Origin of the sequence: Pantoea sp. WMus005, from assembly GCF_013415305.1 — a bacterium.
Taxonomy (GTDB): domain Bacteria; phylum Pseudomonadota; class Gammaproteobacteria; order Enterobacterales; family Enterobacteriaceae; genus Pantoea; species Pantoea rara.
Genome location: NZ_JACBXU010000004.1, coordinates 57,322 through 172,664 on the forward strand (window position 1 = coordinate 57,322; position 115,343 = coordinate 172,664).

At 55.6% G+C, this 115,343-nt stretch carries 98 protein-coding genes, 3 tRNA genes and 1 other RNA gene (2 of these 102 only partly in view); 30 read left to right on the top strand and 72 right to left on the bottom strand.

Annotation, left to right across the window (positions count from 1 at the left end):
* Both cysI and cysJ read right to left on the bottom strand, forming a co-directional pair.
* On the bottom strand, positions 1 to 456 hold the beginning of the coding sequence (cysI, locus tag HZZ01_RS15135; protein ID WP_179898432.1) for an assimilatory sulfite reductase (NADPH) hemoprotein subunit. Its footprint begins 1,266 nt before the window's first position; only the first 456 of its 1,722 coding nucleotides appear in the window; the start codon lies at positions 454 to 456; its stop codon lies beyond the left edge, outside the window.
* A complete protein-coding gene (cysJ, locus tag HZZ01_RS15140; RefSeq protein WP_179898433.1) occupies positions 456 to 2,267 on the bottom strand; it encodes an NADPH-dependent assimilatory sulfite reductase flavoprotein subunit in 1,812 nt (603 codons plus the stop codon). The genes cysI and cysJ overlap by 1 nt, the downstream gene beginning before the upstream one ends.
* 299 nt (positions 2,268 to 2,566) lie before the next feature.
* On the opposite strand from cysJ, the gene queD reads away from it, so the two are divergent.
* On the top strand, positions 2,567 to 2,926 hold the full coding sequence (queD, locus tag HZZ01_RS15145; RefSeq protein ID WP_179898434.1) for a 6-carboxytetrahydropterin synthase QueD: 360 nt from the start codon (positions 2,567 to 2,569) through the stop codon (positions 2,924 to 2,926).
* Positions 2,927 to 3,022: 96 nt separating this feature from the next.
* Here queD and queE read toward each other — a convergent pair whose 3' ends face one another.
* The 6 genes from queE to rlmD form a co-directional block, all read right to left on the bottom strand.
* Positions 3,023 to 3,694, bottom strand: coding sequence for a 7-carboxy-7-deazaguanine synthase QueE (gene queE / locus HZZ01_RS15150; RefSeq protein WP_179898435.1), 672 nt, complete (start codon positions 3,692 to 3,694; stop codon positions 3,023 to 3,025).
* Between the two features lie 149 nt (positions 3,695 to 3,843).
* On the bottom strand, positions 3,844 to 5,139 hold the full coding sequence (gene eno / locus HZZ01_RS15155) for a phosphopyruvate hydratase (RefSeq protein ID WP_179898436.1): 1,296 nt from the start codon (positions 5,137 to 5,139) through the stop codon (positions 3,844 to 3,846).
* Between the two features lie 76 nt (positions 5,140 to 5,215).
* Positions 5,216 to 6,853 carry a glutamine hydrolyzing CTP synthase gene (gene pyrG / locus HZZ01_RS15160; RefSeq protein WP_013358881.1) on the bottom strand — a complete coding sequence of 546 codons (1,638 nt, stop codon included), beginning with the start codon at positions 6,851 to 6,853 and terminating at the stop codon, positions 5,216 to 5,218.
* Between the two features lie 230 nt (positions 6,854 to 7,083).
* Positions 7,084 to 7,872 carry a nucleoside triphosphate pyrophosphohydrolase gene (gene mazG, locus HZZ01_RS15165; protein ID WP_179898437.1) on the bottom strand — a complete coding sequence of 263 codons (789 nt, stop codon included), beginning with the start codon at positions 7,870 to 7,872 and terminating at the stop codon, positions 7,084 to 7,086.
* A 157-nt stretch (positions 7,873 to 8,029) separates the two neighbouring features.
* Positions 8,030 to 10,261 carry a GTP diphosphokinase gene (gene relA / locus HZZ01_RS15170; protein ID WP_179898438.1) on the bottom strand — a complete coding sequence of 744 codons (2,232 nt, stop codon included), beginning with the start codon at positions 10,259 to 10,261 and terminating at the stop codon, positions 8,030 to 8,032.
* A gap of 29 nt (positions 10,262 to 10,290) precedes the next feature.
* Positions 10,291 to 11,607: a 23S rRNA (uracil(1939)-C(5))-methyltransferase RlmD gene (gene rlmD / locus HZZ01_RS15175; RefSeq protein ID WP_179898439.1), complete on the bottom strand. Its 1,317-nt coding sequence runs from the start codon at positions 11,605 to 11,607 to the stop codon at positions 10,291 to 10,293.
* Positions 11,608 to 11,701: 94 nt separating this feature from the next.
* Between rlmD and barA the strand changes: the two genes are divergently transcribed.
* On the top strand, positions 11,702 to 14,431 hold the full coding sequence (gene barA, locus HZZ01_RS15180; RefSeq protein ID WP_179898440.1) for a two-component sensor histidine kinase BarA: 2,730 nt from the start codon (positions 11,702 to 11,704) through the stop codon (positions 14,429 to 14,431).
* 171 nt (positions 14,432 to 14,602) lie between these two features.
* Here the strand turns inward: barA and HZZ01_RS15185 are convergent, their stop codons facing one another.
* The 6 genes from HZZ01_RS15185 to HZZ01_RS15210 form a co-directional block, all read right to left on the bottom strand.
* Positions 14,603 to 15,742, bottom strand: a complete 1,140-nt coding sequence (locus HZZ01_RS15185; RefSeq protein ID WP_179898441.1) for a glycerate kinase — start codon at positions 15,740 to 15,742, stop codon at positions 14,603 to 14,605.
* Positions 15,743 to 15,815: 73 nt separating this feature from the next.
* Positions 15,816 to 16,700: a 2-hydroxy-3-oxopropionate reductase gene (gene garR, locus HZZ01_RS15190; RefSeq protein WP_179898442.1), complete on the bottom strand. Its 885-nt coding sequence runs from the start codon at positions 16,698 to 16,700 to the stop codon at positions 15,816 to 15,818.
* A gap of 19 nt (positions 16,701 to 16,719) precedes the next feature.
* Positions 16,720 to 17,490 carry a 2-dehydro-3-deoxyglucarate aldolase gene (garL, locus tag HZZ01_RS15195; RefSeq protein WP_179898443.1) on the bottom strand — a complete coding sequence of 257 codons (771 nt, stop codon included), beginning with the start codon at positions 17,488 to 17,490 and terminating at the stop codon, positions 16,720 to 16,722.
* A gap of 44 nt (positions 17,491 to 17,534) precedes the next feature.
* A complete protein-coding gene (gene gudD, locus HZZ01_RS15200) occupies positions 17,535 to 18,866 on the bottom strand; it encodes a glucarate dehydratase (protein WP_179898444.1) in 1,332 nt (443 codons plus the stop codon).
* Between the two features lie 10 nt (positions 18,867 to 18,876).
* Entirely contained in the window at positions 18,877 to 20,223 is a 1,347-nt protein-coding gene (locus tag HZZ01_RS15205; RefSeq protein ID WP_179898445.1) for an enolase C-terminal domain-like protein, read from the bottom strand.
* On the bottom strand, positions 20,220 to 21,581 hold the full coding sequence (locus HZZ01_RS15210) for an MFS transporter (protein WP_179898446.1): 1,362 nt from the start codon (positions 21,579 to 21,581) through the stop codon (positions 20,220 to 20,222). The genes HZZ01_RS15205 and HZZ01_RS15210 overlap by 4 nt, the downstream gene beginning before the upstream one ends.
* Positions 21,582 to 22,154: 573 nt before the next feature.
* Between HZZ01_RS15210 and garD the strand changes: the two genes are divergently transcribed.
* Complete coding sequence (garD, locus tag HZZ01_RS15215) at positions 22,155 to 23,714, top strand: galactarate dehydratase (RefSeq protein WP_179898447.1); 1,560 nt, start codon at positions 22,155 to 22,157, stop codon at positions 23,712 to 23,714.
* A gap of 63 nt (positions 23,715 to 23,777) precedes the next feature.
* Here the strand turns inward: garD and HZZ01_RS15220 are convergent, their stop codons facing one another.
* From HZZ01_RS15220 to syd, 4 genes are all read right to left on the bottom strand, one after another.
* The gene (locus HZZ01_RS15220; RefSeq protein ID WP_179898448.1) at positions 23,778 to 24,224 is read right to left on the bottom strand and encodes a flavodoxin; all 447 of its coding nucleotides are present in this window, start codon (positions 24,222 to 24,224) and stop codon (positions 23,778 to 23,780) included.
* 12 nt (positions 24,225 to 24,236) lie between these two features.
* Entirely contained in the window at positions 24,237 to 25,016 is a 780-nt protein-coding gene (gene truC, locus HZZ01_RS15225; protein WP_179898449.1) for a tRNA pseudouridine(65) synthase TruC, read from the bottom strand.
* Positions 25,016 to 25,345 (bottom strand): YqcC family protein, encoded by a 330-nt coding sequence (locus tag HZZ01_RS15230; protein ID WP_179898450.1) that lies wholly within the window; start codon positions 25,343 to 25,345, stop codon positions 25,016 to 25,018. Before HZZ01_RS15230 ends, truC begins: the two co-directional genes overlap by 1 nt.
* A 587-nt stretch (positions 25,346 to 25,932) precedes the next feature.
* Entirely contained in the window at positions 25,933 to 26,481 is a 549-nt protein-coding gene (gene syd / locus HZZ01_RS15235; RefSeq protein WP_179898451.1) for a SecY-interacting protein, read from the bottom strand.
* A gap of 62 nt (positions 26,482 to 26,543) precedes the next feature.
* Between syd and queF the strand changes: the two genes are divergently transcribed.
* The 3 genes from queF (at position 26,544) to xni (ending at position 29,713) form a co-directional block, all read left to right on the top strand.
* Entirely contained in the window at positions 26,544 to 27,389 is an 846-nt protein-coding gene (gene queF / locus HZZ01_RS15240) for an NADPH-dependent 7-cyano-7-deazaguanine reductase QueF (protein WP_179898452.1), read from the top strand.
* Positions 27,390 to 27,558: 169 nt separating this feature from the next.
* Complete coding sequence (gene ppnN / locus HZZ01_RS15245; protein ID WP_179898453.1) at positions 27,559 to 28,923, top strand: nucleotide 5'-monophosphate nucleosidase PpnN; 1,365 nt, start codon at positions 27,559 to 27,561, stop codon at positions 28,921 to 28,923.
* 34 nt (positions 28,924 to 28,957) lie between these two features.
* Complete coding sequence (gene xni / locus HZZ01_RS15250; protein WP_179898454.1) at positions 28,958 to 29,713, top strand: flap endonuclease Xni; 756 nt, start codon at positions 28,958 to 28,960, stop codon at positions 29,711 to 29,713.
* A 24-nt stretch (positions 29,714 to 29,737) separates the two neighbouring features.
* Here the strand turns inward: xni and rlmM are convergent, their stop codons facing one another.
* The 4 genes from rlmM to HZZ01_RS15270 form a co-directional block, all read right to left on the bottom strand.
* The gene (rlmM, locus tag HZZ01_RS15255; RefSeq protein ID WP_179898455.1) at positions 29,738 to 30,838 is read right to left on the bottom strand and encodes a 23S rRNA (cytidine(2498)-2'-O)-methyltransferase RlmM; all 1,101 of its coding nucleotides are present in this window, start codon (positions 30,836 to 30,838) and stop codon (positions 29,738 to 29,740) included.
* The gene (locus HZZ01_RS15260) at positions 30,831 to 31,226 is read right to left on the bottom strand and encodes a DUF423 domain-containing protein (protein WP_013358901.1); all 396 of its coding nucleotides are present in this window, start codon (positions 31,224 to 31,226) and stop codon (positions 30,831 to 30,833) included. The genes rlmM and HZZ01_RS15260 overlap by 8 nt, the downstream gene beginning before the upstream one ends.
* 50 nt (positions 31,227 to 31,276) lie before the next feature.
* Positions 31,277 to 32,194, bottom strand: a complete 918-nt coding sequence (locus HZZ01_RS15265; RefSeq protein WP_136198173.1) for a transcriptional regulator GcvA — start codon at positions 32,192 to 32,194, stop codon at positions 31,277 to 31,279.
* A gap of 333 nt (positions 32,195 to 32,527) precedes the next feature.
* Positions 32,528 to 32,752: a YgdI/YgdR family lipoprotein gene (locus HZZ01_RS15270; RefSeq protein ID WP_090965769.1), complete on the bottom strand. Its 225-nt coding sequence runs from the start codon at positions 32,750 to 32,752 to the stop codon at positions 32,528 to 32,530.
* Between the two features lie 209 nt (positions 32,753 to 32,961).
* Between HZZ01_RS15270 and csdA the strand changes: the two genes are divergently transcribed.
* A complete protein-coding gene (csdA, locus tag HZZ01_RS15275; protein WP_179898456.1) occupies positions 32,962 to 34,170 on the top strand; it encodes a cysteine desulfurase CsdA in 1,209 nt (402 codons plus the stop codon).
* Between the two features lie 2 nt (positions 34,171 to 34,172).
* Complete coding sequence (csdE, locus tag HZZ01_RS15280) at positions 34,173 to 34,628, top strand: cysteine desulfurase sulfur acceptor subunit CsdE (RefSeq protein ID WP_179898457.1); 456 nt, start codon at positions 34,173 to 34,175, stop codon at positions 34,626 to 34,628.
* Here csdE and tcdA read toward each other — a convergent pair.
* Complete coding sequence (gene tcdA, locus HZZ01_RS15285) at positions 34,607 to 35,419, bottom strand: tRNA cyclic N6-threonylcarbamoyladenosine(37) synthase TcdA (protein WP_179898458.1); 813 nt, start codon at positions 35,417 to 35,419, stop codon at positions 34,607 to 34,609. The two genes, csdE and tcdA, sit on opposite strands and share 22 nt — an antisense overlap.
* 48 nt (positions 35,420 to 35,467) lie before the next feature.
* A complete protein-coding gene (mltA, locus tag HZZ01_RS15290; protein ID WP_179898459.1) occupies positions 35,468 to 36,616 on the bottom strand; it encodes a murein transglycosylase A in 1,149 nt (382 codons plus the stop codon).
* A gap of 203 nt (positions 36,617 to 36,819) precedes the next feature.
* Between mltA and HZZ01_RS15295 the strand changes: the two genes are divergently transcribed.
* The 3 genes from HZZ01_RS15295 to HZZ01_RS15305 all read left to right on the top strand — a co-directional run bounded on the left by HZZ01_RS15295 (position 36,820) and on the right by HZZ01_RS15305 (position 37,169).
* Positions 36,820 to 36,896: transfer RNA gene (locus HZZ01_RS15295), tRNA-Met, on the top strand.
* Between the two features lie 65 nt (positions 36,897 to 36,961).
* Positions 36,962 to 37,038: transfer RNA gene (locus HZZ01_RS15300), tRNA-Met, on the top strand.
* A 54-nt stretch (positions 37,039 to 37,092) separates the two neighbouring features.
* A tRNA-Met gene (locus HZZ01_RS15305) sits at positions 37,093 to 37,169 on the top strand.
* A gap of 111 nt (positions 37,170 to 37,280) precedes the next feature.
* Here HZZ01_RS15305 and amiC read toward each other — a convergent pair.
* Entirely contained in the window at positions 37,281 to 38,525 is a 1,245-nt protein-coding gene (gene amiC, locus HZZ01_RS15310) for an N-acetylmuramoyl-L-alanine amidase AmiC (protein WP_179898460.1), read from the bottom strand.
* Positions 38,526 to 38,757: 232 nt separating this feature from the next.
* Between amiC and argA the strand changes: the two genes are divergently transcribed.
* Positions 38,758 to 40,086, top strand: a complete 1,329-nt coding sequence (gene argA, locus HZZ01_RS15315) for an amino-acid N-acetyltransferase (RefSeq protein WP_003853937.1) — start codon at positions 38,758 to 38,760, stop codon at positions 40,084 to 40,086.
* A 50-nt stretch (positions 40,087 to 40,136) separates the two neighbouring features.
* On the opposite strand, the gene recD is transcribed toward argA, so the two are convergent.
* From recD to rppH, 12 genes are all read right to left on the bottom strand, one after another.
* Positions 40,137 to 41,978: an exodeoxyribonuclease V subunit alpha gene (gene recD / locus HZZ01_RS15320; RefSeq protein WP_179898461.1), complete on the bottom strand. Its 1,842-nt coding sequence runs from the start codon at positions 41,976 to 41,978 to the stop codon at positions 40,137 to 40,139.
* Positions 41,975 to 45,514, bottom strand: coding sequence for an exodeoxyribonuclease V subunit beta (gene recB / locus HZZ01_RS15325; RefSeq protein ID WP_179898462.1), 3,540 nt, complete (start codon positions 45,512 to 45,514; stop codon positions 41,975 to 41,977). The genes recD and recB overlap by 4 nt, the downstream gene beginning before the upstream one ends.
* Entirely contained in the window at positions 45,511 to 48,402 is a 2,892-nt protein-coding gene (gene ptrA, locus HZZ01_RS15330) for a pitrilysin (RefSeq protein ID WP_179898463.1), read from the bottom strand. Before ptrA ends, recB begins: the two co-directional genes overlap by 4 nt.
* Positions 48,403 to 48,510: 108 nt before the next feature.
* Positions 48,511 to 51,888: an exodeoxyribonuclease V subunit gamma gene (gene recC, locus HZZ01_RS15335; RefSeq protein WP_179898464.1), complete on the bottom strand. Its 3,378-nt coding sequence runs from the start codon at positions 51,886 to 51,888 to the stop codon at positions 48,511 to 48,513.
* 101 nt (positions 51,889 to 51,989) lie between these two features.
* Positions 51,990 to 52,229 (bottom strand): prepilin-type N-terminal cleavage/methylation domain-containing protein, encoded by a 240-nt coding sequence (locus tag HZZ01_RS15340; protein ID WP_179898690.1) that lies wholly within the window; start codon positions 52,227 to 52,229, stop codon positions 51,990 to 51,992.
* Between the two features lie 46 nt (positions 52,230 to 52,275).
* Positions 52,276 to 52,680, bottom strand: coding sequence for a DUF2509 family protein (locus HZZ01_RS15345; protein ID WP_179898465.1), 405 nt, complete (start codon positions 52,678 to 52,680; stop codon positions 52,276 to 52,278).
* The gene (locus HZZ01_RS15350) at positions 52,677 to 53,204 is read right to left on the bottom strand and encodes a prepilin peptidase-dependent protein (RefSeq protein ID WP_179898691.1); all 528 of its coding nucleotides are present in this window, start codon (positions 53,202 to 53,204) and stop codon (positions 52,677 to 52,679) included. Before HZZ01_RS15350 ends, HZZ01_RS15345 begins: the two co-directional genes overlap by 4 nt.
* Positions 53,201 to 53,671 (bottom strand): prepilin-type N-terminal cleavage/methylation domain-containing protein, encoded by a 471-nt coding sequence (locus HZZ01_RS15355; RefSeq protein ID WP_179898466.1) that lies wholly within the window; start codon positions 53,669 to 53,671, stop codon positions 53,201 to 53,203. Before HZZ01_RS15355 ends, HZZ01_RS15350 begins: the two co-directional genes overlap by 4 nt.
* A gap of 186 nt (positions 53,672 to 53,857) precedes the next feature.
* A complete protein-coding gene (gene thyA, locus HZZ01_RS15360) occupies positions 53,858 to 54,652 on the bottom strand; it encodes a thymidylate synthase (protein ID WP_179898467.1) in 795 nt (264 codons plus the stop codon).
* Positions 54,649 to 55,530 (bottom strand): prolipoprotein diacylglyceryl transferase, encoded by an 882-nt coding sequence (gene lgt, locus HZZ01_RS15365; protein ID WP_090966301.1) that lies wholly within the window; start codon positions 55,528 to 55,530, stop codon positions 54,649 to 54,651. Before lgt ends, thyA begins: the two co-directional genes overlap by 4 nt.
* Before the next feature lie 142 nt (positions 55,531 to 55,672).
* Positions 55,673 to 57,919: a phosphoenolpyruvate--protein phosphotransferase gene (gene ptsP, locus HZZ01_RS15370; protein ID WP_179898468.1), complete on the bottom strand. Its 2,247-nt coding sequence runs from the start codon at positions 57,917 to 57,919 to the stop codon at positions 55,673 to 55,675.
* 12 nt (positions 57,920 to 57,931) lie between these two features.
* Positions 57,932 to 58,459, bottom strand: coding sequence for an RNA pyrophosphohydrolase (rppH, locus tag HZZ01_RS15375; RefSeq protein ID WP_009087042.1), 528 nt, complete (start codon positions 58,457 to 58,459; stop codon positions 57,932 to 57,934).
* Positions 58,460 to 59,142: 683 nt separating this feature from the next.
* Between rppH and mutH the strand changes: the two genes are divergently transcribed.
* The 4 genes from mutH to HZZ01_RS15395 all read left to right on the top strand — a co-directional run bounded on the left by mutH (position 59,143) and on the right by HZZ01_RS15395 (position 62,148).
* A complete protein-coding gene (mutH, locus tag HZZ01_RS15380) occupies positions 59,143 to 59,820 on the top strand; it encodes a DNA mismatch repair endonuclease MutH (RefSeq protein ID WP_179898469.1) in 678 nt (225 codons plus the stop codon).
* Positions 59,821 to 59,919: 99 nt separating this feature from the next.
* Positions 59,920 to 60,630 (top strand): TerC family protein, encoded by a 711-nt coding sequence (locus HZZ01_RS15385; protein WP_003853954.1) that lies wholly within the window; start codon positions 59,920 to 59,922, stop codon positions 60,628 to 60,630.
* A gap of 118 nt (positions 60,631 to 60,748) precedes the next feature.
* Positions 60,749 to 60,967 (top strand): YgdI/YgdR family lipoprotein, encoded by a 219-nt coding sequence (locus HZZ01_RS15390; protein ID WP_003853956.1) that lies wholly within the window; start codon positions 60,749 to 60,751, stop codon positions 60,965 to 60,967.
* Between the two features lie 140 nt (positions 60,968 to 61,107).
* Positions 61,108 to 62,148: an NADP(H)-dependent aldo-keto reductase gene (locus HZZ01_RS15395; protein WP_179898470.1), complete on the top strand. Its 1,041-nt coding sequence runs from the start codon at positions 61,108 to 61,110 to the stop codon at positions 62,146 to 62,148.
* Positions 62,149 to 62,188: 40 nt separating this feature from the next.
* Here HZZ01_RS15395 and HZZ01_RS15400 read toward each other — a convergent pair whose 3' ends face one another.
* The 5 genes from HZZ01_RS15400 to HZZ01_RS15420 form a co-directional block, all read right to left on the bottom strand.
* Positions 62,189 to 62,641, bottom strand: coding sequence for a GNAT family N-acetyltransferase (locus tag HZZ01_RS15400; RefSeq protein WP_179898471.1), 453 nt, complete (start codon positions 62,639 to 62,641; stop codon positions 62,189 to 62,191).
* Positions 62,638 to 63,411 (bottom strand): FCD domain-containing protein, encoded by a 774-nt coding sequence (locus HZZ01_RS15405; RefSeq protein WP_003853961.1) that lies wholly within the window; start codon positions 63,409 to 63,411, stop codon positions 62,638 to 62,640. The genes HZZ01_RS15400 and HZZ01_RS15405 overlap by 4 nt, the downstream gene beginning before the upstream one ends.
* Positions 63,412 to 63,507: 96 nt before the next feature.
* Positions 63,508 to 63,825 carry a PTS sugar transporter subunit IIB gene (locus HZZ01_RS15410; RefSeq protein WP_179898472.1) on the bottom strand — a complete coding sequence of 106 codons (318 nt, stop codon included), beginning with the start codon at positions 63,823 to 63,825 and terminating at the stop codon, positions 63,508 to 63,510.
* Between the two features lie 15 nt (positions 63,826 to 63,840).
* Positions 63,841 to 65,268 (bottom strand): glycoside hydrolase family 1 protein, encoded by a 1,428-nt coding sequence (locus HZZ01_RS15415; protein WP_039660749.1) that lies wholly within the window; start codon positions 65,266 to 65,268, stop codon positions 63,841 to 63,843.
* On the bottom strand, positions 65,265 to 66,614 hold the full coding sequence (locus HZZ01_RS15420; protein ID WP_140034077.1) for a PTS sugar transporter subunit IIC: 1,350 nt from the start codon (positions 66,612 to 66,614) through the stop codon (positions 65,265 to 65,267). Before HZZ01_RS15420 ends, HZZ01_RS15415 begins: the two co-directional genes overlap by 4 nt.
* A gap of 178 nt (positions 66,615 to 66,792) precedes the next feature.
* Between HZZ01_RS15420 and HZZ01_RS15425 the strand changes: the two genes are divergently transcribed.
* Complete coding sequence (locus tag HZZ01_RS15425) at positions 66,793 to 67,101, top strand: PTS lactose/cellobiose transporter subunit IIA (protein ID WP_003853971.1); 309 nt, start codon at positions 66,793 to 66,795, stop codon at positions 67,099 to 67,101.
* A gap of 32 nt (positions 67,102 to 67,133) precedes the next feature.
* Here the strand turns inward: HZZ01_RS15425 and lysA are convergent, their stop codons facing one another.
* Positions 67,134 to 68,390 (bottom strand): diaminopimelate decarboxylase, encoded by a 1,257-nt coding sequence (lysA, locus tag HZZ01_RS15430; RefSeq protein WP_179898473.1) that lies wholly within the window; start codon positions 68,388 to 68,390, stop codon positions 67,134 to 67,136.
* Positions 68,391 to 68,492: 102 nt separating this feature from the next.
* Between lysA and HZZ01_RS15435 the strand changes: the two genes are divergently transcribed.
* Positions 68,493 to 69,413, top strand: coding sequence for a LysR family transcriptional regulator (locus tag HZZ01_RS15435; protein ID WP_179898474.1), 921 nt, complete (start codon positions 68,493 to 68,495; stop codon positions 69,411 to 69,413).
* Here the strand turns inward: HZZ01_RS15435 and HZZ01_RS15440 are convergent.
* Positions 69,410 to 70,573, bottom strand: a complete 1,164-nt coding sequence (locus HZZ01_RS15440) for an MFS transporter (RefSeq protein ID WP_179898475.1) — start codon at positions 70,571 to 70,573, stop codon at positions 69,410 to 69,412. The two genes, HZZ01_RS15435 and HZZ01_RS15440, sit on opposite strands and share 4 nt — an antisense overlap.
* Positions 70,574 to 70,934: 361 nt before the next feature.
* Here HZZ01_RS15440 and HZZ01_RS15445 point away from each other — a divergent pair, with 361 nt between their 5' ends.
* Entirely contained in the window at positions 70,935 to 71,561 is a 627-nt protein-coding gene (locus tag HZZ01_RS15445; protein WP_179898476.1) for a serine protease, read from the top strand.
* Between the two features lie 61 nt (positions 71,562 to 71,622).
* On the opposite strand, the gene lysS is transcribed toward HZZ01_RS15445, so the two are convergent.
* From lysS to xerD, 5 genes are all read right to left on the bottom strand, one after another.
* The gene (gene lysS / locus HZZ01_RS15450) at positions 71,623 to 73,143 is read right to left on the bottom strand and encodes a lysine--tRNA ligase (RefSeq protein ID WP_179898477.1); all 1,521 of its coding nucleotides are present in this window, start codon (positions 73,141 to 73,143) and stop codon (positions 71,623 to 71,625) included.
* Positions 73,144 to 73,145: 2 nt separating this feature from the next.
* Positions 73,146 to 74,244, bottom strand: a protein-coding gene (gene prfB / locus HZZ01_RS15455; RefSeq protein WP_179898478.1) for a peptide chain release factor 2 whose coding sequence is annotated in 2 segments (ribosomal slippage) — positions 73,146 to 74,168 and positions 74,170 to 74,244 — 1,098 coding nt in all. Because the reading frame shifts where the segments join, the coding sequence is not laid out codon by codon here.
* 218 nt (positions 74,245 to 74,462) lie between these two features.
* The gene (recJ, locus tag HZZ01_RS15460; protein ID WP_179898479.1) at positions 74,463 to 76,199 is read right to left on the bottom strand and encodes a single-stranded-DNA-specific exonuclease RecJ; all 1,737 of its coding nucleotides are present in this window, start codon (positions 76,197 to 76,199) and stop codon (positions 74,463 to 74,465) included.
* Positions 76,200 to 76,202: 3 nt separating this feature from the next.
* Entirely contained in the window at positions 76,203 to 76,916 is a 714-nt protein-coding gene (gene dsbC / locus HZZ01_RS15465; protein ID WP_003852889.1) for a bifunctional protein-disulfide isomerase/oxidoreductase DsbC, read from the bottom strand.
* Positions 76,917 to 76,937: 21 nt separating this feature from the next.
* Positions 76,938 to 77,831: a site-specific tyrosine recombinase XerD gene (gene xerD / locus HZZ01_RS15470; RefSeq protein ID WP_179898480.1), complete on the bottom strand. Its 894-nt coding sequence runs from the start codon at positions 77,829 to 77,831 to the stop codon at positions 76,938 to 76,940.
* A 102-nt stretch (positions 77,832 to 77,933) separates the two neighbouring features.
* Here xerD and fldB point away from each other — a divergent pair, with 102 nt between their 5' ends.
* The gene (gene fldB, locus HZZ01_RS15475) at positions 77,934 to 78,452 is read left to right on the top strand and encodes a flavodoxin FldB (RefSeq protein WP_179898481.1); all 519 of its coding nucleotides are present in this window, start codon (positions 77,934 to 77,936) and stop codon (positions 78,450 to 78,452) included.
* An 85-nt stretch (positions 78,453 to 78,537) separates the two neighbouring features.
* Here fldB and HZZ01_RS15480 read toward each other — a convergent pair whose 3' ends face one another.
* Both HZZ01_RS15480 and sdhE read right to left on the bottom strand, forming a co-directional pair.
* Positions 78,538 to 78,948: a protein YgfX gene (locus HZZ01_RS15480; RefSeq protein ID WP_179898482.1), complete on the bottom strand. Its 411-nt coding sequence runs from the start codon at positions 78,946 to 78,948 to the stop codon at positions 78,538 to 78,540.
* The gene (sdhE, locus tag HZZ01_RS15485) at positions 78,923 to 79,189 is read right to left on the bottom strand and encodes an FAD assembly factor SdhE (protein WP_179898483.1); all 267 of its coding nucleotides are present in this window, start codon (positions 79,187 to 79,189) and stop codon (positions 78,923 to 78,925) included. The genes HZZ01_RS15480 and sdhE overlap by 26 nt, the downstream gene beginning before the upstream one ends.
* A 226-nt stretch (positions 79,190 to 79,415) precedes the next feature.
* On the opposite strand from sdhE, the gene ygfZ reads away from it, so the two are divergent.
* A complete protein-coding gene (ygfZ, locus tag HZZ01_RS15490; protein ID WP_179898484.1) occupies positions 79,416 to 80,402 on the top strand; it encodes a tRNA-modifying protein YgfZ in 987 nt (328 codons plus the stop codon).
* 49 nt (positions 80,403 to 80,451) lie between these two features.
* Here the strand turns inward: ygfZ and HZZ01_RS15495 are convergent, their stop codons facing one another.
* Positions 80,452 to 81,117, bottom strand: a complete 666-nt coding sequence (locus HZZ01_RS15495; RefSeq protein ID WP_179898485.1) for a hemolysin III family protein — start codon at positions 81,115 to 81,117, stop codon at positions 80,452 to 80,454.
* A 169-nt stretch (positions 81,118 to 81,286) separates the two neighbouring features.
* On the opposite strand from HZZ01_RS15495, the gene HZZ01_RS15500 reads away from it, so the two are divergent.
* Together HZZ01_RS15500 and HZZ01_RS15505 are read left to right on the top strand one after the other, a co-directional pair.
* A complete protein-coding gene (locus HZZ01_RS15500; protein ID WP_179898486.1) occupies positions 81,287 to 82,006 on the top strand; it encodes a MurR/RpiR family transcriptional regulator in 720 nt (239 codons plus the stop codon).
* Positions 82,007 to 82,121: 115 nt separating this feature from the next.
* Positions 82,122 to 83,561, top strand: coding sequence for a 6-phospho-beta-glucosidase (locus HZZ01_RS15505; protein ID WP_179898487.1), 1,440 nt, complete (start codon positions 82,122 to 82,124; stop codon positions 83,559 to 83,561).
* Positions 83,562 to 83,591: 30 nt separating this feature from the next.
* On the opposite strand, the gene HZZ01_RS15510 is transcribed toward HZZ01_RS15505, so the two are convergent.
* From HZZ01_RS15510 to HZZ01_RS15545, 8 genes are all read right to left on the bottom strand, one after another.
* Positions 83,592 to 84,335, bottom strand: a complete 744-nt coding sequence (locus tag HZZ01_RS15510) for an SDR family oxidoreductase (RefSeq protein WP_179898488.1) — start codon at positions 84,333 to 84,335, stop codon at positions 83,592 to 83,594.
* Positions 84,336 to 84,401: 66 nt separating this feature from the next.
* Positions 84,402 to 87,275 (bottom strand): aminomethyl-transferring glycine dehydrogenase, encoded by a 2,874-nt coding sequence (gcvP, locus tag HZZ01_RS15515; protein ID WP_179898489.1) that lies wholly within the window; start codon positions 87,273 to 87,275, stop codon positions 84,402 to 84,404.
* A gap of 80 nt (positions 87,276 to 87,355) precedes the next feature.
* Entirely contained in the window at positions 87,356 to 87,742 is a 387-nt protein-coding gene (gcvH, locus tag HZZ01_RS15520; RefSeq protein ID WP_136196821.1) for a glycine cleavage system protein GcvH, read from the bottom strand.
* 23 nt (positions 87,743 to 87,765) lie between these two features.
* Entirely contained in the window at positions 87,766 to 88,863 is a 1,098-nt protein-coding gene (gene gcvT / locus HZZ01_RS15525; protein ID WP_179898490.1) for a glycine cleavage system aminomethyltransferase GcvT, read from the bottom strand.
* A 431-nt stretch (positions 88,864 to 89,294) separates the two neighbouring features.
* Positions 89,295 to 90,497, bottom strand: a complete 1,203-nt coding sequence (gene ubiI / locus HZZ01_RS15530; RefSeq protein ID WP_179898491.1) for an FAD-dependent 2-octaprenylphenol hydroxylase — start codon at positions 90,495 to 90,497, stop codon at positions 89,295 to 89,297.
* Between the two features lie 13 nt (positions 90,498 to 90,510).
* A complete protein-coding gene (gene ubiH, locus HZZ01_RS15535) occupies positions 90,511 to 91,689 on the bottom strand; it encodes a 2-octaprenyl-6-methoxyphenyl hydroxylase (protein WP_179898492.1) in 1,179 nt (392 codons plus the stop codon).
* The gene (pepP, locus tag HZZ01_RS15540) at positions 91,686 to 93,008 is read right to left on the bottom strand and encodes a Xaa-Pro aminopeptidase (RefSeq protein ID WP_179898493.1); all 1,323 of its coding nucleotides are present in this window, start codon (positions 93,006 to 93,008) and stop codon (positions 91,686 to 91,688) included. Before pepP ends, ubiH begins: the two co-directional genes overlap by 4 nt.
* A 46-nt stretch (positions 93,009 to 93,054) precedes the next feature.
* Positions 93,055 to 93,633 (bottom strand): YecA family protein, encoded by a 579-nt coding sequence (locus HZZ01_RS15545; RefSeq protein WP_179898494.1) that lies wholly within the window; start codon positions 93,631 to 93,633, stop codon positions 93,055 to 93,057.
* A gap of 170 nt (positions 93,634 to 93,803) precedes the next feature.
* On the opposite strand from HZZ01_RS15545, the gene zapA reads away from it, so the two are divergent.
* The 3 genes from zapA to HZZ01_RS15560 all read left to right on the top strand — a co-directional run bounded on the left by zapA (position 93,804) and on the right by HZZ01_RS15560 (position 95,041).
* Entirely contained in the window at positions 93,804 to 94,133 is a 330-nt protein-coding gene (zapA, locus tag HZZ01_RS15550; protein ID WP_090965854.1) for a cell division protein ZapA, read from the top strand.
* A gap of 40 nt (positions 94,134 to 94,173) precedes the next feature.
* A non-coding RNA gene (gene ssrS, locus HZZ01_RS15555) (6S RNA) lies at positions 94,174 to 94,356 on the top strand.
* A gap of 91 nt (positions 94,357 to 94,447) precedes the next feature.
* On the top strand, positions 94,448 to 95,041 hold the full coding sequence (locus HZZ01_RS15560) for a 5-formyltetrahydrofolate cyclo-ligase (protein ID WP_179898692.1): 594 nt from the start codon (positions 94,448 to 94,450) through the stop codon (positions 95,039 to 95,041).
* Between the two features lie 257 nt (positions 95,042 to 95,298).
* Here the strand turns inward: HZZ01_RS15560 and serA are convergent, their stop codons facing one another.
* A complete protein-coding gene (gene serA / locus HZZ01_RS15565; RefSeq protein WP_179898495.1) occupies positions 95,299 to 96,537 on the bottom strand; it encodes a phosphoglycerate dehydrogenase in 1,239 nt (412 codons plus the stop codon).
* A gap of 279 nt (positions 96,538 to 96,816) precedes the next feature.
* Positions 96,817 to 97,476 carry a ribose-5-phosphate isomerase RpiA gene (rpiA, locus tag HZZ01_RS15570; RefSeq protein WP_179898496.1) on the bottom strand — a complete coding sequence of 220 codons (660 nt, stop codon included), beginning with the start codon at positions 97,474 to 97,476 and terminating at the stop codon, positions 96,817 to 96,819.
* 181 nt (positions 97,477 to 97,657) lie between these two features.
* Here rpiA and HZZ01_RS15575 point away from each other — a divergent pair, with 181 nt between their 5' ends.
* Positions 97,658 to 98,563 (top strand): LysR family transcriptional regulator ArgP, encoded by a 906-nt coding sequence (locus tag HZZ01_RS15575; protein ID WP_179898497.1) that lies wholly within the window; start codon positions 97,658 to 97,660, stop codon positions 98,561 to 98,563.
* A 32-nt stretch (positions 98,564 to 98,595) separates the two neighbouring features.
* Here HZZ01_RS15575 and HZZ01_RS15580 read toward each other — a convergent pair whose 3' ends face one another.
* From HZZ01_RS15580 to tkt, 7 genes are all read right to left on the bottom strand, one after another.
* Entirely contained in the window at positions 98,596 to 99,318 is a 723-nt protein-coding gene (locus HZZ01_RS15580) for an oxidative stress defense protein (protein ID WP_179898498.1), read from the bottom strand.
* Between the two features lie 144 nt (positions 99,319 to 99,462).
* Positions 99,463 to 100,086, bottom strand: coding sequence for an arginine exporter ArgO (argO, locus tag HZZ01_RS15585; protein WP_179898499.1), 624 nt, complete (start codon positions 100,084 to 100,086; stop codon positions 99,463 to 99,465).
* Positions 100,087 to 100,211: 125 nt separating this feature from the next.
* Positions 100,212 to 101,093, bottom strand: a complete 882-nt coding sequence (gene mscS / locus HZZ01_RS15590) for a small-conductance mechanosensitive channel MscS (protein WP_179898500.1) — start codon at positions 101,091 to 101,093, stop codon at positions 100,212 to 100,214.
* A 208-nt stretch (positions 101,094 to 101,301) separates the two neighbouring features.
* Positions 101,302 to 102,381: a class II fructose-bisphosphate aldolase gene (gene fbaA, locus HZZ01_RS15595; RefSeq protein ID WP_010248835.1), complete on the bottom strand. Its 1,080-nt coding sequence runs from the start codon at positions 102,379 to 102,381 to the stop codon at positions 101,302 to 101,304.
* A 105-nt stretch (positions 102,382 to 102,486) separates the two neighbouring features.
* Positions 102,487 to 103,650, bottom strand: a complete 1,164-nt coding sequence (gene pgk / locus HZZ01_RS15600) for a phosphoglycerate kinase (RefSeq protein ID WP_179898501.1) — start codon at positions 103,648 to 103,650, stop codon at positions 102,487 to 102,489.
* A gap of 51 nt (positions 103,651 to 103,701) precedes the next feature.
* On the bottom strand, positions 103,702 to 104,721 hold the full coding sequence (gene epd / locus HZZ01_RS15605; RefSeq protein WP_179898502.1) for an erythrose-4-phosphate dehydrogenase: 1,020 nt from the start codon (positions 104,719 to 104,721) through the stop codon (positions 103,702 to 103,704).
* Between the two features lie 315 nt (positions 104,722 to 105,036).
* On the bottom strand, positions 105,037 to 107,031 hold the full coding sequence (gene tkt, locus HZZ01_RS15610) for a transketolase (RefSeq protein WP_179898503.1): 1,995 nt from the start codon (positions 107,029 to 107,031) through the stop codon (positions 105,037 to 105,039).
* A gap of 271 nt (positions 107,032 to 107,302) precedes the next feature.
* On the opposite strand from tkt, the gene HZZ01_RS15615 reads away from it, so the two are divergent.
* Positions 107,303 to 108,058, top strand: coding sequence for a M48 family metallopeptidase (locus tag HZZ01_RS15615; RefSeq protein WP_179898504.1), 756 nt, complete (start codon positions 107,303 to 107,305; stop codon positions 108,056 to 108,058).
* A 64-nt stretch (positions 108,059 to 108,122) separates the two neighbouring features.
* Here the strand turns inward: HZZ01_RS15615 and HZZ01_RS15620 are convergent, their stop codons facing one another.
* The 3 genes from HZZ01_RS15620 to speA all read right to left on the bottom strand — a co-directional run bounded on the left by HZZ01_RS15620 (position 108,123) and on the right by speA (position 111,791).
* Positions 108,123 to 108,533 carry a YidB family protein gene (locus tag HZZ01_RS15620; protein ID WP_179898505.1) on the bottom strand — a complete coding sequence of 137 codons (411 nt, stop codon included), beginning with the start codon at positions 108,531 to 108,533 and terminating at the stop codon, positions 108,123 to 108,125.
* Between the two features lie 191 nt (positions 108,534 to 108,724).
* Positions 108,725 to 109,645 carry an agmatinase gene (gene speB, locus HZZ01_RS15625; protein WP_090965875.1) on the bottom strand — a complete coding sequence of 307 codons (921 nt, stop codon included), beginning with the start codon at positions 109,643 to 109,645 and terminating at the stop codon, positions 108,725 to 108,727.
* 169 nt (positions 109,646 to 109,814) lie between these two features.
* Positions 109,815 to 111,791, bottom strand: coding sequence for a biosynthetic arginine decarboxylase (speA, locus tag HZZ01_RS15630; protein WP_090965877.1), 1,977 nt, complete (start codon positions 111,789 to 111,791; stop codon positions 109,815 to 109,817).
* 842 nt (positions 111,792 to 112,633) lie between these two features.
* Here speA and metK point away from each other — a divergent pair.
* Positions 112,634 to 113,785: a methionine adenosyltransferase gene (gene metK / locus HZZ01_RS15635; protein ID WP_179898506.1), complete on the top strand. Its 1,152-nt coding sequence runs from the start codon at positions 112,634 to 112,636 to the stop codon at positions 113,783 to 113,785.
* A 534-nt stretch (positions 113,786 to 114,319) separates the two neighbouring features.
* Positions 114,320 to 115,343: the 5' portion of a sugar porter family MFS transporter gene (locus tag HZZ01_RS15640; protein ID WP_179898507.1), read on the top strand. The gene runs 374 nt beyond the window's last position; only the first 1,024 of its 1,398 coding nucleotides appear in the window; the start codon lies at positions 114,320 to 114,322; its stop codon lies off the right edge, out of view.

Below are 115,343 nucleotides of genomic sequence, written 5' to 3' on the forward strand. Positions count from 1 at the left end.
GTTCACATCGTTGGCGGTCGCCAGCGCATCCAGTCCGACTTCATGCAGCATCTGGTGCGTTGGCTTGACGTTCTTCTTCAGAATACCGTGAAACTGGAAGGTCTGACGGTTGGTCAGACGGATGCTGCCATAAATGGTTTTATCGGTGGCAAATTTGTCGATGGCCAGCCACTGGGTCGGCGTAATGATGCCACCCGGCAGTCGGCAGCGCAGCATCATCGCATGGCGCGGTTCCAGCTTCTGCTCGGCACGTTCGGCGCGAATGTCGCGATCGTCCTGCTGATACATGCCGTGAAAACGGATTAACAGGAAGTTGTCGCCGGTAAAACCGCCGGTCAGACCTTCTTCCAGATCTTCTTTGATGGTGCCGCGCAGATAGTTACTCTGCTTCTTCAGACGCTCAGCGTCTGTTAATTTGCCTTCGACAACCAGCGGTCCAGGGTGTTTATCACTCATTAGTAAACGTCTCGCTGATAACGGCGCTCAATGCGCAGCTCACTTAAAAATTCGTCGGCCGTTTCACGATCCATTCCGCCGTGTTCGACCACCACATCCAGCAGTGCCTGCTCGACGTCTTTTGCCATACGGTTCGCATCGCCACAGACATAAAGATGCGCGCCCTCTTCAATCCAGCGCCAGACTTCGGCCCCTTTCGCGCGGATCTTATCCTGTACGTAAATCTTCTCTGCCTGATCGCGTGACCAGGCGAGATCGATATTCGTCAGCAGACCATCCTTCACATATTTCTGCCACTCCACCTGATAGAGGAAATCGTCGGTGAAGTGCGGATTACCAAAGAATAGCCAGTTTTTGCCGCTGGCACCGTCGTTGTCGCGCTGCTGCATAAAGGCGCGGAACGGCGCGATGCCGGTGCCAGGGCCAATCATGATCACCGGCGCGTCCGGATTAGCCGGCAGGCGGAAATTGTCGTTGTGTTCGATAAAGACGCGGACTTCGCCCTCTTCTTCGATGCGATCGGCCAGCCAGGTCGATGCACCGCCGCCGCGCTGACGACCTTCAATATCAAAGCGCACGGCACCCACGGTGATGTGCACTTCGGACTCGGTTTCGGCCTGCGAAGAGGCAATAGAGTAGAGTCGCGGCGTCAGGGGTCGTAACATACTGGTCAGCTGTTCTGCAGTGAGTTCAGCTGGCGCCAGACGCACCATATCCACAATCGGATAGTGCTGCGCATACTGCTGCAACCTGGCTTTATCATCCACCAGCGACAGCAGCTCGGCGTTGCGGGACAGCTGGGCATACTGCGACACGATCTGCGCAGTATTCACCGTCAGCTCGAAATGCTTCTGCAGCGCCTCAGCCAGCGGCAGGGTTTTGCCCTGAACCTCTACTGACTCATCGCCTTTCAGCCACACCAGCTCCAGCAGCTCGCTGACCAGCGCCGCGTCATTTTCATACCAGACGCCCAGCGCATCGCCAGGCTGGTAGCGCAGACCCGAGTCGCCCAGATCGATTTCGATATGGCGTACATCTTTATCTGAGTCACGTCCGGTAATTTTCTGATTCACCGCCAGACTGGCGCTGAGCGGAGACTCTTTGCTGTAGGGACTGGTAGTGACTTCGTTGACGCTGCCTGCCGCTGTCGCTGCAGCCTGCGCCGGGGATTCGGTCGGCACGCGCTTTTTCAGAATTTCCGTCAGCGCACTGCGCCAGGCGGTAGCCTGCTCAGCATACTCGACGTCCGCATCGACGCGATCCAGCAGACGTTCGCCGCCCAGTTCGGCCAGACGAGTGTCAAAATCTTTGCCCGCCTGACTGAAGAATTCATAGGAGGTATCGCCCAGGCCAAACACCGCAAAAGCTGCACCGGCCATTTTGGGTGCCTTTTTCGACATCAGGAATTTATGCAGCGCCACCGCCTCTTCCGGCGGCTCGCCTTCGCCCTGGGTGGAGGTCACAACCACCAGCATTTTTTCCTGGCCAATCTGTTTGAATTTGTAATCACCGGCATTCACCAGATTGACGTTCAGCTTCGCGGCCAGCAGGTCATCACGCAACTGTTCAGCCAGACGACGGGCGTTACCGGTCTGGGAAGCGGAAAGCAGCGTAATGGCGGGCACTTCAGCCGGAGCAGGCGCGGATGCAGTGCTGGCGACGGCGCTACCCGGCGTCTGTTCAACCCGGCCCCAGAAATAGCCTGACAGCCACGCCAGTTGAGTCGGGGAATAATCTGTCGTCGCCGCCTGTAAGCGGGCGAGTTGTTCCGGGGAGAGCGGAAGCATTGAACCAGGTGCCTGAGTCGTCATCGCGTTAAAAATTCCAGTATCAGAAGTCCGGACCGTAAAGTGGCGGAAGAGTGCGTAGGTTACCGGTCCGTATATTAACGATTAAATACACCTTCGACATATCAAATAACCAAAATGACTAAATGGTTTTCCAGATAGTCGTAATCGTTAAAAGTGGTAAGCAAAGCGGTGATATATCAGTTAATTAGCTGGAAGTAAGGGAGAGAACGCACAGGAAAAGTATCGCTTTGTGCGGTGCGGGTGCGAAAAAAGCGGTAATCAGGTAGAATTCAGCGGTTTTTTAATGTCTGAGAACCACTATGTCTACCACCTTGTTTAAAGAGTTCCAGTTCGAAGCCGCGCACCATCTTCCGAATGTGCCGGCCGGACACAAATGTGGCCGTCTGCACGGTCATTCGTTCCTGGTTCGTCTGGAGATTACCGGCGAAGTGGATGCGCATACCGGCTGGGTTATGGATTTTGCTGAACTGAAGGCGGCGTTTAAGCCGGTCTACAATCGGCTGGACCACTACTATCTGAATGATATTCCTGGCCTGGAAAATCCCACCAGCGAAGTGCTGGCGAAATGGATCTGGGATCAGATGAAGCCAGAACTGCCGCTGTTGAGCGCGGTAATGATCAAAGAAACCTGTACTGCAGGCTGCGTTTACCGCGGCTAGGCCTGTCGGATCGAACCCTTCGATCCGACGCTATTCCCCTCTCCGTCACGCATCTGAATTCCCTCTTCCCTGCGGTTAACCACTCAACGCACTTTATCAGGCGATATTGAGGTATTTATGGGTCTGCATCGACAGACGCCAGTTGCGTGCAATGCAGGTTTCAATACAGAGTCGGGTGGCATCATCTTTGCGGCTGATCGGCTGTAACGCGATGATCCGGGCTTTGGTGTCATTTATCCCTGCCAGCAGCAGATCCAGCGCTTCCACATCACGCTCGCGCGCCACCGGATGTTTGATTTCATCGGCCCGGCTCAGCGCCTGGGGCAGCACATCGTAACCGCCGCGCATATTCACCTTCGGGGAAACGGTTACCCAGGTCTGTTCGGAGCAGTGGATCTCGTGGGTGCCGCTGGTTTCAATCTGACACTGGAAACCGTGTTGTTCCAGCGCAGTCGTTAACGGACGCAGGTCGTAAATCGCTGGTTCACCGCCGGTGATCACCACGTGGCGCGCCGTCCAGCCCTGCTGCGCAATGGCGCTCACCAGGCTCGCCGCGTCGGCATCACCCCAGGCATCGCTTTCCACTGTCTTGATCAAAATATCGCCCAGCGACGTTTCCCGATCTGTCCGCTTTTCCCAGGTGTGCTTGGTATCGCACCAGCTACAGCCCACCGGGCATCCCTGCAGGCGAATGAAAATGGCAGGCACGCCGGTGTAATAACCTTCGCCCTGCAGTGTCTGGAACATTTCGTTAATCGGGTAGAACATTTTTTACTCGCCTGGAGAAATCGGGGCGCTGATTATGCCAGCGTGTGCCGCACAACAACAGCTGCGCGACACGAAAAAGCAAAAGCCCCGCACAAGGCGGGGCTTTCAGAATATGCGATGCCGCTTAACGCGACATCAGCACAGGGTCATTACTGACCTTTAACTTCTTTCAGACCGTTGAATGGCGCTTTAGAACCCAGCGCTTCTTCGATACGGATCAGCTGGTTGTACTTAGCAACACGGTCAGAACGGCTCATTGAACCGGTTTTGATCTGGCCCGCTGCAGTACCTACCGCCAGGTCAGCGATGGTCGCATCTTCGGTTTCGCCTGAACGGTGAGAGATCACGGCAGTGTAGCCCGCGTCTTTCGCCATTTTGATCGCAGCCAGAGTTTCGGTCAGAGAACCGATCTGGTTGAATTTGATCAGAATGGAGTTAGCGATACCTTTATCGATACCTTCTTTCAGGATTTTGGTGTTGGTGACGAACAGGTCATCGCCCACCAGCTGGATTTTGTCGCCCAGAACTTTAGTCTGGTAAGCGAAGCCGTCCCAGTCAGATTCGTCCAGGCCATCTTCGATGGACACGATCGGATACTGTTTAGTCAGATCTTCCAGGAAGTGGGTGAACTCTTCAGACGTGAACGCTTTACCGCCTTCACCGGCCAGAACATATTTGCCATCTTTGTAGAACTCAGATGCCGCACAGTCCATCGCCAGGGTGATGTCTTTGCCCAGCTCGTAGCCTGCTGCTTTTACCGCTTCAGCGATAACGGCCAGCGCTTCGGCGTTGGAAGCCAGGTTAGGCGCATAGCCACCTTCGTCACCAACTGCAGTGCTCATGCCTTTGCTTTTCAGCACTTTTGCCAGGTTGTGGAAAACTTCAGAACCCATACGGATAGCTTCTTTCAGTGTAGAAGCGCCAACCGGCTGGATCATGAATTCCTGGATGTCGACGTTGTTGTCGGCATGTTCGCCGCCGTTAATGATGTTCATCATTGGCAGTGGCATAGAGTATTTGCCTGGGGTGCCGTTCAGTTCAGCGATGTGCTCATACAGTGGCTGACCTTTTGAAGCTGCAGCAGCTTTAGCCGCTGCCAGTGAAACAGCCAGAATGGCGTTAGCACCGAAGTTAGATTTGTTCTCAGTACCGTCCAGGTCGATCATGATCTTATCGATGTTCGCCTGATCTTTCGCGTCTTTGCCTTTTACCGCTTCAGCAATCGGACCGTTTACTGCAGCAACGGCTTTAGTTACGCCTTTGCCCATATAACGTGATTTGTCACCGTCACGCAGTTCCAGCGCTTCGCGTGAACCGGTAGAGGCACCTGATGGCGCAGCGGCCAGGCCTACGAAACCGCCTTCCAGATGCACTTCAGCTTCAACAGTCGGGTTACCACGTGAGTCGATAATTTCGCGACCGATGACTTTTACGATTTTGGACATTACGATTTTCCTCAGTACAAGTTAGTCAATCCTAAGACAAGCAACGCGCGAAAAGTTCGCGCACTGCCTGTGAAACTTACTTCGCTAAACGCTTCTGATGCTCATGCGCGGCTTTAACAAAGCCGGCAAACAACGGATGGCCGTCGCGTGGGGTCGAGGTAAACTCAGGGTGGAACTGGCAGGCCACAAACCACGGATGGTTCGGGATCTCAATAATCTCAACCAGTTGATCATCACCCGAGCGACCTGCTACGCGCAGACCGGCTGCTTCAATCTGCTTTAACAGCATATTGTTCACTTCATAGCGGTGGCGATGGCGCTCAACGATGGTGTCAGAGCCGTAGAGCTGGCGAACCTGGCTGCCCGGCGTTAACTGACACTGCTGGCTGCCCAGACGCATGGTGCCGCCCAGATCGCTCTGCTCGCTGCGGACTTCGACGTTGCCCTCTTCGTCACGCCATTCGGTGATTAATGCCACCACCGGGTATTTACAGTCTGGCACAAATTCAGTGGAGTTGGCGCCAGGCATGCCAGCGACATTGCGGGCAAACTCCATCAGCGCGACCTGCATACCCAGGCAAATGCCGAGGTAAGGCACGTTGTTTTCACGTGCGTACTGCGCGGTCATCAGCTTGCCTTCCACGCCACGGTAACCGAAGCCCCCTGGAATCAGAATCGCATCCAAATCTTTCAGTAATTCGACACCACGTGACTCAACATCCTGCGAATCGATCAGTTTGATGTTCACAGTAACGCGATTTTTCAGACCGCCATGTTTCAGCGCTTCGATAACTGACTTATAGGCATCCGGCAGCTCAACATACTTGCCCACCATGCCGATGGTGACTTCACCACCTGGATTAGCTTCCTCGTAGATCACCTGCTCCCACTCGGCCAGATTGGCTTCCGGTGCGTTCAGGTTGAAGCGCTTGCAGATATAGTCATCCAGACCCTGCGATTTCAGCATGCCAGGAATCTTGTAGATGGAATCGACGTCTTTCAGCGAGATAACCGCTTTTTCAGGGACGTTACAGAACAGGGCGATTTTGGCGCGTTCATTAGCCGGTACGGCACGGTCAGAACGGCAAATCAGCACGTCTGGCTGGATACCAATCGACAGCAGCTCTTTTACAGAGTGCTGAGTCGGTTTGGTTTTCACTTCACCCGCCGCCGCCATATAAGGCACCAGCGTCAGGTGCATATACATCGTGTGTTCGCGGCCCACATCTACGGCCATCTGGCGAATCGCTTCCAGGAACGGCAGTGATTCGATATCCCCTACCGTGCCGCCGATTTCGACCAGCACCACATCATGACCTTCACCGCCTTCAATAATGCGTTCTTTGATGGCATTGGTGATGTGCGGGATAACCTGAATGGTTGCGCCCAGATAATCGCCACGGCGCTCTTTGCGCAGGACTTCTGAGTAGATACGGCCGGTGGTGAAGTTGTTACGACGCGACATTTTGGTACGGATGAAGCGCTCGTAGTGACCCAAATCCAGATCGGTTTCAGCGCCGTCATCAGTGACGAAAACTTCACCGTGCTGCGTCGGGCTCATGGTGCCTGGATCCACGTTGATATACGGGTCCAGCTTCATGATGGTCACGTTCAGACCACGGGCTTCAAGAATGGCTGCGAGGGAGGCTGCGGCAATGCCTTTACCCAGAGAGGAAACGACCCCGCCGGTCACAAAAATATAATTCGTTGTCATGCTGAACCTGAGAGTTTAGGTTTAAAGACGGTGGAATAACCAGGACGGGAAAACAGTATACTGGAAACCGCTATCAGCCACAATTGATGAATCACAGCCATCCTCCAACGCATTGCTGCGCCTTAACATAGCGGATAGCTGCCGATGAAATGTTGATGTGCGTCACAAAGTTGCCGCCACGCTGAATCGAGTAAGCGTAAGCGGCGACGTAATGCACAGCGCTGGAATAATCAGCACTTCTCGCCCTGTTTCACCTGCTGCCAGGCCGCTTCCATCTGTTCCAGCGTGGCACCCGGCATGCTCAGCCCCTGCGCAGCGATGATCGCTTCCACTTCGCGGAACCGGCGCTCAAACTTGTCATTGGCCTTTTGCAGCGCGGTTTCTGCTTTGCTGCCAAGATGGCGTGACAGATTAACCGTGGCAAACAGCAGATCGCCAATCTCCTCTTCCAGCTTCTCGCCATCCACCACGCTCTGCTGCGCCTCATGCATCACTTCATCAATCTCTTCATGCACTTTCGCTACCACCGGTCCCAGCGTGGTCCAGTCAAAGCCGACATTGTGGCAACGCTTCTGAATCTTATGGGCGCGCATCAACGCAGGCAGGGCTTTGGGGATATCGTCCAGCGCGGAATGCTGGGCTTTATCAGCCCGCTCGGCAGTTTTAATCGCTTCCCAGTTTTTCAGCACTTCGCTGCTGGTTTCTGCCGTGGCATCGCCAAAAATATGCGGATGGCGGCGCTCCAGCTTGTCGCTGATCGCGTGGCAGATATCTTCAAAATTGAAGCGTTCCTGTTCGCTGGCCATCTGCGCATAGAACACAACCTGAAAAAGCAGGTCGCCCAGCTCGCCGCGCAGGTCGTCAAAATCTTCACGCTGAATAGCGTCCAGCACTTCATAGGTCTCTTCCAGCGTGTAGGGCGCGATGGTGGCGAAGGTCTGTTCACGATCCCACGGGCAGCCATGGAGTGGATCGCGCAAGGTTTTCATAATGCCAAGCAGGCGCTCAATAGCGTTCATTCAGAGAGGTCCTTGAGTAGTCAGGTGACAGGCAACGGGCGAAGAGGCAAGGCGTGCACACGGCCGGACGCAGTGAACAGCGTCCGGCCATGTTTTAAGGTGCAGAAAACGCCCTCGCAACCTCCTGTTGCCGGTTGCCGCAGTGCCTGACTGAATATCAGTGCAGGCGGCGGGCGTCAATGATATCAGAGACCTGGTTCAGGCGTGCCAGGACACGTCCCAGTACCTGGTGATTGTAGATCTCGATATCCATGTCGATGGTCGCCAGCTGCTTTTTAGTGTCGCTGCGGCTTGAAACGCCCAGTACATTCACTTTCTCGTTAGCGAGAATGGTAGTGATGTCGCGCAGTAAGCCGCTGCGATCATTGGCGGTGACACGCACCACCAGCGAATAGCCGCTGGAGTAGCTTTCGCCCCACACCGCATCGACGATACGTTCCGGCGCGTGGGAAGTGAGTTCAGCCAGCTGGTCGCAGTCGGCACGGTGAATGGAGATACCGCGCCCCTGTGTGATGAAGCCGACAATGTCATCTCCCGGAATCGGCTGGCAGCAGCGGGCAATGTGGTGCATCAGATTGCCAACACCTTCCACGACCACGCGTCCACTCTCTTTACGGGCGGAGGGGGTATACGATTTCTGGGTCAGCTGACGCAGCGCTTCGCGATCTTCCTCTTCGGCACTTGGCTTGTTGAGCTTCGCCTGCAGGAAGTTAACCATCTGGTTAAGACGAATATCCCCGCCGCCAATCGCCGCCAGCAGCTCTTCAAGCGAGGTCACGTTATAACGCGGCAGCAGCAGTTTTTCCGCTTCGCGCAGGCTGATATCCAGTTGATTCAGTTCGTTATCCAGAATTTGTCGTCCGGCGACAATGTTCTTGTCACGATCCTGTTTGCGGAACCAGTTGTGGATCTTCGAGCGCCCGCGGCTGGTCGTGATGTAGCCCAGATTCGGATTAAGCCAGTCACGGCTCGGGTTCGGCTGCTTCTGGGTGATGACTTCAACCTGATCGCCCATCTGCAGCTGATAGGTGAACGGCACGATGCGGCCACCAATTTTCGCGCCGATGCAGCGGTGACCGATATCACTGTGAATATGGTAGGCGAAGTCGAGCGGCGTCGATCCGGCAGGCAGATCCACGACGTCGCCTTTCGGGGTAAAGACGTAGACCCGGTCATCAAACACCTGGCTGCGGACTTCTTCCAGTAGCTCGCCAGAGTCTGCCATCTCTTCCTGCCAGCTGATCAGCTTACGCAGCCAGGCAATACGCTCTTCGTGACCCGCTGCGCCACGTGCGCTGCTGCTGGACGGGCCTTCTTTATATTTCCAGTGCGCCGCGACACCCAGCTCGGCATCTTCATGCATCTGGCGGGTACGGATCTGTATCTCCACCGTTTTACCCTGCGGGCCTAATACCACCGTATGAATTGACTGGTAGCCGTTGGGTTTGGGGTTAGCGACGTAGTCATCAAACTCGCTGGGCAGATGGCGATAGAGCGTATGCACCGTGCCCAGCGCGCCGTAGCAATCCTGCAGGCGATCGGCCACGATGCGCACCGCACGCACGTCAAACAGCTCATCGAAGGCCAGCGACTTTTTCTGCATCTTGCGCCAGATGCTATAGATATGTTTCGGACGACCATAGACTTCGGCGCGCACGCCCTCTTTGGCCATCTCTTTACGCAGGTTGCTGACGAAATTATCGATGTACTGCTCGCGGTCGATTCTTCGCTCATGCAGTAATTTGGCAATGCGCTTATATTCGTCGGGATGCAGGTAGCGGAAGCAGTAATCTTCCAGCTCCCATTTGAGCTGACCAATACCCAGACGGTTGGCCAGTGGCGCATAGATGTTGGTGCTCTCTTTGGCGGCCAGTACGCGCTCATCTTCCGGCGCATCTTTCATTTCGCGCAGGTTCATGATGCGTTCGGCCAGCTTCAGCACCACGCAGCGGAAATCTTCCACCATCGCCAGCAGCATACGGCGGACATTATCGACCTGTTCAGAGGCCATGGAGTCGTTGTGGATCGCTTTCAGCTGGCGGATGGCGTCCATATCGCGCACGCCATGTACCAGCGAGACGATGCCTTTGCCGACGGCATTTCCCAGCTCCTCTTCGCTCACCACTTCATCGTTAGCCAGCGGGAAAATCAGCGCCGCACACAAGCTTTCGATATCCATGCTGAGCATTGAGAGGATTTCCACCATCTCAATACCGCGCCACAGCAGCAGTGACTGATCGGGATGGCTCTGCGTCTGCGCTTCGCAGTAGCGCCAGGTCTCAGCAACGCGTTGACATGATTGCGGGTTGGCAATACCGAGACTGGCGATCCACTGGTCGAGGGCGAAATCCCCCTCAGTATTTAAATGCGCACTTCTGACCGCAACCATAACCTCTCCTGCACAACGACTTACATCGCTTATGTTTTTCTGAACAGCACCATGGATTCGAGATGACGGGTATGTGGGAACATATCCAGCATCGCGACCCTTTCCAAGTGGTAGCCTGCCGACAGCAATGTCTGGCTGTCGCGGGCGAGTGTTGTGGGATTACACGAAACATAGACCACGCGTTCTGGTGCAAGTTTAATCACATGCGCCATGACGCCCGCAGCCCCGGCGCGTGCCGGATCGAGTAATACCTTGTTAAAACCCTGTGCCGCCCACGGCTGGCGCGACACATCTTCTTCCAGATTATGCTGAAAGAAACTTACATTTTTAAGATTATTCAAATCAGCATTATACTCTGCCTGCCGCACTAATGCTGCAATCCCCTCCACACCAACCACATTATGTACGAAGATTCCTATAGGAAGTGTGAAGTTTCCCATGCCGCAAAACAGATCCAGAACCCGGTCTTCCGGCTGCAGCTCAAGCCAGTCGATCGCCTTCGCCACCATCTGCTGATTAATACCATCGTTAACCTGAATAAAATCCTGTGGGCTAAAGGTTAGCTTAAGCTGATGAGATTGATAAAACGGCGTCGACTCACTAAGCGCGATCAATGCTTCATCGCCGGCATCCAGAAACAGCATCAGCTGATGCTTATGCGAAAACTGTTCCAGTTTTTCACGGTCATCGGCATGCAGCGCATCAAGATGGCGCAGAATCATCAGCGGGCCATTGTCGGCCAGCACCAGTTCCACATGGCCGAGACGCCTGACGGCACGTAAGTCGCTGAGACACTGATGCAACGGAACCAGTAATGCCTCAAGTTCGGGCGCTAAAACAGGGCAATGCTGAATATTCACCAGATCGTTACTGGCTTCCTGTCGGAATCCCATCTGCAGCCGCTGCGCTTTATTTTGCCATTGCAGACCCAGACGAGCGCGACGGCGATAGCCCCAGGGTTGACCGGCAATCACCTCATCCACCGTCACGTTCTGTGCCGAAGTCTGGCTCAGCATCCGGCTTAGCGCCTGGGCTTTACTCTGCTGTTGCAGCGCCACATCGGCATGCTGCTGCTGGCAGCCACCGCAGCGATCGTAGTGTGGGCAGCGCGGTGTTACGCGCGCCGGGCTGCGACTAATCAGTCGTGTGACTTTCGCCCGGGCAAATTGACGTTTATCCTCTGTCAGCATGACCTCCGCCTGTTCCCCCGGCAGGGCACCCGTGACAAACAGGGTTTTGCCCTTGTGGCGCGCCACCCCTTGTCCGAACGGGTCGAGCTCCTCAATGGTGACGGTGATCCGTTGTTGCGTCGTCACGCGCTGTTTTGCAACGTAGAATTGCGCCATAGTGTTATTCATTCTCTTTATCGAAAACGGCCTGCATCGTTTTTATCGACAGCATGCACAGGGACGTTAATGCCGGAGTAGCCAGGCGACTATTATGACCAAATACAGCCTGCGGGCGCGAATGATGATTTTAATTCTGGCACCCACGCTGATGGTTGGCCTGCTGCTCAGCTCATTTTTTGTGGTGCATCGCTACAATGAACTGCAGCGTCAGGTGATCGATGCCGGAGCCAACATCATCGAACCGCTGGCGATCTCCAGTGAATACAGCATGACCTGGCACAACCGTGACGCCATGCGTGAACTGGTGAGCCTGCTGCACCGTCGCCACTCCGGCATCGTCCGGGCGATCTCGGTGTTTGATAATCATAACCAGCTCTACGTCACCTCCAATCACAAGCAAAACCTCAGCCTGCTGCAACAGGATGATATCCGCGGCCTGCCCGATGATGTCTCGATGGAGCGTCATGGCAACATACTTATTCTGCGCACGCCGATTACCAGCGAGCGTTACGATGTGGATGAATTACCGGATGAAGATGCTAAGCCATCGGGCAATCCGCTGGGCTATGTGGCAATAGAACTGGATTTGCAGTCGGTGCGGCTGCAGCAGTACAAAGAGGTGTTTGTCGCCACGCTGATGCTGCTCTTCTGCCTGTGTCTCGCCATGCTCTTTGCCTATCGTCTGATGCGCGATGTGACCGGACCGATCCGCAATATGGTCACCACCGTTGACCGCATTCGTCGCGGCCAGCTCGACAGCCGCGTTGAGGGCTACATGCTGGGTGAACTCAGCATTCTGAAAAACGGTATCAATGCGATGGCGATGTCTTTAACCGCCTATCACGAAGAGATGCAGCACAATATCGACCAGGCGACCTACGATTTACGTGAAACGCTGGAACAGCTTGAAATTCAGAACGTTGAACTGGATCTGGCGAAAAAACGCGCCCAGGAAGCGGCGCGTATTAAATCTGAGTTTCTGGCCAATATGTCCCATGAGCTGCGAACGCCGCTCAATGGTGTGCTGGGCTTTACCCGGCAGATGCTGAAAACTCAGTTGCGCACAACGCAGCGCGACTATATGCAGACCATCGAACGTTCCGCTAACAATCTGCTCAGTATTATCAATGACGTGCTCGATTTTTCGAAGCTGGAAGCGGGCAAGCTGATGCTGGAGGCGATCCCCTTCCCGCTGCGCGCCACGCTGGATGAAACGCTGGTGCTGCTGGCCCCGTCGGCGCATGAAAAAGGGCTGGAGCTGACGGTGGTCTGTGACAGCAGCGTGCCGGACAACGTGATTGGCGATGCGCTGCGCCTGCAACAGATTCTGATTAACCTGATCGGTAACGCCATCAAGTTTACCGAAAAAGGATATATCGGCCTGCGCGTGGGACAGCGGGTAATTACGCAGTCGCGCGTCGAGCTGGAGATTCAGGTCGAGGACACCGGCATCGGCATCTCGGAGCTGCAACAGACGCAGCTGTTCCAGGCGTTCCGTCAGGCTGACGCCAGCATTACACGTCGTCACGGCGGGACCGGGCTGGGGCTGGTTATCACTCAGAAACTGGTGCGGGAGATGGGCGGTGAAATCACCTTCAGCAGCCAGCCGGATCAGGGCTCTGTCTTTGTCATTCGCGTGCAGCTGGATCTCAACCCGAATGCGCCCGGCATGCCACGCGTGCTGGAGGCGCTCTCCAATGTGCGCATTGCCTATGTGGAAGCGGATGCAAACGTTGCCAGCCCGGCGCTGGAGATGCTGAGCGCCACACCATTGCAGATCGACTACAGCGAAACACTGGAGGGATTGAAAGAGCCTCACTACCCACTGCTGCTGATGGCGATGCCGATCGATATCAGCCAGCCCGAACTGCTCAATGAGCGCCTGATTAATGGGCTGCTGGACCGGGCAGACAATGTGCTGATGGCGCTTCCCAGCCCGATGATGTTGCTGGCTGATGAACTGAAGGTGCGCGGCATTGATGGCTGTATCGCTAAGCCGATCTCCCTGACGCGACTCCTGCCGATGTTACTGGATCTGCATACCCGTCAGATCAGTGAAGTGCCGCTTTCGCCGCGCCTGCCGCTGACGGTGATGGCTGTAGATGATAACCCCGCCAACCTCAAGCTGATTGGCGCGCTGCTGGAGGAGCAGGTGCAGAGCATCCTGCTGTGCAGCAGTGCTGAACACGCCATTCGTGAGGCGCGCCAGCAGTCGCTGGATGTCATTCTGATGGATATTCAGATGCCTGAGATAGATGGGATTCGCGCCAGCGAAATTATTCGCAGCATGTCCCATCACGCAAGTACACCGATTGTAGCGGTGACCGCCCATGCCATTGATGGCGAACGTGAACAACTGATCAAGGCGGGCATGAATGACTACCTGGCCAAGCCGATTGATGAAAGCAAGTTAAGACAGCTGCTGGCGCGCTATACGCCACCGCCAGTGGTCTCTGTGCCGGAACTGCTGCCGATACTACCCACGCTGGACTGGCAACTGGCGCTGCGACAGGCGGCGAATAAACCCGATCTGGCGCGTGATCTGCTCCGGATGCTGCTGGAGTTTTTACCGGAAGTGCATGCGAAGATGGCGCAGTCTATGGCGGCCAATGAGGTCAATGCCCTGCGTGAGATCATTCATAAGCTACACGGCAGCGCCAGCTACAGCGGCGTGCCGCGTATGAAGCAGCTTTGTCATCAGCTGGAGCGTGGGCTGCTGGAGGCCAGCGATATTGCCGCGCTGGAGCCGGAACTGCTGGAGCTGCAGGATGAAATGGAGAACGTTGCCAGAGAAGCCCGGCAGTTCTTAGGCATTGTGTAAGGCTTCTGCGATTCTGTCGCTATCGCAGAAGCTCACCGGGCTGCGGATCAGCGCTGACTGACCGCAACCGGATGTAATAAAGATTGCCGGCTGCCGTCGTGAGTGCGCGCATCGCGTCAGACCTTCAGCCTGCTGAATCCCGCAAGGGTCAGTTGACCGTCCGCTTCCCGCTTATTTAAACCCGGCGACTTTAAGTGTGGCGGCCACATTACGCGCCGTCATCTCAACATTCTTTCCGGCACTGGCAAGTGCCTCATCCAGCGTGCAGATACTGTAGAGCACGCTGAATACCGCATCGATACCATGCTGATGGACCACGCCGACATCCGCCGTCAGGCTTCCGGCGATACCAATCACCGGCTTGTTAAAACGCTTTGCCACACTGGCAACCCCAATCGGCACCTTGCCATTAATACTCTGGCTGTCGATGCGCCCTTCACCCGTAATCACCAGGTCAGCATCTTTCACCTCTTCAGCCAGCCCCAGCGCCTCCGTGACAATCTCAATGCCGCGCCGCAGTTCCGCCTGACAGAAGGCGTGAAGCGCCGCACCCATACCGCCCGCAGCGCCGCCGCCTGGAATATGCAGCACATCAATATCGAGATCGCGATGGATAATCGCGGCGTAATGGGCCAGCGCCTGATCGAGTTGCTGCACCAGTGCCGGTGTCGCCCCTTTCTGCGGGCCGAAAATGGCCGAAGCGCCCTCTTTTCCGGTTAGCGGATTAGTGACGTCGCAGGCCACTTCAATACGGCACTGATGAATGCGGGCATCCAGAGCATCAATATCAATGCTGGCAAGATCAGAGAGCGCACCGCCACCGTAACCAATCTCGCTGCCATGATCATCCAGCAATCGTGCGCCCAGCGCCTGCATCATCCCGGCGCCGCCATCATTGGTGGCGCTGCCACCGATACCAACAATGATGTGGCCGACGCCCTTATCCAGCGCATGTCTGATCAACTCGCCGGTGCCGAATGAGGTCGTTATCAGCGGGTCACGCTGTGAAGCAGGCACCCGCTCCAGTCCGCTGGCCGCTGCCATTTCGATAAAGGCAGTGGACTCATCACCGGACAGACCATAAAAGGCATCAACCTGCGTGCCCAGCGGCCCGGTCACCTTCAGCCTGACGATTTTTCCCTTCGTCGCCGCCACCATCGCTTCTACCGTTCCTTCACCACCGTCGGCGACCGGTATTTTCACGTAATGCGCATCGGGGAAGATGTCACGGAAACCCGCTTCAATCGCCGATGCCACATCCAGGGCGGATAAACTCTCTTTATATGAATCCGGTGCGATTACGATTTTCATAGGCAATCCGAGCGCAGTTGAGTGATTGAAATGGCGCTTAACCAGTCCGGTTTTGGGAGACCGGTACCCGGTTTTAGCGGGCGATTTCAACCTTCGCTAACTTCTCATAATAGCAGGCCAGCGCGCTGTGGTCGGCGCTACCCTGTCCGTCGTTACGCAGTGCCTGCATCATCTCCATCACCGCCGCAGTCAGCGGCAGATGCGCACCGATGCTGTGCGAAGTATCCAGCGCGTTCGCCAGATCCTTGATATGCAAATCAATACGGAAGCCAGGCTTGAAGTTACGATCCATCACCATCGGCGCTTTGGCATCCAGCACTGTACTGCCGGCAAGGCCGCCGCGAATCGCCTGATAGACCAGATCCGGATTCACCCCTGCTTTGGTCGCCAGTGATAACGCCTCTGACATCGCCGCAATGTTCAGCGCCACAATGACCTGGTTAGCCAGCTTCGTCACGTTACCTGCACCGATGTCGCCGGTATGCACCACCGATCCCGCCATGGACTTCATGATGTCATAGCAGGCATCAAACACCGCTTTATCACCGCCAACCATCACAGAAAGTGTGCCTTCAATTGCTTTGGGCTCACCACCACTGACCGGCGCATCGAGCATTTTTATCTGCTTTTCTGCCAGCGCATCATGCACTTCCCGGCTCGCCAGTGGCGCAATCGAACTCATGTCGATGACCACCAGGCCTGGCTTCGCCCCTTCAATAATGCCGTTTTGACCCAGACAAACATCAATGACCTGCGGTGAGTTAGGCACCATGGTAATCACCACGTCACACAGCTCAGCCACCTCTTTAGGCGTTTTTGCCACGGTTGCGCCCAGTTTAGCCAGCTCCGCTTCGTTTTCGACGTTGTTGTCGCGTACCACCAGCGAATAACCGGCTTTCACCAGATTTTTACTCATGGGTTTGCCCATAATGCCCAGGCCGATGAATCCAATTTTCATTGCGTTTCCCCTTAATCGATTAGCGCTTAAATTTGTCGCATAACGCCTGTGAGGCGTTGCGGAACATCCCGACATCGCTGCCGACGGCCACAAAGGTGGCGCCCCACTCCAGATAGCGACGCGCGTCCGCTTCTACCGGTGCCAGAATGCCGCTCGGCTTACCGGCGGCTTTGGCACGTTCAAAAATGTGTTTAATCACTTTCAGCACGTCAGGATGTGCGGGCTGACCGAGATAGCCCAGCGCAGCGGAGAGATCGCCCGGCCCGACGAATATACCGTCGACGCCGTCCACCGCTGCGATCGCGTCAATGTTGTCGACTGCCTGCTGCGTTTCGATCTGCACCAGCACCGTGATGTTGTCATTGATGGTGCTGTTGTAATCCGGCAGCGTGCCGTACATGTTGCTGCGGTGCGACACCGAGACACCGCGAATACCGGCTGGCGGATAGCGGGTTGAGGCGACGGCTCGCAGGGCTTCCTCTTCGGTCTCGACAAAGGGCACCAGGAAGTTGTTAAACCCGATATCCAGCAGACGCTTAATGATCACCGGCTCGTTGCAGGGCGGCCGCACCACGGGCGCACTGTGGCTGCCTTTCAGTGCCATCAGTTGCGGTACAAAGGTCGTGATGTCGTTGGGCGCGTGCTCTCCATCCAGGACCAGCCAGTCGAAACCGGCAAGCCCCAGAATTTCAGTCGAAATCGGGCTGGCCAGCGCGCACCAGCTGCCAATCAGGGTGTCGCCCGCTAACAGGCGACGACGAAATCCATTGGGCCAGGCTGCATTACTCATGGTTGAACTCCTGTGACGATGGCTCCGCAGGGGAGCCGTAAAGGTTAACGTACCAGGCACGGGCGTTTATTGTCGAAAGTCCATCCCGGCACTAAAAATTGCATCGCTTCGGCATCGTTACGCGCGCCCAGACCCTGCTTCTGATAGAGCGCATTGGCCTGCATCACCTGATCCATATCCAGCTCCACGCCGAGACCCGGTTTCTGCGGCACCTGCACCATACCGCCTTTAATCTGGAACGGCTCTTTGGTCAGACGCTGATTGCCCTCCTGCCAGATCCAGTGGGTATCAATGGCGGTGATCGCGCCCGGCGCAGCCGCGGCAACGTGGGTGAACATCGCCAGCGAAATATCGAAGTGGTTATTGGAGTGCGAGCCCCAGGTCAGGCCAAAGTCGTGACACATCTGCGCCACCCGCACCGAGCCCTGCATGGTCCAGAAGTGCGGGTCAGCCAGCGGAATGTCTACCGACTGTAGTGACAGGGTATGGCCCATCTGCCGCCAGTCGGTGGCGATCATATTAGTGGCAGTTGGCATGCCGGTAGCACGGCGGAACTCGGCCATCACTTCGCGGCCAGAGTAACCCTGTTCAGCTCCACAAGGGTCTTCCGCGTAGGCCAGCACATCTTTGAGCTGTTTACCGAGCATGATCGCCTCGTTGAGCGACCAGGCTCCGTTGGGATCGAGAGTAATACGGGCTTCAGGAAAACGTTTTGCCAGCGCGGTAACGGCTTCGGCCTCTTCACCGCCACGCAGCACGCCGCCTTTGAGTTTGAAATCGTTGAAGCCATATTTCTCATAAGCCGCTTCCGCCAGACGCACTACCGCATCCGGGGTGAGCGCCTCTTCATGGCGCAGGCGATACCAGTCGCACGGATCGTCCTGCTGGTTCTGATAAGAGAGCGAGGTTTTATTGCGGTCGCCGATGTAGAACAGGTAGCCGAGCATCTCAACGCGGTCGCGCTGCTGCCCGTCGCCCAGCAGCGAGGCGACATTAACGCCCAGGTGCTGGCCCAGCAAATCAAGCAGCGCCGCTTCAATGCCGGTCACAACATGGATTGTGGTACGCAGATCAAACGTCTGGTTGCCGCGCCCATTCGCATCGCGGTCCGCAAAGGTGCTGCGCACCAGGCTGAGGGTATTTTTGTACTCACCCAGCGTTTTGCCGATCACCAGCGAGGCGGCATCTTCCAGCGTCTGGCGGATTTTCTCGCCGCCCGGGATCTCGCCGACGCCAGTGTGTCCGGCGTTATCTTTGATAATCACAATATTGCGGGTAAAGAATGGCGAGTGAGCGCCGCTGAGGTTCAGCAGCATGCTGTCGTAGCCTGCGACCGGAATAACCTGCATGGCAGTCACTTTCGGTGTTGAACTCATCTCCTGCTCCTTATGCTGTTGCCCGGCCAAATGCCGGGCGCTTGCGATCAAAAGTCCAGCCGGGGACCAGATACTGCATCGCCGTGGCGTCGTTACGCGCACCGGCGGGCAGTGACTGATAAAGCTGATGGGCTTTGTTTACCTGCTCCCAGTCGAGCTCAATGCCCAGGCCAGGCGCATCCGGTACGGTAATTTTCCCGTTACGGATTTGCAGCGGATTTTTGGTCAGGCGCTGATCGCCCTCCTGCCAGATCCAGTGGGTGTCAATCGCGGTAGGATTACCCGGCGCTGCTGCACCAACATGGGTAAACATCGCCAGCGAAATATCGAAGTGGTTATTGGAGTGGCAACCCCAGGTGAGGCCCCACTCATCACATAACTGCGCGACACGCACAGCACCGCTCAGCGTCCAGAAGTGAGGATCGGCCAGTGGAATATCGACCGCATTGACCATCACCGCATGATTCATCTCGCGCCAGTTGGTGGCGATCATATTTGTGGCGACGGGCAGGCCGGTTGCGCGCCGGAACTCGGCCATCACTTCACGCCCGGAATAGCCCTGCTCTGCGCCGCACGGATCTTCAGCGTAGCTCAGCACATCCTTCATCCCTTTACACAGCGCGATTGCTTCATCCAGCAGCCAGGCACCATTGGGATCGACTGTGATACGGGCATCGGGAAAGCGCTGCTTCAGGGCTGCCGCTGTGGCGATCTCCTGCTCGCCGGGGAGCACGCCACCTTTGAGCTTGAAATCTTTAAAGCCATATTTATCCTGTGCCGCTTCAGCCAGGCGCACTACCGCATCGCTGGTCAGTGCTTCCTGATGACGCAGGTGATACCAGTCGTGGCTGGCCTGCTCGCCGCTGAGATAAGGGAGGTCAGTTTTGCAGCGGTCGCCGAGATAAAACAGATAGCCCAGCACCGTGACTTCATCACGCTGTTTACCTGGCCCCAGCAGTTCAGCCACCGGTACGCCCAGGCACTGTCCCAACAGATCGAGCAGCGCCGCTTCCAGCGCGGCCACCGCATTGACCCGCAACTCAAAGGTCCAGGCACCGTTGCCGAAAGTGGTGAAGTCGGCCGACTGATTGCCTTTGTGCACCTGCTGCACCAGACGATTCATTCGGGCAATCTGCTGGCCTTTCACCTGCGGAATCGCCTCCACCAGCGTCTGATAGATGGTGTCACCGCCGGGCGCTTCACCGACGCCGGTGTGACCGGCACTATCGGTGAGCACCACGATGTTGCGGGTAAAGCAGGCGTTGTGCGCACCGCCAATGTTGAGCAGCATGCTGTCGTAACCGGCGACCGGGATCACCTGCATCTCAGTAATCACCGGTGAACTTTGCGTATTCATGATGCGTCCTTACCGGGCCAGGTTTTCAGTTCGACACGTTTGATATCGCCAGCAATGACCAGGAAGCTGAATGCCGCGACAAAGGCATGAATGCCGACATAGACCAGCGCGCCTTCAAAAGAGCCACTCGTGGCAATGATGTAGCCGATGGCGATAGGGGTCACGATGCCGGAGAAGTTACCGAACATGTTAAACAAACCACCGCTCAGGCCGCTGATCTCTTTCGGCGCAGTATCTGCCATCACCGCCCAGCCCAGTGCCCCGATGCCTTTACCAAAGAACGCCAGTGCCATAAAGAACACCACCACCCATTCGGTGTCGGTGTAGTTACACATCACCATTGAAATAGAGAGCAGCATACCGAGTACGATCGGTGTTTTACGGGCGATATTCAGCGAGCCGGTTTTACGCATCAGCCAGTCGGAGATCACGCCGCCCAGTACACCGCCGAGGAAGCCGCACACCGCCGGAATCGAAGCAATAAAGCCCGCTTTGAGAATCGACATGCCGCGCGCCTGCACCAGATAAACCGGGAACCAGGTAATAAAGAAATAGGTTAAGGCGTTAACACAGTATTGACCGAGGTAGATACCCAGCATCATGCGTGACGTCAGCAGCTGCTTGATCTGGAACCACTTCTCGCTCCAGCTCACTTTGCGGCTATCCTTTTTCACATCCATATTGATCAGCGCGCCGCCCTGCTCCATGTACTCCAGTTCAGCCTTGTTCACGCCAGGATGATCGGTAGGATCGTGGATCACTTTCAGCCAGATAAAGCTGAGGATGATGCCCAGGCCGCCCATGAACCAGAATACATGCGCCCAGCCCACGGATGAGACCAGCCAGCCCATGATCGGTGCGAAAATGACGGTAGCGAAGTATTGTGCTGAGTTGAAGATCGCCACGGCCGTGCCACGCTCCTGCGCCGGAAACCAGGCCGCGACAATGCGGCTATTACCAGGGAAAGATGGCGCTTCGGCCAGCCCCACCAGGAAACGCAGGATAAACAGCGACATGATAATGCCGAAGCCGCTGAACAGATCGACGAATCCCTGCAGAAAGGTAAACAGCGACCAGGTGAAGATGCTCCAGAAGTAGACGCGTTTTGAGCCGAAGCGATCGAGCAGCCAGCCGCCCGGAATCTGACCAATAACGTACGCCCATGAGAAGGCAGAGAAGATATAGCCCAGTCCGACCGAATCAAGGCCGATATCTTTGGACATCGCCGAACCGGCGATCGAGATGGTAGCGCGGTCACCGTAGTTGAATGAGGTGACGATAAATAACATCACCACAATCCAGTAACGGGCATTGGTGCGTTTCTGCACCGTTTCCGCGGTCTGGCTAAAACTATTCATGATGCACTCCTGAAATATAGCGTGAGCTACATTCGCTCTGACTGCATACACATCGCGTTGGGTATCAGAGAGAAGTTGGGTTAAACACGGCGATCTTGTTGTTTTGGCAAACCTTTATTTATTCATCCAGCTGCAGGCTGACGCGGCCGTAACAGGCCACTTCAACCTCTGCGGATGAGTAATACGTCGTGACAGATAACCTGACTTTGGCTAACGGAACCCAGTATAAGAACAGGGTTTAGCGATCACATTGGCGAATCGCCCTAGAATAATCGCGTTATTGAATTGAATGTCTGGCGGATGCACAAAAGCCTGCGGCGTGGCTCACGAAAGTGGCAAATACCCGTTCGAAAACCGTCCCAAATGACGCTCTCCCGCATTGTTTGTGAGGCTCTTCACTTGCTTTTGGATAACCGACCCAAAACAGCGAGCTGAATCACCTTAATGGTGGTCATTTGCACAATGCGCCATTTACCCCGCCTCCCTATACTGAAGCTGGCAAACAAGCGTGTGACAGGTCAGAACATTACAACGTGCCGCACAAGTACGGTACGACAGACAGGAAGGTGAGCGATGAACCCCAATAAAGATGAACAACCGCTCTATATCAAAGTCCATGAGCACGACAATGTGGCGATTGTGGTCAACAGCCTGGGTCTGCCAGCCGGCACGCAGTTTGCGGATGGCCTGACCCTGACAGAGCATGTGCCGCAGGGCCACAAAGTGGCACTGAGCGCGATTAACCAGGGTGCAGAGATCGTGCGTTATGGCGAAGTCATAGGCTTCGCATTACGGGATATTACCCAGGGTAGCTGGATTGATGAATCCCTGGTGGCGCTGCCGGAAGCCCCTCCGCTGGAGAGTCTGCCGTTAGCCACGCAGGTTCCCCCTGATTTGCCGCCACTGGAGGGCTATACCTTTGAAGGTTACCGTAATGCGGATGGCAGCGTAGGTACGCGTAATCTGCTCGGCATCACCACCAGCGTCCACTGCGTGGCCGGTGTGGTGGATCATGTCGTGCAGATCATTGAACGGGATTTACTGCCGCGCTATCCGAATGTCGATGGTGTGGTCGCCCTGAACCACCTTTATGGCTGTGGTGTGGCGATCAACGCACCGGCCGCAGTCGTGCCGATTCGCACCATTCATAACCTGGCACTGAATGCGAATTTCGGCGGCGAAGTGATGATCGTCAGCCTTGGCTGTGAAAAGTTACAGCCAGAACGTCTGCTGACCGGCACGCCTGACGTACAGGCAATTTCGCTGGACGATCATGACATCGTGCGTTTGCAGGATGAAAAGCTGGTGGGGTTCGGTGCGATGGTCAATGAGATCCTGCAGGTGGCGGAACGTCATCTCCAGCGGCTCAATCAACGCCAGCGCGAAACCTGTTCCGCGGCAGAACTGATTGTCGGTATGCAGTGTGGGGGCAGCGATGCGTTTTCGGGCGTGACGGCTAATCCGGCAGTGGGCTTCGCCTCTGACCTGCTGGTGCGCTGCGGTGCTACCGTGATGTTCTCGGAAGTGACTGAAGTGCGTGATGCGATTCACCTGCTGACACCGCGGGTGATTAATCAGGAAGTGGGTAAGCGCTTGCTGGAGGAGATGGCCTGGTATGACAATTACCTCGACCAGGGCCAGACCGATCGCAGCGCTAACCCGTCTCCAGGCAATAAAAAAGGCGGGCTGGCCAACGTGGTAGAAAAGGCACTGGGGTCAATCGCCAAATCGGGACGCAGCGCCATTGTCGAAGTGCTTTCACCTGGCCAGCGGCCCACGCGGCGTGGATTAATTTATGCGGCGACGCCCGCCAGCGATTTTGTCTGCGGTACGCAGCAGCTGGCGTCCGGCATCACGCTGCAGGTGTTCACCACGGGACGGGGTACGCCTTACGGTCTGGCTGCGATTCCGGTGATCAAGATGGCGACACGCAATGCGCTGGCAGAGCGCTGGCACGATCTCATGGACATCAATGCCGGGACTATAGCTACCGGTGAAGAGAGTATTGAGCAGGTGGGCTGGCGACTGTTTGAGTTGATTCTGGACATTGCCAGTGGCAGGAAGCAGACCTGGTCCGATCGCTGGGGCATCCGTAATCAGCTGGCGGTGTTTAATCCGGCACCTGTCACCTGATATCGCGATGTACGCCAGGCTTATCTGTATGCTACTAAAGCAGAGATAAGCCTGACGTCGCTATCAGAGCTGCGCGCCCCAGGCTTCAATCCAGGGAGAAGTGACTGCTTCCGGCTCAGGGTTTTCAGTGGCATCAACCAGTAATACCTCACCGACCCGCTGTGCGCCCTGTTCCTGCAGCAGCGCATCAAAGGCTTTACCCGCGCCACAAAAATGGTCATAACTGCTGTCACCCAGCGCAATCACGCCATAGCGCAGCGTGGGCTGATGACCCAGCTTATCTTTAACCGCATGGAACAGACCTGAAATCGTGTCGGGAAAATCGCCCTGTCCGGTGGTTGACGTGACGACCAGCGCCACGTCGCTGGCATAGTTCTGCCAGTCAGCCAGCGTCGGATCATCAAACACGGTGACGCTGTGCCCCTGTTGCTGCAGTAACGGCTCCGCTTCTTCCGCCACCAGCAATGCATTGCCATATACCGTACCTACAAAAATGCCAATCTTTGCCATCTGCTTTCTCCCTTATTCTGAAACGTTATCCTGTCCTGGCGCTGCGTCAAACTCAACCCGCGGCACCTCAGGGATCTGATCCTGCCAGCCAAACTGATTCATCAGATTTTGCCAGACGCCATCCAGTCCTGCACGGATCAGCAAAGGTTCACCGGTCACCGGATGGGTCAATGCCAGGCTGCTGGCGTGCAGCATCAGTCGGTTAGCGCCGAAATGTTCGGCGGCACCCCGGTTCTGACGCAGATCACCGTGCGCCGAATCACCAATAATCGGATGACGCAGGTGTGACATATGGCGACGCAGCTGATGCTTGCGACCGGTTTTAGGGGCCATTTCAACCAGGCTGTAACGCGACGTGGGATAACGGCCAATGCCGACCGGCATCTCAACGGTGGCCAGTGACTGATAATCGGTGACGGCGGGCTGCGCGATACGCGCTTCCGTGGCATGCTTATCAGCAATTTTATCCAGCTCTTCCACCAGCGGATAATCAAGCGTCCCGCTGCTCTCCAGCCAGCCGCGTACCACGGCGTGGTAGCTTTTCTGCATCTGGTGCTGTTCAAACTGCAGGGAAAGCAGACGTCCGACTTCACTCGAAAGCCCCATCAGCAGCACGCCTGACGTGGGTTTGTCCAGTCGATGCGCGGTAAAGACATGCTGTCCGATCTGATCACGAACCGTCTGCATCACAAACACCGTTTCGTGGCGATCCAGCCAGCTGCGATGAACCAGCCAGCCGCTAGGCTTGTTGACGGCAACCAGCCACTCATCCTGATAAAGTATTTCCAGCATCAGTGGGCAGCATCCGTGAGCAACGCATCCAGCTGACGCAGGGTCAGCAGTAGCGGTGCAATACCGGGCTGATCAGGCACCAGAGCAATCTCGTAATAGGGGGCAACGGCAAAGTTTTGCGGCAGCGGGTGCTTCGCGGCAATCAGGGCATGCATCCGGGGGATTAAGACCCATTGCAGCCACTGCAGTGGCTCCAGCGTATCCAGACAAAAAGGTTCCCGGCTCTCGAGCGCGCCCTCGGCCGGAGGGGTACTTTGCCAGAGATGGTTCTCACGCATCACCGCTTCCAGTTGCTCCAGCCGTTGCGTAATCAATTGTTCAGGCGTCATGCGCCACCTCCAGCGAGCAGTGAAAAATGGGCGGCAAGCATATCACTTGTTGGCACAGGCACAAAAAAAGGGAGCACTGTATAAACAGTGCTCCCGGTTCGTTTGCAGCCATCCTGCTACATTTTTGCTCCCTGCTCTTCCATGACAACTTGTCCAGTGCGAACTCCTGTCGCGCATCGTCCTGATGTATCCTTAGCATCCTGGCCCACCACCTCTTCTGAGGGGTTCTCATTCTCCATCCTGGAGGTGTCCCTTACTCAACCCTGAGTGATCCTGTTTCGTCCTGAAACCTTCCGTGTGCCGTAAGCTCCGTTACGTTCCTGCCTCATGGCTTATCATCATCCTGACGATATCTGTTTCCTGAGCGTCCTGCAGTGCGAAACATTTTGACAGAACTCGTTACGTGCACAAGGTACTCACAGCAGAACTTTACGAAATGTGCTGCGCAAATTAGGATAAACGCCATTAAGTTTATGATTCACAATATTTTTACATCCTGGCCTTCCAGATGTCTCAACTGTTATATGGCGATCTCTCACAGCAGATGTAAGAGATGTCTTACAAGGTAAGCAGCAAATCACTGCAAATCAGATGATAACCGGTTGTAATGACTTAAGAAATATCTCAAGACTTTCGGCTAATACGCTGTGCTGTTTGCGGCCAGGCTGCTCCAGAATGATTTCGCCACTGAGATTGGAAAGCGAGATGATCTCCTCTTCTGAATCCGTCGTGGCAATAAACAGCGTAGGCGACTGTTTCAGGCGGCGCTGCATCACCAGATGCCCAATCAGATTCTCCTGTAACCGCAGGAAATCCTCTTCACTCCACACCTGCAACAGTGTCAGCTGATTCTCACCAAAACGAGCCTGCATATCCCCGGCAAACTGCGTGGTATAGAAATCCGTGATCGAAGGCTGGAGCTGGATATCGATTGCCCGCTCAATCGCATCCAGTGTCGGTGGCAGACTAAACGGCTGCGGTTGCCAGACGACACGCTGATCGCGTTCCTCCAGTGTACAGGGCGAGGGGACGCCATAAAGATCGCTGCTGGCTGGCCCATGTCCTGCCTCCTGAAGCCAGTGCTGGCAGTATCGGGTGGTGAAGTCGCGCAACGTGGCGGCAGTTTGCTGCATCATTCTTATTCTCACTTCTGATGGGTTACACTTACCCACTTTGATTAATTTTGGTGGTAACCGCAATGACTACGCACGAACAGGATCAGGCACTCAGTAACCTGACGCTGGGTAAACCCACAGCCTATCACGATCAATATGACAACAGCCTACTGCAGTCGGTGCCTCGCAGCCTGAACCGTGAACCGCTTGGCCTGTTTCCCGACAGCCTGCCCTTTACCGGCAGCGATATCTGGACCCTGTATGAACTCTCGTGGCTTAACAGTAAAGGTCTGCCTCAGGTTGCCGTTGGCGAAGTGGTGCTGGATGCGCAGAGCCGAAATCTTATCGAGTCGAAAAGCTTCAAGCTTTACCTGAACAGCTTCAACCAGACCCGCTTTGCCGACTGGGGCGAGGTCCGGCAGACGCTGGAGCGGGATCTGAGTGCCTGTGCAGAAGGTGATGTCCGGGTCGCGCTGTTCCGTCTTAATGAAATAGAGGGTCAGCCTATCGGTCACTTTGAGGGTTACTGCATTGATGAGCAGGATATCGCCATCGAGGATTATCGCTTCAATGCTGATTATCTGGCGGATGCCACAGGCAGCGAAATTGTTTCAGAGACGCTGGTCAGTCATCTGCTCAAGTCAAACTGCCTCATTACCAATCAGCCTGACTGGGGCTCGGTGATGATCCGCTATACAGGCCCGCGTATCGACCGTGAAGCGCTGCTGCGCTATCTGGTCTCATTCCGCCAGCACAACGAATTTCACGAGCAGTGTGTCGAGCGGATCTTTAATGATGTGATGCGTTTCTGTCATCCGGAAGCGCTCACGGTTTATGCACGCTATACACGTCGTGGCGGGCTGGATATCAACCCATGGCGCACCAATGTGCCCTTCTCTCCCGGTTTTTCACGCCTGGTTCGTCAGTAGTTTGCGAGACTTCTCGCAGGCTGCGTGCAGGAAGCGCAGTTCCGCTTGAGCTGTGCGGGCCGACAAGGCTACTCTGGTGATAGCGGTAACCTGCGGGTTGCCGACCAGGGATTTTCGTCACTGCCTTTGCAGTGCCAACACGCACCCAGGCGGGTGTAAAGGAGTTCATTTGATTACCCATATCAGCCCACTTGGTTCAATGGATCTGCTTTCGCAGATGGAAGTCGACATGCTTAAGCGCACAGCCAGCAGCGACCTCTATCAGCTATTTCGCAATTGCTCTCTGGCCGTGCTTAACTCCGGCAGCCAGACTGACAGCAGCCAGGAGCTGCTCTCCCGCTTTGAAAATTTCGATATTAATGTGTTGCGCCGGGAGCGCGGCGTCAAACTGGAACTGATCAATCCACCGGAAGAGGCGTTCGTGGATGGCCGCATCATCCGTTCCCTGCAGGCAAACCTGTTTGCGGTGCTGCGTGACATCCTGTTTGTCAGCGGCCAGCTCAACATGCCTGGCCGCTTCACGGCAGCCGAAGAGAACGATTCCGCTACGATCACCAACACCGTCTTTTCCATTCTGCGTAATGCGCGGGCACTGCATATCGGCGAGTATCCCAACACCGTGGTGTGCTGGGGTGGTCACTCAATCAACGCCGTTGAATACCAGTATTGCCGCAATGTTGGTACGCAGCTTGGACTGCGTGAACTGAACATCTGTACTGGCTGCGGGCCGGGCGTGATGGAAGCACCGATGAAAGGAGCCGCCGTTGGTCATGCTCAGCAGCGCTATCGTGACAGCCGCTTTATCGGCCTGACCGAACCCTCAATCATTGCGGCTGAACCGCCGAATCCGCTGGTGAATGAGCTAATTATCATGCCAGACATTGAAAAACGTCTGGAAGCGTTTGTGCGCATCGCCCACGGCATCATCATTTTCCCTGGCGGCGTCGGTACGGCAGAAGAGTTGCTCTATCTGCTGGGCATCCTGATGAATCCGCACAACAGCGATCAGGTGCTGCCGCTGATTCTGACCGGACCAGAAGAGAGCGCCGACTACTTCCGCGTGCTGGATGATTTCATCGTTAACACGCTGGGTGAACAGGCGCGTAAGCATTATCAGATTATTATTGATGATGCAGCCGAAGTGGCGCGCCTGATGAAGAAAGCGATGCCGCAGGTGAAAGAGAACCGTCGCGAAACCGGCGATGCTTACAGCTTTAACTGGTCGATTCGCATTGAACCCGACCTGCAGGTGCCATTCCTGCCAACCCATGAAAATATGGCGAACCTCAATCTCTACACCAATCAGCCTCCTGAAAAACTGGCTGCCGACCTGCGCCGTGCCTTCTCAGGCATCGTCGCGGGTAACGTTAAAGAGATGGGCATCCGCGAAATCCGTGAGAAGGGGCGCTTTAAACTGCATGGCGACCCCGACATCATGCACCGCATGGATGAACTGCTGCAGGGATTTGTTGCCCAGCAACGCATGAAACTGCCAGGCACCGCCTACATCCCCTGCTACGAAATTATCAAATAAACCAGGAGGCAGCCCCCGGGCTGCCCATACTCTCATGGCTCTTCATCTTGTTATTGTTGACGCGTTGAATCTGATTCGCCGTCTGCATGCGGTACAAGGTTCACCTTGTGTCGAGGGCTGCGTGGCTGCGCTGCGCCAGGTTCTGGGTCACGCCCACCCTACCCACGCCGTGGCGGTGTTTGATGGCGAAGCGCGTCATCAGGGCTGGCGGCATCAGCTGCTTCCTGACTACAAAAGCGGTCGCCCGCCAATGCCCGAGGATTTACAGGCAGAGATGCCGGCGTTACAGGACGCCTTTCGCGCCGCAGGCGTAAGCTGCTGGATAGCAGGCGAGGATGAGGCAGATGATTTAGCGGCGACGCTGGCGGTAAAAATGGCCCAGGCCGGACATCAGGCCACCATTGTTTCCACTGACAAAGGTTACTGTCAGCTGCTGGCACCCGAGATCCGCATACGTGATTACTTCCAGAAACGCTGGCTCGATCTGCCCTTTATCGACGCTGAGTTTGGCGTGGCGCCCCAGCTGTTGCCCGATTACTGGGGGTTGTGCGGCATCAGTAGCAGTAAAATTCCGGGCATCACCGGTATCGGCCCGAAAAGCGCGAAACAGCTGCTGAGCGAGTTTCACTCGCTCGAAGGGATCTATCAGCAACTGGATAAGGTGCCCGCAAAATGGCAGGAAAAGCTTGCTGAAGGTCAGCAGATGGCAGAAATCAGCCGTCAGGTAGCTACGCTGAAGCGGGATCTTGTGTTGCAGGGGAATCTGAATACGCTGCGTTATACCGGCTGAGTGCAGCTGCACTCAGCCCGGCGATTAACGTTCGTCGCGACGGCCACCGGTTGCAGCCCACATACGGCGCACATGAACCGTCACTTCTTCGCGGTCATGATAGAGCTGGCGGGCGCGAATCTGCACGTTGATGCCATTCTCATCAAAGCGCTCCTGCATCATTGCCAGATTCTGCGTAACCTCTTCATAACGCTTTTTCATCGGCAATTTCAGGTTGAAGATCGCTTCACGGCACCAGCCGTTGACCAGCCAGTCGGTCATCAGGTTAGCCACGCGAACCGGCTTCTCTACCATGTCACACACCAGCCAGCTGATGTTGGTACGTGGCGGACGGAATTTAAATCCATCGGCTTTCTCGTGCATCACCTGCCCGGTATCCATCAGGCTCGGCGCCATCGGTCCATTGTCCACCGCATAAACCATCATGCTGCGCTGGACCAGTTGATAGGTCCAGCCGCCCGGACAGGCTCCGAGATCCACGGCATACATGCCGCTGGCTAAACGCTCATCCCACTCATCTGCAGGAATAAAGACGTGGAACGCCTCTTCCAGCTTAAGCGTGGAACGGCTTGGCGCATCGGAAGGAAACTTAAGGCGTGGAATACCCATGTAAAACGGCGAGCTGTTTTCCCGAACGGAGTAGCCGACGTAGCAGGTGCCAGGTGCGATGAAAAACACATGCACGACCGGGCGTTTCGCGCTTTCATAATTCAGCAGAATTTTGCTTTCGCGTAGTGCTGAACGCAGCGGCACGGTAAACTTGCGGCAGAATTTGGTCAGCTCTTTGGCTTCGTTGGTGTCAGGCACTTCAACACGCAGTTCACCGCCCTTTTCCACCACGCCGGTCAGCATGCCGACAATCGGGGTAATGCGATCTTCCTGTGGCAGGTCACGCAGCATTTCACCGACGACCAGCATCTGGCGCGCAAAGATCAGCTCATCAAATGGCAACTCACGCGCCAGACGGTCAGCATCTTCGAACTGATAGCACTCAAACAACACGTAGCCAGAGTCATCTTTAACACGGGGAAAGCCGTAGATTTCACGTTCCGCCGCTTTGGCGCTGATTTCCGCCGCACACTCTTTTTCAAAACCGGGACGACAATAGAGTAAAACTTTATTCATGGCGTTCTGCCTTTCGTTTAAGACGCAGAGCGCCAATCAACATCAATACCCAACCGGCAAGGAAACAGATCCCGCCCACGGGGGTGATAAAAACCCAAAACTTCAGGTGTGACAGTGCCAGACAATAGAGGCTGCCACTAAACAACACGGTGCCGAGCGCCATCAGCGCACTGCTCCAGTAAAACCAGATATTGGCGCGGCGTAACATCGCGGCACCCAGTCCCATCACCGCTAAGGTGTGATAAGCCTGATATTCCAGCCCGGTATGAATCCAGGCCATTTCAGCCGCGCCAAGCGACTGACTCAAAACGTGGGCACCAAATGCGCCAAAAGCCACCAGCAGAAATCCGCTGATAGCCGCAAAGACAAACATGGCACGACTGGACATTAACCGATCCTCAGGGTGCTATTGCATCTGAATGCAAACAAATCAATACGTTACTGTTGATAGCGGAAACGGAATTTTTCTTGTTCGGTTGCAGCTTTTTCCAGGATCCACTGTCGGAAGGCGGCTATTTTACCCAGTTCTGCCTGACTGTCATGACAAACCAGATAAAAAGCGTTTTTACTGACTAATACGTCATTAAACGGACAGATTAATCGTCCGGCTTCTATTTCACTCTGCGCCATCACATTGTTCGCCAGCGCCACGCCCTGACCATGAATCGCTGCCTGCAGAACCATGGCGCTGTGACTGAAGATAGGCCCCTGCTGCACATTAATGTGCTGCAGGCCCAGTTGACGGATATACGATTGCCACTCACGACGGGACGCATCATGCAGCAGAGTAAAGCGCGACAGATCCATGGGTGTTTTCAGCGGGTTCTCGCCTGTCATCAGTGACGGTGAACAGACCGGCAGCAGATATTCGGCATAGAGTTTTTCCACCCGCAGTCCGGGCCAGTTTCCTCGTCCGTAAAAAATCGCCACATCGACATCATCGGCCAGTTTCTCTTCGTCGCGGTCAACTGCCTGGATACGCACGTCGATTCCCGGATAAGCCATATTAAAGCTGGAGAGCCGGGGAACCAGCCACTGAATGGCAAAGCTCGGCAATAAACTGACCGTCAGCGCACCTTTGGCACTACGCGCCTGCAGTTTGCGGGTCGCTTCATTAATTGCCGAGAAAATCTCTTTAATATCGAGATAGTAACTTTGTCCTTCTTCGGTCAGTAACAGCGAACGATTCCTCCGGCGAAACAGCTTTAACCCCAGAAAATCTTCCAGAGATTTAATCTGATGGCTTACAGCAGCCTGGGTGACAAACAGCTCTTCAGCGGCTTTGGTAAAGCTTAAATGGCGCGCAGCTGCATCAAAAACACGCAGTGCGTTGAGAGGAGGAAGGCGTTTCGACATGTTTTACCGTATCCGGATCGGCGAAAAGTACGCAGGCTCATACAAAGCATTTACGTATTAGGATTTTTAATCCGAGGCATTATAATTTGTCCGTTGAGGAACCTCCAGCAAATACCTATAGTTGCCGCACTTCCTGAGCCGGAACGAAAAGTTTTTAGAATTGTGAGTGAGTTCGCAGATTTTCTGAAAGCTTTTGGCTTGTGGTCGTGATGTTGTGTTTGCAATTTTTGGTCCGACGATTGCGGATCGAGCGCTTAATTCCTGTAGATTTACCCTGTCTGTCCATAGTGATTTTTAAATAGCACCGCTAATTGCGGTGCTTTTTTTTGCTTATTACTTACCAGACTCGACCATTTCTTTCACATCAGAGCGGTTGATTTGCTGCTCGTTGCCATTCGCATCTTTATAGCTGATCATACCGGTATCGTTATCGACTTTAGGCTTGCCGGCAGCGACAATGGTGCGTCCATCATTGGTATGCATCACGTAGTTGCTTGAACAGGCAGTCAGGGTGAAAGCCAGGGTACACATGGCCAGTACTGCGGTTAATTTTTTCATCTGCTATCTCCTTGTAGATTGATTGCATCAAACCACCCGCGTTACGCTAACCCGAGGCAGCCGATAAGTGAGTTCGACTAGTAAACGTCGCGTAGTTATGCGGGTTTGGTTCAAACCTTGCAATATTCAGCATAACGCGCTTTTCCAGCTTTGCCAGACGCAGACCATTCTTTCAGTGTGGTCCTAATTTTTCTTATCATGGACCAGGCATGACCGCATTTAATCCCACCGCATTCCGCCAGCAGTTTCCCGCGCTCGCCGACGCCGGCGTTTATCTCGACAGCGCCGCGACCACGCTAAAGCCGCAAGCCGTTATAGATAGTACGCAGCAGTTTTACAGCCTCAGTGCGGGGACGGTACATCGCAGCCAGTTTGCCGCCGCCCAGGCCTTAACCCATCGCTATGAGCAGGCACGCAATCAGGTTGCCCGATGGCTTAACGCCGCAGACGATCGTGAGATTGTCTGGACGCGCGGCACTACAGAGGCGATAAACCTGGTGGCGAACAGCTGGTTGCGCCCGCGCCTGCAGCCCGGTGATGAGATCGTGGTTAGCGAGGCTGAACACCACGCCAACCTGGTCCCCTGGCTAATGGCTGCCGAAGCGTGCGGCGCCCGCGTCGTAAAATGGCCATTGGGGTCGGACCGTCTGCCAGATATCAGCCAGCTACCTGCCCTGCTCAACAACCGTACCCGACTGCTGGCTGTCGGTCAGATGTCGAATGTCACCGGCGGGTGTCCTGATCTCGCTCAGGCGATTCCGCTGGCGCACGCTGTGGGTGCGAAAGTGATGGTCGATGGCGCGCAGGGCGTGGTGCACTGCCCGCCTGACGTACAGGCGCTGGATATCGACTTTTACGCTTTTTCCGGCCATAAGATTTACGGCCCGATGGGCATTGGCGTGTTATATGGCAAAGCGGAACTGCTGGAGGCGATGGCGCCCTGGCAGGGCGGCGGTAAAATGATCACGGATGTCGATTTCAGTGGTTTCACGCCGCAACCGGTACCCTGGCGCTTTGAGGCCGGCACGCCAAATGTGGCGGGCGTGGCAGGCCTGAGTACAGCACTGAGCTGGCTGGCGCAGTACGACCTGCCAGAAGCTGAGCGCTGGAGTCAGCAGCTGGCTTCACTGGCGGAAGAGCAGCTGGCTGAATTACCGGGCTTCCGCAGCTTCCGTTCGGGCAACGCCAGCCTGCTGGCTTTTGAATTTGCTGACCTGCATCCCAGCGATCTGGTGACGCTGCTGGCTGAGCAGGGAATCGCCCTGCGCGCTGGCCAGCACTGTGCGCAGCCGTTGCTGGCGGCGCTGGGCGTCAGCGGCACGTTGCGGGCTTCTTTTGCCCCCTATAATAGTTTGCAGGATGTTGATGCGCTGGTGCGCGCCATGAAAGGCGCCATCTCGCTGTTATCGGAGTTTTGATTATGTGTTCATCGCTGTTAGCGCCACACCCGTTTGGCGAACAGATTACCGTTGCCAGCCTGAAAGAGAGCTTTGGCCGCTTTCATCAGTGGGAGGATCGTTATCGTCAGCTGATCCAGCTGAGCCGTCAGTTGCCTGCCTTGCCGGAGGAACTGAAAACAGCGGAAATTGAACTCAGCGGGTGTGAAAACCGGGTGTGGCTGGGCAGCCAGTCATGTGAGGATGGCTCAATGCACTTTTACGGTGACAGTGAAGGACGCATTGTGCGAGGCCTGCTGGCCGTGCTGCTGACAGCCGTGGAGGGGCAGACACCGCAACAGTTGCTGGCCACCGATCCCTTAGCCCTGTTTGATGAACTGGGCCTGCGCACCCAGCTCAGCGCCTCCCGCAGCAGTGGCCTGCAGGCGCTGGCCACCGCAGTCGGGCATGCCGCGCGTCAGGCACTGACAGCGTCCTGACGTGCGGCGCGCGCCAGAAACTTCTTCAGCGCATGCGAAACGGCGACAAAGCCGAAGGTGGCGGTGACCATGGTTGCCGCGCCAAAGCCGGATGCACAATCCATTCTCTTCGGTCCTTCGGCCGTGCTGCGTGAAGCACAGACGCTGCCATCTGCCTGCGGATAGACCAGCGCTTCGGTGGAATAAACACAGTCGATGCCGAGTTTGCCTTTGCTGTTTTTCACCACGCCCAGGCTTTTCAGTCGTTCGCGCAGTTTCGCCGCCAGCGGATCCTGAATGGTTTTTGCCAGATCGGTTACCTGGATCTGAGTAGGATCAATCTGCCCGCCTGCCCCGCCCGTGGTGATCAACGGGATATTATTCCGGCGACACCAGGCGATCAGCGCCGCTTTAGGCCGCACACTGTCGATAGCGTCGATCACGTAGTCGAAACCGGCAGCCATCAGTTCGGCAGTGTTCTCGGGCGTAATAAAATCATCTATGCAAGTCACTTCGCAGTCAGGATTGATCGCGCGCAGCCGATCTGCCATCACGTCCGTTTTAGCTTTGCCGACGTTGCCCTGCAGCGCATGAAGCTGTCGGTTAGTATTGGTAATACAGACATCATCCATATCAATCAGGGTGATTTTACCAATCCCGGTGCGCACCAGTGCTTCCGCCGCCCAGGATCCGACGCCGCCAATACCGATGACGCAGAAGTGTGCGTCAGCAAAACGTTGCAGCGCATCCTGGCCATAGAGACGCGCCGTGCCGCCAAAGCGCTGATGCCAGGCGTCGTTTAACACTTTCATAGTTGAACCTGTTACATCGTGCGGGCCCAGAGGCCCGCAGAGAAGAAATTAGTTAGCGCCGAGAAGCAGTGAACCATTATGACCGTTTTGCGTGCTGGAGAACAGCGACTGTCCGGCCCCCGGTGCGGCTTTGATCACCCAGACGCGTCCGTAGTGATTATAGAAGCCCGCCAGATGTGCGGCGTCCGGACCGATACCCTGATAGATATCAAAGTGCTGCCCTTTAATCGCACCACCCACGTCGAGCGCCACCATCAGGCGCATCTCATATTTGCCGTTGAATTTGCCCTTTTCATTTAACTGCGGCACTTCCGCCAGCAGTACGGTACCCGCCGGAATTATTGAGCGGTCAGAGGCAACGGAAGCTTTCGCGACCAGCGGAACGGCGCTGGCACCGCGCACTGGTGTAAACGGCTCAGCTTTAAAGAAGACGAATGACGGATTGGTTTCCAGCAACGCACGCACTTCCTGTGGTGAGTGCTCCTGCGCCCACTGGCGAATCGCCTGCATCGACATATCTTCGCGTTTCACTTCGCCGCGATCGATCAACTCTTTACCAATACTGTGGTAACCCCAGCCATTTTTACCGGCGTAACCAAAGAAGGTCATCGGGCGGCCATCGCCAAAGTCGACATAACCACTGCCCTGTACATCCATCATAAAGTTGTCAATCAGCGAGTTGCTGTAGGCAATGACGTAGCGGTCATCAAGTCCGCCACTATAGATAGAGGCACGGCTCGGCAATTTTTCACCGCGTTTGCGCGGTGGCATGCGGTAGATCGGATACTGGAACTCGCCCTGACGGGTGTAACGCGCTTCCACGACCGGCGTATAATAACCGGTGAACTGCACGTTACCGTAGTTATCCGTGCCCTCCATCTGCCAGGCGTTGAGGCCATACTGACGAAGCTGTCGGGTATCGGCTCCCGCCATCAGCCAGCTTTCAATCGCGCTGTAGGTCCCGTTCTGACGACTATAAAGCGCAGATGAGGCGGACTGAATCTGTCGAACCTGATCGCCAAAGTCTTTGCCATTAACCGGCGCGCCTTTGGCATTGGGCTGATTTACCAGCGCCAGCGGCTGTTCCAGTTTTCCATCTTTATATTGCTGACCGCGATCGGTCGGTTTAGAGCTACAGGCCGCCAGCAGCGTGATTAACGCGCCAGTGAGTGCATACTTCGCCCAATGTGATTTCATTATCTTCTCTTTTTATAACTGTTCGCCCCGCGACGATAGCAAAGCCCCCGACAGAATGAAATGCATCCGCTTTGACCGGGCACATATCAGTTCAATAATTAATCAGATGGTTGAATCCTTCAGCAACTGGCTGTTAATTTGACGTTTATCTGCAAAAAGGGGTTGCATGAATTAGCGCGGAGAGTATAGTGCGCTTCCACGGACGCGGGGTGGAGCAGCCTGGTAGCTCGTCGGGCTCATAACCCGAAGGTCGTCGGTTCAAATCCGGCCCCCGCAACCAATACTTCTGCAGGCGTTTTACAGAAGTCACAATGTGAGAAGTAAAAGTACTAGAAGCAATACGGACGCGGGGTGGAGCAGCCTGGTAGCTCGTCGGGCTCATAACCCGAAGGTCGTCGGTTCAAATCCGGCCCCCGCAACCAATACTTCTGCAGCTGTTTTACAGAAGTCACAATGTGAAGAAAGTATGATACGGACGCGGGGTGGAGCAGCCTGGTAGCTCGTCGGGCTCATAACCCGAAGGTCGTCGGTTCAAATCCGGCCCCCGCAACCAATCATTTAAACACCTGAAAGGGTGTTTTTTTGTTTCTGCCGTTCCCGGATACTTCTTTGCCCCCCACTTCGCTCCGAAAAGCGAGCGGATAGCCTGGCTACCCGCCTGTCTTTACCGATGGGCCAGTGCCGCCCCACTTTTCACATACGCTTTAATGCCCTCCAGAATCGCCTCCGCAACCTGATGCTGATAGCGGGTGGTTCGCAACTTTCGCTCCTCCTCCACATTACTGATAAATGCGGTCTCTACCAGGATGGACGGGATATCCGGGGCTTTCAGCACGGCGAATCCGGCCTGATCCACAGTGCGTTTGTGCAGATGGTTGATGCGCCCCATGCGATGCAGCACCTCTTTTCCAAACTTCAGGCTGTCATGAATCGTCTGGCGCTGCACCATATCGAACATGGTGTGATCAAGATAGCGGTCACCGCTTTTGCTGACACCGCCAATCAGGTCAGATTCATTCTGCGTCTGCGCCAGGAAACGGGCTGCTGCGGAGGTGGCGCCGCTGGTCGATAAGGCAAACACCGAAGAGCCGCGAGCTGCGCGGCTGGTAAAGGCATCCGCATGGATCGACACAAAGAGATCGGCGCGCTGTTTACGGGCTTTGGCGACCCTGACGCGCAGTGGAATAAAGACATCCTCATTGCGCGTCATATAGGCTTTCATGTTGGGCTGTTTATCGATCAGCGCTTTTAGCCGCCGTCCGATCTTCAGCACAATATCTTTCTCGCGGGTTTTATATTTGCCGTGCGCGCCCGGATCTTCCCCGCCGTGACCAGGATCGATCATGATGATGATCGGACGATCACGCCCCGCTTTACCCGGCAACGGTGCCTGCACACCTTCATCTTTCTCCAGATCGCCCTGATTATAATCTTTCAGCAAGGCCAGCAGCGGATCCTCTTCTACCGGATTCTGGCTCGGATAGAGATCAACCACCAGCCGGTGATTGATTCCGGCGACCGGCGAGAGATTAAAGATCTTCGGGGCAACGTTGCGCTTCAGCTCAAGAACGACACGCACCGTGTTGCTGTCGAACTGGCCGACCCGCGCATTTTTAATGAAGGGATCGTCGACCCGTACCTGCTTATCCACCCCTTTCAGGGCCGAATTGAGATGCAGGCCCTGAATATCGATCACCAGGCGTTCGGGATTGCTCAGCGCAAACTGCTTGTACTTCAGCGCGACATTGGACTCCAGCGTCATCCGCGAGTAGGTGGATGAGGGCCAGATACGCACCGCCACAATGTGATTTTTCGCCGCCAGCCCTCTGCGGCTGACGCTTAACAGCAGTAAGGCGCCCGTCCCCTGTAAAAATCGTCTGCGTGAAAATTGGGAATTACCGTCTGACATGCCGCTCCAGCTGCTGTGTTATGTCTAAAAAATCGCCAGTTAATCAAATGGCGGCAAAAACTTTATCCAATCCGCAGCATGATGTCACTCCGGAAACCCTAAATAATGCAGGCTGTTAGCGGCTTTGACACTCATAAAAACGTAAATTTTCGTCAGGATTAAGACTTGCAAAATTGGGTGCAAAAGCATAAAAATACAAAAAATACGAATAAACATTCACTGAGGGTTGGCCGTGAAGGAACGTAGTACCGAACTGGTTCAGGGTTTTCGCCATACCGTTCCCTATATAAATGCCCACCGGGGTAAAACCTTTGTCATCATGCTGGGTGGCGAAGCAATTGAGCATGAGAACTTCTCTGGCATCGTTAATGATATCGGCCTGCTGCATAGCCTGGGCATCCGCCTGGTCGTGGTTTATGGCGCACGGCCGCAGATTGATGCCAGCCTTGCCCAGCAGCAGCTGGAGCCGGTTTATCATAAATTTACCCGGGTGACCGACGCGCAGTCGCTGGAATTAGTGAAGCAGGCTGCGGGCCGGTTGCAGTTAGATATTACTGCCCGCCTTTCAATGAGTCTCAACAACACCCCACTGCAGGGCGCGCATATCAATGTGGTCAGCGGTAACTTCATTATTTCACAGCCACTGGGCGTGGATGATGGCGTGGACTACTGTCACAGCGGGCGCATCCGTCGTATTGATGAAGAGGCGATTCATCGCCAGCTGGATAACGATGCCATTGTTCTTATGGGGCCGGTGGCAGTCTCCGTGACCGGCGAAAGCTTTAATCTGACGTCGGAAGAAGTAGCCACCCAGCTGGCGATTAAGCTCAAAGCGGAAAAAATGATCGGCTTCTGCTCTGAACAGGGCGTGCTGAACAGCGAAGGTGAAATCATTTCCGAGCTGTTCCCGAATGACGCGCAGGCCCGTATCGACGAGATTGAAAAGGAAGGCGACTATCTTTCCGGAACGGTTCGCTTTCTGCGTGGCGCGGTTAAAGCCTGCCGCAGTGGTGTGCGCCGTAGCCATTTAATCAGTTATCAGGAAGATGGCGCGCTGTTGCAGGAGCTCTTCTCTCGCGACGGTATCGGTACGCAGATCGTTATGGAGTCGGCAGAGCAGATCCGTCGCGCCAATATCAACGATATCGGCGGCATCCTCGAACTGATTCGTCCTCTGGAGCAGCAGGGTATTCTGGTGCGCCGCTCACGCGAACAGCTGGAAATGGAGATCGATAAGTTCACGATTATTCAGCGCGACAATCTGACTATCGCCTGTGCTGCACTCTATCCATTTATGGACGAGAAGATTGGCGAGATGGCATGTGTGGCGGTTCATCCTGACTATCGTAGCTCCTCACGCGGTGAGATGCTGTTGCAGCGTGTAGCGTTGCAGGCAAAGCAGATGGGGCTGGAAAAGCTGTTTGTGTTAACCACCCGCAGCATCCATTGGTTCCAGGAACGCGGCTTTACGCCGGTAGATATCGAGTCACTGCCTGAGAGTAAAAAAGAGATGTATAACTATCAGCGCCGCTCAAAAGTGCTGATGGCCGACCTTACCTGATCCAATCATAAAGGGACAGACACCACCCCGTTGCTCTGTCCCTTTCCGTCTTAAATGTTTCCCCCCAGTCTATCCACCAGACCGCTGCGTCGCTGCGTTTGCAACTGTACGGCACGCTGAAACACGCCCGGTTCGCTATAAATGGTCAGTTGTTTGCGGGCACGTGTAATCGCGGTATAGACCAGTTCACGGGTCAGCACCGGCAGAAACTGTGTCGGCATGACCAGCGCGGTGTGTTCAAATTCCGATCCCTGCGATTTGTGCACCGTCATCACCCAGGCAGTTTCATGTGAAGGCAAACGGCTCGGCTGAATCGCTTTAATCGACCCGTCCGGCAGCGGAAAAAAGACCTTCAGGTTGCTCTCTTCATCCCGCAGCATAATACCGATATCGCCGTTAAACAGGCCGAGTGCGCTGTCATTTCGGGTAATCATCACCGGACGGCCTTCATACCAGCGACTGCCCATACCGGGACGCCGGATGCGCTGCAGCTGCATCAGTCGCTGCTCAATACGCTGGTTCAGCCCCTGGACGCCAAATGGCCCATCACGGAGTGCACACAGTAGCTGATAACGGCCAAAAGCGGCTATCACCTCAGCAGGCGATGCCTGCTGTCTGATGAGTTGCAGGAAAGGCTGATAGCCCTGAGCGATCTCATCCAGCATCGCCTGATACGCTTCCGCGCTGTTCAGCGGCTGATAGCTGATATCCTGATGCGCCGCTGCAAACACCGCTCTGACCTGCTCAGCATCACCCTGATTGATCGCTTTTGCCAGCTGGCCGATGCCGGATGAGGCGTCAAAACGATAACTTTTCTGCAGCAGACAGATGCTGTCACGCACGGCCGGTGCCTGCGCATCATCACTGCCCTGCAGGGTGCAGCCAGTCAGCAGAGCGAGCTGCTCTGCCCGCGCCAGGCTGTAGCCGCTTTCCGTACAGCGACAGATATCACCCAGCACCGCTCCGGCTTCAACGGAGGCCAGCTGATCGCGATCGCCCAGAAACACCACGCGCGCATGGGCAGGCAGCGCTGCGATCAGTTTTGCCATCATTGAGAGATCGACCATCGACGCTTCATCTACCACCAGCACATCAAGATGCAATGGATTACCGGCATGGTAGCGCAACCGCTGGGTATCGGGCTGCGCGCCCAGCAGGCGATGAAGCGTAGTGGCTTCGGCAGGAAAACGCCGCCGTTCTTCGTCGCTGACCGCCAGGTCCTGCAGTGCCCTGCCCAGTGACTCAGTCAGCCGCGCGGCGGCTTTGCCGGTCGGTGCCGCCAGCTGAATGCGTAATGTGCCGGGGTTCAGGCGAATCAGGGCTGCGAGCAGTTTCGCTACAGTGGTGGTTTTGCCGGTGCCCGGCCCGCCGGAAATGACTGCCGTCTTGCGGGTCAGCGCCACGGCCGCAGCGATTTTCTGCCAGTTTTCCGGCTGGTCGCCAAACAGGCTATTAAGGACTTCGCCTGCGGCGCTGATATCAAACGCGGTTTTCACTTCCTGCGCAGCAAAGAAGTCAGCGACCCGGCCTTCGCTTTGCCAGAGCCGATGCAGATATAAACGCTGATTACTCAGCACCAGTGGCGTCACCCGGCCGCCGTCACTGACCGCCGGCCAGTCTGCAAGGTGTGATGGCCAGTCATCCGGCGCGCCAGCCGCCTGCCAGATGGCCTGCGCCAGCGCAGGCTGACGCCCGGCAAACAGGTTCGCTTCACTGAGATTGCTCAGCGGTAAACAGACGTGCCCTTCACCGGCCTCAGCGCTGACGCAGGCGGCCGCGAGCAACAGCGCAGGCTGTAATTCCGGCGCCACCAGTTGGGCAAACTGAATATCCAGTGGCCGCAGGAGACGCTTCTCTACCGCCTGCAGCAACAGATCCAGCATGTCACTCATAACATCTCCCCGGTTTCACCAAACAGTGCATCGATCTCTTCCACAAAGGCTTCGTCAGGCCGGGTGGCAAAAATGCCGTTGTCCGGTGAGCTGCCATCCATCCCGCGTAAAAACAGATAAAACACCCCACCAAAATGTTGCTGATAGTGGTAGTCCGGCAGGCGATGCTGCAGATAGCGATGCAGCGCCAGCGTATAGAGCTGATACTGCAAATCGTAGCGATGACCAATCATCGCCTGTGCCATCGCCTCTGGCGTGTAAGCGGCGTGACTGTCACCCAGCCAGTTGGATTTGTAATCGAGCAAATAATATTTTCCCTGCCAGCGGAAGACCAGATCGATAAATCCTTTCAGCATGCCGCGCACCTGACGGAAATCCAGGGCAGCGGCCTGCTGAGAGAGTCTGTCGTGCCGGCGCAGCAGATCGTCAAGATCGGCCGCCGTCAGCAAATTGTTGATCGGCAGATAGAACTCCATTTCGATCAGTCGCTCGCTGCTCTTGATCGCCGAGAGCGTCAGCCCCTCCGCGTTAAGCGGCGTGTGTAAAACCCGATCAATCCACTGTTCTACGACCGGCAACCAGCTCAGCGGATAGCCATTATGCTGCAGCTGATCTTCCAGCCAGATGCGATCCGGTGGCTCGGTAAAGTCGATTGACTCAAACAGGCCGTGCAGGAAGGTACCAGGTGCCGCGCCGCGTGGAAAGTGGTGCGGCGTCAATGCCGCCTCTTCACCACGCTCTTCTTCACCCGCCGCATCAATATCGAAATTCGGAAGCGCATCCAGCAGCGGCGAGCTGTGATGCTGTTGCAGGCCGGAGTAACTGGTTACCCGCCACACATCCGCCAGCGCGCGGGTCACGTCGCGACTGCTTAACGCCTCATCCCCCTGCTCAGCATCCTGCCATCTTTCACCCGGCATCAGCCCCGCTTCGACCAGTGCAATACCTTCACCGGTTAATGCGTTGAGCCGCTGGCTGAGCTGCTGCGCATCGGCCGCCTGGCCCTGCTGCACCAGGTAGCCCAGCGCGCTCTTGTGCAGATCGCTTTCACCCTCTTTCTTGCGGGTGCCCTTGATCAGCGGTGCAATGCCGACGCTGCAATGATAAACCGAACGGGTCAGCGCCACGTAGAGCAGACGCAGATCCTCTGCCAGACGCTCCTCTTCGGCCAGCGCCAGACTCTGTGCATCGCCCTGTACATCGAGCAGTGCCGTGAAATTGTCGCGATCGTGATAGAGCGCGCTGCCTGCCTCGCGGAACCCGGCGGCAAAAGGCAGCCAGACCAGCGGATATTGCAGCCCTTTTGATTTGTGGATGGTGATGATCTGCACCAGATGACGGTCGCTTTCCAGACGCAGCTGCTGGCTGGAAGCCTGGCTGTTCGGTCGGGCAATCTGCTGCGCCAGGAAGCGCACCAGGGCATGCGGACTTTCCAGCTGTACTGAAGCTTCCTGGAGGAGTTCACCCAGGTGCATCAGGTCAGTCAGGCGACGTTCCCCATTCTCCGAGGCCAGCATATTTTCCGCCAGCTGCCGCTTAATCATGACATCACGCAGCATCGGTAATACACCGCGCTGGTGCCACAGCTGCTGCCAGACGGCAAACTGCTCAACCAGCGCATCCCACTCGCGTTCATTCTGTGTCAGCGCGTCGAGTGTCGCCGCATCAATGGCGAAAACAGAGGTCGCCAGTGCGCTGCGCAGCAGCCGCTCCTGCTCAGGAGCCTGAATCGCCTGCAGTAACCAGAGCAGTTCGCGCGCTTCCGGCGTGGTATAGACACTGTCCCGGCTGGAGAGATAGACCGAAGGAATCGACAGCGCATTCAGCGCATCGCGGATCAAGCCAGCTTCATTGCGACTGCGCACCAGCACGGTGATATCGGAAGCCCGCACCGGCTTCAGCGTCTCGCCTTTGCCCAGGCAGGCGCGTCCCTGCTGTCCTGCTACCAGCCAGCGGCTGATATCGGCGGCACACTGCTGGGCCATAAACTGCTGATAATCGCTGTTACCGACGCCCTCACCAGGCTGCAGCCAGAACCGTAATGCCGGTTGTTGCTGCTCGTCAAAAATCAGCTTTAACGTCTGATTGGGCGCAGCGGGCATAACCGGCTGAAAGGGAATCGCTGAGAACAGGAAAGGCGAATCGAGCTGAGAAAAGAGGCGGTTAACGCTCTCTACCATCTCGGGTGAAGAACGCCAGTTGGTATCCAGTGTGTAGTGAGCACTGACTTCGTTTCTGGCACGCAGATAGGTAAAGATATCCGCACCGCGAAACGCATAGATGGCCTGCTTGGGATCGCCAATCAGAAACAGCGCCTGTTCCGGCTGATTAATATAGAGCGAACGAAAGATACGATACTGCTGCGGATCGGTATCCTGGAATTCATCAATCATGGCCACCGGGAAGCGTGCCCGGATGGTTTCTGCCAGCAAAACGCCGCCCGGCTGCTGCAATGCCTCATCCAGCTTACTGAGCAGATCGTCGAAGCCTAACAGCGCACGTAACCGTTTCTCACGCTGAACCGTGGCACGCACATCGGTCAGCGCCTGCGCAATGATCACATCCCGCAGCGACAGCGGTTCTGCCAGGAACTGATCGATCGCCTCAAACAATGAATGACGTGGCGCTTCACCTTTTTTGGTTTTCTCATCCAGCACCTGCTGACCAAACCGTTCCAGTTCTTTAGGCAGCTGATAATCCAGCGTTTCGCTGCTGGCCCACTGCGTAACGCGGGCGACCCAGTTGGGCAGGTGTTTACTGCTATAACTGCGTTTATCCACGCCGGATGCGCTGATCATCCCCTCAACATCGGCGCTAAGCGCCTGCCACTGCTGCTTGATGGCATCAATACGGGCCAGATTGCGGGCATGGCGTGATTCCAGCGTCTCACCGGCGGCGGGCGGACGTTTCAGGCCCGGCGACTCACCCTGAAGCCAGGGACGCAGCGTCGTCAGCAGGCTGTCCGGGCCGCTCCACTCTGCGGCGATAATTCGCGCCACATCAAGCGTCAGTGGATAGCACTGGCGACGCCAGAAATCGGCGGTCGACTGCTTCAGCAGCGCCTGCTCATCTTCAATCAGTTCCTGTTCGAACAGCATGCCCGATTCAAAGGCATTGAGATTCAGCATCCGCTGACAAAAGCCGTGAATGGTGAAGATGGCGGCTTCATCCATCTGGCGCTCAGCCGCCAGCAACTGCGCGGCGGCCTGATTCAGATCCGGCATCTGCTCCAGCAGTAGCTGGTGCATCGGATTGCTGCTTTTACCGCGGATACAGGCCAGGCGCAGCTGATGGATATTCTCGCGGATGCGGCCGCGCAGCTCAGCGGTGGCGGCCTCGGTGAAGGTCACCACTAAAACTTCTTCTACCGACAGCGGTCGGCTATACGCGTTTTCTCCGCCCAGTCCCAGCAGCAGGCGCAGATAGAGCAGACCAATGGTAAAGGTTTTTCCGGTGCCCGCTGACGCCTCAATCAGCCGCTCGCCTCTGAGCGGCAGGGTTAAAGGATTCAGCGATACGGGAGGTAACTGCGTCATTGGGTCTCACTTTTTACCGGCAGCGACTGCTGCAATTGCGCCACTTCATTCCAGGTTTTCCAGCCAGGCTGGCGGGCAAATTCAATTTTGCCATTGCCATTGCCGGCAATCTGCGAGGTCATCACCATGCCCTTGTGTTCCATCACGGCCTGCCGGAAAAAGTCAGCCAGGCTGGCCGGGGTTAACCGCTGAACCTGCTCTGTCATTTTTTGCCGGGTATCAAATTGATCGTTCTGCCGATCAAAATCGCGACTGAAGCGATCCGCTTCCTCAAAAAGCGTCTGAGGACGCTGCTGCAAATCATTGATCATCGCCTGCTGATACTGAGCAAAGTCAGCCTGACTCATACTGCGCAGCCGTTTTTCCGCCTGCGGATAGAAGGCCTGATAGCGCTGCAACAGCCAGCCCGGTTGTTTGCTGTTACTTTGCAGCAGGAAGCCGATACCCCACTGGCGACCCACTGGCATCTGGAAAGCAAAGACCGCATAGCCGAGCTGCTCTTTGGTCCGCAGCTGATTGTAGAACCAGGGCTGCACAATCTGGCTCAGCATGGCGCTGTGCGCCATACTCTGATATTCATTGTATCCCAGGGGAACATAGAGCGCGGCAAGGGCGGAGTCGGTGCTGCTGCCCTGCTGCTGCAGGTTGGCTTTCAGCGGTTTTTTAATGGCTATATACTGGCTTCGCCAGTCGCGGGTCGCATTACTCTGCATCTGCTGCTTAAGCTCATGCCCCAGTTGCTTCACGCTGTCAGCACTGAGGTTACCCACCACCAGCATCTCCGGCGTGGCGTCACGGAACAGCGTATCGCGATAGCTCGTCACATCCCTGAGCGTGACGGTGCTTACCAGCTTGCGGCGGGTTTCGCGCTGGGTATAAGGCAGCTGCGACAGCAGCTGCATCGGCTGAATCGCCTGTTCAAACGCCTTGCCTTTTTCCGCCGCGTCCAGCCGCTCGAGATACCAGGATTTGGCCTGCTCCAGTTGCTGTTCTGTTGGCTGGAAGGTGGCATAACCTTCCACCAGTTTCTTCAGCAGCACGGGCAGCCGCTGAGTGAAACCACTGGCGCTGAACACCAGTCCTTCATCTTCGCCAGTTGAGAAGCTGATGCCGCCCACCGAAGCCTGCGAATTAAGCTCGTCCAGTGCCAGGCTGGAGAGATAGTCATTAAGGCCAAAAAGCACCTGCTGACGGGCGTCGCTAATGGCATTTTTATTGCGTAACGCCAGCGTAATCGCGGCTTTAGGCTCGCTGGCGTAATAACGGCTGGGCATCCAGTAAATGCGCATACCGTCGTTATTATCCAGCTTCACCGGATGCTGATACGTTTTACCGCCTGACGGCAACAGGGTGAAGTCATCCGGGATATACGGATTCAGCACAGGCATCGCCAGCGTAATCTGGCTGGCGCGCTGCTGCCAGTCGGCAACAGTTTGTGGCGATATCTTCTCAACCTGATAAGGCGCATCCACAAAATAGGCGGTTTTGTTGTGCGGCTCCTGCGGGCTGATGTACCAGATGCGCGCATGTTCAGGGGTCATCTCGTCCAGCCGGGCTTTTATCGCGGCGGCATCGTACTGATCTGCCAGATAAGGCGCATCCAGCGTGTGTTCGACCGGCACGCGAAGCATGGTGTCGACCAGCCATTCGATGTAATCCATATCGCGGGTGATGGAAGGATAGCGGAAGTCCAGCGCCAGCACGTGTGAGACTTCGTCGAAATAGCGCTTATCATCGGCCTGCTGACGCAGCAGATTGATGTAGCTGAATATCGCCGCCACCACTTCGTCACGCTGTGCCAGACCTTTATCCGTGAGTGAAGCGGTAATCGCAAACACGCCGCTATTACGTTCGGTCATGGGGTCTGCGCCCGCGTTCACCCCGTCCGCCAGCCCCTGTTTTTGCAGCCAGTCGGTCAGCGTGTTTTTACTGCGGTTACTGATTAAGTAACTGATCAGCGTGTCGGTTTTACTGCGGAAGCAATCGCTGTTGTTAGCAATACGGAATTCAATTTTGAGCTGCTTGCGGGGTTGGGCCGGAACGTAATGAATGATGATGCCCTGCTGCGCATCGGTCACCACTGGCACCGCAATCTCCGGTACGCTGGCGTCATGGTTTTGCACCCGACCAAAGGTTTTAGCCGCAATCGAGGCCATCTCCGGCAGGGGTTTGTTGCTGTAGATCACCGCCTTCATAAGGTTGGCAGAGTAATGGGTGTGGTAAAAATCCAGCAGCGCCTGGTGCAGTTTGCTGCCTGGCTTATCTTTCAGGGTCTCAAGGTTGCCGCCCGAGAAACGTGACGCCGGATGTGCCGGGTTCAGGGTTTCCGCGCCAACCTGGGCCATACGCAGGCCATCACGCGAGCGCGCCATGGTCAGCTCGGCATTCACGGCATGGCGTTCACGGTCAGCGTTAACCGGATCCAGCAGTGGCTCAGCGACCGCATCCGCCAGGCGATCGACCGCCGGCTCCAGCGAATCATTTTCCACTTCCAGGTAAAAAGCAGTGCGGTAAGAGGCGGTGCTGGCGTTGTGGCTGCCGCCATGCTTTTTCAGAAATTCAGCCAGGTTATCGGGCTGCGGATAGTGCTTTGAGCCCATCAGCACCATATGCTCAAGGTAGTGCGCCAGCCCCGCCTGCTGATCGGGATCATCCAGCGATCCTATCGGCAGCGTCAGCGCCGCCAGCGATTTCGGAGCCACGGGATCGGAAACCAGTAACACCGTCATCCCGTTATCAAGCCGGATAGCCTGATAGTGACGAGGATCCTGTTCACTTTTGCGAATGGTGTCGTTAACTGGCTGCCAGCCTGAAGATGTCTGCGCCTGTGCTGTGCAAGCCACCAGGCTAAACAGTAGCGCCGCTATCCAGCGTGCGTATACCCGCATGTAAACCCCTCTCGTTTCCCGATAAACCGCCAATGTCGGACGCGGCGGCTCAAAGCAGAGCAAAATTTTTGTGTAATGAGTCAGTAAGCATAAACGCCTGCTGACCTGCTATTCATCATCCTGATGTGCAGCCAGGACCGGTAAATACCAGCGCTGTGCCGCCTCAGTTATCTGCTGTAGTTGCGGCTCGTCCAGTACCCGGCAAAGCCGTTGCAGATAGGGATCTCCGCCCTCGCCCTCAACCTGATAGTTACCCTGCCAGGCGTTTAGCAGGCGATTACGCGCTTTGAGCTGCGTCGCTTCATCGGTCAGTAACTGCTGACTTTTTTTGTCGTAACAGGCAGTGAGCCAGGCGCCGCCGCTTTTGGAAAGCAGCATCAGCGGCTGACGCATACCGGCGAGATATCCCGCAACATACTCATTCAGTGCAGCAATCGCTTCTGTCTGCGGCACGGCAAGGAAAGACCAGCGGCTCTGCAGCCGGCCAAACATCCGGCTGCTGCCGGTTCCGCCCAGCGCGCAGTAAACAAGGTGCTCCAGCCAGAGTAATAATCCGTCGTTCATGTTGAGCACGCCAGGCCGCCAGCGAAGTAATCCATCACTCTGCACCTGCGTCAGCCAGCCGGTTAAGCTGACCTGCTCCAGTTGCAGATTCACTTCCCAGCTCTCGCCTTCGCTGCGTTGCGTCACCACTTCTTCCGCCACTTCCTGCATCTCATCGCGCTGCGCCTGCCAGAACAGCTCACCGAATGCGCCGTAAGGCAGATTCCCGGCCGCACGATGGTGCGCATAAAGCCGCTGAGTATCCTCGCCTTCGACCAGGGCATTCAGCAACTGGGCGTTGATCTGATAACGCTCCAGGTTGTCGAGGGCAAACGGCTCACTGTCGGGCAGTTCGTTCTCCTCCAGCCAGAAACTCACGCCGAGACGCTGATGGAACCAGGCACGCACCGGATGTCGCCAGAAGCGCAGAAATGCCTCCAGCGTCAGTGCATCTATGCGTGGCGTTTCAAGAGGCTGAACAAAATCAGGTTGGCGCTGCCCCGCGCCCTGCGCAGCAGGCAGCCACTCACGCGCGAAACTCTGCAGTCTGGCCGCTGGCTGGAAGTTCTCTGCAGCAAACGGCATCCGGCTGTGCAGGTGCTGCAGATGCATCCGCACCCGTTCGGCACTCTCATCCAGCTCAAGATGACTATCACCGTCCAGATAAAAACTCTGTCCAATGTAATCCAGCAGTTCTGTAACCAGCACCGAAGGGTAGCGTTCCGTATTGTCCTGAATCGCCCGGCCAATATAGCTGATATAAAGCTGCTGCTGTGCCGAGATCATCGCTTCCAGGAACAGATAGCGGTCATCATCACGGCGACTGCGGTCGCCTTTGCGGGACTGCTGCTGCATCAGATCAAAACCTAACGGTGCTAAGGTGCGTGGATAGACGCCGTCGTTCATGCCCAGCAGACAGACCAGCTGAAAAGGAATGGAGCGCATCGGCATCAGGGTACAGAAGTTAATCTGCCCCGCCAGGAATCGCTGGCTAATGCGTTGCTGATCAAGCCGGCTGCGCAGATCATCGCGCAACAACGCCACCGGAATCGCCTCTTCAAACCGCGCATCCAGCCCATATTCAATCAATTGCTGCCACTGCTCCTCCACCAGCAGCAAGGCGGCCTCGGTTTCTGTGTCGGGGCTGAAAAAAGCGTTCAGCAGTTCCCGGCACAGGGGCAGCCAGGCCGACAGTGGCCGGTGTTCAGCCAGCCGTTGTCGCCAGTGATTAAGCCGTGAGAGCAGTTCTGCCAGATGACCCGCCAGCTCCCCCACCAGACCACCCGACTCGTCATAAGGCAGAATCCCTTCCCAGTCACCGTTGTGGCTCTCCATCGCATAGCCCAGCAGCATGCGCTGCAGGCCAAAGCGCCAGGTATGCTGGCCGGTAATCGGAAGTGAAAGGGCTTCTACGCTGGCATCATCCAGCCCCCAGCGAACACCCGATTCGCTGACCCAGCGCCGCAGTAAACGCAGGCCGCTTTCATCGATTGAGAAGTGGGAAGCCAGCGCCGGAACATCCAGCAGCGCCAGCACATCCTCGGAGACAAAACGGCTGTCCGGCAATGCCAGCAGATGAAGAAACGCCACGATGGCCGGATGAGCCTGACTGGCACGGCGATCTGAAATTGCAAAAGGCAGATAGCGATCAGCAGGTGCGTTGGCGAACACGGCCTGAATAAAAGGCGCGTAGGCGTCGATATCCGCCACCATGACGATGATGTCACGCGCTTTTAGCGTTGGGTCGGCCTCCATCATCGCCAGCAGATGATCCTGCAACACTTCGACTTCACGCTGGGCGCTGTGACAAACCTGCACCGCAATTGAGCGATCATCCGGATCCAGACGGCGCTTCTGATCGCTGTGCGCCAGTTCTTCCGCATTCAGTCCGATGACGGCGTTATCCTGCAGATTGAGAAGATCGTGCTGCATGCAGTGCAGCAGGTTATCCGGCTCCACATCCACAAACGCATCAATGTCGTCATTCGACTCCATCTGACTGAGCAGAAACAGGTTGTCGCGGCCCAGCTTGCCCCATGAGGCGAGCAAAGGGTTAGTCAGCTGCTGTTCGCCAGCCTCATTAAACAGCGCCGCTGCCTGCTCTGCATTCCGGAAGAGTCCGCAAGAATCATCTGCTCCATGACGTCGGCGCTGACGGCTTTGCAGTTTCGCCAGAAACGCATAGTCCTGAATGTCGCCCCAGTAATCGCGGCAGGGATTGGTGAACAGCAGATGGATATCAATGTGGCGTCCCAGCGCCTGTAACGCCTGCAGATAGACCGGCGGCAGCGCAGAGATGCCACAAATGAAGACCCGCTTAGGCAGGTTTTCTGGCGTGCTTTTCGCCTGCTCCAGCGTCTGGATAAAGCGTGAATAGAGATTGGCACGGTGCCATTCAGGCTGGCGCAGCGCCTGGGTATAACTCACCAGATCGCGCCAGAGTGCGGCCTGCCAGCGCTGAGCATCGCCGAGCCCCTCAATGGTTTCGCCGCGCTCCCAGCTGTTGAGCCAGTCGGCACGATAGACCAGATACTGGTCGAACAGATCGGCCACGCGGGAGCTGAGCTGAAACAGTTTTCGCTTGTCGCCGTCGTCATGGAGATAGTGACGCAAAGAGGTGAATTCTTCATGCTCCAGCATTACCGGCAGCCGGTGCATCAGCTTCCAGCCCATGCTGGCCTTACTGAAGGCACTTTCTACCGGGATATCGGGCAGTACGCGGACGAACATCTCCCAGATAAAACTGGCGGGCAGCGGGAATTCGATATTGGCTGCAATCCCAAAGGTTTGCGCCAGCTCCATTTGCAGCCACTGCGCCATACCCGGGCTCTGCACCAGCACCATTTCTGAAGCGAAAGGATCATCAAGAGGATCATGTTTAATCACCGCAGCCGCCAGAATCTTCAGCACATCAAGCTGATTTGAGTGATAAACGTGAAACATGAAAACTCCTGTGATAATTCAGAACATGACTGCGGTAATGCGGCTCTGCCACTTTACCGCGTATCGCGGTTGAAACCCATCAAAAGGGCGACCCGTGGCGTTTAACAGCGCAGTCGTGTCAGGGTGGCACTACGCTGCCAGGGGCCCGTTACTTCAGCCCGCTCCAGGGTGCAGCCTGAGGGGCCGCTCTGCTGTTGCAGCGTGGATTTCCACCCTATTACTTCATGCCCTGCCAGACGCTGCTCAGCAACCCGCCATGCCTCACGCTGATACCACTGCTGGCTGAATCCCACTGCCAGTGCGCGATGATAGTGCAACAGGGTGCTGCTGCTTAATGCCATTAACAGCAGAGCAAACAACACTTCCGGCAAGCTGAATCCACCGCACTTACAAACAGGCTGCCGGAGGCGTGAGCGGGCAGTAGTCGATCCAGCCGTGCGGCAGCGCAGTAATTTGATTACCCCGAAAGCGGACCCAATGCCAGACAGCCATACCACTGCCGCTCGCCTCACCTTTAAGCAGTCCTTCATCCTTTTCACCTCGCTGTAAGCAGCTGCGCCAGCCCTGGTGATTATCCTGCTGACAGCTGGCCGCCTCAGTGACAGGCCAGTTCAGGGATAAGCCCCATTGCAGTGCCGACTGCGCCCGCCAGAAATCCTGCAAAAACTGCTGTTCATCGGCCAGAAGCCGCATTCCCTGCTCTGACATCTTTCGGCTGGCATGCAGCGTAAAGCTGCCGATGACCATTATCATCAACACCATGCCCAGGGCGCTGCTGCCTTGCTGCTTCACAGGTTTTCTCCCTCAACCCAGCTCTCCACGGTTTCAAGCCAGTGACCGGCCTGCCCCTGCAGCACTATTCTTACCTGGCCGCCCTGCTGGCTGACGCTGAACTGCTCAAGCGTCATGAACGCGGGATCGGAGAGTCGCTCCCAGCCCGCTGACTGACACTGGTCAACACCACGCTGCATCTCAAGCTGCTTCTGTCGCAGGCGATAACCGTAGTAGTCACTCTCTGCATGGCTTACCGCTTCCCATTTACCGTTGCTGTTCTCGTCCCAGCGCAGCAGCAGGCAATTCTCACTGATTTTCAGTGCGCCACTCCCACACGCACCGTGACAGTAACCCGCCCGTCGCACCGCCTTTTCCAGTGTCGCCATCATCTGCTGTAACTCCTGCCGCAGCTGCGCCCGTTGCAGCACGCCAGCGTTTTCAGCCAGCAGCAACGGCAGAAAACGGCCCGCACTGAGCATGAGCACCGCGCTGATTGCCATGGCGATTAGCATCTCCAGCAGGCTGAATCCCTCACTTTTCAACGGCACGTCTCTTCATCTGTCATGCAGAGACGAATCCGGGCTCTGGCCGAGATAATCAGCCGCATGCGTCCGGCGCTATTCCCCAGTTCAATACTGCCCGCTTTAGCCACATTGCGGCGGCCATAAAAACCCGGATCCCCCCGGATGCCATAAAGTACAACCCCCGGGTACGGCGCGATGAAATGCAGCCGTTTCCCGTGACCACAACCGGCAACGGGGCGACTTCCGGCACCGATGCACCAGGGATCGTCAGGCTGTGACCATAAAACCAGGTCGCTATTTTGCCGGTTGGCCTGGGCGCGCAGGCGTAGCAGGAATCCCTGCAATTGCTGAGCGCTGTCGCGCAGTTGCTGCCGCTGGTGCCAGCGCTGCCAGCCGTGCAGCGCAGCAAGACTGAGCAAGCCGGCAATCACCATCACCAGCAGCAGCTCCGGCAGGGTAAAACCCCGTAAGTGTGCTGTTTTCATGGCGTCAGCGTGCGGGTTAAAGAGAGGCGAAACAAGGTAAGTGATGTCAGTCTGGAAAGCGTGCCGCAGAGAATATTTCTTATGCTCAGGCAATGTCAGAAGCGTGCGAGCGGTGCCGCAGACTGACCGTTGTGCAGGCAAAAAAAAGCCCTGGCGACGTTGCCAGGGCGTTATCTTTATCGCGAATCAGATAGCGACAGGGGCTTTGATCGCAGGATGCGGATCGTAGCCTTGAATCTCAAAATCGTCGAACTCGTAGTCAAACAGTGACGCCGGTTTGCGTTTGATAACAAGTGATGGCAGCGGACGCGGCTCGCGGGTCAGCTGCAGGCGCGCCTGCTCCAGATGGTTGCTGTAGAGGTGCGTATCACCACCGGTCCAGACGAAGTCACCCACCTGCAGATCGCACTGCTGCGCCACCATATGCACCAGCAGCGCATAGCTGGCGATGTTAAACGGCAGGCCCAGGAAGATGTCACACGAGCGCTGATAAAGCTGGCAGGAGAGCTTGCCATCGGCCACGTAGAACTGGAAAAACGCATGACACGGAGCCAGCGCCATCTCGCTGAGTTCGCCGACGTTCCAGGCAGAAACGATAATCCGGCGAGAGTCCGGATCGCGCTTCAGCTGCTCCATCACCTGACTTAACTGGTCGATCTCCTGACCGCTGGCCGTTCCCCAGCTGCGCCACTGCTTGCCATACACCGGACCGAGATCGCCCTTCTCATCTGCCCACTCATCCCAGATTGAGACGTTGTTTTCCTTGAGATAACCGATGTTGGTATCACCTTTCAGGAACCACAGCAGCTCATGAATAATGGAGCGGATGTGACATTTCTTGGTAGTGACCAGCGGAAAACCATCCTGCAGATTGAAACGCATCTGGTGACCAAAAATTGAAAGCGTACCGGTGCCGGTACGGTCAGCTTTTGGTGTGCCTTCGTGCAGCACGTGTTGCATTAAATCCAGATACTGTTTCATTTTTCCTCGCGAAATTGTGGCTGCGGACGACGACGATACGCCCAGATCATCATAATAATACCGGCAACAATCATCGGCACAGAGAGGATCTGTCCCATACTGATGCCGCCTTCAAACAGGCCAAGCTGAGCATCCGGCTGGCGGAAGAACTCAACGATAATACGGAAAGCACCATAGCCGATCAGGAACAGGCCAGAAACGCTGCCCATCGGGCGTGGCTTGCGAATAAACAGGTTCAGGATGATGAACAGCACCACCCCTTCCAGCGCCAGTTCGTAAAGCTGTGAAGGATGACGTGGCAGCACGCCATAGGTGTTGAGCAGTTCCTGATATTGCGGATTCGTGGCGGCCAGCGCGACATCTTCGCTGCGGGAGCCTGGGAACAGCATGGCGTAGCGGAAGCCCGGATCGACACGGCCCCAGAGCTCGCCGTTAATGAAGTTACCGAGACGACCGGCACCCAGACCAAACGGGATCAGCGGCGCAATGAAATCCGCGACCTGGAAGAAATGGCGCTTAGTACGGCGGGCAAAGACCAGCATCACCACAATGACCCCGATCAGGCCACCGTGGAATGACATGCCGCCATCCCAGACTTTGAACAGGTAGAGCGGATTTTCCAGGAACAGCGGTAAGTTGTAGAACAGGACATAGCCGATACGGCCGCCCAGGAATACCCCCAGGAAACCGGCGTAAAGCAGGTTCTCAACTTCTTCTTTTTTCCAGCCGCTGCCAGGCTGATTTGCACGACGCACAGCCAGCCACATGGCGAAAACAAAGCCCACCAGATACATCAGACCGTACCAGTGAAGCGAAACCGGTCCGATCGAGAAGATCACCGGATCGAACTGCGGAAATGCAATATAGCCGTTATTCATCATTCACCGTCTATTTTTCAACCCTGAAAAGGGGCGTTGTCAGGCACATAAATTAAGGCTGCGCATAATAGCACAGCCGGTTTTCTGAATTGTCTTGCAAATGTAAACGCGGATAACCCATCTGGTCTGACGGGCCAGGCAGTTAGCGACCGCCGCGGATCAGCCCACCCAGACCACGCCGCTCCATAAAGGCCGAAACCTGATGGCGAACTTCAGTGGCAGTGTGGGCATTCATCGCCCTCTCGCTGAGCTTCTGCGCTTCTTCGTGATCCAGATGCCGCAGCAGGTATTTGACGCGCGGGACATTTTTACCGTTCATGCTGAGATGGTGATACCCCAGGCCGACCAGCAGTGCGACGCACATTGGATCACCCGCCATTTCACCACACAGGCACAATTCCAGATTGGCCAGGCGGGCTTCCTGCGCAATTGCATTCAGCGCGCGTAGCATCGCCGGATGCAGTGAGTCATATAGGTTAGCGACGCGGGTGTTGTTACGGTCCACCGCCAGCAGATACTGCGTCAGATCGTTGGTGCCGACCGAAACAAAATCGACCCGTGACGCCAGATGCGGGATCATAAACAGCATCGACGGCACTTCTATCATGATACCAATGCGCGGCCTGGGAATCGGGAAGCCCAGCATCTCTTCCACTTCGCGTCCGGCGCGATCGATCAGCTGTTTTGCGTCATCGATCTCGTCGATATGGCTGATCATAGGCAGCAGAATGCTGAGGTTGCCGGACGCGGCGTTGGCACGCAGCATCGCGCGTACCTGCACCAGGAAAATTTCCGGCTGATCCAGCGTCAGACGAATGCCGCGCCAGCCCAGACAGGGGTTCTCTTCACTAATCGGCATGTAAGGCAGCTGCTTATCAGCCCCCACATCCAGCGTTCGCAGCGTGACCGGTTTGTTGCGAAACAGCTGCAGCATGCCCTGATACTGTGCCACCTGCTCCTCTTCGGACGGGAAGCCGTTCTGCAACATAAACGGGATTTCGGTGCGGTAGAGGCCGATGCCATCCACCCAGCTGCCAAGTGCCTGCTCATGCTCCGGGCTTAGTCCGGCATTCAGCATCACCTGCACGCGTTCGCCACTTTTCAGCTCACCTGGCTGATCGACTGCGCCTTCCGCCATTTTACTCAGCGCGTTCTCTTCGCTGATCAGCCGCTGATACTCCTGCACCAGTACCGGCTCAGGATCGATCAGCAGCTCACCGCGATAACCGTCGACAATCAGCAGCCGTTTGTTGAGCTGATGAGGCTGGATGTCAGCGCCCATGACTGTCGGGATCCCCATCGCGCGGGTCAGGATCGCCGCATGGGAGTTGGCTGCACCGTCACGCACTACCACGCCAGCCAGCCGCTCCTGCGGCAGCTCCGCTAAGGTGGTGGCAGTAAGTTCATCGGCCACCAGCACAAAGCGTTCCGGCCAGGCGTTCGTGCCGACCAGCGTGTCATCGAGGTGGAACAGCAGACGCTGGCCCAGTACCCGCAGATCACCCGCGCGTTCACGCAGGTAATTATCCGTCAGGCTGGCGAACTGTTCAGCAAACTTCTCGATCACCTGTTTTACCGCCCATTCAGCGACCGATCCACGCTCGATCTCATCGAACAGATCTTTCTTCAGACGGGCATCGGTTAACAGGTGCGAGTAGAGATCGAAAATGGCCGCGCTCTCTTTCTGTGCGCTGGCGCTGAAACGTTTGCTGAAACGGCGAAATTCATTGGTTGCTTCGCTCATCGCGAGCGACAGACGCTCACGTTCACGCTGAACATCCAGCGTTGAGGCGGCCGATACCTGATCGAGCAGAGGCTGCGTCTCATCGACCCAGCCCGGCGCCACCGCGACGCCAGGTGCCGCTGCAATCGCGCGCACCCGCGTCTGGCGGAACTGACCAAACAGCTGACCCATCTGAGATTGCGACAGCAGCGCCGCCATCTGGGTAGCCAGCGTGACCAGGAATGACTCTTCGCTTTCATCAAACTGACGGTGTTCGCGCTGCTGCACGACCAGCACGCCAAGGAGCTGACGACGGCTAATCACCGGCACGCCGAGGAAGGAGCGATAGCGCTCCTCTTTTACTGCGGGGATATATTTAAAGCTGGGGTGACTCTGGGCGTCAGCAAGGTTGATCGGTTCAGCCAGACGGCCCACTAAACCAACGATACCCTCGTCAAAAGCCAGCGTTACGGTGCGGCCACGCGGTTTTTTGAGTCCGCGCGTCGCCATCAGGTAATAGCAGCGACGGTCCTGGTCGGCGAGATAAACGGAACAGACTTCCGTATCCATCGCCAGACAGATCTCATTGACCAGGATGTCGAGTGCTTCATTGAGACGCGGCGCACTCGCCACTTTTTCTACAATTTCGCGCAACTGAGTGAGCATAAAGGGCGTGGCCTATCCTCTCTTACGTCGATGGGCAGGATTATTTCGCTGCCCCGCACTCTCCTGCATAGACATCACCACGCCAGCGAATTCCTTCATTACCCGACGATAAACGTCGCGCTTAAAGGAGACAACCTGACGCACCGGATACCAGAAACTGACCCAGCGCCAGCCGTCAAATTCCGGCGTACTGCTGTGCTGCACATTGATATCCGCGTCATTACACATTAACTGCAGAAGAAACCACTTTTGTTTCTGGCCGATACATACCGGCTTTGTGTCCCAACGCACCAAACGTTTTGGCAACTTGTAACGCAACCAGTTGCGGGTAGAGGCAAGTATTCGAACATCTTTCCGGTGTAAGCCGACCTCTTCGAACAGTTCGCGATACATCGCCTGCTCTGCGGTTTCACCGGGATTGATGCCTCCCTGAGGAAATTGCCAGGAGTGCTGTCCAAAGCGCCTGGCCCATAACACTTGTCCCTGCCGGTTACAGATTACGATACCAACATTCGGGCGGTAGCCATCATCATCGATCACCGGACTACCTCAAAGCAAAATTTGAATGCGCTGATTGTTTCACACTCCTTACAGGCGGTAAACCACTGGATTCATGGGGTATCAGCTCATCAAAGCTGGGATAACTCACAGAAAAGGGCAAAGTTATAAACAAAGACCGCGAAAAAAATCGATCTTATTCACGTTTTCTGTGGATAGCTTTGTGCAGAACGCGGGAGTTAACTGAATAACATTTTCAGGGGCCGCCTGCGGACTGAAAAGCATTATTACCTTATCACTATGAATTTAAACAAAATTAAATCTTTATGACCAACCATAAAACTTTCATAAAACGGCAATATGTTCGCGACAACTGACAATCGATTAAAATATAAGCACACTGCTTTTTATCCACAGTTAATCGCTCAGGGTTAGGCCAGAGAGGCGAAATTATGCTCATATCGTGAAAAGTCAAGGCTGTAAATGGAACCAGTACTGCACAGAAACAGTGTTATCCCATTTTTCTGTGGATAACCGGGCTGGAGATCCTGTTCATTGTTGCGGGTAAGCTGGGATAACCCTGACTGTCCGCAGATGTTGAGCAGGAGATGCGCTAAAAAAAGCATGATCAATCATGTTATTATCGATCCGTGACGCGGTTTATTTTAGCGAAAAGATAAACCCGGCCGCCACTGTACAAATTTTAATCACTGCGAGTCATCAACATGAGTTACCTGCCAGGACCACCTGAAGATGAGGCCAGCCTGCTGGCACGCGCGCATGATTTAGCCGGATTGACGCTGGAAACGCTGGCCGCCCGCGCCGGTCTGGCCATGCCTGCGGATCTTAAACGCGATAAAGGCTGGGTCGGCATGCTGCTGGAATGGCATCTGGGTGCCAGCGCGGGCAGCAAAGCGGAACAGGATTTTGCTCATCTGGGTATCGAACTGAAAACCATCCCAATTGATGCGCAGGGTAAACCGCTGGAAACCACCTTTGTCTGCGTCGCACCGCTGACCGGCAACAGCGGCGTCACCTGGCTCACCAGCCATGTGCGTCACAAGCTGGCGCGGGTGTTGTGGATCCCGGTTGAAGGCGGGCGTGAGATTCCGCTGCGGGAACGCCGTGTTGGCGCGCCGCTGTTATGGACTCCGAACACAGAAGAAGATGAGATGCTGCGTCAGGACTGGGAAGAGCTGATGGATATGATTGTGCTGGGACGCGTTGAGCAGATTACCGCACGACATGGCGCCTGGCTGCAGATCCGCCCTAAAGCCGCCAACAGTAAGGCGCTGACAGAGGGCATCGGCGATCAGGGCCAGCCAATCATGACCCTGCCGCGCGGTTTCTACCTCAAGAAGAGCTTCACCGGGCCACTGCTGGCACGTCATTTTCTCCTCTGAATGTCACCACGCACGCCGTCAGTTCGGAATTTTATGGGAGATCGGCGGATTGAATGCGTATAATCGCCGTTTACTTTTCGTTTAGGATTGAATGTCGGTATGTTTGAGTGGATTTCTGATCCCAACGCCTGGCTGGCGCTGGGCACCCTGACCATCCTTGAAGTGGTGCTGGGTATTGATAACATCATTTTCCTGTCGCTGGTGGTCGCTAAACTGCCAAAGCACCAGCAAGCCAGCGCACGTCGCATTGGTCTGATGGGCGCGATGCTGATGCGTCTTGGCCTGCTGGCCTCTATCGCGTGGGTTGCCCGTCTGACTAACCCGCTGTTTACGCTGATGGATCATGCGTTTTCGGCGCGCGATCTGATTCTGCTGTTTGGTGGACTGTTCCTGCTGTGGAAATCGAGCATGGAGATCCATGAAACGATCGAAGGCAGCGAAGGCGAGCACAACACCCGCGTCCATTCGTTCCTCGGCGCGATTGTGCAGATCATGATGCTCGACATTATTTTCAGCCTTGACTCGGTCATCACCGCTATCGGCCTCTCCGATCATCTGTTCATTATGATGGCGGCCGTTGTAATTGCGGTGCTGATGATGATGTTCGCCGCACGCGCCATTGGTGAGTTTGTTGAACGTCACCCATCGGTGAAAATGCTGGCGCTCTCTTTCCTGATCCTGGTCGGTTTTACCCTGATTCTGGAGAGTTTTGCGGTCCATGTACCAAAAGGTTACATTTATTTCGCGATGTTCTTCTCGATGGCGGTTGAGTGCCTTAACCTGATGCGCAGTAAGAAAAAACACGCCTGATAAAGTCAAGGGCGAGCCTGCTCGCCCCGTAACTTTCAGATTTCTGCGATTAACCCTGCCGGCAAAACCATTTATTACTACACTGTTTGCACTTGACCATTTGTGAGGATAAGGCGTGATGAAAGGGTTGGCAGGAGTAGCACTGGTGATGGTAACCGCCGCATTCTTAAGTGGATGCAGTTCTGATTATGTCATGGCGACCAAAGATGGCCGGATGATCATGACCGAAGGCAAGCCGAGCATTGATAAAGAGACCGGCCTGGTGGAGTACACTGACCAGACGGGTCATATGGTGCAGATTAACAGCGATGAGGTCTCAACGATCATTGAACGTTAATTGCCCGATTTAATCTCCTGCCACCGATTCCCCGCTGGCAGGTGATTTCCCCGACTTTTCCCCCTTCCTTCCCCGCCATTGCTCGCGCTATAGTCCCTGAGAACACAACATTCCATTCCATAAAGAAAAGGAAGCTGGCAATGCACTATCATCGTATTCCTCACAGCACGCTGGAAGTGAGTCAGCTGGGATTGGGCACCATGACGTTTGGCGAACAGAACAGCGAAGCCGACGCGCATGCTCAACTGGATTTAGCACTCCGTTCCGGCATCAACTTTATTGATACTGCCGAGATGTATCCGGTGCCTCCGCGCCCGGAAACCCAGGGTCTGACCGAACACTATATTGGCAGCTGGCTCAAACAGCGCGGCAGTCGTGACAAAATCATTCTGGCCAGTAAAGTGGCCGGACCGTCGCGCGGCAATGATGCGTCGATCCGCCCGGATATGGCGCTGGACCGTAAAAACATCCGCGCCGCACTTGATGCCAGCCTGAAACGTCTGAACACCGATTACCTTGACCTCTACCAGTTGCACTGGCCGCAGCGTCAGACCAACTACTTCGGCAAACTCGGCTATCAGTACAGCGAGACCACCGCTCAGGTGACGCTGCTGGAGACGCTCGAAGCACTGGCCGAACAGGTGCGTGCCGGTAAGATCCGCTACATCGGGGTGTCGAACGAAACCGCGTGGGGTGTGATGCGTTATCTGCAGCTGGCAGAGAAGCATGAACTGCCGCGCATCGTCAGCATTCAGAATCCCTACAGCCTGCTGAACCGCAGCTTCGAAGTGGGTCTGGCCGAAATCAGCCAGCATGAAGGCGTAGAGTTGCTGGCGTATTCCAGCCTGGCATTTGGTACGCTGAGCGGCAAATACCTGAATGGCGCGCAGCCTGCGGGCGCACGCAACACGCTGTTCAGCCGCTTTACCCGCTACAGCGGCGAGCAGTCACAAAAGGCGATTGCCGAATATGTGGCGCTGGCTCAACAGCATCAGATCGACCCGGCGCAGATGGCACTGGCCTATGTGCGTCAGCAGCCGTTTGTGGCCAGTACGCTGCTGGGTGCCACCACGCTTGAGCAGTTGCAGGTCAATATCGACAGTTTCAATCTGACCTTAAACGCTGAGATTCTGGAAGGCATTGAGGCGATCCACCGTCGTTATACCTACCCGGCACCATAAGTGCGCCTTTGCCAGCTGCCGCGGTGGCGGCTGGCCTCTCTTACAGGTCGCGATAATAGAGTTTTACCGGTTTATCGGGATACTCCAGCGCTTCGCCCTGTGGCAGCCAGCCATAACGTTCGTAGTAGCCCCCAAACGTTGACCATAACCACAACCGTGGATAGCCCCGCGCCTGTGCATAAGCAATGACATGCTGCTGCAGCGCCTCACTGACACCTTTGCCGCGCGATGAATCATCAACATACAGCGCCGCCAGCCACGGGAAAAGATCCTGACGGCTGATCAGGTCGCAGCGCCAGAATCCTACGGTGCCGACCGCCCTGCCCGCCACCAGAGCGACAAAGGTTACGGGGAAGTCAGCACCGTTAAGGCTGCTGTTCACCACACTGGCAAAGAACGCGTGGCTACTGGCTTCACCAAATGCGCGCCACTGCCAGTCAATAATCTGATCGGCAAACTGTGGGGCATCACTGAGCGAGACAATCTCAATCACATCAGTTTCCCCTGAAAGATCGGGACTGAATCAAACAGGTAGCCATCAAAATCAGGCGCATCGGCGTCGGAAAGCTCCAGCAGCGTATTTTTGACATTTTCAAGGTGCTGCCAGGTCGACTGCCAGGCCCCCATCACATCGCGCCGACGCAGAGCAGCCAGGATAGTCTGGTGATCGCCGAGCCACTTCAGGCGATAGGCGCGGGTTTCAAACTGCGGGCGCAGCTGCTGCCAGAGCGGGCTGCTGTCGTGATGCCGCCAGATACTGGTAACGGTATCGAGCAGCATCTGATTCTGACTCGCACCCGCCAGCAGCAGATGAAACAATTTGTCGTTATCCTGACTGCTGTCGTTGGCGGCGATGGCACGTTGCTCCTGTTCCAGCGTACGTCGCAGATTTTCAATGTCCGCTTTAGTCGCCATTTTTGCGGCAAAGGCGGCAATATTGCTCTCCAGCAACTGACGCGCCTGTAGCATTTCAAACGGGCCTACGTCGCTGCGGAAAAAAGCCTCTTCTTCATCATCACTGGCGGAAGGAATACGCATTACATAGACGCCGGAGCTCTGACGGATATCCACCGTACCTTCCAGCTCAAGCATCAATAATGCCTCGCGCACGATGGTCCGGCTGACGCCCCAGGTTTCAGCCAACTGACGTTCAGGCGGCAGGCGCGATCCCACCGGATAGTGTCCGTCACTGATCTGCTGACGCAGGTGCTGACCAATTTCCTGGTACTGCTTTTTTTCTTGCGGCGCTTCGGCTTTGTCCACACTTTCACCCTTTGCAATCAACGCGCTAACGGCATTGCCGCCGTTCCCTGCGCGACAATGCCCGCGAACCGGAGAGGCTGGCTCGCAAACTGGGGCTCAGTGTATCAAAGCCAGCGCCTGATCGAGTACCTTTGCACCATTCAGCGTACCGTAAGCAACCGTATCGATTACCGCGATAGGCAACTGATAGCTGTCAGTGAGTTTTCTGTTCTCCTCCAGTTTGAAGCGCACCTGTGGCCCGAGCAGCACCACCGCCACCTCGCTGCCGTAGTTTTGCAGCTCTTCAAGCAGGTTTTGCTCCGGAATAGCGTAGATCTGAAATGCCAGTCCGCGAGCGGCGACCTCTTTTTCCATCCGCGTGACCACCATTGAGGTCGACATGCCTGCAGCACAGGCCAGAACAATTCGTTTCATGCTCGTTTCCTCGCGTTATTTCGGCTCATCATCAAGCCACAGGGTAAATTGCTGCGTGTCACGCAGCGTACGGAACCAATGGGCAGATTTCTTCATACGGCGCTGACGGTGCTTATCTAAGTCGATTTCGATCAGACCATAGCGGTTTTTAAAGGCATTCATTGGTGAGACGTTGTCGGTAAACGCCCACAGCATGTAGCCCTGACAGTTAATGCCCGCCTGGCTGGCGCGTATCGCCTGATGCAGGTGTTCGCTGATAAACGCGATACGGTAATCGTCCTGAATTTCCCCACCGGCATCTTTGAATTGGGTTTCGTTCTCAATGCCCATACCGCTTTCCGCCACAAACCACGGGATATTGCCGTACTCATCGCGCATTCGTTGTGCCATATCCCAGATAATTTCAGGCTGAATTTCCCAGCCGCGCGAACGATTCATCCGCCGCCCAGGCAGTTCAAAGTGTTCGTAATACCATGCAGGATGAAAGGGCGTCTCGGGATGCCAGGCGCGGGACGGCGCCTTCACGCGATGGGGATAGTAGAGATTAAGGCCGACCTCATCGACGGTATTGGCAGCAATAATCGCCAGCTCTTCCGGCGTGGTTTCCCACTCAATCTGATGCTTATCAAGCAGCGCCAGCAGCTCCGCCGGATACTCGCCTTTAATCGCGGGGTCGAGAAACACCCGGTTGTAGAACAGGTCATAAATATGCGCCGCCTTCTGGTCGTGCGGGGCGGATGATCGCGGATAGGTGACCTCCGGGTTAAGAATGGTACCAATGCGACCGGCATAGCCACGCTTGCGGAACAGCTGCACTGCCCGGGCAGTCGCGAGATTTTTATGGTGGTTCCACTGCATCCATTTATGCGTGTTCTGCTCATAAGGCCAGCGCAGCGCGTCGAGATAGACGCGGGTCTGCACCACAATGGGCTCATTAAACACAAACCAGCGTGTGACCCGACCGGCATAACGTTTAAAAACCTGTTCGACATAACGAATAAACAGTTCAACCACATGCTTTGACTGCCAGCCTCCATATTGCTCAAGCAGCAAGGCTGGCAGCTCGTAATGCTCCAGACAGAGCATCAGTTCAATGCCCTGACGCTGCATTTCATCAATCAGCCGGTCATAGTAAGCGGCATATTCCTCATCGACCGTGGCGGTTTCATAATCGATCAGGAAACGCGACCAGTTGATGGAAGTCCGGTAGTGGGTCAGCCCGCTGGCCTTCATTAGCGCCACATCTTCACTAAAGCGATTGATAAAGTCAGTGGCAACCGCCGGGCCATAGCCGTTGTGCCAGACGTGACGATCCTGCTGATACCAGGCGTCAGGCCAGGAGTCCTGGCCCGGCTTTTTTCCGCTCCAGCCTTCCGTCTGCCAGGCGGAGGCAGCAGCCCCCAGAATGAAATTCTCAGGTATGTGGACAGTCTGACGACTCATAACACCTCCGTTCGGTTGGGGTTCAGCTCAGGTTGCAGGCTCTTTGCTTCCGCTGCATCCGCGCGGCGGGCTGCGACTTTCACAAAGGGCAGATAGATGAGTACTGACACCAGAATGCAGACGATCTGCGTCACCACTGCACCCATCGATCCAGCCGTTGAAAGCCAGGCATTGATAATCGGAGGCGTGGTCCAGGGCACCATCACCACGGCTTTCCCGGCAAAGCCCATCACCGTCGCGAAGTAGCCAATAGAACCTGTCACCAGCGGTGTGATGATGAAAGGGATAGCCAGAATCGGATTAAGCATAATCGGCATACCAAATATAACCGGTTCGTTGATATTGAAAATGCCTGGGCCGAACGACAGTTTGGCAATTTCACGCATCTCTTTGCGTCGCGTTGCCAGCATTACGGCAGTGAGTAGCCCGATGGTCAGGCCGGAGCCGCCGATGCTCATATAGACATCCCAGAACGGCATGGTGATGATGTTCGGTGCCTCTTTTCCCTGCTCAAAAGCGGTCATGTTGACCAGAATTGCGCCCAGCAACAGTGGCTCACGGATCGGTTTCACCATCTGGTTACCGTGTATGCCAATCACCCAGAACAGCTGGGCAACGAACATCAGAATCAGAATGCCCCACAGACTCTGCACCACCGACTCCAGCGGCTGCTGAACCACCTGGTATACCGCGTCGTAGAGGTACATGCCGGTAACGCGATGGAAGATAAAGCCAAAGGTCGCTACCAGCGTCACAGTAATAATTGAGGGGATAAGCGCAGAGAATGAGGCGGCCACATTGGGCGGCACAGTGTCGGGCATTTTGATTTTCAGCCGCTCAACCTGTTCAAGGCGGCAGTAGATCTCTACCGACAGAATGGCGATAAACATGCCGAGAAACAGGCTCTTGGTATCGGAGAATTGTTTGGCCAGCACATCGGTGACCAGATGCATCTGCCCATCGACCATCATCTGTAAGGTGGTCGGCGTCACCGATATAAAGCAGATGATTGCCAGCAGACCGGGAAACAGCGTTTTTATACCGTTGATGCGCCCAAGCTCAATACCAATCAGGAACACCGCACCAATGTTAAGAAAGCTGAGCGTGGCGTAATTGATACTGCTGGTGATGGGCTTGAGGTCAGCTAAGAAAGCCAGAGCGGCAAAGCTGGCAAGGCCATTTTTGCTGTCCAGCACCATGTTAGAGATCAATACCGAGAAGGCGCCAACAATGATTACCGGCATCAGGGTAATGAACGAGGCTTTAATCGCCATGATGTAGCGATAACTGTTAAAGCGGGTGGCGAAGCTGCCCAGGGAATCGATAAGGCGGTCCTGTAAAGACATGATCAATCCTCAGAGATGTAAGATCGGTAGTCCTGTAATCATCATGATCTTCCTTGCTAGTGGCATACCAAAATGACGAATACCCGCGTTTTTTTCTGTGATGAATCTCCCGGAAATGTTTTTTGGCATTCCAGTATGATTAAAAAGGCCAATTTGGCATACCAATAGCGGAGGCGTTATGGATTACGAACAGACTATGATGGAATTACTGATCAATGCGGGAGAGGCACGCTCGTCGGCGATGATGGCGATTCAGTGCGCGCGCAAACGCGACTGGGCCGGGGCTGATGCGGGGCTGGCAGCCTCTGATACTGCGGCAAAAGCGGCACATAAAATCCAGACCGCGTTGATTGGCGCAGACGAAGGAAGCGGAAAACTACCGGTCACGCTGATTCTGGTACATGCGCAGGATCATCTGATGAATGCCATGCTGTGTCGCGAACTGGCCGAGGAACTGATCATGCTGCGAAAAGAGATCTATAGCTGACAGGCGGCACGTGGGCCGCCTGAGCGAGGTGATTAGATAATTTCCAGTGCCAGCAGCGACTCGATAGTTTGTGCACGTCGAATTTCGCGCGGCTGGCCATGGTCAAACAGCACTTCCGGGATCAGCGGACGGCTGTTGTAGTTAGAAGACATGGATGCGCCGTATGCGCCGGTGTCGTGGAACACCAGATAATCGCCCACTTTCGCCGCCGGAATCGCGCGTGGTTCGACCATGCCGCCCTCCAGCTGGGTAAAGACATCACCCGATTCACACAGCGGGCCAGCGACTACCGTGTCGAGGGTCTGCTGCTCATCAATCGCCCGCCCATCGCCCGCCATCAGCGAGATATGGTGATAGCTGCCATACATTGAGGGGCGCATCAGATCGCTGAAACCGGCATCGACCAGCACAAAGTGACGGTTTCCCATCGCTTTCACCGCCCGCACCTGTGACACCAGCACGCCAGCCTCAGCAACCAGAAAACGGCCCGGTTCGATCTCCAGCTTTACTGCGTGCCCCAGATGCTGAGCGATACGCTGCCGCGCCGCGTCCCACAGGCCGAAATAGTGATGGGTATCGATCGCCTCTTCGCCATAGCGATAAGGGACAGAAAGCCCGCCGCCCGCAGAGATTGCCGTCAGGTCCTGACCTGACGCCATCACCAGTTCAACCATTGCATCGCAGACCTGCTGCAGATGCGCATAATCGACGCCAGAGCCGATATGCATGTGAATACCCACCAGCTGCAGACCGTGCTGGTTAATAGCTGCCAGCGCCTCGGCTAAGTCGCCATGCCAGATCCCGTGCTTGCTGTTTTCGCCGCCAGTATTGGTTTTCTGACTGTGGCCATGACCAAAGCCAGGGTTGACCCGCAGCCACACCGCGTGTCCCGGAGACACTGCGCCGAGCTGATGCAGCATATCGATCGAACCGGCATTTACTGGCACCTTCAACGCCGTTACCCGCGCCAGGGTAGGTTGATCGAACAGATCGGCGGTAAAGACGATCTCGTCACCGCCGGGCTGATAACCAGCGGCCAGCGCACGTTCGATCTCGCCCAGCGATACCGAATCCACTTTTACACCCGCCGCGCGCATCAGCCGCAGGATATGCGTATTCGAGCAGGCTTTCTGCGCAAAACGTACCACATCAAACGACTGCAGCTGAGCAATACGCGCCTGGATAATCTGCGCGTCGTAGGCCCAGAATGGCCCGGCATAGCGGCGTGCCAGTGGCAGCAGATTAACGACGTTGAGTGCGGTTTCAGTACTCTGTAATGAACGTGGCATAGCAATTCTCCTGTGGCGATAACCGCATTAAGCCAGAATCGTGTCATAGCGAAAAATATCTGTTTTAATAGCATCTATTCAGAATGGATATAGGTAAGCGGCGTGGCCAACATTAACTGGCGGCATATCGAAATTTTTCATGCGGTGATGACCAGCGGCAATCTGACGCAGGCCGCCACACTGCTGCACACCTCACAGCCTACCGTGAGTCGGGAGCTGGCCCGTCTGGAGCAGCAACTGGGATTAGAGCTGTTCGGGCGGGTACGCGGTCGCCTGCAGCCGACGGTGCAGGGATTGCGTCTGTTTGAAGAGGTGCAGCGATCCTGGTACGGTCTGGACCGTATCATGGAAGCGGCGGAAGGCCTGCGCCAGTTTCGTCAGGGCGAGCTATCGATCGCCTGCCTGCCCGTTTTTTCGCAGTCGCTGCTGCCCCCGCTGTGTCAGCCCTTTTTACAGCGCTACCCGGATGTGAGCCTGAATGTGATTCCTCAGGAGTCACCGCTGCTGGAGGAGTGGCTATCAGCACAGCGCTACGACATCGGCTTAACCGAGACCCAGCACGCGCCGGCCGGAACTGAGCGCCTTGCCCTGTTGACCTGCGATGAAGTGTGCGTGTTGCCGCAGCATCACCCCTTAAGTCAGCGTGAGGTGCTGACACCGAACGATTTTGCGGGCGAAAAGTATGTAAGCCTGTCGCGCAGCGACAGCTATCGTCAGCTGCTGGATGCGTTGTTTCAGGAGCAGGGCGTCGAACGGCGGCTGGTACTGGAGACGCACAGCGCCGCTTCGGTGTGCGCGATGGTCAGGGCGGGCGTAGGGATTTCTATCGTGAATCCGCTGACGGCGCTGGATTACGCCGACAGCGGTGTCGTGATGCGTAAATTCAGCGTAGCGGTGCCGTTTACCGTCAGCCTGGTGAGGCCGCAACACCGCCCCGCCTCAGCGCTGGTTGATGCCTTTGTCAGCCATCTGCAACAGCAGGTGGCTGACTTTCCGGCACGAATCACCGCCCGCCTGGCTTAAGCGCGAACTCTGGTGGCCGCGTGGCCCGATTTACGGAAGGTAATCAGGCAGACCAGCAGACCAATGACGGCCAGCGCAGCCGCCGCTACCGGTACCGCCGTCAGGCCGAAACCCCGACCAATCACTGCGCCGCCAACCCAGGCACCCAGAGCATTACCAACATTAAACGCCGAAATATTCAGGGTTGAGACCAGGTTCGGTGCCTCTTTGCCGTGACGCACCACGTTGATTTGCAGGCCCGGCACCGTTGCAAAGGTCGCCATCGCCCACAGGAACAGGGTGATCTCCGCCAGCCACAGCGCATGGCTGGTCCAGCTAAACAGCAGCGAGAAGATAGCAATCAGTGAGAAGCTGAGGATCAGGCTGAAGGAGACTTTCCAGTCGGCCAGTTTACCGCCGAGAATATTACCGACCGTCAGACCCGCACCAATCAGGAACAGCGTCCAGCTGACACCGCGATCGCTGATGCCCGTCACTTCTAACAGCAGCGGCGCAATGTAGCTGAACAGCGCAAACATTGCCGCCGCGAAGCACACTGTCATCAGCAACGACAGCCACAGTTTGCCGTTAGCCAGTGCGCCAATTTCACTCGCCAGATGAACCGGTTTTTCCTGTTTGTTGTTGGGCAGACTGACGATTAAGGCGATAAACGCCAGTACGCCGATGACTGCCACGCCCCAGAAGGTGGCACGCCAGCCAAACATCTGTCCGAAGCTGGTTCCCAGTGGCACGCCCAGCACGTTGGCTAAGGTGAGCCCGGTGAACATCAGCGCGACAGCGGAAGCCTGTCGACCGGCAGGGACCAGACTGGCGGCCACCACCGCGCCAATACCGAAGAAGGCACCGTGACAGAGCGCGGTAACGATGCGTGCCAGCATCAGCAGGTTATAGTTGTAAGCCAGCGCACACAGCAGGTTGCCGACGATAAAGATCACCATCAGCAGGATCAGCGTTTTTTTGCGTGGCAATCTGGCGGTGAGCAGCGCCATAATCGGCGCACCAATCGCTACCCCCAGCGCATAGCCGCTGATCAGCCAGCCCGCCGACGGAATCGACACCTGAAGGTCGCGCGCCACCTCCGGCAGCAATCCCATAATGACAAACTCAGTGGTTCCGATGGCGAACGCACTCAACGCCAGCGCCATTAATGCTACAGGCATAATACTCTCCCGGTTTCATATGCAGGTGAACCGCGCAGACACGCAGCCCCTCGACGTTTATTAAAATTTGATCTGCGTCACGTTGAGTATTACAGCACAGCGCTGATGCGCCACATAGCCTGCTTACAGCAAAGGATTATTGCCGCGACCGCAATAATCCTGCCTTCTTCCTGAAACAAACCGCTCACTACCTGCCTGCACATAGTCCGCCAAAAGGCCTTACGCCCAGGACACAGTTGTCATTTCCCGCTAAGCGGTTACGCTTTTTAGTGCGTATTTAATTAATAAATCCTTAACGTTGCCGATATATCCCTAATTAATTGCCAGGTGATGTAATGAACTTCGGACGCAGGGAGAGAGAATGCAACGACTCATAGCCTTAATGGTTTTTGGCTTAACCGGCTGCTCGGTGGGTCATTATGAGTACAGTAAAGAGGCTGAAAAGCGGGTTGATATGACCGTGACCGGCATTCCTACCGTGCTGGGTTTAGGCACGCTTGGTACCACCATCCCGCTGACGCCGGAGTATAGCCTGACTGCCGCGCATGTTGCGAAGTTCTCCCTTTATCGGGTCAAAGCCTGGCATCCGGAATGCGATCTGGCCTTGGTCTACCATAAAAACAGCGAAATGAATTTGCCACCCAGCTTCCGCAACAGCCATATCGGCGATCAGGTCAATCTTTATGGCTACAGTTTTATTTCGGCCATGCCGGTCAGTTCCAGCGGGCAAAACCTGATCAATACCACACTGGCGAACAGCTGGAACAAGCCAGACTGCGTCGTTGTGGCGGCGAATGCGGGTGTGGTCAAAGGGATGTCAGGCGGCGCGGTCTATAACGCCTCTGATGATACGCTGGCGGGCGTAATTATTGGCTACAGCAATAACATCAACGACAATGTCAGCGGTAAGACACTCTATAAGAACGTTGCACTCTATGTGCCCTATGCGCGGTTTCAAAGCTGGCTGGATCAGGCGATTAAATCCTGATATCTGCTGAACGAATAGAGGTAAAAAAGGCCGGAAGATCCGGCCTTTTGATTGATGACGCTTACTTGCTGCCTGGACGCAGTGCCGGGAACAGAATCACATCACGGATCGTGTGGCTGTTGGTAAACAGCATCACCATACGGTCAATACCGATACCCAGACCGGCGGTTGGCGGCAGACCATGTTCCAGCGCGGTGACATAGTCTTCGTCGTAGAACATCGCTTCGTCGTCACCCGCATCTTTGGCATTCACCTGCTGCAGGAAACGCTCAGCCTGATCTTCCGCATCGTTCAGCTCAGAGAAGCCGTTACCGATTTCACGACCACCAATGAAGAACTCAAAGCGATCGGTGATTTCCGGGTTCTCGTCGTTACGACGGGCCAGCGGAGAGACTTCAGCCGGATATTCAGTGATGAAGGTCGGCTGAATCAGATGCGCTTCTGCGGTCTCTTCAAAGATTTCGGTCACGACACGACCCAGACCCCAGCTCTTCTCCACTTTGATATGCAGGGATTGGGCAATCGCCACCGCTTTATCAAAGTCTTCCAGATCGGCCAGATCCGTTTCCGGACGGTATTTCTTGATCGCTTCACGCATGGTCAGTTTTTCAAACGGCTTACCGAAATCAAACTCCTGCTCGCCGTAAGGCACGACCGTGCTGCCCAGCACATCCTGCGCCAGGGTACGGAACAGGCTTTCGGTCAGTTCGATCAGATCTTTGTAATCCGCATAGGCCATATAGAGTTCCATCATGGTGAACTCTGGGTTATGGCGTGGCGAAATACCTTCGTTGCGGAAGTTACGGTTGATCTCGAACACGCGATCAAAACCGCCCACTACCAGACGCTTCAGGTAGAGCTCTGGTGCAATACGCAGATACATGTCGATATCCAGCGCATTATGATGGGTGATGAACGGACGTGCAGAGGCTCCGCCCGGGATCACCTGCATCATCGGGGTTTCCACTTCCATAAAGTCGCGGCCCACCATGAACTGGCGAATGCCGGCCATGATCTGTGAACGGATTTTGAAGGTATTGCGCGATTCTTCGTTGGCGATCAGATCAAGGTAACGCTGACGGTAACGGGTTTCCTGATCGGCCAGGCCATGGAACTTGTCCGGCAGTGGACGCAGGGCTTTAGTCAGCAGGCGCAGTTCTGAACAGTGAATCGACAGTTCGCCGGTTTTGGTTCTGAACAGTTTGCCACGCGCGCCGAGGATATCGCCGAGGTCCCATTTCTTGAACTGCTCGTTGTAGATGCCTTCAGCCAGATCGTCACGCGAAACGTAAAGCTGAATCCGGCCGCCCACATCCTGCAGGGTGACGAAAGAGGCTTTACCCATGATACGACGGGTCATCATACGTCCGGCGACGCTGACTTCGATACCTGCCTCTTCCAGCTCTTCGTTGCTCTTCTCGCCATAGCTTTCCAGCAGCTGGTTTGAAAGGCTGTCACGACGGAAGTCGTTGGGAAACGCCAGACCATTGGCACGCAGCGCACTCAGCTTTTCCCGGCGCGTTTTCAGTTCGTTATTTAACTCAACGGCGGCATCAGCGCTCTGCGGTTGTTGTTCAGACATGTCTATAACCCTGCTTTTAAACTAGCTTCAATGAATCGATCCAGATCGCCGTCCAGCACCGCCTGGGTGTTACGCGTCTCTACGCCGGTGCGCAGATCTTTGATGCGTGCATCATCGAGAACGTAAGAACGGATCTGACTTCCCCAGCCAATGTCGGACTTGTTGTCCTCCAGCGCCTGCTTCTCAGCATTTTTCTTCTGCATCTCAAGCTCGTACAGCTTCGCCTTCATCTGCTTCATCGCCTGATCTTTGTTCTTGTGCTGAGAACGGTCATTCTGACACTGGGTGACAGTCCCGGTTGGAATATGGGTAATACGCACCGCAGATTCCGTCCGGTTAACGTGCTGGCCGCCCGCACCCGACGCACGGTAAACGTCAATGCGCAGATCGGCTGGGTTGATGTCGATATCAATATCGTCATCCACTTCCGGATAAATAAAGGCGGAGCTGAATGAGGTGTGACGACGGCCGCCAGAGTCAAACGGGCTCTTACGCACAAGGCGATGCACGCCGGTTTCGGTGCGTAACCAGCCAAAGGCGTAGTCGCCTGACACGCGAATAGTGACAGACTTGATGCCCGCAACTTCACCTTCAGACTCTTCGATAATTTCTGTTTTAAAGCCTTTGGCTTCAGCCCAGCGCAGATACATACGCATCAGCATGCTGGCCCAGTCCTGCGCTTCGGTGCCGCCGGAACCTGCCTGCAGATCGATATAGCAGTCGGCGCTGTCATACTCGCCAGAGAACATGCGGCGGAATTCCAGTTCGCCCAGCTTGCCCTCAAGGACATCCAGCTCGACGACAGCTTCGTTGAAAGTCTCTTCGTCTTCCGCTTCTACTGCCAGTTCAAGCAGGCCCTGCACATCTTCCAGGCCCTGCGACATCTGATCCAGCGTCTGCACGATCGCTTCCAGTGAGGAGCGCTCTTTGCCCAGCGCCTGAGCACGCTCAGGTTCGTTCCAGACATCGGGCTGTTCCAGCTCGGCGTTTACTTCTTCGAGGCGTTCTTTCTTGGCATCGTAGTCAAAGATACCCCCGAAGAACGTCGCTGCGCTCACTGAGGTCCTGAATACGGTTTTTGACCGGGTTGATTTCAAACATGGCTTTAGCGTCTTTTTTATGTTCGATGGGACAGGAAAATTAACGCACAAGTTTACCCGAAACTGGCGGCAGATTGTAGCGCTGAGACAGGGGGCTGATGCCGGGGTTGCGTGAGGGCTCGCATTTGCGCGACATCTTCGCGCGCAGCAGATGAACGCCGGGGATAACCAGGCTGACGCGCGTCTGCCGTAGACGGAGACGCGCGCGCCCTGTTTAACTCAGTTCAGCGGCCAGATATGGTCGATGATCAGCTGCACCGAACGGTTACCGCGATACTCATTGATATCCAGCTTGTAGGCCAGTTCAACCTGACGAATGCTACTGTCGGGCCACAGCGTGGTATCAACATTAAAGGCGATACCGTCGATCAGCGGCCCCCCATCCAGCGGCTCAACCATCACTTTCAGATGCCGCTCGCCCACCAGTCGCTGTTGCAGCAGCTTAAATTTGCCGTCAAAAGCGGGCTCCGGGAACGCCTGGCCCCAGGGGCCGGCTTCGCGCAGCATTTCGGCGGTCTGCAGGGAAAACTCCTGCGGCTGCAGGGCGCCATCTGACCAGATGATGCCCTGCAGCGATTCGCCATCCAGCCACTCTCCGACCAGATCGGCAAAGCGCTGACGAAACTCCTCGTAGCGTGCGGTTTCCAGCGATAAGCCGGCCGCCATCGCGTGACCGCCAAACTTCATCATCAGACCAGGATGCAGCGTATCCAGACGCTCCAGCGCATCGCGCAGATGCAATCCGGCAATCGAGCGGCCCGATCCTTTCAGTGTGCCGTCGCCCGCCGGAGCAAAGGCAATCACCGGACGATGGAAACGCTCTTTCAAACGCGAGGCAAGAATACCCACCACGCCCTGATGCCATTCGGAATGATAGAAGGCCAGGCCCAACGGCAGATCGCTCTGCTCGCGCTCCAGCGCCTGACACAGCGCCAGCGCTTCGCTCTGCATGCCCTGCTCTATCTCTTTGCGTGTCTGGTTCAGTGCATCCAGTTCGCTGGCTAACATCCGCGCCTGGCTGAGATCGTCAGTCATTAACAGCGCCACGCCCACCGACATATCATCGAGCCGGCCTGCGGCATTGAGCCGTGGCCCCAGCGCAAAGCCGAGATCGCTGGCCGCCAGCTGACGGGCATCGCGATTAGCAATTTCCAGCAGCGCCCGGATGCCTGGCCGGCATTTTCCAGCCCGGATACGGCTGACCCCCTGCCACACCAGAATGCGGTTGTTGACGTCGAGCGGCACCACATCAGCAACCGTACCGAGCGCGACCAGATCGAGCATCTCCGCCAGATTCGGTTCCGTGCGTGTAGTGCCAAACCATCCCTGGGCGCGCAGATGGGCACGCAGCGCCAGCATCAGATAGAATGCCACGCCCACGCCCGCCAGCGCGCGCGAGGGAAAGTTACAGTCCGGCAGATTGGGATTCACGATCGCCTCAGCGGCCGGTAAGGTCTCGCCCGGCAGATGGTGGTCGGTAATCAGCACCGGAATCCCGTGCTGGTGGGCGAAATCAACGCCAGCGTGGGAGGAAATGCCGTTATCGACGGTCAGGATCATCGCGGCGCCGCGCGCACGCGCCTGCTCAACCACTTCCGGGCTGAGGCCATAACCATCTTCAAAGCGGTTAGGCACCAGATACTGCACATTACCGCCGCCCATGCTGCGCAGCGCCATTACTGTTAGCGCGGTACTGGTCGCGCCGTCGGCATCAAAGTCGCCCACGACCATAATGCGACGTCCATCCAGCAGCGCCTGATGCAGCAGTTCCACTGCACTCTCTATCCCGCTTAAGGACTGATACGGCAGCAGGTTTTTCGCACCGCGCTCCAGCTCAGCGGCGTCACGCACGCCGCGTTGCAGGTAGAGCCGCTTCAGCAGCGGTGGCAGTGTGGCCGGTAACGCATCGTCAACCGTCACCTCACGGCGACGCAGTTCCACTTCCTGTTTTACCACCGATTAACCACCACGCTTCTGATTGTCCAGTACCTGCTTCAGCTCCTGCGGCGACTGATAACCCGGGATCATCATGCCGGTATCCGTCAGCATCGCAGGGGTGCCCTGAATGCCAAACAGCACACCCAGTTTGTAATGCTGAGAAATATCGATTTTGCAGCTGTCTGGTGCGGCCATCTTCGGCGCATTGCCTTTCATCGCCTCATCAAACGCTTTATTCCGGTCAGCGCTGCACCAGATCGCCTTCATCGCCGGTTCAATCTGACCATTCAGCCCCTCTCGCGGGAACGCCAGATAACGCACGGTAATACCCAGCGCATTGTAGTCGGCCATCTGCTCGTGCAGCTTGTGGCAATAGCCACAGGTGATATCGGTGAAGACGGTGATCACATGCTGCTCTTTCGGGGCTTTGTAGACGATCATCTCCGGCACCAGCGCCTCGACTTTTTTGTCCAGCAGCTGGTTGGTGACGTTGACCGGCTGTTTGCCGCTGACGTCATAGAGCGGACCCTGGATCATATGTTTGCCGTCATCGGTCACGTAGAGCACACCGCTTTCCGACAGCACGGTTTTAAAGCCCGGCAGGGGTGACGGGCTGATCTCCGTCTGGTTCAGACCGAGCTTTTTAAGTGATTGCTGAATGGCGCTGTCATCGGCCTGTGCGAGACCGGAAAAGGCGCTGGCTAACAGAGCCAGCATGGCAAAATGCTTGTTCATTTTTATCCTTATGGCCGCGAATCAGGCTCGCGGATGGTGTTGTTGATGTAACTGACGCAGCCGCTCAGTAGCGACGTGCGTATAAATTTGGGTAGTGGAGAGATCGCTGTGTCCCAGCAGCATCTGTACGACACGCAGATCGGCGCCGTGGTTCAGCAGATGGGTCGCAAAGGCATGGCGCATCACATGCGGCGATAGCTTTTCGCTGTCGATGCCCGCCAGCGTGGCGTAGTGCTTGATGCGATGCCAGAAAGTCTGGCGCGTCATCTGCTGCGCCCGATTGCTGGGAAACATCACGTCCAGCGTCTGCCCATTGAGCAGCCAGGGACGACCATGTTCCATATATTGCTCCAGCCAGTAAACCGCTTCTTCACCTAAAGGCACAAGCCGCTCTTTATCCCCTTTACCGATAACCCGCACGACGCCCTGACGCAGGCTGATGTCGCTGAGCGTCAGGCCAATCAGTTCAGAGACGCGCAGGCCGGTGGCATAGAGCAACTCCAGCATTGCTTTGTCGCGCAGCTCCAGCGGAATATCGATATTGGGTGCCTGTAACAGCCGCTCGACCTGCGCTTCACTCAGATCTTTCGGCAAGCGTTGCGGCAGTTTTGGCGCGGACAGCAGCGCGCTGGGATCGTCCAGGCGCAGCTTTTCGCGATAAAGATACTGAAACAGGCGACGCATGGCGCTGAGCAGCCGCGCGGAGCTGGTCGCCTTGTAGCCACCCTCCAGCCGTTCAGCCAGGAACTGCTGCAGATCCAGCGGCGTCACGCTAAGCAACGTCAGCTGGTGATGCGCCAGCCAGCCGGTCAGCGTCTGGAGATCCTGGCGATAAGAGGAGAGAGTATTCTGCGCCAGATTGCGTTCAATCCAGAGCGCATCAAGAAACTGTTCTGTCAGATCGCTGTCCTGCACGTTGTCTCCGCCGTCTGGTGTAAAATCATGCTCATTATGCCTGATTCAGCAGCGCTTCTGGTACAATTGCGCCAAAGTCAGTATTTACAGAGTGTTATCTGCATGAAAATCGGTCTTTTTTACGGTTCCAGTACCTGTTACACCGAAATCGTAGCGGAGAAAATTCGCGATTTTATTGGCGAAGAGTTAGTGACGCTGCATAACGTGAAAGATGACGACCCGCGCCTGATGGAGCAATACGACTTGCTGATCATGGGCATCCCGACCTGGGATTTCGGTGAGTTGCAGGAGGACTGGGAGGCGATCTGGACGCAGCTGCCCGCACTGAATCTGCAAAACAAGATTGTCGCGCTCTATGGCATGGGCGATCAGATTGGTTATGGCGAGTGGTTTTTAGATGCGCTCGGCATGCTGCACGATTTGCTGCAGCCAATGGGCGTGCGTTTTGTCGGCTACTGGCCGCTTGAGGGTTATGAGTTCACCAGCCCTAAACCGCTGAGTGCCGATGGTTCGCAGTTTGTGGGTCTGGCGCTGGATGATGTAAATCAGTTTGAGATTACCGATGAGCGCGTTGAGCAATGGTGCGAGCAGGTGTTAACCGAAACCGCCGCGCTGCTCTGACCGGCCAGCGCTCTGGATTGCCGCTGCTGAACCAGAGCGCCAGCAAATGAACGGCTGTCACCGCCCCTCGCCGACCCCGCTGCCATTAATGCCGCGCTTTGCTGAAACAGCAGGCGCGTAAAGCACGCCATTCTCCAGGCTGCATATTGTCCCGCATCAGCCACCAGCGCAGCGTGGCCCCGTTTTCACTCCGGGCCACCATCAGCACGCCAATCGGTAACCAGCGTAGCGGTTGAGTTGGCCGCCAGCGTTTTCCCTGCCAGATCCAGTAATGGGGGCCTTCCCGCTGTAATCCGCCGTGCCGCTGAATCAATCGCCAGACGCTGAGCCAGCCCTCAGCCAGCAACAGCAGAATAATCGGCGTCTTAATCAGCCAGCCGCCCACAGGCAGGGGCATCATTAAGACACCGGTGACGGCGGCCAACAGCCAGGCGCACAGTATGGCGCACGCCAGGCGAGAAGGCTTCAGCTTACATTGCCACGGGGCCGCGGTCATGGTTACGCTGCTGGATCAGATTCACCATCCGCTTAAGCTCCGGATCTTTTGGCTCACCGTGATTCATCAGCCAGTTGAACAGATCGGGATCGTCACTCTTCAGCAAATCAACAAAGACCTGCTTATCGGTATCGTTCAGCGTGTCATACTCAAATTTGAAGAACGGCATAATAGCCACATCCAGCTCCAGCATGCCGCGACGGCAGGCCCACTGAATACGTGATTTATCATTAATATCCATGCAGCAATTTCCACAATTCACAACGTGGCCGCTAGTGTAACCTGGTTTAATGCGGCTCGCAGGCACAGCGTCGCAGGCTGTGCAACCTGCCACATTTCAGATTGTATCTTTTCAGGGTTATCACGCCTTTTGTGCGCCGTTTTCCGTAAACAGGTTGCATTGCCAGTCGGCTCTTTTAACATTAAAGATAATGTTCCGGATGAACCTTCTTATACAGGATATCTCCATGCCCACTTTTACTTTACCGCCGCGCCAGCCTGCCGCGTCGTCTCGTTTGCCATTAACCCTGATGTCACTGGATCGCTGGGCGCTGGTTTCTATTACCGGTGCCGACAGCACCGCTTACCTGCAGGGTCAGTTAACGCTGGATGTCGCGGCGCTGGATGCAGACCATCATTCGCCTGCCGCACACTGCGATGCTAAAGGCAAAATGTGGAGCAATATGCGCCTGTTCCATCGCGGTGAAGGCTATGCCTATCTGATCCGTCGTGAACTGCGCGACACTCAGCTGCCCGAGTTAAAAAAATACGCGGTATTTTCGAAAGTGACGATGGCAGCTGACGATGAATCCGTGTTGCTGGGCCTGGCCGGTTTTCAGGCACGCGCCGCGCTGGCGAATCTGTTTGATAGCCTGCCCGACAGCGAGAAACCGGTCGTGCAGCAGGGAGAAACGACGCTGCTATGGTTTGCCCAACCCGCCGAACGTTTTCTGATTGTCACCTCGCTGGCCCAGGCAGAAACGCTGAAGCAGAAGCTTAATGACGATGCACAGTTCAATGACAGCCAGCAGTGGCTGGCGCTGGATATTGAAGCGGGGATTCCGGTTATCGATCCCGCCACCAGTGTGCAGTTTATTCCGCAGGCCACTAACCTGCAGGCACTGGATGCTATCAGCTTCAAAAAGGGCTGCTATGCCGGTCAGGAGATGGTCGCCAGGGCGAAATATCGCGGTGCCAATAAACGCGCACTCTACTGGCTGGCGGGTCAGGCAAGTCATCTGCCAGAAGCCAATGCTCCGCTGGAGTTACAGATGGGTGAGCGCTGGCGTCGTACCGGCAGCGTGCTGGCTGCGGTGCAGTTAGATGATGGAATCAGCTGGATTCAGGTGGTGATGAATAATGATCTGGAGCCAGATAGCGTGTTGCGGGTTGAGGGTGATGAAGGCGGGCATCTGACCATTCAGCCGCTGCCCTACTCGCTGACTGAAGAGTGATTTAACGGCATAGCCCTTCCATTAACCGAAGGGCTATGCCGCCATCTACTCAGCGCACATAGAAGTAGATGGCGCAGAAGTGACAGAGACTGCCGCCCAGTACGAACAGATGCCAGATGGCGTGGTTAAAGGGAATGCGGCGCGCCACATAGAAAATCACCCCCAGCGAATAGATAATTCCGCCTGCGGCCAGCAGCCAGATGCAGCCCGCCGGCAGGATCATCGCCAGCTGATAAACCACAATCAGCGATAACCACCCCATACAGAGATAGGTCACCAGCGACAGCGCTTTAAAGCGATGCGCAATCGTGAGCTTGAACACGATACCCGCCATTGCCAGCCCCCAGATCACCGCCATTAATCCATACGCCAGCGGCGTCCTTAGTCCGACCAGCAGAAACGGCGTATAGGTGCCTGCGATCAGCAGATAGATGGCGCAGTGATCCAGCTTTTTCAGCCAGGGTCTGGCCGCTCCATCCGGAATAGCGTGATAGAGCGTTGAGGCCAGAAACAACAGGATCATGCTGCCGCCATAGAGGCTGTAACTGATGAAGGTGAGGGTGTCAGCCTGCCTCACAGTGGCCTGATTGAGCATCAGTATCAGTCCGACGATACCAAACAGGCAGCCCAGACCGTGACTGATACTGTTGGCAATTTCTTCGGCGACGGAATAGCCCGCAGCGGGCCGGTGTTTTTGAGAAAGTGTGGTGGTCATATCAGGTTCCTGAACAGCGCCATAGCAGTGATAACTGTTACCCAGCGTAGACAATAATTTTTTCAGTGTACACGTGTACGCTAAAAATACTCACTGAAATTCACTATCCCTTAAACCCCGTACTGAATCTGGTAAACTGACCGCCGGTCAACTGTTCAATGAGTCCTCCATGTTTTCGCATCGCGATCTCGCCCGCCTTAACGACCTGGAAATGCAGGTCTATCAGTTCATCATTAAGCACCGTGAAGGCGTCAGCTACATGACGATCCGCGAGCTGGCTGAGCAGGCCGGTGTCTCCACTACTACTGTGCTGCGTTTCTGCCGCAAGATGGATTGCGAAGGCTGGTCGGAGTTCCGCATCCGCCTGCGCTTAAGCGAGCAACAGAGTGCGCCACTGCTTAACACGGCGGGCGTCAGCGAGATGCTGAGCTTTTTCAAAAGTATTAATAACCCGGAATTTGAACAGCTCATCACCCAGGCCGCACAGAAAATCAATCAGTCAGATCAGGTCTTCTTTATTGGCGTAGGCACCTCCGGCAGTCTGGCAAAATATGGCGCACGTTTTTTCTCTAACCTTGGTAAATTCAGCCATGCGATTGACGATCCCTATTATCCGGTCAGCCCTGATCTGTATGACAATGCTGTCGCCATTATTTTATCGGTCTCTGGCGAAACGGAAGAGATCCTGCGCATAGCCAGCCAGTTCAGCCTGAATAAGTGCAAAATCATTGCAATAACTAATACGGAAAGCTGCTCACTGGCGAAAATTGGTGATTTCAACCTCTGCTACCATGTGCCGATTATCCGCATGGCGGACAATTCTGACATTACGACTCAGGTGCCGGTAACCTATATTATTGAAGCGATCGGTCGCCAGCTCGGGAAATAAAACAGGCTGTTTTTTAGATGTAACAAACGCAATTATCTGCGCGCTGTTATATCGTGACTTTCATTATTGCCTTGCTACACTCAGCTCAATTTCAATATCCGTAATGGGGTGAAGCATGAGTGCAGAATTGCAGTTACCAAAAGGCTTTCTTTGGGGCGGCGCGGTCGCGGCACATCAGGTTGAAGGCGGCTGGGATCAGGGCGGCAAAGGCGTCAGTATTGCTGACGTGATGACCGGCGGTTCACACGGTGTTGACCGTGTCATCACCGATGGCGTGCAGCCTGGCCACTTCTACCCGAACCACAAAGGCGTGGAGTTTTACTCCCATTACAAACAGGATGTCGCGCTGTTTGCCGAGATGGGCTTCAAGTGTTTCCGCACCTCTATAGCCTGGACCCGCATCTTCCCCAACGGGGATGAGCAGCAGCCTAACGAAGCAGGCCTGCAATTCTATGACGATCTGTTTGATGAACTACTGAAATATGGCATTGAACCGGTCATCACCCTTTCGCACTTCGAAATGCCTTATCACCTGGTCAAAGAGTATGGCGGCTGGCACAACCGCAAAGTAGTCGACTTCTTCGTACGCTTCAGCGAAGTGGTGCTGAACCGCTATAAGAACAAAGTAAAATACTGGATGACCTTCAACGAGATTAACAACCAGCGCAACTGGCAATACCCGCTGTTTGGTTACTGCTGTTCAGGCGTGATCTTTACCGAGCACGAAAAACCTGAACAGGCGATGTATCAGGTCATGCATCACCAGTTTGTTGCCAGCGCCAAAGTGGTGAAACTCGGTCACGACATCAATCCTGACTTACAGATTGGCTGCATGATCGCCATGGTGCCGATCTATCCCTTCTCCTGCCATCCGGACGATGTGGTGCTGGCGCAGGAATCGATGCATCAGCGCTATGTGTTCAGTGACGTGCAGATGCGCGGCTACTATCCGGCGTACACCCTGAAAGAGTGGGCACGCAAAGGTTATGACATTCAGATGGAAGCGGACGATGCCGAGACGCTGCGCCAGGGCTGCGCAGACTATGTCGGCTTCAGCTACTACATGAGCAATGCCGTGAAGACCGATGCCAGCGGCGTTGACGATCCGATCACCGGCTTTGAAGGCGTAGTGAAAAATCCGCATGTGAAAGCATCAGACTGGGGCTGGCAGATCGATCCGGTCGGCCTGCGCTATGCCATGAACGAGATGTACGAGCGTTACCAGAAGCCGCTGTTTATTGTGGAAAACGGCTTTGGTGCGATCGATAAGCCCAATGCGGAAGGCGTGATTGAAGATGATTACCGCATCGACTATCTGCGTGCGCACATCGAAGAAATGAAGAAGGCCGTGGCGTATGATGGTGTGGATTTAATGGGCTACACACCATGGGGTTGCCTGGATTGCGTCTCTTTTACCACCGGCCAGTACGACAAACGTTACGGCTTTATTCATGTGAATAAAAACGATGATGGCAGCGGCGATTTTTCTCGTGCGAAGAAGAAGAGCTTCAGCTGGTATCAGCAGGTTATCGCCAGAAACGGCGAAAACCTCTGATTACGCAAGACGCATAAGCTACGAAGCAAGTTAACGACCACCGGCAGCGTCAATGATGCTGCCGGTGATGTAAGAGGCCGCGTCGCTGGCCAGCCAGACGATCGCTTCCGCCACCTCTTCTGCCTCACCGCCGCGCCCCATCGGAATGACACTGGCCAGCCTGTCCACCCTGCCCGGCTCTCCGCCATCGGCATGCATCTCTGTATAGATGAATCCCGGGCGTACGCCATTGACCCGAATCCCCTGCTGCGCCACTTCCAGCGACAATCCTTTGGTCAGCGTATCCATCGCCCCTTTTGAGGCGGCGTAATCAACATATTCGCCAGGCGCACCGATACGCGACGCGGCCGACGAGACATTTACAATCGCACCACCCTGACCGCCATGATGGGTACCCATTCGCTTAACCGCCTCACGACAGCAGAGAAAAGATCCGATGACGTTGGTCGCAAAGACCTTATGCAAGCGAGCCGCATCAAGCTGTTCGGTGCGGCATTGCTGAAACAGAATCCCGGCGTTGTTCACCAGCAACGCCAGCGGTTCAGACTGCTGATCGAGCTGCGCAAACATCGCCATCACCTGAGGTTCATCACTGATATCTGCCTGAACCGCAAAGGCTTCACCGCCCTGCTGCCGGATCTGCGCCACCAGCTGTTGCGCTTCGGCCTCGCGATGACGATAGTTTACCGCAACCCGATAACCCCGGGCTGCCAGTAACAGCGACGTAGCCCGCCCGATACCGCGACTGCCTCCCGTGACCAATGCCAGTTTCATGCTGATTCTCCATAACAAAGGGCCGACAAATCGGCCCTGTAAAGTTACTGCCTGCCTGCGAGGCGATTACTGATAGTCGCTCATCGGCACACAGGAGCAGAACAGATTGCGATCGCCAAACACATCATCCAGACGTTTTACCGTCGGCCAGTATTTGTTATGGCTGCCCGCCGGGAAGACCGCCAGTTCACGGCTGTAAGGATGTGACCACTCACTGACGATTTCCAGTTGGGTATGCGGCGCATTAACCAGTGGGTTGTCGTCCAGCGGCCATTCACCTGCCGCTACCCGGTCAATTTCCATACGAATCGCCAGCATCGCGTCAATAAAGCGATCCAGTTCAATTTTGCTCTCTGACTCGGTCGGCTCCACCATCAGCGTACCCGCTACCGGGAATGACATGGTCGGCGCGTGGAATCCATAATCGATCAGGCGCTTCGCAATATCCAGCTCACTGATACCGGTCTGCTCTTTCAGCGGACGGATGTCGAGAATACATTCGTGCGCCACGCGACCCTCACGGCCCGTGTAGAGCACCGGATAGGCAGACTGCAGGCGGCTGGCAATATAGTTAGCATTCAGAATCGCGACTGAACTGGCCTGTTTCAGCCCTTCGGCGCCCATCATGCGAATATACATCCAGCTAATCGGCAGAATAGAGGCGCTGCCAAACGGTGCTGCGGAGACCGCGCCCTGCTGCGTCAGCACACCGTCGATCTGCACTACGCTGTGTCCCGGAACAAAGGGAGCCAGGTGCGCTTTCACGCCAATCGGTCCCATACCCGGACCACCACCGCCGTGCGGAATGCAGAAGGTTTTGTGCAGATTGAGGTGCGAGACATCTGCGCCGATGTAGCCTGGCGTGGTGATGCCGACCTGCGCATTCATGTTCGCGCCATCCAGATAAACCTGACCGCCGTACTGATGCACGATCTGGCACACTTCACGGATGGTCTCTTCATAGACGCCGTGGGTAGAAGGATAAGTCACCATGATGCAGGAGAGCCTGTCGCCCGCCTGCGCCGCCTTTTCACGCAGGTCGCCGAGGTCGATGTTGCCCTGTTTATCACAGGCCACCACCACCACGTCCATGCCGGCCATCTGGGCTGATGCCGGGTTAGTTCCATGCGCCGAACCTGGGATCAGACAGAGATGACGATCGCCCTCGCCACGGCTTTCGTGATAGCGGCGGATCGCCAGCAGCCCGGCATATTCACCCTGCGCGCCGGAGTTTGGCTGCATACAGAGTGCGTCATAACCGGTGAGTTGTACCAGCCACTGCGAAAGCTGACCGATCATCTGCAGATAGCCGGTAGCCTGCTCAGCCGGACAGAACGGATGCAGCTCAGCGAATTCCGGCCACGTGATCGGGATCATCTCGGCGGCCGCGTTGAGCTTCATGGTGCAGGAGCCGAGCGGGATCATCGCCTGATTCAGCGCCAGATCCTTTTTCTCCAGGCTGTGCATGTAACGCATCATCTCGGTTTCGCTGTGATGACGGTTGAACACCGGATGGGTCAGAATTTCGCTGTGACGTTGCAGGCCAGCAGGAATCGCGTGGCTTTCGCTGGCGACTTCGCTGTCGAGTTTCTCCAGATCCTGGCCGTGTTCATCACTCAGCAGAATGGCAAACAGCACCAGAATATCTTCACGGCTGGTGGTTTCATCCAGCGTGATACCGACGGCGTTATGGATGTCGCTGCGCAGGTTAACGCCAAAGCTCAGGGCACGGTTCAGCACGGCGGCTTTATCCGCCACTTCCACCGTCAGCGTATCGAACCAGTGCTGATGGCGCAGCTTCAGGCCACCCTGCTGCAGTCCGGCTGCCAGGATGTTGGTGAAGCGGTGAATGCGAGAGGCAATACGCTTCAGACCGGCAGGGCCGTGGAATACCGCGTAGAGACCCGCGATGTTTGCCAGCAGCACCTGCGAAGTACAGATGTTGGAGTTAGCCTTTTCACGGCGGATATGCTGTTCACGGGTCTGCATCGCCATGCGCAGCGCCGTGTTACCCGCGGCATCACGTGACACACCGATGATACGGCCTGGCATAGAGCGTTTATGCTCGTCGCGGCTGGCGAAGAAGGCAGCGTGAGGGCCGCCATAACCCATCGGCACGCCGAAACGCTGAGCGGAACCAAAGACAATGTCTGCACCCTGCTTGCCTGGCGCTTCCAGTAACACCAGCGACATAAAGTCCGCCGCCACGCTGACCACGACTTTGCGTGCTTTCAGCCCGGCAATCAGCGCGCTGTAATCGTGCGCCTCACCGGTGGTGCCCACCTGTTGCAGCAATACACCAAACAGGTCGTCGTGATCGGATGCTTTATCGGCGCTATCGATGATCAGTTCGAAACCGAACGTCTCCGCACGAGTCCGCACCACATCCAGCGTCTGTGGATGAATATCATCGGCAATGAAGAATTTGTTGGCGTTTTTTAGCTTACTGACGCGTTTTGCCATCGCCATCGCTTCGGCGGCGGCAGTGGCTTCATCCAGCAGTGAGGCGGACGCGATATCCATTCCGGTGAGATCCAGCGTCAGCTGCTGGAAGTTGAGCAGCGCTTCTAAGCGGCCTTGCGAGACCTCAGGCTGATACGGGGTATAGGCGGTGTACCAGCCCGGATTTTCCAGCATATTACGCAGGATAACCGGCGGGGTGATGACCGCGCTGTATCCCATACCGATCCAGGATTTGTAACGCAGATTCTGGCTGGCAATGGCTTTCAGTTCGGCCAGCGCCTGCTGTTCAGTCGCGGCTTCACCAACCGCGGGCGGGCCCGGCAGCTGAATGTCTGCCGGCACAATCGTGCTGATTAACGCGTCCAGCGAACGGGCACCAATCGCGTCAAGCATCTGCGCCTGCTGCTCAGGTGAAGGACCGATATGGCGCTCAATGAATGCACCGTTGTGTTCAAGCTGGCTGAGAGTCTGGGTCATTAGCTGTAAATCCTGAATCGGGCTGGGGGAACCGGAGAGCAAACAGAAATCTGCGGCCTCTGTACGAGGCCGCCTGACGACTACTCGTCGATGGAGGCTTTATAAGCATCCGCATCCAGCAGCGTGTCGATTTCAGACGCGTCGCTGGCTTTAATTTTAAATAACCAGCCGCCGTCATAAGGCTCGCTGTTGACCTGCTCCGGTGAGTCAGTCAGTGCTTCATTGACCGCGACAATCTCACCGCTGACTGGCGCATAGATATCTGAAGCCGCTTTAACGGATTCTGCAACCGCGCACTCTTCACCAGCGGCAAACGTCGCGCCTACTTCCGGCAGATCGACAAATACCATGTCGCCCAGTAATTCCTGCGCATGTTCAGTAATCCCCACCGTGTAGCTGCCATCGGCTTCTTTGCGCACCCATTCGTGGCTGTCGCGGTACTTCAACGTATTCGGCACATTGCTCATTGGCCATTTCTCCTGAATAAAATTTACTGGGCGACCGGTTTACCGGCGCGGACAAAAACGGGACGGGTAACCTGGACGGGCATCTGGCGGTTACGGATCTCAACAATGGCGGTGGTGCCTACGGAGGCTGGTACACGCGCCAGGGCGATGCTGCAACCCAGTGTCGGTGAGAAAGATCCACTGGTGATGATCCCCTCCTGCGGCTGCCCCTGGTCATCGGTGAAACGCACCGGCTGGCCGTTACGCAGCACCCCTTTTTCAGTGAGGATCAGCCCCACCAGTTTTTCGGTGCCGCGTTCACGCTGCAGTTCCAGCACTTCCCGACCAATGAAGTCGCGGTCAGCGGGTTCCCAGCACACCGTCCAGCCCATGTTGGCAGCCAGCGGTGAAACGCCTTCGTCCATCTCCTGACCATACAGATTCATTCCGGCTTCCAGACGCAGCGTGTCGCGTGCGCCCAGTCCGGCAGGTTTGACGCCAGCGGCCAGCAGACGCTGCCAGAAATCGGCCGCCTCATCTGCAGGCATCGCAATTTCATATCCCGCTTCGCCGGTGTAGCCGGTGGTCGCGATAAACAGGTCACCTGACTGCACACCAAAAAACGGCTTCATGCCAGCAACAGCCTGACGCTGCTCCTCACTGAACAGCGTCTGCGCTTTCTGCTGCGCCTGCGGGCCCTGCACAGCAATCAGCGCCAGGTCATCACGTTCCGTCAGCGTAATGCCATAGCCCTGCGCATGTTGCGTGATCCAGGCGAGGTCGTTTTCACGGGTCGCGGAGTTCACCACCAGCCGGAAGAATTCCTCGCTCATAAAGTAAACAATCAAATCGTCAATGACGCCACCCGAAGCATTCAGCATTCCGGTATAGAGCGCTTTGCCTGGCTGCGTCAGTTTTGCCACATCATTTGCCAGCAGGTAGCGCAGGAATTCCCGGGTACGCGGGCCTGTCAGATCGACAATGGTCATGTGAGAAACATCAAACATCCCGGCGTCAGTGCGCACCACATGGTGTTCATCCATCTGGGAGCCATAGTGCAGCGGCATCATCCAGCCATGAAAATCCACCATACGGGCACCGCAGGCCTGATGCTGTTCAAACAGAGGTGTTTGCTGAGTCATAACCATCCTGTGCAGAAGCGAGTGAGGGCAAAAGTGCGTCGGAATTTGTGCCGACGCAAACGTTCTCTTATGGCTGACGTTACCACCGAATTTGACGTTTAACCATAAGCAAACCGGGGTCGAAAGCAGATACACAGCCTAACCAGGAACAGGCACTGACAGGATAAAAAACTGCAATTTTGTGATTAATCGCGCAATAAATGCAGGGCTTTTAAATATACACAGCAAATTTATGCGGGATGGCGTTCAGGATGTTAAAAAAAACCCTTTGCGCGCAGAGAGATGAATGAGAAAAAGTAATGCGAATTCGCTCGCAAAATTAGAATAAATCAAACGAAGACCTCTGCTGGTGCAGCGTTGCCTTTTCGTGGTGCAGAGGGATTCAGGCATAAAAAAAGCCAGCAGACGCTGGCTTATAAGAAGGCGTGGATTTAGCGTAACCAGGCGGGCAAATCATTCAGGCCCATCGCCTGCTTCAGCATTAGAGGTTTTACTCCTGGCAGCCGATCAGCCAGCTTCAGACCGACGTCACGCAGCAGTTTTTTCGCCGGATTATTGCCTGCGAACATCTCCCGGAAGCCCTGCATTCCTGCCAGCATCATTGCGGCGCTGTGTTTACGGCTGCGCTCGTAGCGACGCAGATAGAGGTGCTGACCAATATCTTTGCCCTCCTGATGCAGACGGCGAATCTCACCAATCAGCTCGGCAGCATCCATAAAGCCAAGGTTAACGCCCTGGCCCGCCAGCGGATGAATGGTATGAGCCGCATCGCCCACCAGCGCCAGACGGTGTGCCGCAAAGTTGCGGGCATAGCGCGCCACCAGCGGAAACGACTTGCGCTCGCTTTCCAGCTGGCACAGGCCGAGTCGCATATCAAACGCGACAGAGAGCTGCTGATTGAACAACGCTTCCGGCATGGTCTCCAGACGGCTCGCTTCCTGCGGCGAGAGCGACCAGACGATGGAGCTTATATGCGGATCCTGCATTGGCAGGAAAGCCAGAATACCATCGCCGTGGAACACCTGTCGCGCCACCGCGTCGTGCGGTCTTTCAGTGCGGACGTTAGCGACTAACGCATGGTGATCGTAGTCCCAGAAGGTGAGCGGGATATCGGCTTTGTTGCGCAGCCAGGAGTTAGCGCCATCAGCGGCAATCATTAATCGCGCACTTAACATGCTGCCATCTTCCAGGGTAACAAAGGCTTCATTATCACCAAACGCCACCTGCTGTAACTGCGAGGGTGCCATTATCGTCACGTCGCTGCAGGCGCTGGCACGCTGCCAGAGTGCATTGTGGATCACCGGGTTTTCGATGATATGGCCCAGATGTGACAAGCCCTGATGCTGATCATCAAAGGCAATGGAACCGAAGCTGTCCTTATCCCACACTTCCATGCCGTGATAAGCGCAGGCACGCAGCGAGAGAATGGTCGACCAGACATCCAGCTTCTGCAGCAGCCGTTCGCTGGCGGCATTGAGCGCCGACACGCGAATGGACGGTGACGCACTCAGCGCCAGCGGTGGCTCCGGCGATTTCTCCAGCACGGCGATGCGCAGTCCGCTGCCCTGCAAGCCGCAGGCCACCGCCAGTCCCACCATTCCGCCACCGGCAATCACCACATCAAAAGTTTGCATCTGAGCCTCTTTATTAACGCTTAACCCAGCCAAGCGTACGCTCAGCCAGTTGATTTCGTAACCACGGCAGATGATCCATCGCCAGCAGGCCCAGGTTACGTCCAGCTACCATCGGGCCATAGCGATTCGCAAAGACGCGAACCAGTCCGTCGGTGATACCGATAGTGGCGGCGCGATCGGGCTGACGGCGCTGCTGGTAATGATGCAACACCGCATAGCCGCCGGGATCCTGCTGTTGACGATGGGCGGCTGCCAGCGTTTCAGCCAGCGACATCACATCGCGCAAGCCCAGGTTGAAGCCCTGCCCGGCAATCGGATGCAGCGTCTGTGCTGCATTGCCCACCACCGCCACCCGATGCGTCACTGGCGACATCGCCCGGTGCAGCGCCAGCGGGTAATATTCACGCTGGCCGGTGTGGGTGAATTTGCCCAGTCGCCAGCCAAAAGCACGTTGCAGATGGCTCAGGAATTCGGCCTCGCTCCACTGCTCAATACGTTCACGCTGCGAAACCGGATGACACCAGACCAGTGACAGACGGTTGCCGGACATCGGCAACAACGCCAGTGGGCCGTGTTCGGTGAAACGCTCGAATGCCCGGCCCTGATGGGGAAGCGCGGTGGAGACGTTGGCAATCACCGCAAGCTGCTGATAATCGTCCCGTTGCCACTGAATGCCGCACGAGGCAGCCAGCGCAGAGCGCGTGCCATCTGCTGCCACCAGCAGTTTGCCGCTGAGTTGTTCGCCACTGTCCAGCGTTACCTCAACCTGCTGTTCGCTACGGTGTGCCTGGGTAACGCGCGCCGGACAGCGTAACGTCACGCCGGGGGCTTTTTTCAGTTCAGCGAAAAGACGCTGACCGACGTCAAACAGCTCAACAACCTGTCCCAGCGCCGGAATGGCGTAGTCAGCCGCCGCCAGCGACACAAAGCCCGCATGACCGCGATCGGAAACATGGATATCGGTAATCGGCGTAGCACAACGGGCGATGTGCTGCCACAGATTAATGTCAGCCAGCTGCTGGCAGGTTCCGGCAGAGAGCGCAATGGCGCGGCCATCGAAACCAGGATGCGCCCGGCTGCCTGGCTCGCTGCTTTCAATCAGCGTCACCGGCAGTGTGCCCTGGGTCAGATGGGAGATCGCCAGCGCCAGCGTCGCCCCGGTCATGCCGCCACCGGCAATCAGAATCGTCATGCCTGTTTTGCCGCCGCCATCAGTGCTTCGATCTCATCGGCCTCTTTAACTACGCTGTCGGTGAGATTCTCAATGCCATCTTCAGTAATCACGATGTCATCTTCGATTCGGATGCCGATGCCGCGATACTGCGCAGGCACATCCGCATCCGGTCCGATATAAAGACCCGGCTCGACGGTTAACACCATGCCCGGTTCCAGAATCCGGTCGCGGCTCGGTGTGCCGTAGTGGCCGACGTCGTGAACATCCAGCCCCAGCCAGTGGCCCAGGCCATGCATGTAGAACTGGCGATGCACTTCCCCGGCGATCAGCGTATCGACGTCGCCCTCCAGGATGCCCAGCTCAACCAGACCGGTGATCATGATGCGTACCACTTCATCATTCACTTCCCGAATGCTGACGCCAGGCCGGAACATCTCAAGCGACCGCTTCAGCGAAGCCAGTACGATGTCATAAATGGCACGCTGCGCCGGGCTGAACCTGCCGTTCACCGGGAAGGTGCGCGTGATATCCCCGGCATAGCCATGGAACTCACAGCCTGCATCGATCAGCACGAGATCGCCGTCACGCATTTCACTTTCATTTTCGGTGTAGTGCAGAATGCAGCCGTTTTCCCCGGCACCCACGATGGTGTTATAGGAGGGATAACGCGCGCCGTGACGAGTAAATTCGTGATGAATTTCCCCTTCGAGCTGATATTCAAACATGCCCGGCTGGCAGGTTAGCATCGCACGGGTATGCGCCAGTGCGCTGATTTTCCCGGCGCGACGTAACAGCTCAACCTCGTCCGCATCTTTAAACAGACGCATCTCATGCACCCACGGACGCCAGTCAATGACGGTAGCAGGCGCGCTGAGATTCTGGCGGAATCCGCGACGCAGTTTATCCAGCGCGCTGAACACAAGGGTGTCCGCATGGGCATATTCGCCCTGCGCATGGTAAATCACATCCAGACCATTCAGCAGCAGGTGCAGCTGTTCACCGATATCGTTCCAGGGCAAAGCGCGATCCACGCCCAGTTTATCTGGCGCGGCCTCCTGGCCCAGCCGACGGCCAGACCAGACTTCCGCTGCGGGGTCACGCACGCGGTTAAATAGCACACTGTGATTATGATTTTCATCGCTTTTGATCAACACCAGCAGCGCCTGCGGCTCGTTGAAGCCGGTGAAGTAACTGAAGTCACTGCTCTGGCGGAATGGATATTCCGTGTCATTACTGCGCGTTACTTCAGGCGCAGCAAAAATCAATGCTGCGCTGCCAGGCACCATCTTCGCCAGCAGCGCCTGACGACGCTGCAGGTATCGTTCCAGTGAAATCATCTCTGCACTCCCTGTAAACTGACCGGTTAAATTCGTTGACCTGAAATTAGTGTAGCGTCGGTTTTTGCACTTCTGGCGCGGTTGGCTGCGGACGGGTGAAGGTATCGTGGCACAGCAGTGCAGCGACACGCACATACTCGATCACCTCTTCCAGCGACTGCTCCAGCTCTTCCTGGTCTTCATCTTCTTCGTAACCAAGCTGTGCGATAGTGCGCAGATCATCGATTGCTTCGCCGGTTTCGCCGGTGACTTTATCCAGTTTAGGCTGTGTTACCCCCAGGCCGAGCAGAAAATGGTTAACCCATCCTGCCAGCGCATCCGCACGGTCAAAGACAGTGATGTCGTCATCAGCAGGCAGCAGCAGCTGAAACAGGAAGCCGTCATCTTCCAGCGTGGTGGCGGTGTGCTCGTGCAGGGCCGCCAGCGGCACCGCAAGCGTGTGTGAAAACGCCATGCCTTCGTTAGCCAGATCGTGTACCAGCGTCTTCCAGCTGGTGTCCTGGTTGCCGCCACAGAGGATCCCGCTTAGCAGGCCGTGCATTTCAGCGGGCGTCATTCCAATGCCCTGCTGTGAGAGCACCGCCGCGAGCGCGTTGTAATCGGGGGTTGCGTTCTGTAAGGACATAAGTTTTCATCGTCGTTGGCAGAATAAGTTCGTGTTATGCTACCACTAGCTGCCTCAAGGTTTCCAGAAAAGGGGTTGTATCTTATTTCGTGGGTCTATATAGTTGCCCGCCTCCCAAGCCATTGACTGCTAAGGGAGTTGCGAGCGAAGTAATCAGTCAGGAAGGTGGCATGTCTGCACAACCGGTAGATTTACAAATTTTTGGTCGTTCGTTGAGAGTGAATTGTCCGCCAGAGCAGCAAGATGCGCTCAATAGCGCGGCTGAAGATCTCAATCAACGGTTGCAAGATCTAAAAGTTCGCACTAGAGTCACCAATACAGAACAACTGGTGTTCATCGCCGCGTTAAACGTCTGCCACGAGCTGGCGCAAGAGAAAGTGAAAACGCGCGATTATGCTGCTAATATGGAACAGCGTATCCGTATGTTGCAGCAGACGATTGAACAGGCATTAGTTGAGCAAGGTCGTATCTCTGATCGTGAGGGTGCGAAGTTCGAATAAAACTTCATGGTTGCTATACTTAAAGTAACGGTGAGGTAAATTTTCTCTGAGATGTTTGCATGTGGGCCAGTCCCCTGAGCCGATATTTCGAAAAAACAGAATGTGACGCTCGTAACCTGTGTGCATGCTCGGTTCGTCCGAGAAGCCTGATGGTTATGACGGCATGTTCACCTTGAACCAAGGGTTCAAGGGTTACAGCCTACGGCGGCATCTCGGAGATCTCTCTTCCTGTAGTCCTGCTTTATTCCCCATACCGACATGTTATAGTCGCTGTTCAGCGACTTATCAGGCGGGGAATCATGTCTGAATCTTCCATGTCATCACCTTCAATGATACAGCGTCAGGTTATCCGTCAGCAGGTACGCCATCTGCGTCGTGCGATGACTGATGAGCAGCAGGCCCTGGCGGCCGAACAACTCGCTGACCTCGCCCTTAACTACGCTCCCATGACTGCCGCGCGCAATATTGCTCTGTTTTTGTCGGTTGATGGTGAGCTGAATACCCGTCCGCTGATTGCCAGACTCTGGCATCTGAAGAAAGCCGTCTATCTTCCCGTTTTACACCCCTTCTCCCCCGGTAATTTACTGTTTTTGCGCTACTCGCCCGATACTCCCTTGCACATCAATAAACTTCGTATTCCTGAACCGCCGCTGGATATCCGGCAGTTGATTACGCTTGATCAGCTGGATCTGATGATGGTGCCGCTGGTGGCGTTTGATCAGCATGGGCAGCGACTGGGGATGGGCGGAGGCTTCTATGATCGCACCCTGCAGAACTGGCGGCAGCATGGCTTTTTGCCCGTGGGTCTGGCACACGATTGTCAGCAGGTTGATAACCTGCCTGTGGCGGAATGGGATGTCCCTTTGCCGGCAGTGATGACGCCGTCAAAACTCTGGCAGTGGGAGTAGCAGAGCCGCTGTTATAGGCTTTTTCCGATGGCTCAGAACCCCGAATCAGGGTGAAGCCTGCAACAATGGAATAGCACCACGCATAGGAAATACGGTTGAAGAGGAAAGCGTCCCGCGTGCGGGACGAGCAGTCAGGGATGACCTGTTTGCGACTTTCCGATCTGACCGGGTTTACTGAGCAGACTCAGTAAACCCGGTCAGATCGTAACTGACAACATGAAGTGGGGCTATTCAGCGCCACTTCATGTCTGCATCGCTTAGTAAAGCAGACGGGCGCGGATAGTACCCGGAATGGCCTTCATCAGCTGCAGCGCGTTCTCTGCCACTTCCGGCTCTGCATCAATGTCGATGACCACATAACCCATAAACGGCGAGGTTTGCAGATACTGGGCGGCGATATTAATGCCCTGCTCGGCAAAAATCTGGTTGATAGCTGTCAGCACGCCAGGACGGTTCTCATGGATGTGCAGCAGACGACTGGCGCTGATGCCGTGAATCGGCAATGACACTTCCGGGAAGTTAACAGCCGACAGGGTAGAGCCGTTATCGGAGTATTTCGCCAGCTTACCTGCAACTTCAATCCCGATGTTCTCCTGCGCTTCTTCCGTCGATCCGCCAATGTGCGGCGTCAGGATCACGTTGTCGAACTCACTCAGTGGCGAAATAAACGGCTCGCTGTTGGTGGCGGGTTCTGTCGGGAAGACGTCGATAGCCGCGCCACCGACATGTTTACTGGCCAGCGCATCGCACAGCGCCGGAATATCGACCACGGTACCGCGTGAGGCGTTAATCAGCAGCGCACCGGGCTTCATCTGCGCCAGCTCCTCTGCACCAATCATATCCTGTGTAGAGGCTGTCTCCGGCACATGCAGGCTGACTACGTCGCTCATGTTGAGCAGATCGGCAAGATGGCGTACCTGCGTGGCATTACCCAGCGGCAGCTTGTTTTCAATGTCGTAGAAAAAAACATGCATACCCAGACTTTCTGCCAGTACGCCCAGCTGCATCCCGATATGACCGTAACCGATGATACCCAGCTTTTTGCCACGCGCTTCAAATGAGCCTTTGGCAATCTTGTTCCAGATGCCTCGGTGCGCTTTCGCATTCGCTTCCGGGATGCCACGCAGCATCAGCAGCATCTCACCAATCACCAGCTCCGCAACCGAACGGGTATTCGAAAATGGCGCATTGAACACCGGAATTCCCCGGCTGGCAGCGGCCTGCAGATCAACCTGGTTGGTACCGATACAGAAACAGCCAACAGCGACCAGCTTCTCAGCCGCCGCAAAAATCTCTTCAGTGAGCTGGGAGCGGGAACGGATACCAATGAAGTGCGCATCGCGGATCGATGCTTTTAACGCATCGGAGTCCAGCGCGCCCTTGTGGAATTCGATGTTGGTATAGCCTGCAGCCCGCAGGTTCTCCAGCGCGCTCTGATGGACACCTTCCACCAGCAGGAACTTAATCTTATCTTTTTCCAGTGATACCTTTGCCATTTCCCGATCCTATTCAGCATTCAATGAGGACTACCATAAGCCAGCCTTCTGTCAAAATATCAAAAAAATCGCGTCCGGCAATACAAACGATTGCCCGGCAGCCAGCACGGCAACGGCTGACAGCCGCACATTGCCGGACAAAATCATGAGGTCGGCGGAGATGAGAGAACGAACCCACTGCCGATGACGCTTATGTGACATAAGTCACCAAATTTCACCGGCGCGAGAAAAGATGATTTGCAGGCAGAAATAACCGGCGCCTTTTCAGCGCCAGACAGATCATTTTTTGATGGTTTTCACCCCATCAGGTCCGCCAATTAACGCGATATCGGCTCCGCGCGCAGCAAAAAGGCCCACGGTGACCACGCCAGGTAAGGCGTTGATGGTTTTTTCCAGCTCAATCGGGTCGAGAATACGCAGATTATGCACATCGAGAATAATGTTGCCGTTGTCTGTGACCACGTTCTGACGATACTCCGGTAAGCCACCCATTTTTACCAGCTGACGCGCCACATAGCTGCGCGCCATCGGAATCACTTCAACCGGCAGCGGGAAACGGCCCAGCACATCCACTTCTTTTGAGGCGTCAGCGATACAGATAAAGGTCTCTGCCACCGCAGCCACGATCTTTTCACGCGTCAGCGCTGCGCCACCGCCTTTGATCATCTGCATCTGTGGGTTGATCTCATCCGCGCCATCAACGTACACCGACAGCACGTCAATCTCGTTCAGATCGAACACCTGAATGCCCAGGCTTTTAAGCTTCTGGGTGGAGGCATCGGAGCTGGAGACAGCACCTTCGATCTGATGCCTGACCGTGGCAAGTGCATCAATAAAGTGTGCTGCGGTGGATCCGGTGCCTACGCCAACAACGGTGCCCGGCTGCACGTACTCAAGTGCAGCCCAGCCAACGGCTTTTTTCAGTTCATCCTGGGTCATGGTATGTTTAAAACCTGTGCGACAACGAAGTGCGCGTAGTATAAAACAAGGCTTGCTGAAAATGCTCGGCTGACCGCCGTGGATTTATCGCTTTGGAAGCCAGCCCACAAAAAACAAGAGAGCCATCACAGGTGACACTTTTGTGGCATAGTGACGTCCACCCTGAGGAGAGAGAACAATAATGAAACGCCCGGATTATCGAACGCTTCAGGCGCTGGATTCAGTGATCCGCGAACGCGGATTTGAGCGTGCCGCACAAAAATTGTGTATCACCCAGTCGGCGGTTTCACAGCGTATCAAGCAGCTGGAGAACCTGTTTGGGCAGCCGCTGCTGGTGCGCACCGTGCCGCCGCGTCCGACCGAACAGGGTCAGAAACTGCTGGCGTTACTGCATCAGGTTGAGCTGCTGGAAGAGGAGTGGCTGGGCGATGAGAACAGTGGTACCACGCCACTGCTGCTGTCGCTGGCGGTCAACGCCGACAGTCTGGCGACCTGGTTGTTGCCTGCGCTGAAAGATGTGCTGGCTGATTCTCCCGTCCGCCTTAATCTGCAGGTCGAAGATGAAACCCGCACCCAGGAGCGTCTGCGCCGGGGTGAAGTGGTGGGTGCAGTGAGTATTCAGCCGCAGCCGCTGCCAAGTTGTCTGGTGGATCAGCTCGGTGCGCTCGACTACCTGTTTGTGGCGTCACGCGACTTTGCCGATCGCTTCTTCCCGAACGGCGTCACCCGCTCTGCCCTGCTAAAAGCGCCTGCGGTGGCGTTTGACCATCTTGATGATATGCATCAGGCCTTCCTGCAACAGAACTTTGATCTTTCACCGGGCAGCGTACCCTGTCACATCGTGAACTCTTCTGAAGCCTTTGTGCAGATGGCCCGGCAGGGTTCGACCTGCTGTATGATCCCGCATCTGCAGATTGAGCGTGAGCTGGCGAGCGGTGAGTTAATTGATTTGACGCCGGGCTTGTACCAGCGCCGGATGCTCTACTGGCATCGCTTTGCGCCGGAAAGCCGGTTAATGCGTCGGGTGACCGATGCGCTGATTGCGCATGGACATCGCGTGTTGCGTCAGGATCATGTCGCAGCCTGAAAACAAAAACGGGGCATCAGCCCCGTTTTGCATTACGGCGTATCAGGCTTGATTTCAAACACCACATCAACCTGATCGTCAAAGTTGATGCTCTGCTGATCATAGGTCTCCTGAGCCGTGGTATCTGCCGCTGCAGCCGCTTTATACATGCGGTTCATTGGCATCGGCTGATAGTTGGCGACCTGATAACGAATGCTGTAAATCGATCCCAGCTTCGCGTTAAAGCCTTCAGCCAGTTCGGATGCCTGCTGAGTCGCGTTTTTAATCGCGGCTTTACGTGCCTGCTCTTTGTAGCTCTCCGGGTTTGCCACGCCCAACTCGACGCTGCGCACTTCATTCAGACCGGACTTCAGCGCCCCGTCCAGCAGATCATTCAGCTTGTCCAGTTGACGCAGGGTGACCTGTACCTGACGCACCGCACGGTAACCTTTCAGTACCGATTTACCCTCTTTGGTGTAATCGTACTCTGGCTGCGTGCTCAGGTTAGCCGCATCGATGTCTTTCTTCTCAATACCATTTTTCTGCAGAAAATCGAAATATTGCGCAACGCGGCTATCCGCCTGCTTCTTCGCATCTGCGGCATCTTTTGATGACACGTTCACCACGATAGAGAGCGTTGCGATATCGGGACGGGCATCGACCGTTGCCTTGCCTGAGGTCACCACGTGCGGTCCGTTCGGTAACTCATCAGCGTGTACGCCAGGCAATACGCCAGCGCTCATGATTGCGGCCAGAGCCAATGCTTTCAGTTTCATGAAAGTCCTCCTTGAAAAGGTCACTATGACGGCTTCCAACCGGCGAAGCCCAAAAGCGCATGGGTATGCGCCATGCTTTGAGTGGTCATTATGGCAAAAGTTCGCCCGCAGCGCGGCAATTACTGCCACGGATCGAGGCTGGGATCAAAAACCAGCAATGCCCTGGCGCGCCAGCTGCAGGGCGATAAACCACATCACAGCACCTACCAGCAGGTTAATAATGCGCTGTGCTTTCGCCGTGCGCAGGCGCGGTGAGAGCCACGCAGCCAGCAGGGCCAGACCGAAGAACCAGAGAATCGACGCGCTGATAGTACCCAGCGCGAACCACTGACGCGCCGTGGTGGTCGGCAACTGACCGCCAAGACTCCCGAGCACCACAAAGGTGTCGAGATAAACGTGCGGGTTAAGCCATGTCACCGCCAGCAGCGTCGCAATAATACGTCCTCTGCTGTGCTTTAACGGCTCGCCATCCACCAGAGCGGCGTCGCCACGAAAGGCGCTTCGCAGCGCTCCCCAGCCATACCAGACCAGAAAAGCCACGCCCGCCCAGGTAATCATCATCAATAGCAGCGGAGACTGGCTAAGCAGCGCGCTACCGCCAAAGATGCCAGCGCATATCAGCAGAATATCGCTCAGCGAGCAAAGTGCCGCCGTCAAAAGATGATACTGGCGCTTTACGCCCTGATTCATCACAAAAGCGTTCTGCGGCCCCAGCGGCAGGATCAGTGCAGCACCCAGGGCAAGCCCCTGAAAGTAGAGAGATATCACTGGATTTTTTCCTCACATGGTCAGATGTGGGGAAGTATAAAGAGAGGGAATGATTAGCGGAAATTGAAAAAATTAATCTGCTATTAGCAGAATTAATGGGCGACCGATGCCGCCCATTAAAATCGTTACTGCGGCTGTGTCTCTGGTGTAGGTGCATCCGACTGTCTGACGCGGTGCAGATGCACGTCCATCTGCGGATAAGGAATACCAATCCCTTTACCATCCAGCGTACGCTTGAAGTTCTTCATCAGGTCCCAGTAGACGTTCTGCAGGTCTCCACTGTTGCTCCAGCAGCGCACGACAAAATTCATTGAGGATGCGGCTAACTCATTAAGCCCAATCTGGATACCCATCTCTTTTAATACACGTTCATCTGCTTCTACGACTTCCCGCAGCAGCGTCAGAACCTGATCAACATCTGCATCGTAGGAGACGCCGATAATAAATTCATTGCGGCGTACCGGCTCACGCGAAAAGTTAACGATGTTTCCGGCAAGAATTTTACCGTTCGGCACCACCACTCGCTTGCCATCAGCTGACTTGAGCGTTGTGGAGAAGATCTGCACGTTCATTACCGTCCCCATGATCCCACCCAAATCAACGAATTCACCGGTTCGGAAGTGGCGGAAAATCACCAGCAGCACACCAGCAGCAAGGTTTGACAGGGAATCCTTTAATGCCAGACCCACGGCCAGACCGGCCGCACCAAGGATTGCGATGACCGAGGTTGTCTGTACACCAATGCGTCCGAGTGCGGCGATAAGTGTGAATGCGATAATACCGTAGCGCACCAGCGCCGACAGAAAATCAGCAACAGTCGTATCAATGTGGCGCGCAAGCAGCAGACGATTAGCGGCGTTGGAGATGATGCGTGCAATCATCATACCCACAAAGATAATCGCAATGGCTGCGACAATGTTTACCGCATAGCTAATCAGGAGCTCCTGATTGCGTACTATCCAGTTACCTGCGTTGTTGAGTTCATCAAACATACCCGTATCCTGCATGGAACCTTCCTGTAATTAAATTCCCAAGGGAAGTAACAACATATTGTCAGAACCGCTCTGACAATCCCTGACAAAAGGGTAAACAATAAATGCCAGCGTGCCAATCCTGCATGACTTTTGACGCAAATCAGGCAAAAAAAGGACAAAAAAAAGGCCCTTTCGGGCCTTTTTTGTACTGAAGACGATTAATACAGTAACTGAATGTCAGTTACAGAACGTCGACAGCGTTAAGCTCTTTGAAAGCCTGCTCCAGACGCACCACCATAGAGGCCTGGGCAGAACGCAGCCAGACGCGTGGGTCGTAGTATTTTTTGTTTGGCTTGTCGGCGCCTTCCGGATTACCCAGCTGCGATTGCAGATAGCCTTCGTTCTTTTTGTAGTACTGCAGGATGCCGTCCCAGGTTGCCCATTGGGTATCGGTATCGATGTTCATCTTGATCACGCCGTAGCTGATAGACTCTTCGATTTCTGCAGCTGAAGAACCTGAACCGCCGTGGAAAACGAAGTCCAGCGCGTTGTGCGGCAGGCCATGTTTTTCACATACATATTTCTGTGAATCACGCAGAATGGTTGGGGTCAGTTTCACGTTACCTGGCTTATAAACGCCGTGTACGTTGCCGAATGAGGCCGCAATGGTGAAGCGCGGGCTGATAGCATTCAGTTTTTCGTATGCGTAGTTCACATCTTCTGGCTGAGTGTAAAGGGCAGATGCGTCCATATGGCTGTTATCAACACCATCTTCTTCACCACCGGTGCAGCCCAGTTCGATTTCCAGCGTCATGTCGAGTTTCGCCATGCGCGCCAGGTACTTGCTGCTGATTTCGATGTTTTCTTCCAGTGACTCTTCTGACAGGTCGATCATGTGAGAAGAGAAAAGTGGCTTACCGTTTTTCTGGAAGTACTCTTCACCCGCGTCCAGCAGACCGTCGATCCACGGCAGCAGTTTCTTAGCGCAGTGGTCAGTATGCAGGATAACCGGCACGCCGTACTGCTCTGCCATCAGGTGAACGTGGTGTGCACCGGCGATAGCACCGAAGATTGCCGCACCCTGTGGTTTGTCAGTCTTGAAGCCTTTACCGGCGATAAATGCAGCACCACCGTTAGAGAACTGGATGATGATTGGCGCTTTAACTTTCGCCGCCGCTTCCAGTGCTGCATTGATAGAGTCGGTGCCGACGCAGTTTACGGCTGGCAGTGCGAATTTGTTCTCTTTCGCAACTTTGAAGATCTTCTGTACGTCATCACCAGTGACAACGCCGGGTTTTACGAAATCAAAAATTTTAGACATGATTGTGTCCTGTTTCGTGACCGTTGTTCCCCTTGAGGAACGTCGATTTAAACGCCCAGACGGGCAAGACTTCAGGCGATACCGAAAGGCATCGCCCCCAAAGGATTACTGCTTCGCACGCTCTTCCAGCATGGCAACTGCAGGCAGTTTTTTGCCTTCCACGAACTCAAGGAACGCGCCGCCGCCGGTAGAGATGTAGGAAATTTTGTCTTCGATGCCGAACAGGTCGATAGCCGCTAAGGTATCGCCGCCGCCTGCAACAGAGAAAGCATCGCTGTCTGCAATGGCGTTAGCCACGATCTCGGTGCCTTTACGGAAGTTAGGGAATTCAAACACGCCTACCGGGCCGTTCCACAGGATGGTTTTCGCATCCTTCAGGATGGCAGCCATGGCCTGAGCGGTTTCATCGCCGAAGTCCATAATCTCTTCGTTATCCGCCACTTCCGAAACCTTTTTCACGGTTGCTGGCGCAGTTTCAGAGAATTCTGTGCCGACACGTGAGTCAGTTGGAACCGGGATACCGTGCTGATCGCGCAGGGCCTTAGCCGCTTCAACGAAGTCGGGTTCATAAAGTGACTTACCGACATTATTGTCGATAGCCACGAAGGTGTTTGCGATGCCGCCGCCTACAATCACGGTATCCGCGATTTTGACCAGAGACTGCAGCACGTCAAATTTGGTAGAGACTTTAGAACCGCCTACGACAGCCACCAGCGGACGCTCAGGGTTGCTCATGACTTTACCCAGTGCTTCCAGTTCTGCTGAGAGCAGCGGACCAGCACAGGCGATAGGGGCAAATTTGCCAACGCCGTGGGTAGAAGCCTGCGCGCGGTGCGCAGTACCAAACGCGTCCATCACGAATACGTCGCACAGGGCAGCATATTTTTTAGACAGCGCTTCGTCATCTTTCTTCTCGCCTTTGTTAAAGCGAACGTTTTCCAGCACAACCAGTTCGCCAGCGCCGACTTCAACGCCATCGAGGTAATCTTTTGCCAGGGTGACGGTGGTGCCGCTCAGCTTGTCTTTCAGGTAGTTAACTACCGGCAGCAGGGAGAACTCTTCGTTGTATTCACCTTCGGTCGGACGACCCAGGTGAGAGGTAACCATTACTTTCGCGCCCTGTTTCAACGCCGCTTCAATGGTTGGCAGAGAAGCACGGATACGTGCATCAGACGTCACTTTACCTTCTTTAACAGGCACGTTCAGATCGGCACGGATCAGAACGCGTTTACCCGCCAGATCCAGATCGGTCATCTTAATTACAGACATGGTGAATCCTCTCGTTGATTCTCATAAGTTTTGCCAGACGCAAACCGCGTCTTACCTGAAACCGCTTGCGGCCATCGCTAACGTCGTGTCGAGCATTCGGTTAGCAAAGCCCCATTCATTGTCACACCAGACCAGTGTCTTGATAAGGTGTTGACCGCTGACCCGCGTTTGTGTTCCGTCCACAATGGCACTGTGCGGATCATGGTTAAAATCTACTGAGACTAACGGTAATTCCGTGTAGTCAACTATACCACGAAATGCCCCTTCTGCCGCGCTTCGCAACAAGGTGTTAACGTCACACGCTGTTACCGCGTTATGCACTGAGACGCTGAGATCAATGGCCGTCACGTTAATCGTCGGGACGCGAACGGCTATCGCCTCAAAGCGATCGTTGAATTTCGGAAAAATACGGGTAATGCCTGCCGCCAGGCGAGTATCCACCGGGATAATCGACTGACTGGCGGCGCGGGTCCGGCGCAGATCGCTGTGATAGGCGTCGATCACCTGCTGATCGTGCATCGCCGAGTGGATCGTGGTAACAGTGCCGGATTCGATACCAAACTCATCATCCAGCAGTTTAATGACCGGGATAATGCAGTTCGTGGTACAGGAAGCGTTGGAAACGATGCGGTCGCTGGCGGTGAGATCCTGCTGGTTAACGCCGAACACGACGGTGGCGTCGAGATCGTTTCCGCCGGGATGAGAGAACAGCACTTTTTTGGCACCCGCCTGCAGATGGGCTTCGCCATCAGCCCGTGAGCCATAGACGCCGGTGCAGTCCAGCACCACATCCACATCAAGTTCACGCCACGGCAAATCGGCTATTTCTGCACGGTGCAAAATGCGCAGGGTATCGCCCCCCACCCACATGACATCACGCTCCTGGCGGACATCGAAAGCAAAACGGCCATGGCTGGTATCGTATTTCAGCAGGTGCGCCATACCGGTGGCTTCTGCCAGCTCGTTAATCGCGACGACGGTGATCTCTGCACGTCGGCCCGTCTCATAGAGCGCACGCAGGACGTTGCGTCCAATCCGGCCAAAACCATTTATCGCTACCCGTACCGTCATTTCTCTCCTGCCACGTCAGACTGAAAAAAACGTGCCGTTAGCCTGAGCGTTTCACTGCACTTTGTACAGGAGATTCTTACCCGGCATTGTCCGAAATCAGGGCGGTTCGCCCCGCAACTGAAACGGTTCAGCCAGAATAATAGAAGGAAGGAATAACAGGAATGATTGCGATCAATCTGACTGCTTAAATTTGGATCTGCGTCACAAATTGAAGCCAGAATTGTTTATTACTGCAGGAATAAAATAGCAAAAGGGACGAAACGCTCGTCCCTTTAGTTTCACTGCCAGACGGGAGCAGGCCCGCCTGGCCGATTTTTACGCCAGCAGCGCTTTCGCTTTCGCGACCACATTGTCGACGGTGAAGCCAAACAGCTCGAACAGCTGATCAGCCGGAGCAGATTCGCCGAAGCTGGTCATACCCACGATAGCACCATTCAGGCCGGTGTATTTGAACCAGTAATCCGCGATGCCCGCTTCGATAGCAACACGAGCGCTGACCGCTTTCGGCAGCACAGATTCACGGTACTCATCGCTCTGCTTGTCGAAAGCATCGGTTGACGGCATAGAGACCACGCGCACTTTGCGGCCTTCGCTGGTGAGTTTGTCCCAGGCACCGACAGCCAGTTCAACTTCTGAACCGGTCGCGATCAGGATCAGCTCAGGCGTACCGTCGCAATCTTTCAGCACATAACCACCGCGCGTCACGTTAGCCAGCTGTGCAGCATCACGTTCCTGCTGCGCCAGGTTCTGACGGGAGAAGATCAGCGCCGTCGGGCCATCCTGACGTTCGATGGCATATTTCCATGCCACCGCGGATTCAACCTGGTCACACGGACGCCACAGGCTCATGTTTGGTGTGGTACGCAGGCTCGCCATCTGCTCTACCGGCTGATGCGTCGGGCCATCTTCGCCCAGACCGATTGAGTCGTGGGTGTAGACCATGATCTGACGGATCTTCATCAGTGCCGCCATACGCGCTGCGTTACGCGCATATTCAACGAACATCAGGAAGGTGGCGGTGTAAGGCAGGAAGCCGCCGTGCAGCGCCAGGCCATTGGCGATGGCGGTCATGCCGAACTCGCGTACGCCGTAATGGATGTAGTTACCTGCCGCATCTTCGTTGATAGGCTTAGAGCCAGACCAGATAGTCAGGTTACTCGGAGCCAGGTCGGCAGAGCCGCCCAGATATTCCGGCAGGATTTTACCAAAGGCTTCGATAGCATTCTGTGAGGCTTTACGGCTGGCGATCTTCGCCGGGTTCGCCTGCAGCTGCTCAACGAATTTCTGCGACTGTTCCTGCCAGTTCGCAGGCAGTTCGTTGCTCACGCGACGTTTGAACTCGGTGGCCAGTTCAGGATGTGCCTGCGCATACGCAGCGAATTTCTCATCCCATGCAGCTTCTTTCGCCTTGCCTGCTTCTTTCGCGTCCCACTCAGCGTAGATGTCTGAAGGAATAACGAAGGGTGCGTGGTTCCAGCCCAGCTGTTTGCGGGTCAGTGCCACTTCGTCATCACCCAGCGGTGCGCCGTGTGAATCGTGGGTGCCCGCTTTGTTCGGTGAACCGAAGCCGATTACTGTTTTGCACATCAGCAGTGAAGGCTTGTCGCTGACGCGCTTCGCTTCGTCGATCGCTTTAGCAATCGCATCTGCATCGTGACCATCAACGCCGCGCACCACGTGCCAGCCATAGGCTTCAAAGCGCTTAGCGGTGTCATCGGTGAACCAGCCATCAATGTGACCATCGATAGAAATACCGTTGTCATCGTAGAACGCAACCAGTTTGCCCAGCTTCAGCGTACCCGCCAGTGAGCAGACTTCGTGAGAAATACCTTCCATCATGCAGCCATCACCCATGAAGACATAGGTGTTGTGGTCTACGATGTCATGACCCGGACGGTTAAACTGCGCGGCCAGTGTGCGTTCAGCAATGGCGAAGCCGACGGCGTTGGCGATGCCCTGCCCCAGCGGACCGGTGGTGGTTTCAACGCCCACGGTGTAGCCATATTCAGGGTGACCTGGAGTTTTTGAGTGCAGCTGGCGGAAGTTTTCCAGCTCGCTCAGTGGCAGATCGTAGCCGGTCAGATGCAGCAGGCTGTAGATCAGCATGGAGCCGTGACCGTTAGAGAGCACGAAACGGTCGCGGTCAGCCCACAGCGGGTTGGTTGGGTTATGGTTCAGGTAGCCGCGCCAGAGTACTTCAGCGATGTCCGCCATGCCCATTGGGGCACCCGGATGTCCCGATTTCGCTTTCTGTACTGCATCCATACTTAACGCACGAATGGCGTTGGCAAGCTCTTTACGAGAGGGCATTTTCTACTCCAGGTCGGATTAATGCTTCGCACCTTAACTGATTGTTATTAATGAGTTATCGGGCAAAACAAGGAAAAAGTTGCCCATCAATGTACATGAAAGTCAGGTCAAAAGTACATGTTGTAAAACGCTAAATGTCACCGCTTCGTATGGCTTTTTCGGCGAGGTCTGCTAGCAAAGTGCAGACTGGCACGCTATAACCAAATCGTTTATTCATCTGAGTGTGTTTCAGGTGTTTGTTTTTCTTACCTTGTTATGGATGGGATACAGCATGAAAACCAAAAAAATGGTGTTAGCACTTGGCCTGACGGCAATGCTCAGCGGTTGTCAGGGTTTAGACAATAATGCGCTGATGCAATCTGGCGCGCAGGCGTATCAGGCTTATAGCCTGAGCGACGATCAGGTAAAGCTTCTGAGCGATAAATCCTGTGAGCAGATGGACAAAGATAATCAGCTTGCGCCAGCCAACAGCGAGTATCAGCAGCGTCTGAACAAGATCGCGGCCGCGCTGGGCGACAACATCAACGGGGTTCCCGCGAACTATAAGGTTTATCAGACTAAAGATGTCAACGCCTGGGCGATGGCAAACGGCTGCATCCGCGTTTACAGCGGTCTGATGGATATGATGACCGACAATGAAGTGGAAGGCGTGCTGGGCCATGAAATGGGCCACGTGGCGTTAGGCCATACGCGTAAAGCAATGCAGCTGGCGTATGCCACGACCGCCGCCCGCACGGCAGCGGCCTCAGTGGGCGGCGTAATCGGTTCACTGTCACAGTCGCAGTTGGGTGAAATGGGTGAAAAGCTGGTTAATGCTCAGTTCTCCCAGACTCAGGAATCGCAGGCAGATGACTACTCTTACGATCTGATGAAGAAGCGCAACATCAATCCAGAGGGTCTGGTGACCAGCTTCGAAAAACTGGCGAAACTGGAACAGGGACGTCAGAGTTCAATGTTTGACTCGCACCCGGCTTCTGAAGCGCGTGCCGCGCACATCCGTGAGCGCATTGCTGCTGACGCGAAGTAACGCATAATGCAGGCGCATGCACGGTGCATGCGCCTGTCGTGCCGGTCAGGTCAGCATCACAGACCTACCGTTTGAATATCTGATCCACCATCGAACCTAAATCGAGTTTGTTCTCGTGCAGCGACGCCTCATCCATATGCCCCTGGGGCGACATTTTGTCGATCAGCTGCGGCAGAATGACCGCCAGCGTGCCCGCTGCGCCATGCACGTCGGTTCCCAGCTTATCCGCCAGTGACTGCAGTTCAGCCTGCCCAAACGCAGAGTGGATGTCGCTGTGTTCTACCGGCTGATTACTTCCAGTGCCGATCCACGAGCCAAACACCTCACCCAGCCCGCCCTGCTGGAATTTTTGCAGCAGCACTTCAATACCGCCCTGCTCCTGCACCCAGTGCCAGACCGCCTGCAGTTGCCCGGGCAAATGCCCATCACTCTGATTACCCTGCAACGATCCCGCCAGTTCATCAAGAAAGCCCATGATTGCCTCCACGTTAAGAATTGATATCTGTCAGTTTAGTTGCTGATGCGCGGTTACGCCTGAGGCGCGTGCGCTGTCACAAGGGGAAATGATCTGGAGGGGAAAAGCGGATGGAGGTCGTTACGGGTGCTGCGCCACATTTGCCGGCGGCGCAGAGCCTGCCGGATTAATCCGGCAGGCTCAGAACGGGATTAACCTTTGTTTGCAGCCTGAACATGCAGCATATCCAGCGCGAGCGTCGCCGCCGCCAGCGCGGTCAGGTCAGCGTGATCGTAACCCGGGGCCACTTCCACCAGATCCATGCCGACAATGTTCATACCCTGCAGGCCACGAATCAGCTTGGTCGCTTTATCGGTGGTCAGGCCGCCAATCACCGGTGTGCCGGTGCCAGGCGCATGCGCCGGATCCAGACAGTCAATGTCGAAGGTCAGATAGATCGGCAGATCGCCGACAGTGCGTTTCACTTCGGCGAGGATATCGTCAACGCTGCGATCATTGACCTGCGCCGCATCCAGCACGTTGAAGCCCAGGCTCTTGTCGAATTCGGTACGGATACCGATCTGCACAGAATGCTGTGGATCAATCAGCCCCTCTTTCGGTGCGGTGAAGAACATGGTGCCGTGGTCAAAGGTCGGGCCGTTGGAGTAAGTGTCGGTATGCGCATCAAAGTGCACCAGGGCCATCTTGCCGAAGTGTTTCGCATGGGCACGCAGCAGTGGCAGCGTAACGTAGTGGTCGCCGCCGAAGGTCATCATGCGTTTACCATTGGCCAGCAGTTTTTCAGCGTGGGCCTGTAACTTGTCGGAGAGATCCTGCGAATCACCAAAGGCGTAAACCAGATCGCCGCAATCCACGACGTTCAGACGCTGACGCAGGTCGAAATCCCACGGCCAGCGGCAGCCTTCCCAGGCCAGATTGGTGGAGATCTGACGAATCGCGCCCGGACCCAGGCGGCTGCCCGGACGACCCGATGTTGCAGCATCAAACGGCACGCCGGTGATAACCCATTCGGCGTCGCTGTCGTAAGGCTGGAAATTCAGCGGAAAACGCATGAAACCAAAGGCGTTAGAAACCAGGGAGTTGTCGTACTGATTGCCAAGCGTGTTATACATGATTGCTCTCTCTATGTGCGTAAATCGGGCCATGCCCGCAAGCCATCAGGCTGAGATAAAAAAAATCCCCTCCGCGTCGTTAGGCCCGACGAGGAAGGGATTGAGTGAGTCAGATTATCGACATAGTTAACGGCAACTGCAATATGCGATTGCGGGCTGCCCGGGCCGTTTACTCATCTTCTAAATAGGTGTATCCGTAAAGGCCACTCTCAAACTCTTCCAGGAACTGCGCGCGCAGCTCTTCGTCGAGATCGGACGCCTGCACCTGATTACGGAAGAGCGCCATCAGCTCGTTGGGATCAAGCTGCACGTAGCGCAGCATGTCCGCCACGGTGTCGCCTTCATCAGAAAGCTGCACTTCCACATCGCCATTTTCGCGTGCGTAGACATCCACCGCTTCGGTGTCACCGAACAGGTTGTGCATGTTGCCCAGGATTTCCTGATAAGCCCCGACCATAAAGAAGCCCAGCATTGGCGGGTTATCCAGGTCATATTCCGGCATCGGCATGGTAGTTGCGATACCGTCGCCATCCACGTAGTGATCGATGGTGCCATCGGAGTCACAGGTGATGTCGAGCAGCACGGCGCGGCGCTCCGGCTTCTTGTTCAGCCCTTCCAGCGGCAGTACCGGGAACAGCTGATCGATACCCCAGGCATCCGGCATGGACTGGAACAGTGAGAAGTTAACGTAGATCTTATCCGCCATCCGCTCCTGCAGCTCGTCGATGATCGGACGGTGCGCACGGTTGCTGGGATCGAGATGCTGCTGAATATAGTGGCAGATGCTCAGATAGAGCTGCTCAGCCCATGAACGCTGCTTGAGATCGTAGGTGCCAGACGAGTAGCCGGTATGGATATCAAACAGATCCATCTGGCTGTCGTGCAGCCATTCACGCAGAGAACGGCGGGTGCTTGGCTCATGCATCTCCTGCCAGGTTTCCCACATGCTGAGGATCGGGCGCGGCGCATCCGCATCCGGCGTTTCAGGTTCGCTGAACTCGTTACGCTCCACACCAATGATATTGGAGACCAGCACCGTGTGGTGCGCGGTCACAGCACGACCCGACTCGGTAATCACCGTCGGATGCTCCAGACCGTGCTCATCACAGGCTGCACCAATCGCCCAGATCACATTGTTGGCATACTCATTCAGGCCATAGTTGACCGAGCAGTCAGACTGCGAGCGCGTTCCTTCGTAATCGACGCCCAGACCGCCGCCGACGTCGAAGCATTTGATGTTAACGCCCAGCTTCGCCAGTTCGACGTAGAAACGCGCCGACTCACGCACGCCGGTAGCGATGTCGCGGATATTGGACATCTGCGAGCCCAGATGGAAGTGCAGCAGCTGCAGGCTGTCGATGCGACCGGCTTCACGCATGATCTCAACCAGCTTCAGCACCTGGGTCGCTGACAGGCCAAACTTCGACTTTTCGCCGCCACTCGACTGCCATTTACCCGAGCCCTGTGAGGCCAGACGCGCACGGATACCGAGACGCGGCACCACATTCAGACGCTCCGCTTCTTCCAGCACCAGCCGCACTTCCGTCATCTTCTCCAGCACCAGATAGACCTTGTGGCCCATCTTCTCACCGATCAGCGCCAGACGAATATATTCGCGGTCTTTATAGCCGTTGCAAACGATCACTGAGCGGGTCTGACCGGCGTGCGCCAGTACGGCCATCAGCTCTGCTTTCGAGCCGGCTTCCAGTCCCAGCGGTTCGCCCGAGTGGATCAGCGATTCGATGACGCGTTTGTGCTGGTTAACTTTGATCGGGTAAACCAGGAAGTAGTCGCCTTTGTAGCCGTAAGATTCACGCGCACGTTTAAAGGCGGCGTTAATCGAGCGAAGACGGTGTTGCAGAATCTGTGGGAAGCAGAACAAGGCAGGCAAACGCTGGCCCTGTGCTTCGCGCTCTTTAACCAGGCGGGCTAAGTCGACGCGCACGTCCGGACGGTCCGGATCGGGGCAGACACTGATGTGGCCCAGTTCGTTAACGTCGTAATAGTTGTTGCCCCACCAGGCGATGTTGTAGGTTCGCAACATTTTACTCGCATCCTGATCGTTCATTGCAACCTCCTGCATGGAGCGGAGTGCACCCTGTTCGCCAGCTGACGAACCTTTGATATTCTTCATGTCGTCAGACATCGCGAACCTCAATTTTCCGTTGAAAGATAAAACTGTTAACCGGCTTTATGGCCGCTAATCTGAAAACCTGTTGCCACATTAAACGCATTGTCCTGTTCACCTGACGTTGCCGTCAGCGCGATTCACGCATGAGAGTTAAGTGTAAAACACCCTGGCCATTTCCGTTTAAACAGAGAACATTTAACTGTCTGGTATTGACCATGGATAACCTGCGTCGTTCCGCTGCGCGGACGCAGAGAAGAGACAAAACGGGTCGAACAGAGATAAAGATTAGCCTGCGCCTGTGTCGGTAAAATTACCGCATCGGACATAGTGTCGGCAGGAAAAAGAAACAGATGGGAGGCAGGAGAGAGCCAGCGCAGCGTCGCAGCGCGAAGAACCGAAAGAAGAAAAAGCGTGGTTCATTACTTGTATCACCTCCGCATATGCCAGCGGCACATGGAAAACAACCTGGGTGAAAGCCAGACCAGAGTCTGACAGGCGCGACGCAAACAGTGGCGTCATCCTTGCTGCTGCTATCGAAGCAGCGGCGTTTTATACAGTTTACAGCCCTAAAATGCAAAAATATTATCCGGGAATTGCGTGGAGTGTCAGCAAATTATGCCGATAACGATTACAGGTTAAGCGCCGAAACAGAAAAAGGGCTGGTAATTGGTTTACCCTCTATCCTAAAATAGCCGTCCAGATGGTTTTCCATCTAAACAGGTTATTATCCAGGCGGTGTCAGCCTGCTGTGCTGATACACCTCACTGCTCGCGGCTTTGCCTGAAGGGGCGTCAGGTCAGACAACCTCACTGGCGCTATGCAGTCGAACTCAAACCATATTTAAGGTAAAGAACAGAATGGCTAAACACCTTTTTACGTCCGAGTCCGTATCAGAAGGACATCCCGATAAAATCGCCGACCAGATTTCCGATGCTGTGCTGGATGCAATCCTGGAACAGGATCCTAAAGCACGCGTGGCCTGCGAAACCTACGTTAAAACCGGTATGGTGCTGGTTGGCGGTGAAATCACCACCAGCGCATGGGTCGATATCGAAGAGATCACCCGTCAGACCGTACGTGAAATCGGCTATGTTCATTCCGATATGGGCTTTGATGCCAACTCCTGCGCGGTATTAAGCGCGATTGGTAAACAGTCTCAGGATATCAACCAGGGCGTTGACCGCACCGATCCGCTGGAACAGGGCGCAGGTGACCAGGGTCTGATGTTCGGCTATGCCACCAACGAAACAGACGTGCTGATGCCCGCGCCCGTGACCTATGCGCACCGTCTGGTTCAGCGTCAGGCTGAAGTGCGTAAAAATGGTACTCTGCCGTGGCTGCGTCCCGATGCCAAGAGCCAGGTCACTTTCCAGTATGACGATGGCAAAATCGTGGGTATCGATGCAGTCGTGCTTTCTACACAGCACGCCGAATCCATCAGCCAGAAAGATCTGCAGGAAGCGGTGATGGAAGAGATCATCAAGCCGGTTCTGCCAGCAGAATGGCTGAGCGCCTCAACCAAATTTCACATCAACCCAACCGGTCGCTTTGTGATCGGCGGCCCGATGGGCGATTGCGGTCTGACCGGTCGTAAAATCATTGTGGACACCTACGGCGGTATGGCGCGTCACGGTGGCGGTGCGTTCTCGGGTAAAGATCCTTCCAAAGTTGACCGCTCTGCAGCCTATGCGGCGCGTTATGTGGCGAAAAACATCGTGGCAGCCGGCCTGGCTGACCGCTGTGAAATCCAGGTCTCCTACGCTATCGGCGTGGCTGAACCGACTTCCATCATGGTGGAAACCTTCGGCACCGAGAAAGTTTCAACTGAACAGCTGACCCTGCTGGTACGCGAGTTCTTCGACCTGCGTCCATACGGTCTGATTCAGATGCTGGATCTGCTGCACCCAATCTATAAAGAGACCGCGGCTTATGGTCACTTTGGTCGTGAACACTTCCCGTGGGAAAAAACCGACAAAGCGGCCCTGCTGCGTGAAGCTGCAGGCCTGTAAGGTCAGCGGCTAATGATAAAAACCCTGCCCCTGCGGCGGGGTTTTTTATTGCCTTTTCAGCCCCAATGCTAACCGGAGAATTTTTGCTTACGCCATCGTCCAGAAAGACCTGACCGCACCGTTTTCAGCGCGCGCCCGGCGATGGAAAAAACGAATCTTTCCGGCATCTCCTTCACTCTGCAGCAAATTTTCAATTCTCAACTACAATTCCTTTCGCTTTTTCTGACGACGAAATGTTAACGATTACAAATTGAAATGCTTTGTTTATCCGATATTTAGGAATTAACGCACGTAGTTATTATGCTGAAAATGCGTTATTTTCAGCGTCGTCTGATAGCCACTAAATAGACCATTGTCAGAAACTTAATGAGTGCTATACCTCACTGGTTAATTAATCTTTCCGGGAAAAATATGCTGAATTTCAGGGTTTCAGCGTGTGTAAACGATTACACTGATGTGATCAGGCTCACTTTTTTCCCGCAAAAGGTTTTTTAACATTGATAAAAACAATGATGGATAAACCTGGAGGCTAAAATGCCTGGCAATACACACAAAAGCAGAACTTCAAATAAGGCGATGACCTTATTTGTCTGCTTTCTGGCGGCCCTTGCGGGACTGCTGTTCGGTCTGGATATCGGCGTCATCGCCGGTGCTCTGCCGTTTATCGCAAAGGACTTTAACGTCACCCCTCATCAGCAGGAGTGGATCGTCAGTTCCATGATGTTTGGTGCGGCGGTCGGTGCTATCGGCAGCGGCTGGATGTCATCCCGCCTGGGCCGTAAGAAAAGCCTGATGGCTGGTGCGATTCTGTTCGTCATCGGTTCACTCTGGTCAGCGATGTCACCAAACCCGGAAATGCTGATCAGCGCCCGCGTTCTGCTGGGCCTGGCTGTCGGTATCGCCTCTTATACCGCCCCGCTTTATCTTTCTGAGATCGCGCCGGAAAAAATTCGCGGCAGTATGATTTCGCTTTACCAGCTGATGATCACCATCGGTATCCTGGGTGCTTACCTTACCGATACGGCCTTCAGCTTTACCGGCAACTGGCGCTGGATGCTGGGCATCATCACTATTCCGGCACTTCTGTTGCTGGTCGGTGTTTTCTTCCTGCCAAACAGCCCACGCTGGCTGGCGGCGCGAGGCAACTTCCGCGATGCACAACGCGTCCTGGATCGCCTGCGTGACACCAGCGAACAGGCAAAACGTGAGCTGGAAGAGATTCGTGAGAGCCTGAAGGTCAAGCAATCTGGCTGGGGTCTGTTCACCAGCAGCAGCCACTTCCGTCGCGCGGTCTACCTCGGCATTCTGTTGCAGGTGATGCAGCAGTTTACCGGCATGAATGTCATCATGTACTACGCGCCAAAAATCTTTGAAATTGCGGGCTTCACCAATACCACCCAGCAGATGTGGGGCACGGTAATTGTGGGTCTGGTCAACGTACTGGCAACCTTCATTGCTATTGGTCTGGTGGATCGCTGGGGTCGTAAACCTACCCTGATCCTCGGCTTTATGGTGATGGCAGCCGGTATGGGCGTGCTGGGCACGATGCTGCACTTCG

Coding starts and splice junctions, on each gene's coding strand:
- amiC (WP_179898460.1), bottom strand. CDS start 38,525: ATGTCAGACGGTAATTCCCAATTTTCACGCAGACGATTTTTACAGGGG.
- lysA (WP_179898473.1), bottom strand. CDS start 68,390: ATGCCACGTTCATTACAGAGTACTGAAACCGCACTCAACGTCGTTAAT.
- garL (WP_179898443.1), bottom strand. CDS start 17,490: ATGAGTAATGCAGCCTGGCCCAATGGATTTCGTCGTCGCCTGTTAGCG.
- HZZ01_RS15205 (WP_179898445.1), bottom strand. CDS start 20,223: ATGAATACGCAAAGTTCACCGGTGATTACTGAGATGCAGGTGATCCCG.
- mltA (WP_179898459.1), bottom strand. CDS start 36,616: ATGAAATCACATTGGGCGAAGTATGCACTCACTGGCGCGTTAATCACG.
- lgt (WP_090966301.1), bottom strand. CDS start 55,530: ATGAATAACGGCTATATTGCATTTCCGCAGTTCGATCCGGTGATCTTC.
- ptrA (WP_179898463.1), bottom strand. CDS start 48,402: ATGCGGGTATACGCACGCTGGATAGCGGCGCTACTGTTTAGCCTGGTG.
- HZZ01_RS15420 (WP_140034077.1), bottom strand. CDS start 66,614: ATGTCTTTACAGGACCGCCTTATCGATTCCCTGGGCAGCTTCGCCACC.
- HZZ01_RS15210 (WP_179898446.1), bottom strand. CDS start 21,581: ATGAATAGTTTTAGCCAGACCGCGGAAACGGTGCAGAAACGCACCAAT.
- gcvP (WP_179898489.1), bottom strand. CDS start 87,275: ATGACCCAGACTCTCAGCCAGCTTGAACACAACGGTGCATTCATTGAG.
- lysS (WP_179898477.1), bottom strand. CDS start 73,143: ATGTCTGAACAACAACCGCAGAGCGCTGATGCCGCCGTTGAGTTAAAT.
- barA (WP_179898440.1), top strand. CDS start 11,702: ATGACCAAATACAGCCTGCGGGCGCGAATGATGATTTTAATTCTGGCA.
- csdE (WP_179898457.1), top strand. CDS start 34,173: ATGTGTTCATCGCTGTTAGCGCCACACCCGTTTGGCGAACAGATTACC.
- HZZ01_RS15385 (WP_003853954.1), top strand. CDS start 59,920: ATGTTTGAGTGGATTTCTGATCCCAACGCCTGGCTGGCGCTGGGCACC.
- mscS (WP_179898500.1), bottom strand. CDS start 101,093: ATGCAGGATACGGGTATGTTTGATGAACTCAACAACGCAGGTAACTGG.
- eno (WP_179898436.1), bottom strand. CDS start 5,139: ATGTCCAAAATCGTAAAAGTCATCGGTCGCGAAATTATCGACTCACGT.
- HZZ01_RS15395 (WP_179898470.1), top strand. CDS start 61,108: ATGCACTATCATCGTATTCCTCACAGCACGCTGGAAGTGAGTCAGCTG.
- gcvT (WP_179898490.1), bottom strand. CDS start 88,863: ATGACTCAGCAAACACCTCTGTTTGAACAGCATCAGGCCTGCGGTGCC.
- HZZ01_RS15410 (WP_179898472.1), bottom strand. CDS start 63,825: ATGAAACGAATTGTTCTGGCCTGTGCTGCAGGCATGTCGACCTCAATG.
- fbaA (WP_010248835.1), bottom strand. CDS start 102,381: ATGTCTAAAATTTTTGATTTCGTAAAACCCGGCGTTGTCACTGGTGAT.
- pepP (WP_179898493.1), bottom strand. CDS start 93,008: ATGATTTCACTGGAACGATACCTGCAGCGTCGTCAGGCGCTGCTGGCG.
- speB (WP_090965875.1), bottom strand. CDS start 109,645: ATGTATAACACGCTTGGCAATCAGTACGACAACTCCCTGGTTTCTAAC.
- csdA (WP_179898456.1), top strand. CDS start 32,962: ATGACCGCATTTAATCCCACCGCATTCCGCCAGCAGTTTCCCGCGCTC.
- pgk (WP_179898501.1), bottom strand. CDS start 103,650: ATGTCTGTAATTAAGATGACCGATCTGGATCTGGCGGGTAAACGCGTT.
- syd (WP_179898451.1), bottom strand. CDS start 26,481: ATGATGCAGCAAACTGCCGCCACGTTGCGCGACTTCACCACCCGATAC.
- HZZ01_RS15545 (WP_179898494.1), bottom strand. CDS start 93,633: ATGTCCTTACAGAACGCAACCCCCGATTACAACGCGCTCGCGGCGGTG.
- cysJ (WP_179898433.1), bottom strand. CDS start 2,267: ATGACGACTCAGGCACCTGGTTCAATGCTTCCGCTCTCCCCGGAACAA.
- serA (WP_179898495.1), bottom strand. CDS start 96,537: ATGGCAAAGGTATCACTGGAAAAAGATAAGATTAAGTTCCTGCTGGTG.
- HZZ01_RS15495 (WP_179898485.1), bottom strand. CDS start 81,117: ATGACCACCACACTTTCTCAAAAACACCGGCCCGCTGCGGGCTATTCC.
- zapA (WP_090965854.1), top strand. CDS start 93,804: ATGTCTGCACAACCGGTAGATTTACAAATTTTTGGTCGTTCGTTGAGA.
- metK (WP_179898506.1), top strand. CDS start 112,634: ATGGCTAAACACCTTTTTACGTCCGAGTCCGTATCAGAAGGACATCCC.
- epd (WP_179898502.1), bottom strand. CDS start 104,721: ATGACGGTACGGGTAGCGATAAATGGTTTTGGCCGGATTGGACGCAAC.
- rlmD (WP_179898439.1), bottom strand. CDS start 11,607: ATGGCGCAATTCTACGTTGCAAAACAGCGCGTGACGACGCAACAACGG.
- relA (WP_179898438.1), bottom strand. CDS start 10,261: ATGGTTGCGGTCAGAAGTGCGCATTTAAATACTGAGGGGGATTTCGCC.
- HZZ01_RS15500 (WP_179898486.1), top strand. CDS start 81,287: ATGTTTTCGCATCGCGATCTCGCCCGCCTTAACGACCTGGAAATGCAG.
- HZZ01_RS15340 (WP_179898690.1), bottom strand. CDS start 52,229: ATGGCATTAAGCAGCAGCACCCTGTTGCACTATCATCGCGCACTGGCA.
- HZZ01_RS15575 (WP_179898497.1), top strand. CDS start 97,658: ATGAAACGCCCGGATTATCGAACGCTTCAGGCGCTGGATTCAGTGATC.
- HZZ01_RS15440 (WP_179898475.1), bottom strand. CDS start 70,573: ATGCCTGTAGCATTAATGGCGCTGGCGTTGAGTGCGTTCGCCATCGGA.
- mutH (WP_179898469.1), top strand. CDS start 59,143: ATGAGTTACCTGCCAGGACCACCTGAAGATGAGGCCAGCCTGCTGGCA.
- HZZ01_RS15445 (WP_179898476.1), top strand. CDS start 70,935: ATGCAACGACTCATAGCCTTAATGGTTTTTGGCTTAACCGGCTGCTCG.
- speA (WP_090965877.1), bottom strand. CDS start 111,791: ATGTCTGACGACATGAAGAATATCAAAGGTTCGTCAGCTGGCGAACAG.
- truC (WP_179898449.1), bottom strand. CDS start 25,016: ATGCTGGAAATACTTTATCAGGATGAGTGGCTGGTTGCCGTCAACAAG.
- HZZ01_RS15620 (WP_179898505.1), bottom strand. CDS start 108,533: ATGGGCTTTCTTGATGAACTGGCGGGATCGTTGCAGGGTAATCAGAGT.
- mazG (WP_179898437.1), bottom strand. CDS start 7,872: ATGAACGCTATTGAGCGCCTGCTTGGCATTATGAAAACCTTGCGCGAT.
- rlmM (WP_179898455.1), bottom strand. CDS start 30,838: ATGAATAAAGTTTTACTCTATTGTCGTCCCGGTTTTGAAAAAGAGTGT.
- tkt (WP_179898503.1), bottom strand. CDS start 107,031: ATGCCCTCTCGTAAAGAGCTTGCCAACGCCATTCGTGCGTTAAGTATG.
- fldB (WP_179898481.1), top strand. CDS start 77,934: ATGAAAATCGGTCTTTTTTACGGTTCCAGTACCTGTTACACCGAAATC.
- rpiA (WP_179898496.1), bottom strand. CDS start 97,476: ATGACCCAGGATGAACTGAAAAAAGCCGTTGGCTGGGCTGCACTTGAG.
- recB (WP_179898462.1), bottom strand. CDS start 45,514: ATGACGCAGTTACCTCCCGTATCGCTGAATCCTTTAACCCTGCCGCTC.
- HZZ01_RS15560 (WP_179898692.1), top strand. CDS start 94,448: ATGTCATCACCTTCAATGATACAGCGTCAGGTTATCCGTCAGCAGGTA.
- HZZ01_RS15415 (WP_039660749.1), bottom strand. CDS start 65,268: ATGAGTCGTCAGACTGTCCACATACCTGAGAATTTCATTCTGGGGGCT.
- HZZ01_RS15390 (WP_003853956.1), top strand. CDS start 60,749: ATGAAAGGGTTGGCAGGAGTAGCACTGGTGATGGTAACCGCCGCATTC.
- HZZ01_RS15270 (WP_090965769.1), bottom strand. CDS start 32,752: ATGAAAAAATTAACCGCAGTACTGGCCATGTGTACCCTGGCTTTCACC.
- ptsP (WP_179898468.1), bottom strand. CDS start 57,919: ATGCTCACTCAGTTGCGCGAAATTGTAGAAAAAGTGGCGAGTGCGCCG.
- HZZ01_RS15615 (WP_179898504.1), top strand. CDS start 107,303: ATGAAAACCAAAAAAATGGTGTTAGCACTTGGCCTGACGGCAATGCTC.
- HZZ01_RS15505 (WP_179898487.1), top strand. CDS start 82,122: ATGAGTGCAGAATTGCAGTTACCAAAAGGCTTTCTTTGGGGCGGCGCG.
- HZZ01_RS15480 (WP_179898482.1), bottom strand. CDS start 78,948: ATGACCGCGGCCCCGTGGCAATGTAAGCTGAAGCCTTCTCGCCTGGCG.
- HZZ01_RS15220 (WP_179898448.1), bottom strand. CDS start 24,224: ATGGCAAAGATTGGCATTTTTGTAGGTACGGTATATGGCAATGCATTG.
- recD (WP_179898461.1), bottom strand. CDS start 41,978: ATGAGTGACATGCTGGATCTGTTGCTGCAGGCGGTAGAGAAGCGTCTC.
- garD (WP_179898447.1), top strand. CDS start 22,155: ATGAACCCCAATAAAGATGAACAACCGCTCTATATCAAAGTCCATGAG.
- ubiI (WP_179898491.1), bottom strand. CDS start 90,497: ATGCAAACTTTTGATGTGGTGATTGCCGGTGGCGGAATGGTGGGACTG.
- ygfZ (WP_179898484.1), top strand. CDS start 79,416: ATGCCCACTTTTACTTTACCGCCGCGCCAGCCTGCCGCGTCGTCTCGT.
- tcdA (WP_179898458.1), bottom strand. CDS start 35,419: ATGAAAGTGTTAAACGACGCCTGGCATCAGCGCTTTGGCGGCACGGCG.
- queD (WP_179898434.1), top strand. CDS start 2,567: ATGTCTACCACCTTGTTTAAAGAGTTCCAGTTCGAAGCCGCGCACCAT.
- pyrG (WP_013358881.1), bottom strand. CDS start 6,853: ATGACAACGAATTATATTTTTGTGACCGGCGGGGTCGTTTCCTCTCTG.
- HZZ01_RS15265 (WP_136198173.1), bottom strand. CDS start 32,194: ATGTCGAAACGCCTTCCTCCTCTCAACGCACTGCGTGTTTTTGATGCA.
- HZZ01_RS15260 (WP_013358901.1), bottom strand. CDS start 31,226: ATGTCCAGTCGTGCCATGTTTGTCTTTGCGGCTATCAGCGGATTTCTG.
- HZZ01_RS15230 (WP_179898450.1), bottom strand. CDS start 25,345: ATGACGCCTGAACAATTGATTACGCAACGGCTGGAGCAACTGGAAGCG.
- HZZ01_RS15355 (WP_179898466.1), bottom strand. CDS start 53,671: ATGAAAACAGCACACTTACGGGGTTTTACCCTGCCGGAGCTGCTGCTG.
- HZZ01_RS15425 (WP_003853971.1), top strand. CDS start 66,793: ATGGATTACGAACAGACTATGATGGAATTACTGATCAATGCGGGAGAG.
- xni (WP_179898454.1), top strand. CDS start 28,958: ATGGCTCTTCATCTTGTTATTGTTGACGCGTTGAATCTGATTCGCCGT.
- thyA (WP_179898467.1), bottom strand. CDS start 54,652: ATGAAACAGTATCTGGATTTAATGCAACACGTGCTGCACGAAGGCACA.
- ubiH (WP_179898492.1), bottom strand. CDS start 91,689: ATGACGATTCTGATTGCCGGTGGCGGCATGACCGGGGCGACGCTGGCG.
- gcvH (WP_136196821.1), bottom strand. CDS start 87,742: ATGAGCAATGTGCCGAATACGTTGAAGTACCGCGACAGCCACGAATGG.
- dsbC (WP_003852889.1), bottom strand. CDS start 76,916: ATGAACAAGCATTTTGCCATGCTGGCTCTGTTAGCCAGCGCCTTTTCC.
- queF (WP_179898452.1), top strand. CDS start 26,544: ATGACTACGCACGAACAGGATCAGGCACTCAGTAACCTGACGCTGGGT.
- gudD (WP_179898444.1), bottom strand. CDS start 18,866: ATGAGTTCAACACCGAAAGTGACTGCCATGCAGGTTATTCCGGTCGCA.
- HZZ01_RS15185 (WP_179898441.1), bottom strand. CDS start 15,742: ATGAAAATCGTAATCGCACCGGATTCATATAAAGAGAGTTTATCCGCC.
- HZZ01_RS15510 (WP_179898488.1), bottom strand. CDS start 84,335: ATGAAACTGGCATTGGTCACGGGAGGCAGTCGCGGTATCGGGCGGGCT.
- garR (WP_179898442.1), bottom strand. CDS start 16,700: ATGAAAATTGGATTCATCGGCCTGGGCATTATGGGCAAACCCATGAGT.
- sdhE (WP_179898483.1), bottom strand. CDS start 79,189: ATGGATATTAATGATAAATCACGTATTCAGTGGGCCTGCCGTCGCGGC.
- HZZ01_RS15580 (WP_179898498.1), bottom strand. CDS start 99,318: ATGAAACTGAAAGCATTGGCTCTGGCCGCAATCATGAGCGCTGGCGTA.
- queE (WP_179898435.1), bottom strand. CDS start 3,694: ATGTTCTACCCGATTAACGAAATGTTCCAGACACTGCAGGGCGAAGGT.
- recC (WP_179898464.1), bottom strand. CDS start 51,888: ATGTTTCACGTTTATCACTCAAATCAGCTTGATGTGCTGAAGATTCTG.